Raw genomic sequence first — 115,343 nt, forward strand, 5'->3', positions numbered from 1 at the left:
GTTAATAAAGGATTTAAACAATTCTTATATACACTTGATGGAGGACGTATTTCAATTGCGGCATTAGCAGTAGGTATTGCACAATCTGCATTTGAACGTGCTCTGCAATATGCGAAAGAACGTCAACAATTTGGAAAAACGATTTCTAATTTCCAAGCGATTCAATTTAAATTAGCTGATATGGCGACTGAAGTGGAATTAGCGCGTAATTTAGTACATAAAGCAGCTTGGTTAAAAGATAATGATAAACCTTTCGGTAAAGAAGCGGCTATGGCAAAACTATTTGCATCTGAAGCAGCAAGTCGTATAGCGAATCATGCAGTACAAATTCATGGCGGTTATGGCTATATGCGTGAATATGAAGTTGAACGACATATTCGTGATGCAAAACTGTTAGAAATTGGTGAAGGAACTTCTGAAATTCAACGTCTCGTAATTGCTAGACATTTAGGATGTAGATAAAAAGGAGGAATCACTATGTTTCAAAAAATATTAATTGCCAATCGCGGGGAAATCGCAGTTCGCATTATGAAAACTTGTCAAAAACTTGGAATTCGTACCGTTGCTATTTATTCTGAGGCTGATGAAAATGCCCTTCATGTAAAAATGGCAAATGAAGCTTATCTAGTAGGGGGGCCACGAGTCCAAGAAAGCTATTTAAACCTTGAAAAAATTATTGAAATAGCTAAAAAAACAAATGTTGAAGCAATCCATCCGGGATACGGATTATTATCAGAGAATCCATCTTTTCCGATTCGTTGTAAAGAAGAAGGAATCGTATTTATTGGTCCTTCAGAAGAAATCATTACGAAGATGGGAAGTAAAATTGAGTCACGTATAGCAATGCAAGCAGCAGATGTACCAGTAGTTCCAGGCATTACTACAAATATTGATACTGCTGAAGAGGCAATTGAAATTGCAAAACAAATTGGTTATCCATTAATGCTTAAGGCATCCGCGGGCGGCGGAGGCATTGGAATGCAGTTGATGGAAACTGAGCAAACGCTCACCAAAGCATTTGAAAGTAACAAAACAAGAGCACAAAATTTCTTCGGTAATGGAGAAATGTATTTAGAGCGTTATATTGCAGACGCACATCATATTGAAATTCAGCTTTTAGCAGATACACATGGTAACACAGTGTACTTATGGGAACGTGAATGTTCAGTACAGCGCCGAAATCAAAAAGTAATCGAAGAAGCACCTTCACCATTTTTAGATGAAGGTACACGAAAAGCAATGGGAGAAGTGGCTGTACAAGCTGCTAAAGCTCTCGGATATACAAATGCAGGTACAGTTGAGTTTCTTGTAGATGATCAGAAAAATTTCTATTTCTTAGAAATGAATACGAGATTACAAGTAGAGCATCCAGTTACGGAAGAAATTACGGGGTTAGATCTTGTAGAACAACAACTTCTTATCGCAAGTGGTGAGAAACTATCATTTACTCAGGATGATGTAAAACGTAGTGGTCATGCCATTGAAGCACGTATTTATGCAGAAGATCCGAAAACATTCTTCCCTTCACCTGGGAAAATAACAGATTTAACATTACCATCAAATGTACGTATTGATCACTTTTTAGAGAATCATGTAACAATTACACCGTTTTATGATCCAATGATTGCGAAAGTCATTGCTCATGGTGAAACTCGTGAAGAGGCAATTTCAAAATTAGAAAATGCTCTAGAAGAGTTAAAAATTGAAGGTATTAAAACAAATACACCGATGCTACTGCAAGTGCTCGGAGACGATGTGTTTAAAAGTGGTATTTATACAACGGGTTTCGTAACGAAACAACTTGTTAAAAAATAAGATTTATGAATATTAAGGGGGAAAAAATGATGACGAAAGTATATGCATCGATGGCAGGAAATGTTTGGAAGATAGTTGTAGGAGTAGGAGATACAGTAGAGGAAGAGCAGGATGTCGTCATTTTGGAATCTATGAAAATGGAAATTCCAATCATTTCAGAAGAAGCTGGCACAGTTATGAAAATTAATGTGCAAGAAGGCGATTTTGTAAATGAAGGAGATGTATTACTAGAAATTGAATAGGGAGATATAGGGGGAAGCGAATTGAAACTACCTAATTTTGCTGTCATTAAAGAAGTAGGGCCACGTGATGGCTTACAGAATGAAAAAAAGATTGTTGGCACAAAAGATAAAGTAAAATGGATTCAACTACTTACAGAAGCCGGATTGTCGTACGTTGAAGTTTCCTCATTCGTTCACCCAAAATGGGTTCCTGCTTTAGCGGATGCAAATGATGTATTTTCTGAGCTGAAAAGGGATCCAAATGTTACATATGCTGCGCTTGTTCCAAATCAAAATGGTTTGGAACGAGCTTTTTTGCAAAATGTAGATGAGGTGAATGTTTTTTTATCAGCGAGTGAATCTCATAATAAAAGTAATATTAATAAATCAATTAAAGAAGCATTAACTGTCATTGAAGATATAACAAAACAGGCAACATTCGAAGGGAAAAAGGTTAGGGGTTATGTTTCTACTGTATTTGGATGTCCTTATGAAGGAGATATAAGTGTCACAGCAGTTGACGAAATATGTAATCAACTATTTTCATACGGCATTTATGAAGTTTCTCTCGGTGACACGATTGGTGTAGCGAATCCATTACAAGTAGAACAAGTATTAGAACATCTATTAAAGAAGTATGATGCTTCACAGTTTGCGATGCATTTTCATAATACGTATGGAATGGCACTGGCAAATGTAGTTAAGTCTTTAGAACATGGTATTACAACGTTTGATAGTTCTTGTGGTGGACTTGGGGGATGTCCTTATGCACCTGGAGCATCGGGTAATGTTGCTACTGATGACTTAGTACATATGCTCCATAAGCTCGGGGTCCAAACTAATATTGATGAAGAAAAGTTATTGAGGGCTAGTCAGTTTATTCAAAGTAAGTTAAATATCCAATTACCGAGTCATGTGTATAGAGCGCTTCAACATAAAACGATAAGTAGGTGAGAAGATGCTACAATTACAAAACATTTCAGTTGACTATGTAACACCGCATGTTGTAAAGATTTCGTTATATCGAGAAAGACAAGCAAATTCTTTATCTTTAGCGTTATTGGAAGAATTGCAAACAATATTAACGGAAATAAGCGAAGAGTCAAATACACGTGTAGTTATTTTAACAGGTGCTGGCGAAAAAGCGTTTTGTGCTGGTGCAGATTTAAAAGAGCGAGCTGGTATGAACGAAGAACAAGTTCGTCATGCTGTTGGTATGATTCGTTCTACTATGGAAATGGTTGAACAATTACCACAACCGGTTATTGCCGCTATAAATGGAATTGCACTTGGCGGTGGTACTGAATTAAGTTTAGCTTGTGATTTTAGAATTGCGGCTGAGTCTGCAAGTCTTGGTCTTACTGAAACTACACTTGCCATTATACCTGGAGCAGGTGGTACGCAGCGGTTACCGAGATTAATTGGCGTTGGTAGAGCGAAAGAATTAATTTATACAGGAAGACGTATTTCGGCGCAAGAAGCGAAAGAATATGGTTTAGTAGAATTCGTCGTACCAGCTGATTTACTAGAAGAGAAAGCAATTGAAATTGCAAATCAAATTGCTAGTAACGGTCCCATTGCTGTTCGATTAGCAAAAGAAGCGATTTCTAATGGTATTCAAGTAGATTTACATACCGGATTACAAATGGAAAAACAGGCGTACGAGGGTGTGATCCATACGGAAGATAGATTAGAAGGATTACAGGCATTTAAGGAAAAACGAAAACCGATGTATAAGGGGGAGTAAATATGTTAGATCAAAAACAACAATCTAATACTTTTGAAGAACAAGTTGAAACGATTAAACAAGGCGGAGCACCGAAATATCATGAACAAAACAAAGCAAAAGGAAAACTATTTGTTCGAGATCGTTTAGCTCTTCTATTTGATAATGGCGAATATGTAGAAGATGCATTATTTGCAAATTGTGAGCAAACAGGATTACCAGCTGATGGTGTTGTAACGGCAACGGGTAAAATACATGGGCGTACTGCGTGCGTAATGGCAAATGATTCAACTGTGAAAGCCGGATCATGGGGAGCTCGTACAGTTGAAAAGATTTTACGTATTCAAGAAACGGCTGAAAAATTACGTGTTCCGTTATTTTATTTAGTCGATTCTGCTGGAGCACGTATTACTGATCAAGTTGAAATGTTCCCAGGGCGCCGTGGTGCAGGAAGAATCTTCTATAATCAAGTGAAATTATCAGGTAAAGTTCCGCAAGTGTGCTTATTATTTGGACCTTCGGCAGCTGGAGGCGCATATATTCCAGCCTTTTGTGATGTTGTAATGATGGTGGAAGGTAACGCATCTATGTATTTAGGATCTCCTCGTATGGCTGAGATGGTTATCGGTGAGAAGGTAACGTTAGAAGAGATGGGCGGAGCTCGTATGCATTGCTCTGTATCAGGATGCGGAGATGTTTTATGTAAAACAGAAGAAGATGCGATTACACAAGCAAGACAATACATTTCATATTTTCCAAACAACTACTTAGAAAAGACTCCATTGGTTACACCTCAAGAACCGAAACAATTCGATAAAACGTTAGAACAAATCATTCCAGAAAATCAAAATGCTCCTTTCAATATGAAAGATCTTATTAATAGAATTATTGATGAAGGTTCTTTCTATGAAGTGAAAAAATTATTTGCTCAAGAACTAATTACAGGCTTAGCACGTATTGATGGTAAGCCAGTTGGTATTATTGCAAATCAACCGCGTATGAAAGGCGGCGTATTATTCCACGATTCAGCTGATAAAGCAGCGAAGTTTATTAATTTATGCGATGCATATCATATTCCGTTATTATTCCTTGCAGATGTACCTGGATTTATGATTGGTACAAAAGTAGAGCGTGCTGGTATTATTCGCCACGGTGCAAAAATGATTTCTGCAATGAGTGAAGCAACTGTACCGAAAATTTCTATTGTTGTCCGTAAAGCGTATGGAGCTGGTTTATATGCAATGGCAGGTCCAGCATTTGAACCAGATTGCTGCTTAGCATTACCGACAGCTTCTATTGCAGTAATGGGTCCAGAAGCAGCGGTTAATGCTGTATATGCAAATAAGATTGCAGCTTTACCAGAAGAAGAGCGTGCAAGCTTCATTGCTGAAAAACGTGAAGAGTATAAGAAAGATATTGATATTTATCATTTAGCATCAGAGATGGTGATTGATGGTATTGTTCATCCAAACAATTTACGTGAAGAGTTAAAAGGACGATTTGAAATGTATATGAGTAAATATCAAATATTCACGGATCGTAAACATCCTGTATATCCAGTTTAAAAGCCCTATTTAGGGCTTTCTTGCTCAATAAGTCAAGGAGGGGAAAACATTGAAACAAGCAGTTTGGTTTCCAACAGAAGAATATAAAGAAAAAACGCGTTTATTTAGTTGGATGAAATCATTAGGCTACGAAGATTACGAAGCTTTTTATAATAAATCAATTGAAGAAACAGCGTGGTTTTGGGGAGAGGCAGAAAAAGCAGTTGGCTATCAATGGATGAAACCTTATACAGAAGTGTTAGATTTAGAAAATGGTACACCGTTTGCACAGTGGTATAATGGCGGAACATGTAACGTTGTAGAATCAGCTTTATCCCGCTGGCTTGCGGATGAAGAGACAAGAATACAGCCAGCACTTCAGTACGAAGGGGAAAATGGAACTTCAAAATCATTTACATATGAAGAGCTTGACAACTGGGTAAGCTGTGTTGCTAATGGTTTGAAACACGCGGGTATTGAGAAAGGTGACCGTGTAACAATTTATATGCCGATGATTCCAGAAACAGTTGTTGCGATGCTAGCTGTAATGAAAATCGGAGCAATTATTTCACCAATATTCTCAGGCTTTGCGTCTGATGCAGTCATGACACGTGTGCAAGCGGCAGGTTCAAAAATGATTATTACCGCAGATGGATTTTCACGCCGCGGGAAAATTGTTTCTTTAAAAGATGAAGTAGATAAAGCTTGTGAACATTGTCCAACTGTTGAAAAGGTGGTAATTGTTCGGCATGCTGGAAATGATTTTACACCGCATAATTACGATTTTTCATGGAGTACGTTAGAAAAAGAAAAACCATTCATACATGCTGAAGAAATGCAAAGTGATGATCCATTAATGCTCATTTACACATCAGGAACGACTGGTAAGCCGAAAGGGACAGTACACACGCATGCTGGTTTCCCTTTAAAATCTGCATTTGATGCAGGGTTTGGAATGAATATAAAACAAGGCGACCGTGTATTATGGGTAACTGATATGGGCTGGATGATGGGGCCATTTTTATTATTCGGTTCACTCATAAACGGAGCAACGATGGTTATGTACGAAGGTGTCCCAGACTTCCCAGAAGCAGACCGCTTATGGGAGACAGTCGATAAATATGAAATTACTCATCTTGGTATTTCGCCAACGTTAATCCGTGCATTAATGGCAAAAGGTGATGCGTATGTGAATAAACATTCTTTAAAGAGTTTAGAAGTATTCGCATCTACAGGAGAGCCTTGGAATCCAGATCCATGGATGTGGCTGTTTGAAACGGTTGGAAAAGGGAATGTCCCAATTTGTAACTATTCAGGCGGAACTGAAATTTCTGGTGGGATTTTCGGTAATGTTCTAATTAAGCCAATCGCACCAATTAGTTTTAACGCATCATTACCTGGTATGGCAGCGGTTGTACTTGATGATCAAGGAAAACCAATTCGTGATGCAGTTGGAGAATTATGTTTAGAGAAACCTTGGGTTGGAATGACGAAAAGTTTCTGGGAAGACGATGAGCGTTATGTGAACACATATTGGTCACGATTTGAAAATAAATGGGTTCATGGTGACTGGGTTATTTATGATGGTGAACAATATATCATTACAGGACGTTCAGATGATACGTTAAATATTGCAGGTAAACGTATTGGACCTGCTGAATATGAGTCTATTCTTGTGAAACATATTAATGTAATAGAAGCAGCTGCAATTGGTGTACCTGATGATGTAAAAGGTGAGGTTTGTCATTGCTTTGTAGTATTACGAGACGGTGTAATATTTACAGCAGACTTAAAGAAAGAATTAATGAGTCTAGTAAATTCTCATATCGGAAAAGCATTATGTCCAAAGGATATCCACGTTGTAGAGGATTTACCAAAAACACGTAATTCTAAAGTAATGCGACGCGTCATTAAAGCGGCTTACTTAGGAAAAGAATTAGGAGATTTATCATCACTTGTAAATCCAGAAGTAGTTCCACATATTCAGGGGCTACAGTCTAGTAAATTATAAATTTAGGAATGAGCTCTATGTAAATAGAGCTCATTTTTAATGTTTATAAAAAGAGACGAGGGAAGAAGTAAATTTGAAGTAAAAAAATTCTACTAGTATTATTACGTATGTTTGTTTTATAGTTTTTATCAAAATAGGATTGTGGCATGTCTATTCATTGGAGTGATTGAATTTTGTTAAGGATGAAAACTTAGTGAAGAAAAAAGTAATGAATAAAAGGAGAAATCCCTGGGGGACAGGGATTCAATAAGGGAGATAATATTGTCGTTCGATGTCGAAATTTGGCGTATTCGACAAATTAATATTATCACGAATTTTCAGGAGATTGTGATAGTGGATGTGTCAAAAATGTGTACGTGCTACATATAAAAGTGTTATTTAAATAGGAAAAGGGAAAAGGATTAAGTTCACTCGTTCTTAAGATTTTTCCCTTTTAAATTTACTGTTTGTTCGTTGTTCTATATACATCTGAAATTGGTAAATCTTCACCATGTAAAGCTTGAGGACTGTCCTTTTTGTTTGAATCATGTGCCTGCTGAGATGTTTCTTGCATTTGCTCTTGGGCTTTACTAGGAGTATTCAGCGCATCCGATGACACATGATCAAGTTGTTGACTTAATAAATCTTTTTTATCCATGTTATGTAGCTCCTTTTTGAACTTAGATATAAAAACGAAGTGTTTTTAAATAGTTACGTGGGTATTATGTATCTTTGAATGGAATTATATACACAAACCACATTGAGAAATTAACTAATTATAAAAATTACCTGTGATGACAAGCTTAAGAAATATAAAGATCATTAGTTCTTAATAAAAGCGTTATTTTAGTAGGGTGTTACGAAATTTCATTTGAAAGGAACATCCCAATGATAAGGTGAGCACTGTAAATCAGTGCTCATCTTATCAGAAATTTCTTAGTCCTTAAAAATAAAACCATTACGGACAATTTACAATGGTAATAGTGACGCTAGCCATTGTTCCAGGAGAATCAAGAAGTGAAGCAGTAACGGTTACTGTTCCAGGCCCATTAGCGGATAGAAATACAGCGGTAAAATTACCTGAGGCATTGGTAATGACAGCAAGAGGAACCATGAAAGCAAGAGAAGGATTACTAAATGAAAAACTGACTCCTACTCCTGGAGTAGGACTACCGTTTACTAATACTTGACCCGAAAAAAATAAAGTATTATTTCCTTGAGTGGATACACATGCTGTGGTTGCGTTAGAAGTCAAGGTAATAGATGCAGGCCCAGCAGGAAGATTAAATCCAGTTGGTCCAGTTGGTCCAGTTGGTCCAGTTGGTCCAGTTGGTCCAGTTGGTCCAGTTGGTCCAGTTGGTCCGGTTGGTCCGGTTGGTCCGGTTGATCCAGTTGGTCCAGTTGATCCGGTTGATCCAGTTGGTCCGGTTGATCCAGTTGAACCGGTGGGACCAGTAGGAAATTGAAAGGGTTGAACCGGTGGAAGTGTAGGTCCAATAGAACCCGGATTAAGTGCAGCAAAAGATAAAAACTCGTCCATTATATATCACCTCTAAAAATCGTATTACTAATAGTAAATGTAATGATAGAGAAAAGTGAACTGGACAAGCGGTTGTATTTTAATAAATTGAACAAAATAGTTATATGATAGAAAGAGAGATTAGCATGATTACTTTAGAAATTAAATATAAAAAGGCGATTATTTTCATATCGCCTTTTGGATAATGCAGTGTAATTTTATTCAGTTATTTGAAATATAGTTTCATTCGGTTTGGAAAATCCATACAGTTTCCTTGCGAATTTTAAAATTTCTTCTTCACTACCTGTTAAAACTTTAACATCATTTTTAAGGGTATGACCATCCTTCTTTAAAGAAGATAATTTTTGTTGCTCCGTATTCAGCGTGATTTGTTTTTCTTTAATCATTTCTTGTTGGTTATTCAGAGAATATTGAAGGACAAAAATTATAGGTAATATAATAGCCAAAGTAGTTATAAAACGGCGTCTTGTTTTTTTTATATTACCTTGTTGGGTATTAGGGTTCACTTGCTGTGAGGGTATATTAGGATTTGATTGGTGTGATGATACTTTTGGGATGTTTCCCATTAAAATGCCTCCATTACTGATTGTAGAATTTAAACCGTTTAAAATTATTATAAATGTTTAATGGGAATTTTAGAAGATATTTTAATATAGTTGCATATCGCAAAGTTTAAACAAAATCCTTATTTACATAAAAGAAACACCGATTGTCCGCGAGGCTCCTAAGGGTAATCATCAAGTAATGACGTACTCGATTAATTAACGATTTCATGAATTTTTGGTAAAATATTGGTAAATTCATCCAAATCAATAAGGGCATCATTTGAAACAAAAACGTTATTTTAATAGGGCGGGGAATAATGGTGGTTCCATGGAACAAGCGAGAATACATTGTATCAAGGTGATCCTTTTATAACAGAGGGGCAATTTTAGAGGCTAGCGAAAAGGCGAATAAATCATTATATTGGCTTCGGTGCATGTTATCCAAGCTATGAAAAAGTGTGCGGTAATAGTACAAAGAGACTTCGGTTGATTCGGATAGATGATGACGAGGAATGATATAAAAATTTCATTTCGTAGAGAAGTGAAGTGATTAAGGATAGGTATTGAATATGCCATATTTGTATGAATAAAGAGCAGAATTTAGCCTATATATAGGTGTTGGAATTGTTCTAAAGGGGAGAATATCTGAAATATAAATAACAGAGGGGGTGAAATAAAAATGGAAACTAGCACTTTTTTAGGATTGTTTTGGGGATGGGTAACGGTTATCGTATCGGGAATACTTTTCGTACGTCCATCGGTACTACGTGAATTAAAAAAATTAGTGGTTGAAGACAGAGGTTTTGGTATTATGTACGGTTTTTTATCGATTTTCCTAGGGCTAGGCACTGTGATCCTACATAATGTATGGGTATTTAACTGGCAAGGGTTCATAACGGTTATTGCATGGCTTGCATTATTAAAAGGGATCTACATAATTGCATATCCTGAACCCTCCAAGAAAACAAACTTTGAATTAAGAGTACTATCTACACGTATAGCGCTCGCTATCATTGGCGCCTTGGCTTTATGGATGCTTATAGTAATCTATATAAAATAATTTTTTTCTAATGAGAAATAAACTAAAATATGAGAAAAGGCTATAATAATACTAATTATAAATTTAGTCCTACTGGAAGAACCAGTGGACATCAAACTAAAAAGGGCGTTGTTATATTGCTCTGTAGTTTGGTGTCCGCTTTCTTATTTTTTATTAACAAAATAGATCAGGGGTGTTTGTATAAATGACGCAATTAACTTCTGACCTAAAATTGACCGAGAAGAAACACATGTTCGTTCGGGAGGGGTTTTAAAGAAGTTATTACAAATGTGTAAGGTTAATGTAATATTAATCGATAGTAAATCAAGATACTTAAGTGTATTTTAAATAGTATTTAAAAGTACTGTTTATTTATAAAATATTGGGTTAAATAAAATTTAATTAGGAAGTGTAATAAAATGATTGAAATTAAATCAATTATTCATTCGTACAAACTAAAAAGAAGAATAGCTAAAGATTTATATGGCTGCAGAGATGAATTGACGATGTTATTAAATGAATTTAATAATATGAAAAGTAAAGTGAAATCTGAGAAAAAGAAAAATAATATGTTATCTCGTTTACAATTAATTTATCAAAATATGAAATTAGACAAGCAGTATTCGCTTCCGTTTGCTCTTAATAGTAGGTTATTGGAGAGATTAGAAGATGAATCTATTCAAACAACTGAAGAATGTGTATCATGTCTACAAGTAATGTTAGAAATAAATTATGAGAAAATAAAACATTATGGATCTAATACAAGTAGGTCATTTGTGCCGTTATCGCAGTCTTCAATTTGTCTTGCTGATTTTGTTTGTTTGACAGGATTTGTTTTATTAGGCTTACTAGGAACAATTACATTTGGAGGGATAATGTAATCTTTTTATTCACTTGCATAAAAGAAAAATTGTTACTTGTAAAAAGACCACTCATTTAAGTTGTATTTTTTAGTTACATAGGAGAGCTCATGTGGTAGACAGAGAAGAATAACACGAATGCTAATTTATAGTTACTCATTGTTAATGCTTTATGTAACTTTAAAGACGAAGTGTATGATGCTAGTAATACCAAGGGATTTAGCGTTTGGGCTAGTTACACAAAATATAAGATATGGATAACTCATAGTAAACGTGAAATGATAAACCCTATGTTGTCGCAGTGATGAAGTGAGTATGCTGAGGGTTTGTTATTGATGCAAAATTATGTGTTACAGGAACACTGTAATACAAAGTGCACATAGTAAAGGAAAAACTTACTATTGTAAATAAAGCTTATGTGTATGTGAAGGAATTAAAAAGTCGATTTATAAGAGTCAGCTTTTTGTATATTACATTCTATTATTTATCGGTCACAAAAGACATATTTTTTCCTTTAAGTTGACATTGAAAATATTACCAATTTTTTCTTTTACAATGACAACAAATAAAGAAACACTTACAACGACACTTATTTCGTTTAGAACTCCAATCATCATCGCAATGATTCTTTTCTTTAGATTTCCACCAATCATCATTACAATGCTTTTCCTTAGAACTCCAATCATCATCACAATGATTCTTTTCTTTAGATTTCCACCAGTCATCACAACAATGCTTTTTCTTAGAACTCCAGCAATCATTTTTCCAGGACATTCTTTTATACCTCCCTTCAATAGGATTACTATTATCCTATGTTTTAGTAAAAGAATGGCTTGTTTATTAACCTATTATTTTACTTTTATATGATAGAGTGCTTTCTACTAAATATAGAATTCATACAAACTATGCTAATTTTCAAGAAAGAGTTGAGAGAACTTCTGGTTATAATATTAATCAACAAACACTTGTTGAAAGAAACGTTATGATTTTAAATAATATCTTATTTTGGAGTACGCTTTTCTAATTGTATATTTCACAACAGCAAAAGAAAAACATACTATATTACTGCAAACAAAGCCTATGTATATGTGAAATAATAGGAAAAGCTGGTGACTCTTAAAGAAGCTGGCTTATTAAAAAAAAGATTAATTTGATAAAGAGGTTGTCTAAACTTTAAATTCAGTAGAATTAAATCCAAGTCCACTCATTAAATAATCCTCTAATTGTTAGAGGATTGTTTTTATAAATTAATAAAGAAAAGAATGTTTAGTACAATTGTTTGTTTTTTTCTTTCTATGTGTTTGCCTCGTACACTTTTAAGCTAGTGGACATACTTTACTAATAGAAAGGATTAGGGGGTGAGGTTTTGGGTTCTCGATTTAATAATTGTAAAAAGAAGTGTACATGTAAACAGGATGATTGTTGGGAGATATTCGAAGAGTGTAACAAAGAAAAGCATGAGAAATGTGATAATTCTTGTGTACAAGGAATTAGAGATGAGCTTAAGAAATTAATTAATCGAACAGTTCAAATTAATACAGAGGGACGTACTTATGTAGGTACTGTTTCGTCTGTCAGTTGTGATGTTGTTAAGCTTGCAGCTATTCCTGGAGCTGTTGGAGTAATTATCTCCATTTGTAAAATTGAAGCAATTTTCCCTCCTGTTACAACAGTTACCGCTGAGTTTGATTTTAATGGTGTTGACGTAGCAAACAAAGCATAATTATGCTGTTTTTTGTAAAGCCATTCTTATGAATGGCTTTATTTTAATTTCGTATAAAAGGAGAATATATTCTTTATATAGAAATAGGTTTGAGGCTATAAAGAGTGATGCACGAAAGGAGAATGAGATTGATTAAATTAGTGCCCTTTAAAAGATCTGATTTCAAACAATTAATAAATTGGATTAATTCCGAAGAATTTTTAATACAATGGTCGGGAAATGCATTTACATACCCTTTAAATGAACAGCAATTAAAGAAATATACAGAAAGTGCAAACACACTGGCATTCAAAATAATAGATGAGGAGACTAAAGCAGTTATTGGTCATATTTCTCTTGGACAAATAGATAATATAAATAAGTCTGCTAGAATTGGAAAAGTGCTAGTTGGTAATACGAAAATGAGAGGGCGTTCTATAGGAAAACATATGATGAAAGCCGTACTTCGCATTGCTTTTGAAGAATTAAAACTACATAGAGTAACTCTTGGTGTTTATGACTTTAATAAGTCAGCTATTTCTTGTTACGAAAAAATAGGTTTTGTAAAAGAAGGTTTATTAAGAGAGTCAAAAAAAGTAGGAGAAACGTATTGGAATTTATGGGAAATGAGTATGTTAGAATATGAATGGAACAATAAATCATAGTATTTTATAATTATATTATGTTAACAAAAGGGGTTTGGTGGGAATCGTGAATAAAAAAACAAAAATAATTTCAATTGCAGCTGTTTCAGGGGGCGGTAAAACTACCATTACAGAAAGTTTAGCTCATGAGTTGAAAAACTCAAAGGCTCTATATTTTGATAGTTATAAATTTGATAACTGTCCTGTTGATATTTGTAAATGGATTGATGATGGAGCTAATTACGATGAATGGGTACTTACACCGCTAATGAATGACATTCAGCGTTCTATACAAGATAGTAGTTTAGATTATATTATTGTAGATTATCCTTTTGCATACTTAAATAGAGAAGTGGGACAATTCATTGATGTAACTATATTTATCGATACACCTTTAGATATTGCGATGGCTAGAAGAATTTTGAGAGATTTTAAAGAAGATACAATGAGTGAAATACATAATAATTTGAAACATTACATGACACATGCGAGAAAAGCTTATTTAGAGGCGATTAATACGGTAAAGCCGAATTCAGATATCGTTTTGGATGGATCTTTATCTGTAAATGAAATAGTTGTGCAAATAGTAGAGGAATTCAATAGAAGAAATGTGATTTTGCAAAGTTAATTGAAAAATGAATCATATACGAATGGAACATGTCTGTCTATATAAAAAAGTGGGGTGCTTCAATTTGAAAACGCTATTTTATTACAATTGGCAAGTAAGAGATGATTGGTTTAAGTGGTGTGAACAGCTTACAGAGGAGGAATTGCTGCGCAAACGTGTTGGAGGTGTTGGGAGTATTTTAGAAACACTTTTCCATATTGTAGATGTTGAGTATAGCTGGATTAGTGCGCTTCAAGAAAAAGAGGATAGCGAACCACAATTTAAAGATTATCAATCAATTAAAAAAGTGAAAGCATTATCTGATTTATATAGACGAGAATTAGATAACTTTTTGCAGTTATGGTCTGGCGACTTCGAATCAAAAATATTGAAAGCTTCATGGACAGATAAAACATATAAATACGGTGAAGTTTTAAGGCATGTAATTGCACATGAAATTCATCATATTGGTCAGATATCTATATGGGCAAGAGAATTAAATCTTCAGCCCGTTTCAGCGAATTTAATTGGAAGAGGATTATAGATATAGAAACCGACTTGCTAAATGCAAGTCGGTTTTTTATATAAAAGAGAACGGTTAGTTAAAGTCCTCGGATTTTTTCTGACGTATATGTAAAAACATTAAGATTGTAATGATTAAAAAGATTATAACCGTTTGTATGATTAAATTTTTAAACTGAAGTAAAATGGTCCAAGATGTAATAGTGTCTTTGAAAGCTTGGAGTGCAGAATATGAGGTAGGTTCAAAACCGTATTGAAGTAACTTTTTTGTTTCAACAAAAGCCGTATTTTCTTCATTGGCGTCTAATACTACAGAAATAAACCGTGTGTCTCCTTGTTTTGCTGTACTAACAAAACTGTAATTACCGTTAGTTGACAGACTAGATTGTAATCCATCAACACCTTTTAATTTAATGTTTTTATTAAGAGAATAAATCATTTTATTTGTGTTGAAAACTTGAACATCGTTGAAGGTAAATTGGTAAGAGGTTTGTTTAGTAATATTTAATACATCTGGATAGTCTTTTATTAATTGTGCAGCTATTTCGGCTGCGTCTATTGCAGTTGTAATTGATTGTCTATTCTTTTCACTATTTATTCCGGTTGAATTTAAAAATGGAGATTGTTGTGATAACTTTAGTTGTTTTGCTTTTTCATTCATTAACGATGTAAAATTATCTTCATTTCCAGCAATGTGTTCTGCAAGTGCAAGCGCAGAACGATTATTTCCGGTTAGAAGCAAAGCATGAAGTAAGTCACGAACAGTAGTGTTATCCTTTGATGTTACTTGGATCGGAATTGTTTCTGTTTGAAAAACTTCGTTTCTAATTTTCACAGATTCATCTAATTGTATTTTGCCATCATGAAGTTGTTCCATCACAATATATTCTGTCATTAATTTAGATAAAGTGGCCGACTGAATAGGAGTACGTTCATTTTTTTTATAAACAATTTCACCAGAATTAGTATCTATTAAAATAGCTGATTTAGCTCGAATAGTTGGACCATTTACATAAAGATAAAAATATAAAACGATAAGTGCAGTAATAAGAAAAGATAATAATAAAATTGTTATTTTTTTAAAAAATTGCATACGCGATCCTCCTACAATTACATCAATAATATTATTGTAAGAAGCAATGCTTAATTAGTAAGAAAGAAAAGGTAAAGAATTTCTAAAGAATTTTAAGGAATTCTTTAATTTTGGATTTTGATGGAAAATTAAAGGTTCAATTTCTTATTAGATAAGAAATTGAACCTAAAAATATGCCTTATTAACATTTATATGGAAGTAATTTTACAGTGAAAGTTGTCTTTTCATCATCACTATATACTTCAATTGTTCCTTTATGCAGTTCGACAATACTTTTTGCAATTGCTAATCCGAGCCCAGATCCGCCGGTGTTTGTTGATCGCGATTTCTCTACGCGATAAAAACGTTCAAAAACATGAGGTAAATCAGTACTTGGGATAGCTTGTCCGTAATTTGTTATATCAATTGCGATCATATTATTGCTTTCGTAAACTGTTATATCAATATGATTTCCATCATTTCCATAAGTAATAGCGTTTATGATTAGGTTTTCAAACACACGTACTAATTTATCCCCATCAGCGAGTACCATTAGCTTTTGAGAGGGGAAAGAAGGGCGGCATTCAATATTAGCTTCTTGAAGCTGTATCCGAAATTGGACAGTTAATTGTCCAAGCAATTCTACAATATCAATAGGAACAGAATTTAAACTTAACTCTTTATTTTGAACACGTGTATATTCAAACAAATCATTCATTAATGCGTTGAGACGGGTTACTTTATCGTATATGACTTGTATATAATGACGCAATTCCACTTCATCTCTATAATTATCATGATGGATTAAATTCACATATCCAACTATAGATGTAAGAGGCGTTCGTAAGTCATGTGATACATTCGTAATTAGTTCGCTTTTTGCTTGTTCCGCCTGTCTTTCTTCATCAATTGATACTTTTAACTGTTCAACAATTTGATTAACGCCAGTTGCTAATTCTTCTAAATAATTATGCTGTACAATAGAAACTTTATGATTAAAGTTTCCACTCGCAATATATCGAATTTCTTCAATCATTTTTTTAATACAAGTTTCATAGTAAAGCTTTCTTTCATGACGATAAAAAATGTAAAGATAGGATGAGAAAATAGAAAATAAAAACAAATAAGAAACGATCATCATCCATAAAGATTCCTTTATCCCTCTATACTTTTCATAACCAAAAATTCGAATGAATTCTTTACCTAGTTCGCTTAGAGTAAGTGAACTCTCAATTACACTCGTTACGAGGCGGAATATAATTAATTCGGTAATAGGTGTAAGAGTGATAGCTAATAAAAGCCAAAAAATAAGCTTCCACTTTGGTATATCTTTTAATATATCAAATGCTTCATTTCTCAATTTTATATCCTACTCCCCAAACCGTATGAATTAGTTTTTCACCATTCATTACGGTTTCAAGTTTATCGCGTAAATTACTAATATGGACCATAACCGTTTTATTAGAACCATAACCGTCTTCATTCCAAACGCGTTCGAATATCTCTTCAGAGCTAAATACTCTTCCAGTATTACTCGCAAGTAAATATAAAATATCAAATTCGATAGAGGTGAGCTTAATATATTCACCATTTACTTTAACCGTATGATTATGTTTATGAATTTCAACTGTACGAATGCGAATAATACCATCTTCATTCTTTGGTGTGGCAGCGTTTTGGAAAGATGATCTACGTAACAATGCTTTCACTCTAGCAACTAATTCTAGTGGATTAAACGGTTTAATCATATAATCATCTGCACCGGTCATAAGTCCTAATATTTTATCCATATCTTCAGCTTTTGCACTAAGCATAAGGATAGGTACAGTATTATTTTCACGCACTTCTTGACAAACTTCTAATCCATTTCGTTTTGGCATCATAATATCCAAAATCATAAGGTCAACTTCATATGTAGATATCATTTGTAATGCTTCATCACCATCATAAGCTTTATAAATGTTATAACCTTCATTTCGCAAATAAACAGCGAGTAATTCTACAATATCTTTATCATCATCAATAATTAATATGTTTTTATTCATCATATAGTTCCTTTCCTTACAAATCATCAACATTACTATAATATCAAACATTTATGTATTTTGTAGTAATGTTTCTACATAAAATTTCACGTAACGTATTAAAAAGGAATTAACACAATTATAACGAATACAAAATAAGAAGGATATTTGAATTTCACGTTATATTGAAAGCTAGTTATAAGGGGGACTTGCTATGTTATATAATGATATATATTCATTTACTCCAACTGAAAAAATAGAAAATGATATTAAAGCTTTTTTATTAACATACAATAAAGAATTTACATATAAACATTCAATTCGTGTGGCAAATGAGGCAAGAAAAATTGCGGGAATATTTTATGAAGATAAAGAAAAAGCAGCGATTGCAGGATGTTTACATGATATTAGTGCAATCTTTCCGAACGAAGAACGGATTGCAGTTGCTGAAAAATTTGGTATAGAAATATTACAAGAAGAACGAGAATTTCCAATGATTATCCATCAAAAATTATCGAGAGTAATTGCAAAAGAGATATTTAAAATAGAGGATGAAGAAGTTTTAAATGCTATCTGTTGCCACACTACTTTGCGTAAACATGCTACAAAGATGGATTTAGTACTATTTGTTGCTGATAAATTAGAATGGGATCAAATAGGGACACCTCCATATTTAATAAATGTAAAAAAAGCTTTAGGAAACTCTTTAGAACATGCTGCTATTGTATATATTTCATATTTGTGGGAAAGAAAAGATGCATTAAAAGTCATACACCCGTGGCTAGAAGAAGCATATTGGTATTTAAAAGAAATTGTAGAGTAGAAAGGGTATAAAAATGAAATTAAAAGAGTATATGAATCAAACATTCCCAGGAGTTACATTAGTACCGTCCATATACTTTCAGTGGGAAAATCATCTTCATTTTGATTTTGGGAAAGATAAATATCAATTCAAAGAAGATAGTAACACGTATAATATGGAATATTTCATAAAACTATATAGATATAATAAAAATCTATTTGAAGATATATTTTCAAAAGAAGATACCGTCTTTTTAGTCACAAATGTTTATCGATTTAAACAGGAAAATATAAAAAATTCGCAGAAAATAAATGTATACAATAGATTTATTAAAAAGAGGGATTTAAAGTTTCATATAAGACAAGAAACATTACCTTTTCTATTTGAAGATGAAGAAGCTGACTTATATTGTACATATCAATTTTCTTTACAATGTTTTGCGGAAGACATTAAATATGAACCGCTTATTGAAGCTGTTAATCATGAGGATTTCCCTGACCTACGTCCACACCTAGGACGAAAAAAAGAAATTTCATATCCAGATGTATTTTTTATAAATGTAACAAAGGATATCATCATGTTTATTTATGATGATAGAGGATGTGAAATAATCGCGAAGAATAAAGAAATGATATGGGATTTATATGAGAAGTATAAAGAGTGGGTACCAGATTATGAACGAGAAAGTATAGATAGCTTATTTCAATGACAATAGGGGAAGTGAAGCGTGTAATGAAACGTATCGCCATCGTATCCGCATGGGAACCAGAACTTACGTATTTGCATCAACATTATCCAAGTGAGCGTGTAGAGAAGATAGCAGCTTGGGAATTTCATTTTCATTTTATTAATGAATTAGAAGTGATATCAGTTGTGACAGGTGTTGGAAAAGTAAGTTGTGCTAGTTGTGTACAATTATTAATTAGTGAATTTCAGCCAGACCAATTATTTATGACAGGAATTTGCGGGAGTTTATCAAATAAAGTGAAAAATGGACATATCGTTGTAGCTCTTAATACTTTGCAGCATGATGTTACAGCGGCTGGTTCAGGAGAAGATAGTTTTAATCTATATGATGGTAGAACAGCACCTATTGAAACAACTAAATCACTCGTAAAACGAATGAAGAAATTACGTTCGTATGATCCGGTCCATTTTGGTACATTTCTATCTGGAGATCAACGTATTCGAAGTTCAGAAATGAGATATTTACTGCATACTGTTTACGGCGCTTTAGCCGTTGATCAAGAAGTGGCCGCATTTGCTTATGTATGTCATATAAATAAAAAACCATTTCTATGTTTAAAAGCTGCCTCAGATCAAGCGAATGACAAAACGAAAGAAGAACAAAAGGTTTTTAAAATGTTAGCATGTGAACGAGCATGTGAGCATTTAATTACTTTTTTACGTGTTTATGAGATTACTGTAGTTAACAATAGATAACAAGAGGGGAAATGGCTACTCATTTCAAATTAAGAGGTGAATTACAATTGCATACGTATTATGGAGAACTTTGTACAAAGATATATGAAAGTGATAAATCAATTGCGAGTGGAAAAGAATTGGATTTTTATCTTTCTTTTGCAAAAGACAAAAACATGAAAGTGTTAGAGCCAATGTGCGGAAATGGTAGAATGCTAATTCCTTTTATACAAAATGGTGTGAATATAGAAGGATTCGACCTTTCAGAAGACATGCTTAAAGTGTGTAAAGAGAAAGCGGAAAAATTAAACTTAAAACCGGTTGTGTCACTAGGGAGAATAGAAGAATACCATAGTGATAAAAAATATGATCTTATTATGATTCCTATAGGTTCATTTTCACTGTTACCTGATAATTTAGTAGAAATTAGTCTTCAAAATATGAAAAAAAACTTAAAGAAAAATGGAAAATTGCTTCTAACAATTGTACAAGGTGGAAGTGAGACAGAACAAATTCTAGATTGGATAGAGACAAATAGAAAAGAAATTAATAATGAATTAATTGTTGAGTATAGAAAAGTGTCATATGATAAGGCGCAAAAACTTTTGAATATTATACTGAAATATGAAGTCGTTCATGATGAGAAAATTGAAGAAACTGAGATTATGGATTTTCTTATAAGACTATATGATTTAAAAGAGTTTGAAAATATACTTATTGCTAATGGATTTAGTCAAATTGTTGTTCATGAAATAAAAGATGGATATGGTGTAGGGAATTCATTTCATGTATTTGAATGCAATTTATAACAAATCAAAGCGGAGGATTATACTTATATGATTCAATACAAAAGATGTAGTGAAGTAAGTATAGATTTAGTGTATAAAGCTTTTAAGGATGGATTTTCAGATTACATCATTAAAATGGAAGTTTCAAAAGAAGATTTTATAAAAAGATTTTTTGGGCCAGAAGGGAATTCGCTAGAACACTCTTTTCTTGCGTTAGACGGTGACAAATGTATTGGTGTAATACTTGGTGGTATTAAGGTATATGAAAGTATAAAAACAATGCGCTGCGGAACATTAGCGGTTCATCCAGAGTTTCGCGGCATTGGTGTAAGTCAAAAGTTATTTGAGTTACATAAAGAAGAAGCGACACAAAATAAATGTAAGCAACTTTTTCTTGAAGTTATTGTAGGAAACGATCGGGCGATTCATTTTTATAACAAATTAGGTTATGAAAAAGTATATGATCTTTCTTATTATAATTTAAATGATTTAACTGAAATAATGAATAAAGGTAATAAAAATATTGAAGTAAAACAATTAGAATTTCCAACATTTAAAGTTGAAATTCAGAAATGGTTAAACTTCCATATAAATTGGCAAAATGATATTGATTATATCGAAAAAACAAATCATACATTTTACGCTGCATATGTTGATAGTGATATAAAAGGTTCTGTGTGTGTAAATGAACAAGGAAAAATTAGTTTTATTTTTATAGACAAAGACTATAGAAATATTGGTGTTGGGACGAAATTATTACAGGTAGCAAGTGAAGAATTAAAGTTATCAAGTTTATCAATTGGGTTTCCAAACAACAATTTACTGGAAGGGTTTTTAAAGAAAACTGGATTTGAAAAGAATTCTTTAGCACAATATGAAATGTATTTATTGCTATAAAAAGCGGAAGGAATTATTCTTTTCGCTTTTTATTTTGTACTATAAACGTTTTTGCTGTATGTGGGAGGATAAGTAAAAACAACAGAAGTTTTGTTATCTGTCTTATTGAGCTAACTGGCACTTTAGTTGAAGAAGGAAAGTATATATTAAACATAGAATATATTAATACATTAAAAGATTTATGAGGTGAAAGTGATGGCAATTAAGCAAGGTGAAATTAAAGTAGTAGTCGGAGCTGGAGTATTTAATAATAATCCAGGCTGGGTTCAAACCCAAGAAAATGAACTTAACTTACTAGACAATACCACTTGGGAAGAAAGATTTGAATACAATTCCATTTCAGCTATTTTAGCTGAGCATGTATGGGAACATCTTACTTTTGAAGAAGGTGTAAAAGCAGCTGAAATTTGTTATAAATTTTTAAAGTCATCAGGTCATATTCGGTGCGGAGTCCCTGATGCATTTTTCCGAGATGAAACCTACCAAAATATAGTTCAAATAGGCGGACCTGGCCCGAAAGACCACCCAGCTGCAAGCCATAAAATCGTACATAATTATAAAACATTAACGAAAATGTTTGAAATTGCTGGATTTGAGGTAGTTTTACTTGAATATTGTGATGAAAATGGTCAATTTTATTACACAGAATGGGATGCGAATGACGGCGTTATTTTCCGTTCGAAAAGGTATGATTCTAGAAATAGAGGCGATAAACTTGGTTTTCCATCGCTAATTGTTGACGCGATTAAAAGGTAAGTCATTCACCTAAAATAGGTGTTAGTTCTATCAGTTCATGAGTCGCAAATGCGGCTTTTTTTATTTGTTTTGTAAACCTACGTTTTGCAAGGAATTAGACATACATAATAAGTGATTTTGAACGTTACATAACTTGATTTGAATACTATATTAGCTCTTATTAACACCATTTATCTTAAAGGAAATTGCTTTTAAATATTTAATGGAAATATCATATAAATTAAATAAATCAACGTTTTCTCATGTTGAATTTTTTTACGGAAATGTTGAGGTACGCCTATTGTAATAAACACATGGAGAGAATATATAATAAATCAATCAATGTTTAAGATACCATTCACACATTAAATTAATATTTCATTGCCATAGAGATTTCTTTTATACATAAATTCGTGTAAAATAAAACAAGAACATACATTCTACATAAGAGTAGGAGGGAATAAATATGTTAGCTCAAATAGAGAAACAAACTGATGGCTATATTATAAAATTTGAACGCCAATTTCCCAATACAATAGAGGAAGTTTGGTCTGTTTTAACTGAAAACAGCAAGCTTAAAAAATGGATGTCCAATTTACAAATTGAAAACCTTAAAACAGGTGGAATTATAAAGTTCGACATGATGGATGGTTCATTTTTAAATATTGATATTTTAGAGTGCCAACTAAATTCAGTACTTGAATTCACATGGGATAAAGATCGTGTCCGATTTGAAATACATAAAGAGGAAAATGGTTCGCTTTTACTTCTTAAAGAATACATTCATGAATTAACTGACCATACACCGAAAGATATAGCTGGTTGGCATATTTGTTTAGATCTTTTTTCTTCCGTTTTAGAAGAAGAAGAGAAAGAATTTTCCGAAAACGAATGGCAACAATGGTTCGGGAAATATAAGGATAAGATTCAAGAAGTGAGAGGATAATTGTATAATAGGTAATATTCATTATGTAATTATTATATTATAAAAATGATTTTGTGGAAAAATAAGAATAGAGGTTAATATGAAAATAAATCAATTAATTGTTAATAACATAAATAAACTTGATACTGTTATTCCGTTTAATAAATCACTTGGCATTGCTGGTTTATCTGGGTCTGGAAAAACAACTCTTTGTCAAACAATTGGTGAAGAATCAAAGAAGCGTCTAGTTTCCTTATTGCCAAAGGCTGAATATCAATATTTATTTCCTAATATTATGGAAACTAATTTTAGTGCAATTAAAATGGAAGAAATGCCTTTAGTACTTTTTTTAGGGAAATCATCAATTTCTTCCAATCCGCGTTCGACGATTGGTACTCATACAGGTGTTTTTAAAGAGATTCGTGAAAAATTAGCGGAAGAATTTAATCTTTCTCCTGAAGTCTTTTCATTTAATAATCAATTAGGTTGGTGTGCTGGCTGTAAAGGGCGTGGTACTACTAAAAATATTGAGTGTAAAAAATGTAAGGGGAAACGTTATAGTGAAGAAGTTGAACAACGTACTATTGAGTTGTTTGCTAAATCACATACAATTTCAGATATTAACGATTTAAGTGTTGAATCTATTCTTTCATTAGCAGAAGAATTAACTATTAGCGAAGCAAAACAACATATATTGCAAAATATTATCAATATGAACATTGGTTATTTAACATTAAATCGAATTATGGGTACGTTGTCAGGTGGAGAATTAACACGACTTTACTTAGCTGAATTCATGGCAGTAAGTGAAAATGCTGTAATTATTATTGATGAGATTTCAGTTGGACTTGATCATGAAACATTATTACAAATATTAGAAGAGATCAAGCAATTAGGGTGTAAAAACCAAATTTGGCTCATTGATCATTCAGATACAGTACTGGATACAACAGATGAGCAATTGTTCTTCGGACCTGGTAGTGGAAAATATGGTGGGAAAATCGTAAAAGAATCACCAAGGCCAAAGCCAATACTATCGGAACGAAATTACGAAATGCCAACAGGATATTATACATTCCATGAATTATATTGCCGAAATATCCAAATGACTGAGTTTCAGATTCCTAAAAATAGACTTGTAACTGTTACAGGAGAGTCTGGATGCGGGAAATCTACACTTGTCAATGAGTGTTTAGCTAAAGATTTCTTGAAACGATATCCAAAAGATAAACTAGTTATGGTAGGGCAAGATCGAAATCAATCGATTACAAGTCGGTCAACTGTAGCAACTTTCCTAGATATTAAAAAGAAACTGACAAAGTATAGTGAAGAAATTGATGATATTTTTGAGCGCTCAATTGAGGATATTATTGATGAAATTCCAAATGAAGATATTGCTTATAAACGCTTGTGCCTACTAATCAAATTAGGACTGGGCTATTTAACATTAGAACGAAAAACACAAACATTATCAACGGGTGAGTTTCAATGTGTTCATTTAGTTTCTGAGTTATTTGCAAAAACAAGAAATCCACATACATTGTTTATTTTTGATGAGCCTTCAAAAGGTTTATCGCAAAATATTTTAAATCAATTTATAGATAGTGTTAGAGAGATATTGCAAGATGAATCAGTCTCTATCATAATGATTGAGCATAACAGTTACATGCTAGAAAGTTCTGATTATATCGTCGATTTCGGAAAAAGGCAGCTTGGATCTATAGAGCATCTTGATGTAGTAAGTCATGATGATTATTATCGTCAAAAGAGCAGTGTGAATAATGCTGGGCAAATACATATTTCTTCAACACTGAATCAACAAAATGGAATTAGTTATTTAGAAGAAAATCATATTGATTATTTTAAAAATGCAGAAAACATCTATAAAGGTGGAATATTAAAAAGCTTATCATCAATGGCTCGTTTAATTTACGGTGAATATGAATCTGATACAATTGCACCTGTTGTTGCTATTGATCTTGAAAGACATTTATATAGTCAATATAGTTTCTTATATGAAATTGGTGGATTGATCAATCATATTGTAGCTGCTCATCCGACTAATAAAGATACGAGAAGCTTCGATTTCTATTCTCAGGATAATCATTGCCCATCATGTTCGGGACGTCTTCAAATTGAAGTTTTTGATAAAGAAATTACAATTCAAGATAAAAATGTTCCATTTTGGGATGGTCTATTTGATCCGGAAATCATGAAAGTATTAAAATTTTATCAATATGAAAAAATTGAATTTCTATTTGAAGAAATTAAAAATGAGCTTGGTCATGATTTGTCAAAGAGCTATAATGATATGTCTGAGGAAGAAAAACATACATTTTGGTACGGCTATTTTGATAAGTCCTTCTATGATAAGAAAGGTAAGACACGTAGAACATGGGTAGGATTTAATACAATTATTGGTGGATATATTGTTATTTCTAAAGCAGCTATTAAAGAAGATATTAAGACTTCTAAAGAAATGATGACATGTCCAATTTGTGAAGGGACGGTATTAAATCATCATAAACTGCTTAAATTTGGAGATACAGATATTCGTGAAATTATTAATCAGCCGCTTAATGAAATAATAAAAATTGTAGGAGATTTACCTGTACTCATCAAATTGAAAACTATCATAGGTGACAATATGATTATGACAGAAGATGTCTCTTTACTGCCTAGGAAAACACAAGTCGCACTGAAAATGTTTGAATTAGAACAAGCAAGCTTTTCAAACTATGAAATGGTGCTACAAAATGTTTTACCATTCTGGGGCGAAATTAAAGGTAATATCGAATCAATCAGCAATAATAACAAGGTGACTATTTGTGATTTCCAAAATATCAATGAAACAAGAGAAACTATCATAGATAAGTATTTCACAAATGGAAAATATAAAAAATTAACATATGTGTATGAAGCATTTGGTTATAAAAAATTAGTTACCCAAATTAATAAAATAAAAAAAAGCAACCCATGTCCATTCTGTAACGGAAAAAAAGTTATAACCGAAGATAATCTACATGATGGCGTGTTTAAATTAACAATTCCATGTATAACTTGTAATGCAACTGGTATTAATGATGAAGGGCTAAAAGAAATTGTTGAGGGCGTGGATGTACAAACATGGTTAACTGGAAAAGTTAGTGATGTTGTGGATGAAAGTTTACGAACGGAAGCTGTTGAGGATATACCTATTTTTAATCGTATTCGTGAGTTGGATAAACGAGATATGATGGCGGTTTATGAATGTTTGGAGATTAATAAGTAAAATTTTATTAGTTTATGTGTTATTAAAACCACTAACTCAATTAATATTAAGCGTGTATTCTTAATGGTGAATGTAATAGCACAGTATGATTATTATGAAATAATGAAAGAAGATCCAACTTCTTAATGTCAAAATTAAGAAGTTGGATTTTTTAGTGTTTTTATGTCTCACATACAATATTTCTCACTTTAGAAAGAAGTAAAAGAGTCAGGGGGATTGAAAACTAAAAGGGATAAACGATTGATATATTATGTAATTATTATATTATAAAAGTGACGATTAGAGATAAATAAAGGTAATGAATGCTAATTGGTGTTTATAAACTTTTTTGTTTTATTGTCTGATTTTTTAAATTTAACAGAAATATATACTTGAATGAAGTGTATATTTCTGTTAAATTTATCCTATGGACAAAACAAGTTTAATTAAAGGTCATTTAGAAATGTGTGTGTTATCTATTTTGTCGAAAAAGAAAAGCTATGGTTATGAAATTATGAAAGAACTTGAAGTACACAATTTAAAATTGAAAGGAGTAGGAAGTATTTACCCTATTTTAACTAAGTTAAAAAATCAAGAGTGGGTAAATACTTATCAAGAAGTAACAGACAGTGGTAAAGTTAGAATCTATTATGAAATTAATGAAAACGGGAAAATACGTCTTGAGAAAAAAATTAATGAGTGGTTAGAATTGCAATCTGATATTCAAACATTATTAAAAAGTGGTTTGAAAGGAGACCTTCTGAAATGAGGAATGAATTAAACGGTAAAGAAAAGCAATTTTTAACTGACGTACTTAAGGAATTAAAGCAATACGATATCAGCTTAGAAGAAAGGGAAAATATTAAGCAACAAATATTAGAGCATATTCAAGAATGTTGTGAAAATGGAGAGGATAGTATAAATGATCTAGGTACGCCTCAATTATTTGTTCAAGATTTTTTAGAAATAAGTGAAATTGACCAACAAGTTAAAATGAGACAACTTCAAAATGAAAAGAGAAATTCGAGCACATTTATCTTAGGTGGCATATTCATCGCAGTTATTACTTACCTCATCTCACAAACTACACTTTCACTATTTTTAACTGAATCATTTAACGGAACTAATAGAAAAAATACATTTAATTATAATCTTTTATATCGTATAGCAGAGAATCAATGGTGGAATTCTATATTAATAATGATTAGTTTTACGCTCTCTGTAGTAGTATTTATTAGCTTAGTAAGTTATAAAAAAAGAAAGTTATCTAAAGTATAATGAAGAAAACCATGTATAAAGTATTTCTAATTTGTATTCTTTGTAATGTATTAATGTTTTGTATCGTACATCCAAAAGTTTACGCTCAGCAAAATATTAAAGTTACATTAGATAAATATATTGAAAAATTTATAAAGGAACAGAACATTCCTGGAGCTTCCGTTGCAATTGTACATAATAAAGATGTATTCTTCACAAAAACATGGGGGATTACTGGGGAGTCTGAAAAAAAGGTAACTAGTAAAACCCCATTTGCGATTGGCTCAATAAGTAAATCTTTAACAGCTTTAGCTATAGTCAAGTTAATAGAAGATAAAAAAATAAAATTAGAGGATTCAGTTCAACAACATCTTCCTTCGTTTAAACTAAAAGATACACAATCAACTTCAAATATAACAATCCAACATCTACTAACTCATACAAGTGGAATAAACACATATGAAGGCTTAGCATTATCAGATAAACAATTAAAGAGTTCTAAAGCATTAAAGGAAAATGTAATGAAACTTTCAAAAGTAAAATCAAATGCTCCACCAGGGGAAAAGTATCAATATAGTAATGCAAATTATATGATACTTGGTGCCCTTATTGAGGCAGTCACAAATGAAACATATTCTTCATATATAGAAAAACATGTTTTTCAGCCTTTAAAAATGAATGGCGCAGCGGCAAATAAAGAAAGTGCATATGAAAAAGGCTATTTAACAGGTTATCAATCTTGGTTTGGTATACCTAGAAAAAGTGTAGTGTCCTATGATAATGCTGGGGCACCGTATGGTTATATTACCGCGAATTTGGAAGATATGATTCAATTTATAATGTTTTTGAATCACCAAGACCACACTCAATTTTTAAAGAAAGAAAGCATGGATCTTTATCTATCACCGCTTTATAAAATAAATTCAGAAAAAAGTTATGGGTTTGGATTAAGAACAACAAATATAAATGAAAGCGAAACGATGGTTTGGCATTCAGGATCAACGCCTGATGCTCGTGCAGAAATGTTTACTTTAAATAAAAGTGGCTGGGCTGGCGTGATTTTAACGAATAAAAATCATGTATTAGAAGAAACAGCATTAACGGTATTGAAAAAGGGGATTATTAGTATTTTGAATGGGGAAAAACCTGGTGATATCCCTAAAAACATACCATTCACACAGATTGTTATGTCGATAGTCACACTCTCACTTATTTTTACATCAATTATGTTAGTGAAAAAGTATAAACGTAAGAAAACTTGTAAAAAACTAACTTGGCTGTTCGTTGGGAGTATATTTCTACTATTATCTATTATTTTGATCCCACTTCTTATTTATTGCACAAATTCACCGTGGCATACGATTAAATTGTTTGCAGCAGATGTAGCTTTACTCACTAGTATTACAGTAATTTTATTAGCTGTGAACGGACTAATATCAATATTTATAGCCTTGAGGAGAAAGAAAGTATAAGGGTAAATAATTGAAGAAATATAATTTAAGTTGTTAAAAATAGTTGACTCTCACACAATGTCAATATTTAAGATAAAGTTGAGTTTCGAAGTAGATGTAAATCCCAAAATCTAAAAATTACATTCCTTTTAAAGGTTGCAACAGACCAGAAATTAAACTTAGTAGACATGCAAAACTAAATAGTGGTGTTTCATAATGTTTTAATGATTTGGAGGGGGAATTTTGATAGATATTAATAGAGACGTAAGAACATCTGGCGCGTATGTTCTTTATAATAATCTATTTATTTTTCAAGTTGGTCCAACAAGAAAAGGCGATAGATTAGGTGTAGTAAGGCTGGGAGGCCATAAAGAAAACAATGAGACAGCAGTAGAAACCGCTAAAAGAGAAGTGAAAGAAGAAGCTGCTATTGATATTACTATATTGAGTTCACCAAGTACATACTACAAAGAGAATTGGAATGCACAATCAAAGAAAATAAAAGTAGAAAATGAAGTCGCTCCAATATTAATTATTGATAGTCCATATGAAACTTTATCTATTATGTATATTGTACATTCAGAAAATGAGCCAAATCCATCTTCTGAAACAAACGGACTATTATTACTTTCAGTAAGTGATATTAGGCTAATTTGTAGAAAGGAAATAACACTAAACGATTATATTAAGCAAGGTGGAATGGCTATATTGAAAGAAAAAGTGGATAGAGAGTTAATCTTACAACCTTTTCCTCAACTTTTATTTTTAGCAGAACTTTCAAAAAAGGATCCTGTATTACTTCAGCAGTTTCTAAATTAGCAACAAAAGCCACCTTAATAAGGGGCTTTTGTTTTAAATAATTTAATGGTATGTGTATCCTCCATCAGGAAACAATACATTGCCTGTAGTAAAGCCATTTTGCATTAAATACAGGACAGTATGTGCAATTTCATCATTATGCCCAGGTCTCTGTACAATAGAAAGAGATTTAGAAGCTTCATAAGCAGCTAGTCTATTTTCGTTTTGTTCATTTTCCCTTCGTATCGTTCCAGGAGAAACAACATTAACTCTAATTGGAGCTAATTCAACAGCTAAAGCTTTCCCTAAACTTTCAATAGCGCCATTACAAGCTCCATAAGCAGGTGCACCTTTAAGTGGTCTTTGACTAAATGCACCGGACATTAACACAATAGATCCAGAATTAGAAAGAACAGGAATGGCATATTTTACGGCATAATATTGAGGCCAAAACTTTCCGATAAAGCTGCTTTCGGCGATATCATCCGTAGCAGTTATTGGTCCAAGTGTGTAAGAGGCTCCTGGTGTGAATAAATGATCAAAATTCCCAACTTTCTTGAAAAAATCTTGTAATTGGTTTTTATCTTGGTTATCCAATACATATGTTTGAAGATGGTTGTTATTTATTACTTCTCGAGCAACTTTTAATTTTTCTTCCGAGCGTCCTGCAATAATAACATGTGCGCCTTGTTCGATTGCTTGTTTTGCTGTTGCTAATCCAATACCAGAACTCCCGCCAATGATAACGATATGTTTATTTTTTAATACAGTAATAGACATGATTAAACATCTCCCTTAATATAAGATTTAAAATAAGTTGTGCTAATTTTATTATTCGTTAAAAAATGACTACTGAAAAGTACGCACTTTATATGTACTTAGTCGCGAATTTCGTACTAATCGCTTGTTGTATGGATACATAATATAAAAAATTACTGGGAGGAGTGGTGAGGAAAATGAATTTAGAGGAACCGAAATTAAAAGGGGTAATAGCAACATTACAAATAATCGGAGGTAAATGGAAACCACTCATTTTATTTATATTATTAACTGATGGAACAAAACGGTTTGGTGAATTAAAGCGATTAATACCAGAGATATCTCAAGGAACATTAGCAAAGCAACTTCGTGAATTAGAGAAAGATCGACTAATAAAACGCGAAATTTATCAAGAAATACCACCTAAAGTGGAATATAGCTTAACTGAACATGGAAAAACAGTCAGTATTGTTTTGCATAGTATGTGTGGTTGGGGAAGAGGACATTTAGAATATATCGATAAAAATAAAATATAATATTATTATGTAAACTTTATGTGGTATGTAGAAATAGTATTAATAATTTATATTTCATAATATATAATACTATTAAAGGCTATTATACATATAATCCTCCAACTGAGGTAGGAGGGATGAAATACCATACTGTTCGAAGTAACTAGTTGTTCGGGGCTGAAAAAATGCGTATCAGATATAAAAGGAGATTTATGAAAATATTAACTTTGAGTCTATTTCAATGATCATCATAAACATTTAATACATTTTAGCAAAGGGGAAATAATAAAATGAATGAATTAGAGTACAAAAACTTTTATGATAAAGTGGGAAGTGAAAACGGCTGGGATTTTAGTAAGCTAAAATGTGAGACTGTAGGAGACACTTGGGACTTTTATAGTGAAGTGAAAGAAAAATGTAAACCATCACATATTCTACTTGATGTTGGTACAGGTGGAGGAGAAAATGTATTAAAAATAGCATCTTCAGCTGCATCACTGATTGGGATAGATAATTCTAATGGAATGATTAAAACAGCACATTCTAATTTGAATAAAGCAGGTGTACAAAACGTTGAATTTCTTCAAATGGATTCTGAAGCTTTAACGTTTCCGCATGCTTATTTTGATATTGCTTCAAGTTGTCATGCGCCGTTTGTAGCATCTGAATTGGCAAAAGTAATAAAAAAAGGTGCTTTTTTCTTAACACAACAAGTTAGTGAACATGATAAATTAAATTTAAAAGAAGCATTTGGAAGAGGGCAATGTTTAGGTGAAAGAGATGGTACTTTAAAAGAAAAATATGTGAGTGAACTGACTAATTCAGGATTTGAACTCGCCCAAGTACGTGAATATGATGTTACTGATTATTACAGTACGCCTGAAGATCTCATTTTCTTATTAAAACATACTCCTATTATTCCTAGATTCGGAGAAGTGGAGGAGGATTTTAATATTTTACAAAAGTTCATTGACACTAATAGTTCTAAAAAAGGTATTCGTACGAATTCGAAAAGGTTTATGATTATTGCTGTTAAATCATAAGGTATTTTAGTGTAAAAGCTGCTTTTCGTTTAAGGAAAGGCAGCTTTTTTGTAGGGAAAAAATGCAGGGGAAACTTGAAAATAATAGAAATAAGTATAGTATAAATCTAAAAATCGAAATATTAAGGATGCTTGTTGTGAAACGGTATTATGGATATATATGAGGAGTTACCATCTAATATAATATTACTCCGTGCTACAGTACCAGAAATTTGGGATGAATATAGAAGGAAGGCAGCGAGTATTTTTAGTGAGAGAACAAGAGCGACAGTAAAACTAATCCCAAATTCGACCCATCTGTTATATTGGGATTATCCAAAAGTTATAGTAGAAGAAATAAGAAAACATTGGTAAAGTCAAATATAACTTAAAAAGGTTGATTCTTGTAATCTATAAGAATCAACCTTTTTGAAGCGTATGTAATAAAAAATAACGTATAGAGTAAGTAAGTTGTTTGCTTAGAGTGTTATTTTTTAGCCGGTGTATTTCCCATTGCGATAGAAATTCTATTCCAACTATTAATTTGATTAATAATCAAGACAAGGTCGATATATTGTTTTTCGTCATAATGTTCACATACTCGTTTATATAGGGAATCAGGAACTCTTTTAGTAGGAATAAGTGTAATATGCTCAGCTAGTTCAATAGCGACTTTTTCCTTTGCTGTATAAAAAGTACATTCATCCCAAGTACTTAAGCAATAAATTCTTTGTTCAGTCTCTCCCATTTTTCGAGCATCAGATGTATGTAAATCTATGCAGTAAGCACAGCCATTGATTTGAGAAACTCTAATTTTAATAAGCTCTCTAGTCGTTCGATTAATCGTTGATTGTTTTGTGTACTTTTCCATGTCCATCATAATTTTCATAGCATCAGGTGCAGCATCATAGTAAGAAATTCTTTGAGTCACAATACAACACTCCTTTTAGCTTAAGATATTATTCATTATATCTTGATGTGGTCGTTCATACCAATTATTTGTACTAAAACGCAAACTGCTTGAAGTTAAGATTTTATTGCATTAGCCGATAATGTTAACTTAACTGTTCTAATACAAAAGTAGTAGTTTGTTAATTAAAGTTTCAATCTCCAGATGGATTTTTCCTGTTAGTTTTTGAAATACAATACTAATAGAAATAATGAATTTGGAGGTTTATTATAATGATTACACACATTTCAGATATAAAACTGCAAACTGTTTCTATAGAAGGAGTAAAACAAGTATACGGAGATATATTATCTTTTCCAATAAAAAAAGAAACAGCATCATTTATTCAATTTGAAGTAACGCCATACACAACAATTAGTTTTCAGGAAGTGTATGAACCAATTGCACCTGCGCATTTCGCTTTTGAGATTCCATATTCAAAATTTCATGAAACAGCAAGATGGCTTGAAGGATCTGGATTACTCATTGTGAAATGGAAAGATGGAAATACAATTGGTGAGGAGAACGGTCTATTCAATTTATACTTTAAAGACGGAGATGGGAATCTTCTCGAAATTATCGCACATAGTTATGTTAAAGAAGATGTATTAGTTCCGCAGTCACCTTTAAACATTTTATATGTAAGGGAAATCGGTCTTCCCGTTAAAAGTGTACCTGTATTTACGGAATGGTTGAAATCAAATTTAGATATGAAAACGATGGAAGATGGGGATATTTTCAACTTTGTTATTGGTGGCACTGCATATATTGTTGCGACTTGGTGGCAGAGGCCTTGGATTCCAATTGCGATGAAAGCTTTACCACCGAAAGTACATGTTTCTTTCGGAACATCTGATCAAGCATTTTTAGAACGAATCCAAAATAAATTTAAGAAAAATAGTGTTCCATTTGAAAGTAAACATAATGAAGTATTATTTATACAACAGGGGTATAAATTTTCAATCTTGCATACACCGGAGTTTCATTCAGATACTCCTAGAAAATTAAACTTACCACTTTCTATATAATTATAGGAGGTGGTAGGTTTTTTGCATTTCCATGAAGAAGGGTTTCAGCATAATTACACTGAATTTATAGAGGAGTATAAGGCGTTATCCTAATTTACTGTAAGGAGAGAAATGAATTGAATTTGGGAAATCCGATAGCAAAAGGAAATACTGCTGAAATTTACCTTTGTAATAATAAAGTTGTGAAATTATTTAAAGAATACCTCCCTAATACAGAATCTCTATATGAAGCACAAAAACAGAAGTATGCATATTCACGTGGTTTACACGTTCCTAAAGTGTTTGAAGTTACAGAGATACAAGGTAGACAAGCGATTATTATGGAATATGTAAAAGGGAAAAGTATTGGTGAGCTTCTGCTAAATAATTTAAGTGAAGCGGAGCATTACATAAGTATGTGTGTTAATGAACAACAAAAGATTCATGCTATTTCTGTAAGATCGGATGAAATAGAACAGATGGAAGAGAGACTTTATCGTCAAATTCAATCTGTTCAAAATCTAGATGAGAAACAAAAGAAGAATATATTGAGCAAAATGGATTCAATCGTGTTTGAACCAAGATTATGTCATGGTGATTTTCATCCGTTTAATTTAATTATGAGTAATGATTATGTGAAAACTATAGATTGGGTTGATGCTAGTTTAGGTGATATTCGAGCAGATGTGTTTCGAACATACTTGTTGTACTCACAATCTTCTGTAGAATTAGCTGAAATGTATTTACATATATATTGCAGGAATACCCGAATATCAAGAAATGAGATTTTTCAATGGGCACCTATTATTATTGCGGCTAGAATATCTGAAAATGTATCTGCTACAAACATTGAATATTTGAATGATCTGGTAGCACAGTATTGTAATTAAAGAAAAACTTTCGCCATTTTAATTTTTAAATTAAATACGTTCTAGCAATACAAACCGATGAGTAAAGGTATTGAGATTTACAATCAGATATTAAATTTGCAAAGGAGGAATCCATTTTATGAAATCTTTTGAATCGATTTCAGGGGAACCTGAATGGGAGGAATCTGCTCCCGCGCTACAAATTTCGAAGCTGTATAAACAATTCGGCGAGTTTATTGCAGTCAATCATATTGATTTAACTGTTCCGAGGGGATCTTTTTATGGAGTTGTTGGCCCTAATGGGGCAGGAAAAACTACTTCGTTGTCGATGGCTGTTGGTTTATTACGACCAGATGGCGGGAACGCTAAAGTTTTTGGGGTTGATGTTTGGGGAAATCCGACACAAGCAAAGACATTGATCGGGGTATTACCAGATGGATTGGCCTTGCCGGAAAGACTTACTGGTCGCGAATTATTAACATATATGGGCCTGTTAAGGGGAATGAGTGCCAAAGAAGTTAATCGACGAACAGAAGAATTACTTACAATACTAGAATTGAATAATGCTGAAGGAACGCTAGTTATCAATTATTCTACTGGCATGCGTAAAAAAATTGGTCTTGCAATTGCACTCCTCCATGCACCGAAATTACTCATTCTCGATGAACCATTTGAGGCGGTAGATCCTATTTCTGCAACTACAATTAAAAAGATTTTACAGAAATTTGTTAGTTCTGGTGGTTCAGTAGTATTTTCAAGTCACGTCATGGCGTTAGTTGAACAACTTTGTGATCACGTTGCAATTATTTCCAAAGGAAAAGTGGTTTCTTCAGGAACAATGGAAGATGTTTGCGGTGATGAAACGCTCGAAGACATTTTCGTTCAGCTAGTAGGCATTCCTGCTGTTAAAGGAGGAGAACTATCTTGGTTAGTGTTTTGATTCGAATGAAGTTATCAATCCTAAAAAATTCAATGAATAGTGGTAAAGCAGTTCTTTTAACTATTACAGGAATAGTTGGTTTATTGATTGCAATTGGAACCATTGTGCTCTTTTCTTTTTATCCTACAGAACATAACGTTTCAAAAAGTATCCTATATGTGGTATTCGCTCTGTGGACAGTAGGGTGGATTTTGGGCCCGCTTCTTTCTGGGGGAGATGGAATGTTACGTCCTGAATATTTCGCGCTGCTTCCACTCACTTCATTTAAACTTGCTAGGGCGTTACTCGTTGTAGCTTTTATAGGATTAGGACCACTTGTTAGTCTTATAGCCTACGTAGGATTATTAATTTACGCAGCTAGGGTTAGCTTATATGCAACTATAGTTGCAGTTCCAGCAATTATTTTACAGTTAATATTTGTGGTGCTGTTATCAAAAGTAGTAGCTAGTATTATTGGTGAGACGATGAAATCAAGAATAGGTATGGAATTGGGAGCAATGCTCTTTGGTTTCATCATTGCGTTTTTAAATGTAGGCTGGTATGCACTTCCTACTATTAATGGGGTAACACTAAACGAACCTACATTTCTTTACATGTTTCCGTCTAGTTGGGCGATACTTGCTGTAGAGTTTGCTATTCAATCCAATTGGTTATTAGCTTTTGTTTTTTTAATTGTTTTAACAATATTATGCGGACTGCTTTTATTTATATGGACGACATTACTGATGAAAAATACAGTGAAGGATACTAAGAAAATCCAAGTTACGATTACTGCTAATAAACATAGAAAAGCTCTACGAATCTTTTCAGAAACGAAAATTGGAGCAATAATTACTAAAGAATTAAAAAGTTGGGCAAGAGATCCACAACGAGGCCGTTTCCTCCGGATGGGTATTTGGATAGGAGTGTTTTATGGTATTTTAGTTACAAGCGCTCATATATCGTATTTAATGCCTTGGGCAGGGGTAATTATGATTGTTTTCACAAGTATGTTTGCCTGCAATATATATGGGTTTGATGGGAGTGCATTATGGTTAACATTAACGACGCCTGGCGCAGAACGGATTGATGTGTGTGGTCGTCAATTTGCTTGGTTGATAGCTATTGGCCCGATTGCAATTTTAACAACAATTATTTTCACTATTTATAGCGGACTTACTTTCGTTTATCCTTGGGTATTTGCAATAATTCCGGCATTACTCGGTGGAGCGGCAGGTCTTATTATGATGTTTTCTGTATTTAACTTAATCCCAATAACTGATCCTCATCGTCGCGGAAAAGGAACCGTTATCTCAGGTGATGATATGAGTGCCAGTAAAATGTTTATAACAACATGGTTAATGATGGTGATGGTATTAGCAACAGCTATACCCGCTTTGTTAGTTGTATGGATTGGGACATTACTACATATAGAGCTCTTACAATGGCTAGGTGTACTGACTGGCATTTGTACAGGAGTGTTTTTAGCTTGGGGGCTTGGTCGAATTGCTTACTTAAAACTTGAAAAAAGTGGCCCTGAGTTGCTATTTGCAATGAAAAGTGGCATGAAAATATTGCGTGATGATAACAAAAAGAAAAATAACAGAATAGCGGCTGAATTACCTAAGAAAAAACTTGCTGTTGTTGTTCTGTTAGGATTTATGGGGATCTTTTTTTTGATTCATCAAAGTATAATACCGTTAATTTTTGAGATATTTAGTGTAGATGAAAAAGTTCGGCTTTTCTTTCTGCCTCGCTACCTGCCACATATTGTTCGTATTCCTATAATCATTATATTTGCTGTAGTAGGTATAGCATCTTTGTATAAAGCTATTTTAATTAAGAAAAGACATGGGAAGGAACATCAATTTATAAAAGAGGAAATATAGAATTTTTCTGAAAAATTAGTAACTACAGAATTTACGCTGCTTTCATCCCACGCAGGACTTTAGTCCGTCTTTAGACGTGGGATGAAAGCAGCGTTTCTGCATAGCAAAACATGGTATACGTTATTTATAGTCATGCAAAAGACGTAAAAACATTTGAGAACCAACAATCTGTACGGTATGGTCACAGTACCGTAGCCCACGAACCTAAACGGTCTGTTGTGGGAGTGGTAATGGCACATTGCAACCTTGTACGTCAGCGATACCAGAAATGGACTTCGCCTTTGGCAGCAAGAATCCCACTGACATTAGTCAGCTGACACCTTTAGGGGTGGGAGTGTCAAGTGATGTTAATGAAAGAATGATTATTTTCGATCTTCATTCTATAAAGATTCATTATCCGTACTTCTTCCTCAGTTAATTCTTCTTTATCCCAATACATATGCATTAAGTTATATTCGAATATCTCTTTTAATTTAGTAAACAATGGTATCTGGTCTAGCATCTCTTTAGGTAAATCATTTTCCTCTTTGTATCCTTCAACTATTGCTTTTGTAATAGAACTCTCATAGTCAACTATGTTACCATTCCCCACGAATGAATATTCTATCGCACTATAGATTGGAACCGCTAAATCGAATATATAAAAATGTTTCTCACAGTCTTGAAAATCAATCATTGTTAAATTTGAATTATTTTCGACTAATATGTTTTCTAACCATAAATCTCCGTGAATTAAGCCATAATTTGAAGGATTCTTTGGCAGTTCCTTTATAGAAGCTAAAACGTCAAATGCAATTTCTCTTATAGTAGTTTCTTCTTTAGGGATATAGTTAAGAAAATTATACTCTTCATTTTCATACCAGTCGTTTATATGATTTACCGGTTGAATTCTTTCAAAGTCTTTAGATATACGATGTAATTTTCCAATTTGTTGACCAAGTTTTTTAAATACATTAGAATTCCAGTCGTTTCTTGGTAAATGTATACCAGGAGCAGCTTTATATAATACAGCAAAAACTTCTTTGTCTAATGTTATTTTCTCTACTAAATTCCCCTTTAAAGAAGGTATTATTGGAGGAACTCCTAAACCCTTTTGATATAAAAAATTCGTATATGTAACTTCTTCTAATTGCTCTTCATATGTTTTATAGTTTGTAATTCTAACGAAGTAAGTACCTTGTGCTGTGAGACATTGATACATTTCATTTGTTATTGGTGTCATTTCAATAAAATCCAATGGATATAGTTTATTAATTAGTTTAAGTATCTCTTTTTCTATATTATTCATTTTAACTTCCTTTCCAAACATAAATTTTTCACTCACAAAACTACTAGTTCCTTAACTTACAAATTTCGTGTTTTATTTGGTAGAATCCTTTAAAAAAGATTTATCCCATGAACGCCCGATTAGTATGGGATAATAATTAGTGGGGAGGAGCAAACCCCCACTGATTAAAGTTTCACTTTATTGGAAAGTTAAGTAAATGTATGGCAAAATAAGATAGCTGAAAAAATATGAAATGATTAGTTACATATGATAATTAAAGGTTCTAGAGGGTGGTTAATGTTATAAACCACAAGAAATATCAAAAGAAAGAATTGGATACTTCTTATAATTATTAGTGAGGAGGGAGATAAATGAATGAACATATACAGCTAATGATTGAATGGATTGAGGGCAATTTAAAAAAGAAGTTTTCATTAGATAAATTATCTAATTATATGGGATATTCTCCTTACTTCTGTTCGTTTAAATTTCATCAAGTAACAGGGATAAGTATTAGACGATATATTCTTCTTAGAAGATTGTATTTATCAACGGAAGATTTGACGAATGATAGAAAGATAATTGATATCGCATTTGATTACGGTTACTCTTCGCAAGAGGCTTATAGTAGAGCATTTAAAACTGTTTTTGGTATAACCCCAGGAAAATTCCAACTTAACAAAATACCGGTTCAATCATTTATTAAACTTTCAATCAATGATGGCAAGGAGTGGGATAGAATGAATTTTTCTAGAAAAATTGAAGTTGATCAGTTACGAAATGTGAAGAGTGAGCTGTTTGATAAAGATGTACTAAACATATTAAATGGTCAATTTATGTATGAAGAATTTAAAAGTGAAAAACTAATGGGGGAGTCTGATTACGCTCCGTTTAATGAAGCTATGTGTGTAAATGCGACTACTGCACAGATTTTTGATGATGAGTTTATTAAAACAAGGGCAGAAGGGCACCAAGGTACTGTAGAAAATTATATGAAAAAGGTTATTCATCCTTTAGAGAATCTTTTTAAGAAAGAGTATAAATGTATTGTTTTATGGTTCGGTGAAGATATGTTTTGCCAAATGAATCTACTTACAGTACTTTCTTACCTTGAACAGTCTGGTTATAAGGGCAAAGTATATTTAAATAGCTTCAGAGAGGATGAATTTAAAGTTAGTCAAATTGAACTTGAATTAGGGAACTATTTTTCTGTTTACAATGAAGTTCTAGTAAATCATAAAAAGCCATCTCATGAGGTACTACCTGTAATGTATCAGGCGATAGATTTATATTTAGAAATGCTAAAAGAAAATAATGTAGTAGTAAAGTATATCTCCAAAAATAAAGGTTTACCAACACAAGAGTTATTAAAAAGGTTGTTTAATCTTTTTCCAACAATAGGATATGGGGACCTTCAATATATAGAGCTTATTAATAAAACGAGATGAAAATTGAAACTAATTAGAAGAGAATACAGTAAAAAAGATGCACCTAAAAGCATAGGTGCATCTTTTTTAATTATATTTGTTTAATTAATTTCAATTCCTCTTCTACAAATGCCATTAATTCTTTTATTGTCTTACTAGAAAAATCAAAACGAATTCCAGCTGCTTCATATACTTCTGTTAGGGATTTAGAGCTACCTAGAGATAATGCTTTTTTATAATTTTGTAGTGCTTGTTTAGTATTCTCTTTATATTGTTTATACATTTGCAATGCACCAAGTTGCGCGATTGCATATTCGATATAATAGAATGGTATTTCGAATATGTGTAGTACGGGTAACCAGCCAGTTGCTATCCAGTCTTCATAACCTTCAATATTTACCACATTCGATTGGTAAGTGTTATGTAATTCTAAATATTTTTCATTTCTTTCTTTAGCAGTATGATTTGGATTTTCATACATCCAATGTTGGAATTGATCAACGATAATCATTTGTGGTAAATACTTAACAATATCTTTAAAGAAATCTAATTTTGCTTTTATAAATTCTTCTGTATTCTCATAAAATGTATCCCAATACTCCATCGAAAATAATTCCATTGTCATGCTGGCTAGCTCAGCTGATTCTGAAGGGATTTCTAAATATTTTTGTAGCTCTAGCTGCTTCATACATTCATTATGAATACTATGGCCCATTTCATGGAGGAAAGTAGTAACATCATAATGTGTATGATTGAGATTCATAAAAATAAAAGATAATTGAGAACCAGGTAAGTGTTCGCAAAATCCTCCAGGTGCTTTTCCTTTACGACTTTCTAAATCTAAGCAATCATTTTTATGCATACGGCTCAATAATGCAGAAAATTCTGGGTCTAGTTTTTGTAAAATATGAGAACTTTTTTCGATTAAATCACTTTCGTCTTCAATGGGTTTTAATACTTTTTGATTTGGTGCGGCTGCTTTTAGATCCCATGGACGAAGTGTATCTACTTGAAGTTCAGCTTTTTTCTCATTAAATATATTATCAATAAGTGGTACAACGTATTTACGAACAGATTCAGCAAGTTCATAGCAATCATCAGCCGTATAATCAAAGCGTTCATATTTTTTAAACATATAATCACGATAATTATCTAGTTGAATGTTTTTTGCTTTTTGATGACGTATTTCAATCAATTTATTTAAGATGTTTTGGAGATCTTTTTCAACAGACAAAAACTGTTCTGAGATAAGTCTTTTTGCTTTTTTACGTATATTTCGATTAGGATCTTGTAAATATGATTGTAATTCAGTTATCGTTTTTTCTTCGCCATCCCATATCGCAGTTAAACTCCCTGTGATTTCGAAGTATTCGGTTACTAATTTGTCTTCTTTCACTTCTAAATCAATGTTCTTTTCACAAAATAATGTTTGTGCATTTTTTATTTTTTTATCTAGTATGCTATAAGTTTTTGGATCAAGTAGCATTCGAAATGGTGATTCTAAATATTTATTATTAAATGAATTTTGATAACGTTTCAAAAGAGGCCTTACATATTGTTGATCAAATGCAAACCTATCTTTTATTTCTTTGTTATCGGTATTACATTGAAAAGCAATATAGTGTAATCTTAATTGTTCTTCGATTTCCCATATTAATTTCGACTGTATTTTCAGCCAATTTTCTAAATCTCCTTCTGAAGAAATAGGTTTACTTAATAAAGTAGATAATTCGTTTTCTAGCTCATGTATATTACGGATATCGATCGTATTAGAGTTCTGCATTATTTACCCCTCACTTTTTATTTACTCAAGGAGGTATTCTTCTTTTTCGCTATGATTCCTTTTTTGCCTAGAAAATTTGTACCTATTACCCCAAGAACAATCATAAATGTACCGACAATATGATAGTGGGCAATTTGCTCGTGTAAGAATACAACACCTGCGATAATGGTAATAAGTGTAGATAAGTTGCTAAAAACACTTATTTTTGCTGCTTCAATATAAGATAATGAATAGTTTAATAACAATGCTGTCAGTAAGGAAGATAGTAATCCTAAATATAAAATGGAGATAAGGAATGTTCCATTTGTAAATGGCTTAAAGTATACAGTTATTGTACCTTTGTTCATATGGTCAATGATCGCGATGACATTAAAACTAATAAAACCGATTGCTGTCATTGTGTATGTTAAATCCATTAGCTTGAATTTCTTTGTCATTTTTCGAGCTAATACATTGTAGCAAGCAGATGATAATGCCGATAATAAAATGAGAATAACGCCGATGAAGTTCGTTTCATGAGCTCCTATACCATTCATGATAAATATATATATGACACCGACGACAGAAATAAATACAGATGTTTTTTGCCATGTATTCGTATACTCTTTTAAAAAATAGGAAGCGAGTATCATTGTAAATATAGGAATAGCTGCTTGTATAATTCCAGCTTCAGAAGAACTTGTATATACTAATCCAAATGCTTGGAAAGCAAAGAATAGCGCTGGATAAAATATTGCGAGTGGTAAAAGTGCAAGTATGTTTTTTAATGATATATTTAACTTTACAAAACCGAAAATAACCGGAATGGTTGCTGCGATGAAAGCAACTGTAAAACGATGAGCCAGAGTATCAAGAGGGTTCGTAATGGTTAGTGCTAGTTTCACAAACATAAATGAAAATCCAATAATTAAAGAATAGAGTAATGCTGATAAATATGCTTTTGTTGTATTTGTCATAATTCCACCTCATAGTAGTTGATTTCTTACTGGCCAGTATACGTACATAGTAATCCTTCTGATCTAGTGCTACAATGTGAACAAATACAAACTGTACCGGTACAAAAAATATAGGAGGTGTAATGATGTATAAGTATTTACATGTTTTGAACGATCTAGAAAGTATGATTCAAAATGGTAAGATAAAAGAAGGGAAGAAATTACCGTCTATACGTGCACTTGTTACGCAATACGAATGTAATAAGGCGACAATTATACGGGCGCTTCACGAATTAGAAAAACGCCATATTATTTATTCTGTACCTCAAAGTGGATACTACGTTGTTAAAAAATCTGGAAGTTACATAGAGAATAACGAGATAATTGATTTCGCTTCTTCAGCACCAGATCCCGATGTTTTTCCATACTTGGATTTTCAACATTGTATTAATAAAGCGATTGATACATATAAAAATGATTTGTTTATATACGGAACACCGAAAGGATTACCATCTTTAATTTCGGTTGTTCAAAAACAATTAGCAAACTATCAAGTTTTCACGAAGGAAGATAATATATTTATAACGTCAGGTGTGCAGCAAGCACTTGCTATATTAACTTCTATACCATTTCCGAATGAAAACGAAACGATACTAATTGAGCAGCCAAGTTATCATTTATATATTGAATATGTAGAAATAAATAAGATTCCTGTGATCGGAATAAAGCGTACACATGAAGGGATAGATTTAAATGAACTAGAGAAGATATTCCGAACAGAAAAAATTAAATTCTTTTATATAATACCAAGGTTTCACCATCCACTTGGAACGTCGTATTCTAAAAAAGAGAGAGAAAAGATTATTCAACTTGCGAGGAAATATAATGTATTTATAGTGGAAGATGATTATTTAGCAGATTTAGAGCCTGATTCAAAAGCAGATCCTTTTTACAGTCAAGATAATTGTAACCATGTTATATATTTGAAAAGTTACTCAAAGATTATTTTTCCAGGTTTACGAGTTGGAGTTGCAGTCATTCCGCCATCCATCGCAAATGATTTCCATAAATATAAAAAGATATTAGATATTGATAGTCCGATGATTTCTCAAGCTGCTTTAGAAATTTATATAAAGAGCGGAATGTTTGAACGCCATAAAAGTAAAATTAAATATTCATACTACAATAGATCAATAAAACTAGCAGAAATATTAGAAAAAATGCAAAATGAAAACCCATCTTTGTTTACATATAATAAGCAAAATACATTGGGAATACACACTTGTTTAGAAATGCAAAAAAACATAGTGACGGAAATACTTATAAAAAAATTAAGTGAAAATCAAATAAGTATTGATTCTATTGATAGAAATTATTTAAATGATTTTCATAAAGAAAGGTTGTTGAAGTTAAACGTATCGAATGTAAAGGAAGATAAGATTGAAGAAGGTATTCGCAAAGTAATTGAGGAAGTAAAACAATTGGGACGTCTGGATTTTCAATTTAAAAAAGAATAATACGTATAAGGAGGTTTGTTATGAAACGAAAAATAATAGCCTTGTTTGTATGTATTACTATAGTTATTGGAGCACTTGTAATTATTATAAATAATAAAGAAAGTGACAAATGTATAGCAGTTGCTATGTATTCGAGAGGTGTTATAGTGGATCATAACAACGAACCTATATCTAATGTGAAAATTTATGAAGATTCCATTAAAAGTAAAGAGCGTGCTATTTCAAATCTACAAGGTGAATTTGAAATTATCAATGGCGTGTGTGGTAAAATTACGTTACAATTTGTTACTCCTGATGGAGAAATCTATACGAAAAAATATGATAGTGAGCATATACCAAAAATAATTAAACTTAGTGATAAAAATGAAGGAGACTCACATGAAACCATTACAAGGTAAAGTAGCAGTTGTGGCCGGAGCAACAAGAGGTGCTGGAAGAGGAATCGCGATGATGCTTGGTGAAGCGGGTGCAACTGTATATGTAACAGGAAGAAGTACTAAAGGGAATTTATCCTGTATGGGAAGAACTGAAACGATTGAAGAAACGGCAGAGCGTGTTACAAAGCATGGCGGAATCGGAATCGCAGTTCGTGTTGACCATACAATAGAAGAAGATATTAAAGCATTATTTACAAAGGTTCAAGAAGAACAAAATGGACAGCTTGATATTTTAGTAAATGATGTTTGGGGCGGCGATCCTTTAACGGAATGGGAGAAACCTTTCTGGGAACACAACTTACATAACGGACTACTCATGCAACAAAGAGCTGTTCATTCTCATATAATGACAAGTCATTACGGTGTACCCTTAATGGTAAATAATAAAAAGGGACTTGTAATTGAAATTACAGATGGTGTCGACTATCAATACAGAGGAAATTTATACTATAGTTTAGCAAAAATCTCAACAATTCATTTAGCAGAAGCAATGGCGAAAGATTTAGAACAACACAATATAACAGCAGTTGCAGTTAGTCCAGGATTCCTTCGTTCAGAAGCGATGTTAGATATATTTGGTGTAACAGAGGAGAATTGGCGAGACGGAGTAAAACAAGATCCTCATTTTATTGCATCAGAAACTCCTTTCTTTGTTGGAAGAGCAGTAGCAGCTTTAGCAAGCGATCCAAATGTTCATGAAAAAATGGGAAGAGCGCTAAGCTCATGGGAATTAGGAAGGGAGTATGGATTTACAGATATGGATGGAAGACGACCAGATTGGGGGAAATACTTCGAAGAGATTGTTTCAAATCAAGATTAATATTTTTTAAGAGCACTCATTTGTAGGAGTGCTCTTTTTTATTTAAGAATTATAGATTTTTTATAAAAATGTTGGTAAATAATTCCTGTTAAATGGTATCCTTTAAGTATAGTTTATATATTTTATATGGGGGGAAGTGTATGGCAGTTCTTGTAGTAGAAAATTTATATCAAATGTCTTTATTACTGATGCTTTTATGCTCATTTTTCTTTTATAGATATTTAAAGAATATAAAACGTGAGAGGAAGCTTACTCTTTTTGAATTTACGATGTATATTATTACTCTATTTACGATTTATACTTGGGCATTCACTTCTATTATTAAATTTTTGTCTAAATCATAATTCGTATAGAAACGCTCTATTATAAAGTAGTTTCTTTTACCTTCTAGGAATATAAATATAGTCTGTGTCTAAATCAATTACAATATCACTTAAAATATCTTTTAAATAAACTTTTGAAATGAGTTGATAGTTATTTCTAACGCAAAATAAGGCAACAATTTCGTTATAAGATAAATCATCGCGTTTTATATTTTTATACTTTTTCTTTAAATCAGCAATAGAACAGTTACTTCCAATAACATACTCATTAATTTCATATCCATCAAATTCAATTATCATGTGATCACTGTTGAGTGCTAGCCAACGTTATAGCTTTAATTTCGGATGAATCTATTATACATTGTTTGAAGTTTAGTGAGAATATATTTTTGTAAAGTGGGAGGGTAGTAATGGAACAATATAAGTTAGTTTTAGAAGGATCTAAACAATTAAATTGGCAAACTTGTGAAATTAAGTCTATACAGGATGATGAAATTATCGTTAAAACAATCGCAGGTGCAATTAGTATTGGAGCAGAGTTACCGCAGTATAAAGAATCGGACATTTCAGATGTTAATCCTTTATATCCGAGAGAAACTGGATATGAAAGTTATGGTGAAGTCATTCAAGTTGGAAATAAAGTAACACATTTAAAAGTAGGTGATAAAGTAGTTTCTTTTTATGGTCATCAAACGATAGGAATAGTTAAGGGACATAAAGTTATTCGAGTACCCAGTTATATAAAACCTAAAATTGCCTTATTATCCATTCTTTCATGTGATGCCGCTAAAGGAGTATTAAAACTAAATCCAAGTAAAAATAAAAAAGTACTTATAACTGGATTGGGAGTTATGGGTTTACTCGCTTGTTATTTCTTAAAATACTATGCAGGTGTGGATCATGTGGATGTTGTTGAACCTAATAGAAATAGAAGAGACTTTGCAAAGAAATTTGGTGCAAAAAACATATATGATTCAGAAGAGAAAATAATAGAAACATATAGTTACGGTTTCGAATGTTCAGCTACAAATAGTGGATTTCGTACATTGCAAAAAGCTCTTAATAGTAATGGAGAAATATGTATACTTTCTGATGGCAATATTGAAGAACTAACATTAACCGCCGACTTTTATCGGAAAGAATTGCAAATCATTGGGTCAAGTGACGGATATGATTATCAAAAACATGCAGATTGGTTTTTTAGAAAAATAGAACAAACACCATGTATAGAAGAAGTTTTTCAACATGAAATACATTATACTGCACTCATACAATGTTTTGAAGAATTGGGGCAAGGGATAATTAATCCTTTAAAAGTATACGTTTCATATGAATAATGAAAAAACTAACCAAATATTTGTCACATAGCTTACATATGTTTCGTCTTAATTATGATATTCAAAATGAGGAGGAACACATATGAAAATTTTTGTAGCAGGTGCAACGGGTGTAATAGGACGTACTTTATTGCAAATGCTAATAAAAGAGGGGCACCTAATCCTAAGATTCAAACGGGGAAGAATAGCTGGGAGAGGGGTGCTTCAAATAATAAAGTACGTATAGAGTATGGATGGATACCTTTACATCCTTCATGGTCTGAAGGGTTTAAAATATTATAAAAGTCCTTTAATGGGAATACTAGTAACATTCACAATTAAAGGATTGGATTGTAATGAATATACTTTTTGAAAGCATAATTTTAATCCTCACTGGAATTATTTTTTTAAAATTGACGGGTAGTAAATCTGTTAGCCAAATGACTCGTGCTGAAATTATTATTGTTGTTTCGATAGGTCGTATTATTGTAGAACCTGTATTAAGTAGGAAAGTAGTCCCATCTATTTTTGCTGCGTTTATTTTTGCGAGTGTTTTACTTATCATTCATTTTTTTGAATTGAAATCACGAAAAATAGAAAAGTTTCTAAATGGAACTAGCATTATTGTTGTAGAAAACGGAGAGATTTTAAAAAAGAATTTATTACGTGCAAAAATGTCAGAACAACAATTATTTATGCATCTGAGAGAAAAAGGTATACATGAAATCAAGAATTTACAACAAGCAACTGTAGAAACGAACGGACGTATTGGATACCAACTAACTACCACGGCTCAACCGATTACGTTGGAAATGTTAGAAAAGCTATTAGAGCAATACAATCTTAAAAAATAGTTGTAGACTGAAAAACGCTTTCTGTACATAAAGGTATTTTTCGCAAATATGTAAAAGTCCCTACAGTAATTCTGAAGGGACTTTCGTGCTATCTACTGTATCTAGTAATTTAATTTGTGTCTATTAAGATTGGAAGGTATTATTTTTAACGGTCTCATCATATCATGGTCTTCATGCTCTAAACGATGACAATGCCATACATAATCTCCAGAATAGGGTTCAAACTTCATTATGATTCGAACGGTTTGTTCACCTGCTACTAGCACGGTATCTTTTAAACCGAAATCAGCTGGGAGAGGATCTAATAGGTTTCCATTCAAATCATGACGATCAAGAACTTGAAAATTAACTAGATGTATATGAATAGGATGAATCCCAACGGTCAAATTTACTAACTCCCATATTTCAACAGAATTTAATAAAGGTGTTTCTGTCACTGGATCGTCCCATTCTTTATCATCTAATAAAAGCATGAGACGCCCAAATTCATCCTCTGAGTCATTTAATGTTAATCGTCTTACTTTCTTTACTTTTTCTACGGGAATAAAGTCAATGTTACTTAATTTGCATGGGATTTTACTTTTATCTGGGCAGGATAATGGTTTCGTTACTTGGAACTCCAGTATCTCACCAGTTGGATTATCTAAGTCAATGCCATTTTGTAAAACTACTTTTTTCCCTTCAAACCTTGAAAAATCAATAATAATGTCAATACGCTCTGCTGGTGAAACATCTAAACTTTGTACTTTAATCGGCCGTTTGAGAAGGCCTCCATCAGTTCCTATTAAAAAGAATGAGCTAAGGTCACTTAATTGGAACTTGTATGTGCGAGTATTAGAAGCGTTTAATAAACGAAATCTATATTTGCGGGGCTCCACTTTTAAAAATGGCCATACTTTCCCGTTGACTGCAATTGTATTTCCTAAAAATAGAGAAACAATAGAAGGGTATGGTAAACCTGGTGATGGATCTTCAGGTTGAGCAGGATAAAATAGGGAACCGTCCGGATTAAAAGATTTATCTTGAACGATAAGTGGTATCTCGTATTTCCCTTTCGGTAGGGGTAGTGATTTTTCTTCTTTATCACGAATCAAGTAAAGTCCTGCAAGGCCCGCGTATACATTTAAACGAGTAATCCCAAGTGCATGATCATGATACCAAAGGGCAGTTGCTCGTTCTCGATTCGTATAATGATAAATCTCTTTTACGAAACTAGGTCCTGTTTGTTGAAAGTTTTTCGTAAACCATGCTTCAGGATGACCATCGCTATCTGGTTCACTTGGGCTTCCATGTAAATGTACAACAGTTCGTACTTCTGGGTTATCATGCGCCCCGTGAACGGTTGTATCAACAGGTAAGAAATGTTTTTTAGGTAAATCGTTTGACCATCTCACATATACAGGATGATCTTTTTTTCCCTCAAACGTTGGACCAGGTACCATTCCATTATAACCCCATACTTTCGTCTTTGGTAAATCACTGTGAAACTTGTGTAGCGTTTCAATCATACGTACATCATAAAACGGCTTACCTTTATATGTTCCTATAGGTTTTATTGCAGAGGGAATCGGAAGGGGATCAATAAATTTTTTTAATTCCAAATATCGCTATCTCCTTTCGTTTAATATAGTATATTCTATTACGTGATACTTGACCAAGAAAATCATTGATATATCCCTTATACATGTGAAACTAATAGGACTTAAAATAATATACAGAAAAATTTAGTGGTCTAACTGCTTTTTCAGGGGTTTTAGGCTGTGGACCATCCGGATTTTCTTAAAATTTACAAAGGAAGATATTTTACTGGACATAACAGAAAATCTATTTGATTTAGTATGTGCTCGTATTTTACCAAGGGTGATAACGATCAATATTACGATTAACATTAAAATTTCAAAAAATAAACAGAATGAATAATTTACAAAAAATGAGAATAATAGTAACCTAACGTAAAACATACGCTACCGTATTTTATTGGAGAGATGATATGCAATTAACGAGGGAAGACTGGATAAAAGTAGGATTACAACAATTAGCTAATGAAGGAATACATAAAGTTCGCATTGAAGTACTTGCTCGATTATTAAAAATAAGCAAAGGAAGCTTCTATCATTATTTTCGTGACCATCAAGAGCTTCTAAATTCTATGCTTGACTTTTGGGAAGTACATGCAACAAAGCTGATTGTTCAAAGTATGGAGCAACAGGATGCCTCTTTAGAACAGCTATTACAGATTAGTTTTAATCGAGATAAAAAAATTGAGAATGGTATTTATGCTTGGGCTAAATATGATCCTGTTGTGGCAACACGTTTAGTAGATATAGAAGAACAAAGAATTTCTTGTGTTGCAAAATTGTATCAAAAAATGGGCATAGACGAAACTGAATCAATTGATCGAGCGAGACTTGCCTATTTAACGTATGTAGGATGGATGACAAGGTTTGAAGCAAATCCTAATTTTGATATTGATAAAATGGTTGAGCTTTTAACTTCTTTCAGCGGGTGTCCAAACATCGACTGAAAGAAGTTAAGCTTCCTGACGCAATTATGCTGAGGCATAATTGATTATTCGATAATAAATGTCCCTAATATGGTTATAAAACCTGAAGGGACAAAATTTTCACTGTAACATACGGTAGTGTATGTTATTTTTGAAGCTACGACATTGGGGGCGAATAAATGAAATTACTATTAACATTAGTAGCTGTAGTGCTTCTGTGTTTTATCAGTTTTTTGCATATTTATTGGGCTTTTGGAGGTCGATGGGGTTCTGCCGCTGTTATCCCAGTAAAAGAGGGAGAACATAAGCCCGCTTTTACTCCGAGAATATGGGGAACATTATTTATAGCCATTCTTATTCTACTAGCTAGTGTCATTATTGTTGTTCAAGTAGGTTATTTGCAAGGGTTCCAAGCAAATAGTTTATCTAAAGTCGGAAGCATTGTCTGTGCTTTAGTTTTCATTATTAGGGCAATTGGTGATTTTAAGTTTGTTGGTTTTTTCAAAAAAATTAAACATTCTCAGTTTGCTAGATACGACACTTGGTTCTATAGTCCATTATGTTTATTCTTTGGCTTTGTTTATATCATGTTGTTGTTTTGATAAGTATAATGAATTACCTATAAAATAAATATTATACAGGAAGAAAACACCTCTCATTGAACAAGTAGTAATAAAAAGAAGTTTGAGCATAGCAATAGAGCAATACGGGTTCTGTTGACAGCGAAGTCCGCTATGATTAGTCATTTGTGGTTAAAAAGAGGATAGAAAGGGCGAATTTATTCAAACTCTTCTATCCTTTTAATTTTTATACATATAATAATGTATGACATTAGATAAGAATTCACTATTAATAATAGGTTCAGTTCATATCTTGACTTTTAATAAAATTTTAAAGTGTTGGTTTTTTATTGTGTGAATAAGAGGTTAGTAGTTGTTTTGGAGTTTAAATCATTGATTTAAACTTGGCAATTGTATCACGTAATCTTTCTAATCCAATCAACATATCTTTTTCATTTAACATTGAATAACTAATTCGTAAATGATTATATTGAGTTTCATGGCTTAACAGACAAGCTGTGCCGGGTAAAAAAGAAACATCTACTTCATTCGCTTTTTGTAATAATGTAAAAGGATCGATTGACTGAGGGAGTGTAACCCATAAGTTAAATCCTCCATTAGGTATTTCAAATTCTAATTCTTTTAATGGAGACAATATATCAATTGTTAAATCGCGTCTAATTTGTAAAGCAGTACGTAATTTTTCTAAATGATTTTTCATTCGTTCCGCTCGTAAAAAAGGAAGTAGTGCTTTTTGTGTCAATAAGGGACTACCTATATCCATCGAAGCTTTCACGGCATATAACCATTCAAAAATAGGACCCTCAGCTGCAAGCGCCGCGACGCGAAGACCTGGTGCTAACGTTTTACTAAATCCTTTTAAATATATAACGTGACCATTTGTATCAAAGCTTTTTATTGGAGGGGGAATTTTAAAATCCTCAAAATATATCTCTCCGAAAGAATCATCCTCTAAAATGAAAAATTGATAAAGCTCTGATAGTTCTACAAGTTCCATTCTTCTTTCTTTACTCATTACTGTGCCCGTTGGATTCTGAAAAGTAGGATTCACATATAACAAAACAGGCTTCTTTCTTTGACAAATATCATCGATTAAATCTGAGCGAATGCCGTGGTTATCAAGACTAACAGGGATGATTTGAACTCCTTTATTAACAAATACATCAAGCGCCGCTCCATAACACGGACTTTCTACTAACACTATGTCTCCCGGCTTTAATAATGTTTGGGCGATTAAATCGATTCCTTGCTGGGCACCACTTGTAATCAATAATTGAGATGGATCAGTAACTAATTGTTGGTATTCTTTTAAGTAGTTTGTTATTTCCACTCTAAGTTCTTTATCACCTTGAACAGGTCCGTAAGTTGCTAGTATCATTTGATCTTTATTAAGTAATTTATGCATTTCATCTGAAAGAAACGGATTTGGTAATAAACGTGGATAAAGGGCCGCCTGTGAAAAATCGAAATATTTACGGTGTTGGTTCATTACATATTGAGAACGCATAACATTAATGGATTTCGTTTGTTGCCATTGATACGGAATTGGTTTGAAATCTTTATTCACACGTTTATGTATATAGGCACCTTTTCCTTGCTCAATGCGTATATATTCTTTCGTTTCTAACTGCTTATAAGCTTTACGAACAGTTAATAAACTAATTTGTAAATCATTAGCCATAGAACGTAAGGAAGGGAGGTAATCGCCATGTGAAAGCATCCCGCTTTGAATTCTCTCAACGATTTGCATATATATTTGTTGGTAATATGGTATGTTGGATTCTTTACGCAGTATTATCTTCATAGAATCACCTGTTTTTCTTTTTAATTTAATTAAAGCGAAAAATATTCTGGCAATCAACTATATTTTTATTCAACTGTTTTATGCGTTGATACACTGTTATACACCATTTCCTCTATACTCGTTTCAAGAGTAAAAAGGAGGAAGCAAAATGGTCATTTTAAATTATATTTTAGTATGTATTATTTTTGGAACGACATTTTTAACGATAAAAATTGGAATAGAAGCGGGCGCACCACCATTATTTTCAGCTGGAATTCGTTTCTTTTTGGCAGGTCTTATTCTCATTATTATTTTTAAATTAAAGCGAAAGGATATTATGCCTTACTTAATATCGAAACGTATTATATATGCTGGTTTTTGTTTAACATTTATGACATTCGCGACCCTTTACTGGGCTGAACAATATATTTCTTCTGGATTAGCTGCAGTTCTATCTGCTACGGGTCCAATGATGATCTTGCTATTGCAATCAAAGAGAAATAAAACAAAATTGCAAAAAGAACAACTTGTCGCTTTAGTTATAGCACTCCTTGGTGTTTTTTGCATTTCTTTACCTGGAATGCATCAAGAACTTACATTAATATGGAGTATTGCTTGCCTTGTTATATTAGTAGGAGAGTTGTTTTATGGAATAGGTTCTATTCGTTCTAAAGAGATACTTTCAGATTTACCTAACGTATCACCATTTCTCATTAACGGCATTCAAATGTTTTATGGAGGAGTTTTGTTGTTAATTGTATCTATCGTAATGGAACAGCCTAATCTAACGATCTTAACATCTTGGAATGTACAATGGCCAATTTTATATCTCATATTTGTAGGGTCTATCGGTGGACACGGTTTATATTACTGGCTTTTATCAAAAACAAATCCTGTATTTCCATCAACGTGGTTATATGTATCGCCGTTAATCGCTGTTATTGTAGGTTATTTTGTATTAGGAGAACCATTAAATCCTACAATGGGAATTGGTGCTTGTTTAATCTTGATTGGTGTATTTTTAGCAAATCGTACTACACTTGGAGTTTATTTTAAGCAAGGGAAGTTATTGAAGAAAGAGATATAAATAAAAATTATCGGAGCATTTTAAAACAGAGAGCTAAATGAGTAGCTCTCTGTTTTTTTATTCTGAAAGAAAAACATGATACGGAATCGTAGGCATTTTAAAATATATAATAATTCAACGCGCAAGCCCTCTCGATAAGGTTATCTAGCTTCTTATTCAATATAAAAAGTGATAAGCATCAATGTTTAATAGAATACTTAGAAGTGAAAATCTTTGGGATAAAAGATGGTAATAGAGTTGTTAGTCACAAATTAATTACATTAAAAGATTTTGTACCAGATTATCTAACTATTGATAAACTCATGATGAGATTCTTTATAACAGCTAAGAGATGTATTGAAGGTGAGAATAAGGAGCTGCTTTTTGGTAGTAAAGATACAGATAGAATAAAAAACACCAGATCTTTAAGATCTAGTGTTTTTTTATTAGTTCACTTTCTTTATAAAGCCTTTATAATGACGCTTCACAAGTTGACTTTCAAGCGTCTTCATTGTTTCTAATGCTACACCTACAATGATTAGTAAGCTTGTACCACCGATTTGAGCAGAAGGTGGTAATGTAGCAATTTTGGTGAATACGAGCGGTAATATTGAAATTGCGCCTAGGAAAATGGCACCGATAAATGTTAAGCGATATAAAATTTTTGTTACATATTGTTCAGTGGATTTACCTGGGCGAATACCAGGAACGTATCCGTTTTGCTTTTTTAAGTTATCAGCCATTTGTTCAGGATTTACTTGAACGAATGCATAGAAATATGTGAAAGCAACGATAAGACCAACATAAAGTGTCATTCCAAATGGATGTGCAAAATCAAGATTGGCAATTATCCATTTAGATACGCTTGAATCAGGGAAGAGCTGCGCAATTGTACGCGGTGTCATTAAGAAGGCAGAAGCAAAGATAACAGGAATTACACCTGCACTATTTACTTTAAGAGGTAAATGAGTATTTTTTGCTCCTTGATATTGATTGTTCCCTGAAACAGCTTTTGCATATTGAATCGGTATTTTTCGAACTGCTTGTTGGATGTAAATAACACCAACAACAATCGCTAAAATAACAAGTCCAATTAAGACCATTTTTATAATGTGCATAAATAACTGATCGCCTGCGTTTTGGAATTGTTGTAAATAAATTTGATTAGCGACATTTGGAATCGCCGCAACAAGTCCTGCGAAGATAATCATTGAGATTCCATTACCAACGCCGTTAGCGGTAATTTGTTCACCTAACCAAAGTAAAAATGCAGTACCAGCAGTTAATACTGTCGCAATAAATAAGTATGTAGTCCAGCTTGGATCCGTTATTAATTGTCCGCCTGCTATATTATTAAAGCCATAAGACATCCCAATAGCTTGTATGAATGCGAGAATGATTGTAAAGTATCGAGTAAATTGAGCTGATTTTTTGCGGCCCATTTCTCCTTGCTTTGCCCATTCTGTAAATTTAGGTACAACGTCCATTTGTAGTAATTGTACAATGATAGAAGCTGTAATATATGGTGTAATACCTACAGCAAAGATTGAGAAGTGTTGCAGTGCTCCTCCGCCAAATACGTTCAGCATGCCTAAAACGTTGGCTTGATCTTGTACTTTTAATACCTCTGCGTTAGTATGAGGAACTGGAATAAACGTGCCAATTCGAAAAACAATTAACATCGCTAGTGTAAAAAGAATTTTATTTCTTATCTCAGCTACTCTCATGAAATTTGAAATCGTACGAAACATTATGTCGCCTCCTATATTTTTATCAGTTCAAAACTGATTATTATATCCCGATGAAGTAACCACAAACCTCCTTCCGCATTAAATTCATTTGACAAATGGAATTTTATACATTTTGTAGTTTTCACGGATATAAAAATATAAGGTGTTTTACAAGCGATTTATTAACTTTTCGTAATCATTCAATACCCATAATATAACTAATAAATTAACAAATGTACATACATAAGCATTAAAAATGAATGATTAGGGTGATATTTTACATATATTTAATGTTGGATTGATAGAACACGTTCATAATTGTTATAATTTTCTTGATAAATAAAAGGAGGTGAGTAGATCAGATGAAGTCTCTAAAAGAGAAACATGTGGAAATACATCTAGATCTTTCTCATGTAATTGATGGTGTATACATTAATAAGTAATAAGCAACATTATATACATCATACATAAAGTGCATTTCCACATTGTTTAAAAACGTGATGAGGTGGATTGTATGATGAAATTAAGTTCGATGTTAAAAGTGGTTGCAACTGTTGATGAAGAATGGCGTAGTTCTTTTGCCAAAAACATTTTAACAAACTGGGAACACGATGAAGGTACTCTTTATTACATGCGTGCTAGCTCAAATTTTGTATTTATTTTCCAAAAAAATGGTGAGCATTTTTTTCTTAGATTTATAGAAAAAGAAGAAAAAAGTAAAGAAGCTATTCAGGCTGAAATTCATATTTTGCAATATTTATCAAGTTGTGCATTAGAAGTAAATGTGCCAGTTTTATCGAAAAGTCAGCGTTATATTGAAGAAATTCATACAGAGTTAGGAATTTTTTATGCAGTTGTATTTAAAGCGTGTAGCGGAAAACATTATGAAGTAGCAGACTTAACAAAAGATCAATTTCACTTATGGGGTAAACAATTAGGACTTCTACATGCAGCTTTTAAAACTATGCCGAAAGAATTAGTGAAAAATAGAGTAACATGGCAGGAACATGTATCTTTTATGGAAAGTTCAATACCTCAAGACGAACTTGTTTTACAAAAAGAGTTTGAGAGAATTATAAACTGGATTCACACTTTATCGACTACAGAAGAGAATTTTGGAGTCATCCACTATGATTTTGAATTAGATAATTTGTGTATTGATAGGGATAACTTTGGAATTATTGATTTTGATGATTGCGCTCATTATTGGTATGTAGCCGATATTGCATATGCTTTACGGGATATTTGTAATAAAGAACTTGAACTAGATAGACCATGTTTTGAAGCGTTTTTGCAAGGGTATAAAGAAGAGACAACTATTGATAACACGATTTTAAAAGATATACAGTGGTTTCTACGAATGCATCGTCTAATGATGTTTGCCAGATTGACTCGGTCCGTTGATATTCCGGATTCAGAAGATTATCCATTATGGCTGAGGGATTTAAGAGGCAAACTATTTTACTATAAAGAAGATATTAAGCAACAAGTTGTAAAACATTTCAATAGATAAAAACAGCCTACAAAATAATAATTAAATAACAAAAAAATGCAGCTCAATCGCTAGTTTGGTCTAACGCTTGAGTTGCACCTCATTATTATTTGAATTAAATACATATGTTATAAAAATTAATATAGACGATTATGATTTATAGCTAGTATTCACTTATTTAATTGTGTCAATACTAGCTTCTCCCAATCATTAAAGGATAATTTACTTGTTAAATGTTTTAATTCATCAGGCACAACGATATGACACATTAATTCTAAGCTATTACCATCAGGATCATAAAAATAAACAGATGCATTACCTTGATGTGGACGAATAAATGGTTCAATAGATTCATTCATTGTAAACGGAATAGCTTGAATGTGAAGTGAATCTAACCATGTTAAGGATTCTTTTAAATCTTCATATGATACTCGAAATGCAATATGTCGTAAAGAAGGATGATACTTAGTTTCATATTCAGAGCCCGCCCATAACCCAAGCCAACTTTTCCCTTCCTCAATCCAAAAGAATGCGGTCGTTTCATCACTCCATGCTAATTTCAGTCCTAATTTTCGATAAAAATCAATAGAATTTTGTAAATTACTAACTGGTAAGTGTGCTTCGCATAGTCCTTTAATCAATTAAAATCCTCCTTCATATTTGTGTATTCTTATTATTAATATAGCGATTTAAATAGAATATAAAATCAGATGAAAGTATGAAAGTATATACAACTTTAGTGGTAGTAGTAAACAATCATATTTCAATTAAGATTTATAAAATTAGAGAATTTGTTTTATTTTTGAAGAAATATTTGTAAATGCAGGGTAAATAAATTGAGTGTAAATTTATAAAGGGGCTAATGTAAATGAAAGTTGTTATAAAAAGTTTACCATCATTCGAAGTGGCATTTATTAGACGGATTGGAAGTTACTGAACTGGTCAAAAGAAAATAAACTTACTAAGCGATAATTAGGCTGTCTATCTTCAATAAGTTGCGAAAAATATATAAGGTTAAAAGTATATAAAAACAGAAAATTAATAATATATTGACCTCTTAATAGAAAGTGCTATAGAATGAAAGCGATAACAAACGATTGCTTTAAAATGATTTCCCTGATCTTTTAGTATTTACAAATATATGAAGGGAAAAACAAATCTATTTTTTTTAAGGATTAATGCAAACGTTTTCGTATTAAAAGATCATTGAAATACATACGTGAAAATAGTCAATATGGGGGGAAGTAAACGAGGTTTCTACATTAATTTAAGCAGTGTAATTTAGACGAATAAATTGCTCGTACTATTTAAAGAAAGGGTGTATGTGGTGCAAATGACAAAAAAATTAATTAACAAATCAGTTTTATTACTTACTATAATCGTTATGTTATCATCTGTTTTCTCTTTTCAGAATGTGAAGGCAGTTTCAAATTCAAAAACAACTGAAATTATCATTCATTACAAAGAGCAGCCTGGAAATGCAAAAGACTGGAATCTTTGGATGTGGGGAGAGAATGCAAATGGTAAATCATATGAATTTACTGGTGAAGATGAATTTGGAAAGTACGCAAAGATTAAAATAGATGGTGACTATAATCGTGTAGGATTTATCATTCGTACGAATGAGTGGGAAAAAGATGGTAGCGATCGTTGGATTGAAAATATAAAGGACGGTCGTGCTGAAGTGTGGATACTTTGGGGTGATGAAAAAGTATATAACTCTAAGCCTTCATCGGATCTCTCAATTCAAAAAGCTACTATTGATAGTTTTAATGAAATCACTGTAACGACTAATGTTCCGTTTAATAGTAAGGAACAGAAAATTGAAATTGAGGGCATTAAAATTAAGGGAATTAATCCTTTTGATAAAAATGGTGGAGATATTACTAATAAGGTGAAAATAATTACGGAACAGAAAATTGATTTAAAACAGACATACAAAGTTAAAATAGAAAACTCAGCTGATACGAATACTGAAATCGGTAAAGTCATTCGTAGCGAAGAGTTTGATAAATTATTTTATTATAGTGGTAACGATTTAGGTAATATATATACCCCGCAACATACAAAATTCCGTGTATGGGCTCCTACTGCGAGTGAAGCGAAGTTAGTTACATATAAAAAATGGAACGATAAAATAGGTACTGAAATAAAGATGCAACAAGGTGAAAAGGGGACTTGGAAAGCAGAACTTAAAGGGAACCAAAAAGGTCTCTTTTATACGTATAAGGTGAAAATTGGGGATAAGTGGACTGAAGCAATTGATCCATATGTGCGTGCTGCTTCTGTAAATGGAGATAAAGGTGTAGTCATTGATTTAAACGAAACAAATCCGAAAAAATGGAAAGCAAACAAAAAACCGGAATTTAAAAATCCGGAAGATGCTATTATTTATGAATTGCATGTACGCGATCTTTCCATCCAACCTGAAAGTGGCATTAAGCAGAAAGGGAAATATTTAGGAGTAACAGAAAAAGGAACAAAAGGGCCTGAAGGTGTGAAAACAGGACTTGATCATATAAAAGATCTTGGTGTTACACACGTTCAGCTTTTACCGATATTTGATTATGCTTCAGTAAATGAAGAGAATTTAAACGAACCACAGTATAACTGGGGATATGACCCGAAAAACTTCAACGTTCCAGAGGGATCCTATTCTACAAATCCATATGAGCCGACTGTTCGAATCACTGAATTAAAGCAAATGATTCAAACACTGCATGATAATAATCTTCGTGTTGTTATGGATGTAGTCTATAACCATATGTATAATGCTGCTGAATCTAATTTTCATAAGTTAGTTCCAGGTTATTATTATCGTTACAATGAAGACGGAACATTTGCAAATGGAACGGGAGTAGGAAATGATACCGCTTCAGAACGAAAAATGATGAGGAAGTTTATGGTTGATTCCGTCACATACTGGGCAAAAGAATATAATTTAGATGGATTCCGTTTTGATTTAATGGGCATTCATGATTATGAAACGATGAATGAAATACGTAAAGCTGTTAATCAAATTGACCCTTCTATTATTCTGCATGGGGAAGGTTGGGATTTAAATACACCTCTTGCAGCTGAGTTAAAAGCAAATCAAAAAAATGCAGAGAAAATGAAAGGGATTGCTCATTTTAACGATAATATTCGTGATGGATTGAAAGGTAGTGTATTTGAGGAGAAAGAAAATGGTTTTGTAAATGGAAAGCAAAACATGGAAGACCGTATTAAAAAAGGTATTACGGCAGGTATTGACTATGATGCAAATACGTCTACTTATCAAGATCCGGAGCAGGTGCTAACTTATGTGGAAGCACATGATAATCATACATTATGGGACAAACTTGAATTGACTAATCCAGGTGACAGTAAAGAAGTGCGAAAACAAATGCACAAATTGTCTTCTTCGATTTTATTAACATCACAAGGTATTCCATTCTTACATGCAGGACAAGAGTTTATGCGCACAAAGTATGGTGATCATAATAGTTACAAATCTCCTGATTCAATTAACCAGATGGACTGGTTACGCCGTGCAGCATTTAATAATGAAGTAGAGTATATGAAGGGTTTAATAGATTTACGCAAAAAATACCCAGCTTTTCGTATGACATCTGCAGAGCAAATTAAAAAGCATATAGCTTTTATCGATGTTCCAAAAAATGTTGTAGCATATACACTAGATGGAAAGGGAAGTGGGAATAAAAGCGACTCCTTTATAGTGGCTCACAATGCAAATAGGGAAGCCGTTGACATAACACTTCCATCGAAAGGTCCTTGGAAAGTGCTAGTAGACGGTAAACAGGCAGGTAGTAAAACACTTTACGTTGTCCATGATAATAAAATTAAAGTTCCTGCATTAAGTTCACTAGTTTTAAAAACAGAGAAACCGATTAAATAAATGCAAAAAGCGAAGTGACGGTTGTTTTCACTTCGCTTTAAAAGCTAACTTAGTATAATTTCACATACTGTAATTATATTACAATTTAATAAACAAAAAGAGAAGAACTCACCAAGGTTCTTCTCTTTTTGTTTATGTGTAATAAGAGTATCCATAGTTGCAAGTATGGGTAGTGTACATTTAACTTTTTAGCGGATAGGTGTCTACAAATAAATTATATCAATCAGGGGTACCGTCACATTGCCATCAAGCTAAAATTTTATAGTGCCCCCAGAACGAAATTTTATGTTAACTTGTAATAAAAAGCTTATTTCTTTGTTTTGGGGTGGATCTGTTTTCTTAAGTTGATGGGTATGGGGTCCCGCCACATATCCATCAAGCTAATATTTTGATGTCCCCCAAAACAAAATTTTATCTCTTCACAGTTAGTTGTCTATGAGAATTGAGTTCATTATTTTGTTTTTGGATATTTGCTTTTCTTAGCTTGATGGCAATGCGGTTCTACCCCTAATAAATGTTACAAAAATCTTTCAAATAGCTCTAACTTGCACAATACTTCCCGTTAATATAATACGCTGATTCTGTGAAAACCGTAAATACAACCTCTACTTCTGGAAGTCCAAAATCCATTACATATGTAGTAATGGCCTTGGCAAATCGATCACGAATTTCCTGTCCACGCTCGAACCATTTCACTTCAATAAGAGGAAACGCTTCTATTTCTTCTCCATTGAATACAAACGTAGAACTTGGTAGTTCCAACGTAAAATTATCCGTACCACACTCACAAATTTCTGCGAGCTCTTCTACTAATGGCTTGCTTATGCGTTTTAATTGTTCAGTAGTAATTCCACGAAACACAACATGCGGCATGTGAATCCCTCCGTTAGATAGCTTTATATTTGCTCACATCATAACACAATTTATTTTGCTTCACTAACATCTATTGGTACATTTCAATGACATTCTTAAGAATAATCATATGTTATTGAAGCAATACATGTATTGTAACTATTTAAAACATTTGCGAGCTCGGTAATTGGGTAAATAAAAAAAGCCTTATCATTCTCCCTGTAAGGAGGCATGAGGGGAGGCCTCTATTAGGAAAGGGATAGTGCGCTTATATATTTTAAAAAGAAAAAACACCCTAAGGTGCCTTCCTCCGACTTGATAACCACTTTAATTTTAAAAACATTGGATTCCCATCCGAATACTATTTTACCACGTTAAGTAATGTTGGTCATTGAGAAATTCAAATACGTAGCGTTCATATATAGTGACCCCTAGGAGCATGCAAGATTTAATACAGTTTTATTGTTGATCCAACAATAAAAAAGAACCCTGAAACCGTGCCAGGATAGGAATGTATAAAAAAATGCATAGGTCGATAGAACAAAGAAAGGAGGTTCCCTTGTAAGGGGAAGATTCCTCCTTGTCCTTGCTACTCGTAATAGGACATTATGTCAACTTGACTTGTATACAATATACAACTCAAATCACAAAACATATTAGCCCTTCTAAATGGTACAATAAGGAAAAAAGGGGGTTCTAAATAATGCCTTTAGGAACCACTATTTCTTACATCATTATTGCAATAATCATTGGTGCACTATTTGGAGGGATTATACGTATAATTTGGCGTAACAGTAATCACAAGAAACAAGATCTAGTTGAGCAAAAGTTAGATAGAGTTATTCAACTGTTAGAAAAACAAAATAAAGATTGACCTTACCTCCAAACAGGAGTGGCTTGAAATAACTTCCAATAACGATAATTATGTAAATGAGCTGTCCATATGGGAAGCTCATTGTATTTTTTGCTTATTATTTATTCTCTAACATCTCATAAAGACGCTTGTACATATCTTTATATCCTTTAGAATGTCGATTTGTTAGATTGGTATCTACATAGTTTTCAACAAGCTGTTGTTAATTGATGTTTTATCCATACCTTCTTGTTCTTGTATAAATGGTTTAAGGGTATTTAGCTTTAGCAAAACAGCTGGTGAAATTTTAGCTGTTTTAGATGGAACTAAACGTTGATCTGGTTTTTCAGGAGCAGGTATTTTTCCTTTATTAATGATAGGAGTCATAACCTTTTTCTTAACAGGCTCATAATTACGGCCAAAATCGTTTGTTCCTTTTATCTCCACACCTTTGTCATTTAAATTGACCTTAGTAAGCATGACGGCATGACGTTAGAAAAGGCAGCGAAGATGATTGCACAGCAAATAGAAAAAGTTAATCCGAATCTGATTAAAGAAGAAACTGAGGAAATGAATTTAATACCATTCCACATTCAAGAACAGCTCCAGCAACAGTACAGCGTTATGGCGCAAGAAATGAATCAAAGTATGTTAGCGATGGAGCAGAGGTTGAGTGAACAGGCAAAGCAACGAGGAAATTAAAGTGAGTATAGAGCAGCATAATGAAAGAGTGGAAAAACGACTGGAAGCGTGGGATGAGACGTTGATGAAGACACTACGTGAGATGCAGGAATCTCGGGATGAAGTTACTGCAGCGAAAGAGAAGAAGAGGCCGTGGTGGAGGTTCTGGTGAAAGTAATGTAACTATCCATCGTTTAACTGATGATCAAACGCAAACACGTCTGAAAAATCAAGCAATACGTGAAAAGAAGAAAGGCATTGTCATGAAGGATAAAAGTAAACGTTTAATGGGCATGAATGTATATATCACGAATACGTCGCTAGAAGAAGTACCGACAAACTACGTGCATTCATTATATTCACTTCGTTGGCAGATTGAAATTTTGTTTAAAACGTGGAAGTCATTCTTTGAAATTGATGAATGCAAAAATATAAAAAGAGAACGCCTAGAGTGCCATTTATATGGACAACTCATCAGCATTCTCCTCTGTTCTTCTACGATGTTTCAAATGCGTCAGTTTCTGCTTGAAAAGAAAAAACAGGAACTGAGTGAATACAAAGCGATTTATATAATTAAAGATTACTTTCCGTTACTGTTTCAAGCGATAGCTTTTGGCACAGAAGAACTTTTGAAAATTCTGCATCGCCTTTATCAACTGCTCAAAAAGAACGGTCGTAAATGTCATAGGCATAAGAAGATGACCGTCTTTGATATTCTAGGGATTGTGTATAAAACGACATTGAAGCATAGACAAGCTGCCTAGCGAAAAAATCGCGTTTTAATAGGCCTCTTTAGCATGCCTACTTTTTTATCACTTGCTAGTTTTGAAACAAGGATCATTTCTTACCTAGTAAATTACTTGGTTGACTTGATGGGCATGGGGTACCGTCAGGAAAATGCGGATTTACAACGCTAATCCTATTTCCCTGACGATTCTCCCGTTTTTAACAACGTTAAGAAAATTTCAGTGGTCTTAAAGAATCTAATGAGATCACTTTCTACGAATTAAAATGGTATGCCCCTAGCAAATTAATATGTTCCCAGCCTAAAGGTGACATATGGTGCAATAAGTCTTCATTAAAACTACCTGTCGGCTTTTAAAACCGGGATACCGAAGAACGGCTAATTGAACGGCGAACCCTAAACGTTTTTTCTTCTCTACTTCGTTTATTTATAATTTCTAAATCTCGTTTTGAAAAAGTGTAGTAGGTTCCTAGCACCCACTCTTCTTCAGGAATTTGCATAAGAGCCTGCCGCTGTTTTGGTGTAAGCAAGTCTCTACTTCTAGCAATTTTCATACAGTATCATCTCATTTATGTGATCATTCAGTTAATTAGTTCGATTATATATCAATAGAGTGTAATCTATTGATGCAAGTATAGGAGACTGATAAAATCATAGTTAAGAGCGTCTCATAAGACTTGTCTCAAAAATGAGGTGATATTTTGCGGAAAATCGGTTATATACGTGTCAGTTCAACTAGCCAGAATCCTTCAAGGCAATTTCAGCAACTGAACGAAATCGGAATGGATATTATTTTTGAAGAAAAAGTTTCCGGAGCAACAAAAGATCGTGAGCAACTTCAAAAAATGTTAGAGGATATACAAGAAGGTGACATCATTTATGTTACGGACTTAACTCGGATTACTCGTAGTACACAAGATTTATTTGAATTAATCGATAACATACGGAGTAAAAAGGCAAATTTAAAATCCTTAAAAGATACATGGCTAGATTTATCAGAAGATAATCCCTACAGCCAATTCTTAATTACAGTTATGGCGGGTGTAAACCAATTAGAACGTGATCTTATCCGTATGCGGCAGCGTGAAGGAATTGAACGCTAAGAAAGAAGGAAAGTTTAAAGGTCGGTTAAAGAAGTACCATAAAAATCATGCAGGAATGAATTATGCAGTAAAGCTTTATAAGGAAGGAGAAATGACTGTAAATCAAATTTGTGAAATTACAAATGTGTCTAGGGCCTCATTATATAGAAAGCTATCGGAAAGGAACAGTTGATGAGTTATACCAAAAACCGGAAATGTATAATAGAAAAAATTCATATAGAGGTGGAATTATATGCCTAAAATTGACAATATGTTAGCAATTCTATGGATGCTTCGTTCAGGTGAAAAAATTACTGCGAAACAAATTTCAGAAAAGTTAGAGATGAATATAAGGACTGTGTATCGTTATATTGATACAATTTCAACAAGTGGTGTACCTATAATTTCAGAACCAGGACATAACGGTGGATACACTTTATTGAACAATTTTATTGAGGCTCCTCTTTTTTTTGATTTTGAGGAGCAAACTTCACTATTTCACGCTGCTGTTTTTGCAGAAGAAGCCGGATATTATGGAGGTGAAGCACTAAATAGGGCCATTTCAAAACTAAGTAAATACTCAAATCAAGAACAGGAAATAAAAATAAACCAACATTTAACTAGTCTTGAAGTAATAAGTCGATTAAGTTCACTCTCTATGGAACCTTTTTTGAAGGAATTGGAGCAGGCCGTAGCTGACGGGTACTCAGTAAAAATTCTTTACCATAAAAGTGGCGAAAAGCAATTAAATTATAGATTGGTCGATCCGTACAGAATTATCTATTGGAATAATAAGTGGTATGTGATTGGATTTTGTCATCTTAGGAATGATATCCGTAGTTTTAGAGTAGATCGAATTGAAAGTCAAATGCTAACCGAAAAAAAGTTTAACCGGCCAGAAAATTTTTCAGCACGTGACTTTTTTATAAAAAGTCTGCTTCCAACTATAGAAGATAAGGAAGGAATTATTCACTTGGTAATTACTGGGGATAAAAGTGTATTGGCTGATATTTGCCAACATTGGTTTTTAGGACATTATTTACAAGAACGGACTTCAAATCAAGCAGTTTTTCTTCTTGAAAAAGATATGATACATACATATGTACCTTATTTACTTTTACCATACAATAAATCTATTAAAGTTATTGAGCCAATAAGTCTTAAGAAAAGACTTATTGAAGTTCTGTCGGAATTAATAAAATTTCATCAAGTAATATAACTTCCCTGACGTTAACTGTCAGGGAAGTTATATTATAATAGCTCTATCAATTGTGATTGGAGTGTTATTCGATGCAAACAAAAAAAGCTTTTCTATATGTATTTAATACAATGTCGGACTGGGAATATGGATATTTAATTGCTGAACTAAACTCAGGAAGATATTTCAAAAAAGATTTAGCACCTTTAAAAGTAATTACAGTAGGAGCTAATAAAGAAATGATTACTACTATGGGAGGACTGAGCATAAAACCAGATATTTCCCTTGATGAATGTATTCTTGAGAGTAAAGATCTTTTAATTTTACCAGGAGGGACTACTTGGAGTGAAGAAATACATCAACCTATCTTGGAAAGAATTGGCCAAGCTTTAAAGTTTGGCACTATTGTTGCTGCAATTTGTGGTGCAACAGAGGCCCTCGCGAATATGGGATACTTAGATACTAGAAAGCATACAAGTAATAATTTAGAATACACTAAAATGGTATGTCCTAACTATAAAGGAGAAAAGTTCTATGAGTTGGGATCAGCGGTATCTGATGCAAATTTAGTTACTGCATCAGGAATAGCTCCTCTGGAATTTGCAATGGAGGTACTGAAAAAAATAGATGTATTTACACCAGATGCATTACATTCATGGTATAACTTAAATAAGACTCATAAACCTGAATACTTCTTCCAGTTAATGAATTCAATAAATAAATGAAGTAACTGAAAAGCTCAATTTCTCTATTTTGATTTGTAGAGAAGTTGGGCTTTTTAATTTGGAATTTCATTACGATGAATCCATTTACTAAATGACGAGAAAATGACAAAACTGTAAGAATGCACGAATGTTTGTAAGAAAGTTCGATGTTTTCCTTATTCTTTTTTTATTAAAGTGAAAAAGAAGAAAGCGATGTCATAAGAGGTTGATATTTTTAGATGAGTACAATAACCAAAACTATTCATGTAATGAAGGCATATGGCAATCAGTAATACAACTTACTAAAAAGGAGGGATTTGAAAATGTCTTTTTCACAATTCAATATTGATATTTTCCGAGCAATTAATGATTTAGGTAAACAATATTCATTCCTAAACTCAACCATGGTATTTTTGGCAGAATATATGGTATATATTTTTGCTTTAATCATTTTAGCTTATTGGTTTACTGGGTCCAGAAAAAGTAGGATGATGGTTATGCAAGCCATGGTTGCTTTTGTAATTGCTGAGGTGATTGGAAAAATAGCAGGGAAATTTCATCTGAATTATCAACCATTTGCAGTATTACCTGATGTTAATAAACTTGTCGACCATACTGTAGATAATTCATTTCCTAGTGACCATACGATTCTCTTTTTTTCGATTTGTTTTTCATTTTGGCTTGTTCGTAAAAAGACTGGATGGTTATGGCTTATACTTGCATTTTGTGTAGCGATTTCTCGTATTTGGGTAGGGGTCCATTATCCTTTTGATGTTGCAATAGGGGCTTTAATAGGATGTGTTGCAGCATTATTTTCGTATTGGTTAGTACCGAAATTTTCTTTTATCAAGCAATTGCTTACTCTATATGAAAGAGTAGAGAAACATGTTTTACCATCCAAAAACAAATCAAAGGGATTTTGAGTATAACCCTTTCTCATCCTCATTATTATTCTACACAAGTTGAATGGGTTGATACATTCAATGCACCTATTTACATCCACGAAAACGAAAAATAATGGGTAGTACGTCCAAGTAACAAAATAATTTTTGGGTCGGGCGAGTCTTTTGAATTAACAAATGGCATTACTTTAAATCGTATTGGAGGTCATTTTAAAGGAGGAACTGTTTTACACTGGAAAGGTGGAAATCATAATAAAGGTATTTTGCTAACAGGTGATATCATTCAAGTGATTGCCGACTGTCAGTGGGTTAGTTTCATGTACAGTTATCCAAATCTGATTCTACTTCCTGCTAGTAAAGTAAGAGAGATGGCGGATTAAAGTAAAAGGGCTACCATTCAACCGTATTTATAATGCTTTTCATCGAGTCGTGTCAGAGCATGCGGACCTTGCTGTTCAGAAGTCAGCAGATCGATACACAAAAGCACTGCAGGGAACACTTTTTAATACATGAGATGTTTCAATATTACTTGTAGATATCTTTTGGAAATTAAAATAAATAGATAAGTTTAGAGCATGTTATTATCATTTTTTAAAACATGCTCTTTGTATTTAAAGTAACACCAGTATTACTGACACGTACAAGTTATCAACAATCTTTATGTTGAAAGAATCTTAGCGTACGAATGTTGGTACTACCCCCTACTTAGTAATCTCACAATTTAAGGCATGTCATTGGGTAAGTTTTGGGAGTCCAATCGATTCTGAATAAAATTGATAGTATCAGTTGCAATTTTTTTACGTTTAAGAACAATCCCAGCATGCCCACATGTATAAATATATCGAGTAGGTCTTTCCCAGGATTCCCACAAATAGTCTGTATCCTCAGAATGCACATATAGGTCGTGCTTGCCTGAAATTAATAAAATATTTTCTTTTTTTACTTTTGGTAATGCTTGACTCGGTTCAGTGATTTTCCAATAAGCTTTTAAATCATCATACGTAACACCATGATGTTCCAAGTCTTCTCTAATAAATTTACCTGGATTTGTCTTCCAAATTGAATAAGAGAGTCGATTCGCGTAGAAAATGGATGCTAACACATCAATTTCTGGTTCAACAAGAGATGTTAAGTTAGTAATGACTCCACCTAAACTGATTCCTATTAAAATCAAGGGACCGTTTTTATTTACTTTAATCCATTTGATTAAAGTTCGTAAATCAGCTACCGCTTGTCTAGTTGCTTCTACAGTTCGTTCAACATTGGCACTTACCATGTACTCTCCACTGTATAGGGATTGGTTCGGTTTTCTGTCAAAATGATATGGTAAAGTGAAATAATACATATTCCACTTCAAGTTGGTCATATGGTCGTGGAATATTTTTTTTACACGTTCGTTAGAATCCATCCTCCAACCGTGAACAAAGATGACATGAGGTGCATCTTCATTTTTATGTAAGAATAATTCTCCAGTGATAGAGTCGTTGCGTGAATCACCAGATTGAACCGAGCTTTTATATTTGAATTGTCCAACCATGTATTCCTTGTCTTGTTTTAAATGCTTAATGTTAAAATGAATATGAGATGGTTTTACTTTATAAAAAAAATCTATGTCCTTTATATATAGTGAGGTGTTAGAAAGAGAAGTATACTGAAACTCTACACTTCTTTTTTTGTGCAAATCATACAAGGCGTATCGATCAATGAGTTTTGAAAAAATCAAATTAACCTCCTCCAAAATATATATTGTCTAAAAGATGGATAAAATTTATGCTGTAAATTAATTATAAAATATTCTCTTTTCCTAATAGTAGATGCTTGAATTATAAAACAGGTGAGGAATTTGTATATTATATTATAAAGTTATCAATAAAATAAAACTATAAATAATTTTTACTAAAATCTAAAAAGAAAGTTAATATTCTTATTCTTATTCATAAAAGAGAACATTAACTTTCTTATTTTCGTATCAAAAGGTACACCTTTTGAAGTGAAGTAATTTATATGAAAGACAATGTGTCAATTTGTATATCTAATACAGTGATAGTTACCATAATTTTGAATCCTATAGTTAATTAACCTTACAATATACGTTTTTTGGTATATAAATAGCTATATTCATTAGAGAAAGAGTTTTAATCCTTCATGAGAATCTTTAAAACCTAATTTCTTATAAAATTGTAAAGCCTCTTGTCGTTCTTTATCTGTTGTTAACTGTACTAAATGACATCCCCGTAATTTAGCACGTTGAATAGCCCATTTAATAAGTTTACTTCCTATACCTTTACCACGTTTTGATGAGGCTGTCCGTACACCTTCAATTGTAGCTCTCCAACCCCCTTGACGTGCAATGTAAGGCGTAAATGTAATTTGTTGAATACCAACAATCTCCGTCCCATCACACGCTACAATCAACTCGTTATTTGGATCACAATCAATAGCATGAAATGCTCTTATATAACTATCAGGGAGTGGCGTTTCATAGCGCTCTCTTTTATTTCCTAAAACATCATCAGCAAGCATTTTTACAATTTCATCTAAATCATTGGCCGTTGCAATCCTAAATGTTATAGTTTCTGTCACTATTAAAAAACCTCCTTAATATATGCACTTGTTACTTTTATTTTACTTGTTTAAATACAATAGGTTAAATTATAAAATATTATGAGTCTCTATAACTTTTTCTTATAGATAGCATAAAAGCCTAACTTATAAAATTATAAGTTAGGCTTTTTAACACCATATTATTATTAGAAAATCCGACCAACTTCAATAAAACTCCATATTCTTTAATGAATTTTCATATTTAACAAGCACACATATAACCATCCAAATAGGGTGGTTTTTATTTGTTGTATAGAAATTACGTAATAAGCATTGATTTATATGCTCTCATTCAATGAATTTTAACCTAACTCTAAGGACTGCCTCTTTATCAATATTCAAAAACGATTACGTTTTTGGATTGGTGTTCCGGTTTTTCTTGACCAGGTCATTGAATAACTACACATAAACTCCTTATATCTCTAGATAAACTACCGATTAGCTCCATATAGACTCTAGATAACCTATATAGAATACAAGTTATCAAGGAGGTAAGAAAAAATGAACTTTATGAAACGAGCAATTCTCAGTATGAAAAAAAGAGTAGGAACATCATTAATTTTGATGGCAGTCTTCCTAATTGTTACAAATTTAGTGTTGGCAGGATTCACAATCCAAAATGCATCAAAAAAAGCTGCTGATGCAGCAAGAAAAAAACTCGGTGCAGATGTTACTTTAATTCTTGATTTTGACAAATTAGGTCAACAAGCTAGGGAAACTGGAGAGATGCCTAATCCACCGAAGCTTAATACAAAAGAAGCAGATCAATTAGCGAAGTCAAAGTATGTAAAAGACTATAATTACATAACTAACACTCTCGGAATTTCTGACGGACTTAAACTAATAGGAGCTTCAGAAGGAGAAGAAGAAGGAAAAGGAAAAGCGGGAATGGCGGCTGTACGAGGCGGTTCAGGCTCCGGTACAGAAATAGATATGAATTCTTCTTTTATGATTGAGGGAGTTCGCAAAACTGCATTACAAGAAAGCTTTAAGAATGGAAAAAGTAAAATCATTGATGGGAAACCAATTACAGAACAGATGAAAGATCAGAATGTAGCTTTAATGGAAAAACGATTAGCGGAATTAAACAACTTGAAAGTAGGAGACAAAGTTAAAGTACAATCAGGGGATAAGAAGGAATCCCTCGAGGTTGAAATTATCGGTATTTACGAAACGAATGAGCAAGCAATGGGTCAACAAGCTCCTCCTATAATGGATCCAGCTAATAAACTATATATGCCGCATTCAACTATGAAAAAATTAGAAATAGATCAAGGTATAAGTAGCATTCAAGTCGTGTATTTCTTGAAAGATCCACAAAACATTGAAGCATTTAAAGAAGAAGCAAAAAAATCTGATATTGATTTTAATTATTATAAATTAGATGCACATGATTCGTTGTACAAACAAATGATTGGGCCTATCGAAAATATCTCATCTACTTCTCAAATGATTATTTATATTGTATCAATTGCAGGTGCGATTATTTTAGGGTTAATCATTATGTTATCGATTAAAGCACGTCGTAAGGAAATGGGGATTCTATTGTCCATTGGAGAGAAAAAGTGGAAACTGATGGCGCAGTTCGTAGTAGAAGTAGTATGTATCGCTATTTTAGCATTTGGATTATCCATAACAACAGGAGCAAAAATTTCTCAATTCATAGGGGATAATTTACTTTCGAGTGAAATTGCTACAGCAGGAGAAGAAACTAACACCCCACAAAATGGAACTGTAATGGTAGCTGGACCTGGTGGAACTGTACAAAATCAAAAAGAGGATCCAATTGATAAAATTAATGTAAGTGTAACAGGAGAAGATGTAGGGAAAATGGGGGGGATTGGACTAGCTATTGCTATATTAGCAACGCTTCTTCCAGCATTATCTATTCTACGCCTGAATCCAAAACAAATTCTTTTAAAAGATGAATAAGGAGGCTCGATATGGAGACGATTTTACAATTTAAAAACTTAGATTATTATTATGAAAGTAACGGAAAAAAAGTAGCGATACTAGACAATGTTAACTTTTCTTTTCAAAAAGGACATTTCTACACAATTCTAGGACCATCCGGATCTGGTAAAACCACTACTCTTAGCTTAGGTTGCGGGCTAGATATACCTAAAAATGGTTATGTACTGTTTAATGGAAAGGATATTCGAAAAATTGGTTTGGATCGGTACCGTAATCAAAATGTATCGGTAATTTTCCAATCTTATAATTTGATTACCTATATGACTGCTCTTCAAAATGTCTTAACAGCAATGGAAATTACAGGTGTTAAAGTGCAAAATAAAACGGCAAGGGCGTTAGAATTATTAGAGAAAGTAGGACTTACAGAAGTAGAAGCGAAACGAAATGTTCTGCAACTAAGTGGCGGGCAACAGCAGCGTGTTGCAATCGCTCGAGCATTATCTTGTAATGTTGATTTACTGATTGCGGATGAGCCGACAGGAAACCTCGACGAAGAAACGGCAATGGATATAATAGAACTGTTTCAAGAACTTGCACACAAAGAAAATAAATGTATTATTGTTGTGACGCACTCACAGGAAGTTGCTAAAAAATCAGACCGTGCAGTCTATTTAAGTAAGAAGAAGTTGGTAGTAAACGAAATTTAATATCACCCTAGTTTTTTAATTCACATAATTTTCGAAATCAGTTTCTTCAAATATTTATATTTGATATACAATATAACCAAGCCATAATCAAAATGGTCTCCCTGTATTGAATATTAAGATAGTTTGTTATTCCCTTTTTAATAATTTTTGAAAAAGAACTTGTAGTATATTCTACAGGTTCTTTTTGTTATGATCGGTTTACTATATCATTGAAGAATTGCATATAAAAAACGGGGCAGTATTTAGATGTATGATCTAAATACTGTCCCGTTTAATTATTTATCTGTAAAAAGGAACTAGCTTACATCTCATGTGATAGATTTTATAAATAAGAGCGTTAATTGTCCATGGCTCTAAGCACTAACCATTTGGAATAAAGATGCAATGTATCAGTTATACTATGTAATATTTATTCATTACAAAATATGGTGGTATGTATGACTAAGCAAACAATTACTTTATTTCAAGTTTCTATGATACTCATTGGTAGTATTGGGATAATTAATCATGTCATTATGATTCCTATGTTATTAGATACCTCAGGTAGAGATTCGTGGATCTCTATCATATTAGTAAGCGTTATATACTTGATTTGGATTTCATTAATATTCATCATATATAGAAACATAAAAAATGAACACTTGTTTTCGTGGTTAAAAAATAATTTTGGGAAACTCAGTGTATATCCAATCATATTCATAGTTGTGATTTATTTAATAACAATTGGTGTCGTTGCACTAAAAGAAACATTAACCTTTTTCTCTTTTTATTTACCAGAAACACCTCACTTTGTATTAGGAATACTTTTTTCAATGATTTGTCTCTATAATGCTACAAGAGGAATTCAATCTATTGCACTTACAACAGGTGTTTTGTTACCTATTGTATTTCTACTTGGTTTTTTTGTAATGTTTGCAAATGTTCCGCATAAAGATTATTCTTTACTTCAGCCAATGATGGAAAATGGAATGAAGCCAGTATTTAAGGGGATGGTTTATCCTGCAGCAGGATTTTTAGAGTTAATTTTTATTCTTTTCTTACAGCATCACATTTGTTCAAAAGTCAAATTATATCAACTGATTGCTTTGGGAATGGTTATTATTGGTATCACAATAGGCCCAGTTATGGCAGCTATTATAGAATTTGGACCTTTCGTAGCAGCAAACCAACGATATCCAGCATTTGAAGAATGGAGACTTGTGTCAATAGGAAGGTATATTGAAAATTTAGACTTTCTCTCCGTGTATCAGTGGCTTGTAGGGATATTTATTCGTCTATCACTTGTTGTTTTTCTTATACCAGATTTGTTATCAATTACAAATCGGAAAACGAGAAATGGGATTATGTTTGCAATACTTTCATGTATTTTATTAATAAGTATACTACCCATCAGTGACTCTAGTTTCTATTGGTTTGTATCTCAAATTATTTTACCAGTTTCAGCTTTAGGGCTATTTTTGTTTTCTATCTTACTAATAGTGTTTGTATGGGTTGCTAAATTTAAGAAAAGCTCTTAAAAGAGTATGAAGATGTATTTTATATAAGGTTGCTGAGTTTGAAGGAGACAACGTAGATGAACAAACGAGTAGAATTAAACGAGAAGATAATTCTAGAATGGTTTGAAGGATGCAACGATGTAAAAATAATAAAGCGTGAATTGGATGAGAAAGAAAAAAAGAGATCAGTATTGTTTATGTATTGTCAAAACTTAATTGACAATACAAAATTAAAACAAGCCACATCATCCCATGTCTGCAAAGAGCTTTCAAGTAATTCGACAGAAGAGTTTAACCTCTCAACATTAATTCCCCAGTTATCAGTACAGAAATTAGATATGGTAAATTCGAATGAAACTATCTCTCAGATTATATTTGAAGGTAACCTCCTTATTATTTTTGAAGAATCTAAACATGGATATATAGTTGATATTGCCCAAATACCTACCAGATCGGTTGAACAAACAAATACAGAGATGACCATTCGTGGTGGACGTGATGGATTTGTTGAAGAGTTAAACACAAATATAGGATTAATTAGAAAAAGACTAAAAACGAGTTCTCTTAGTTATGAAGAATTTATTATTGGAGAAAGAACACAAACTAAAGTAGCACTCCTGTATTTAAAAGATGTCGCATCCCAAGATATCATTAATCAAGTTCGATTAAAATTAAGACAAATTAAAATGGACGGGGTTGTTTCAAGTGCACAAATTGAAGAGTTAATCACAAACAATCAATTTAGTGTATTTCCTTTAGTTGAATATACAGGGCGCCCTGATTATGCTGTGAATTGTTTGCTATATGGGCGTTTTATTTTACTAGTTGAAGGGTCACCAACAGCGACAATTGCACCAGTTACATTTCCTTTTTTTGTGAATACATCTGAAGATCAAGATCTTTTCTACATATTCGGTAGCTTTGTACGACTTGTAAGTCTTTTGGGGATAGCAATTTCTATATTTCTTCCAGGAATTTGGATAGCACTAATTACATATCATCCAGATCAGATTCCCTATACGTTGCTAGCTACATTAAGCTTATCAAGAGAAGGGATTCCTTTTCCAGCTCCTTTAGAAGGGCTAATTATGATGACCTTATTTGAAATTTTGAGACAAGCAGGATTGCGTGTTCCTGCCGTATTTGGTCAAACATTATCTGTTGTAGGGGGATTAATTATTGGACAAGCTGCTATTAGTGCAGGAATTGTTTCAGCATCTATGGTCATTATAATAGCAATCTCGGTTGTTTCGACATTTGCTTTAACTAATCAGTCAGTAACAGGAATAATAAGTATATTGCGGTATGTAGTATTCTTAGTATCTTCTTTATTAGGCATAGTAGGATTTATCTTTTGTGTCCTTGTGATGGTGATACATGTAGTAAATTTACGCTCTTTTGGAGTTCCATTCTTTACACCATATTCACCCCCTGTGTTTAAAAGTATGCTAGCAGCCACATTTAGACTTCCTTTCACGTATATGAAAAAAAGACCTAAAGAATTGCATACGCAAGATAATACAAGGAAAAGAGAGAGTACCGATGAAGAAAAATAAAAGAATAGTTATATTTCTTTTTATGATGTGTACGTTTCTAACAGGGTGTTGGGATCAAAGAGAGTTGCATCACGTTTTGTATATAAATAGTCTAGGTATCGATTTTAAAGATAATAACTATATCATCCGTCCGCAATTTATTAATTTTTCTAACATAGCTAAACAAGAAGGGAGCACTACCCGTAATTATAGTCAGGCCTATATTGGAAAGGGAAAAGGCCCTATTTTAGATGATGCAGCATTTGATTTTTATAAGGGTGCTCAACAAGAAATCTCATGGGAGCATCTCAAAACAATTGTTGTAACAGAGAGATTTCTAAAACATGGTGACTTAAATCAATTTAATGATTTTTTTTCTCGTTTTTTTCAATTTCGAGATACTATGTGGATATTTGGAACTAAAGAACCTTTAGAAAATATATTAGCGAACAATAACATATTAAATATTTCTCAATTATATACAATCATTAATTTACCAAAAGAGATAACCAAGCAATATACAATAATAGATCCTTTACCTTTATATAAATTCCAAAGAAATTATTATGAACCTGGGATGACAACTCGCATTCCTTTCTTAGCTACGACTAAAACATATTGGAAAAAAGGGCATACATCATTTCCAATGTTAAAATTTAGTGGTTATGGTTTTATAAACGATAAATCCTATATAAATCATTTAAACAACCATGATATTGCTGGGGTTCGATGGACGGATGAAAATACTAAACGAGCTCCATTACTATTAAAATTTAACAAGAAAATCATTGGACATATAGTATTAAAAAATCCAAAGATAGATACAAAGCATTTTATTAAAAATGGAAAGTTACGCATGCTTATGAACATCCATTTTGATGCTGATATTTTTCAATTAATAAATTCTATGCCTGTAAATGATATTAAAAAAATTGCAGAGGTCCAAGTTGAAAAAGAAATTAAAAAAACGTACCGAAAAGGAATCGAAAGAGGGATTGACACGTATCAGTTATCACATTCCTTATATCGGCAGAATTCTAAATTGTGGAAACAATATAAAAAAGAGGGGGGGATATCCCTTCAAAATAAAGAATTAGATTTAAATGTCTCGATTAATATAGCTACAAATGGAAAATCTAAAAATATGCGTAATATGATTGAGCATTAGAATGGTTGAAGATGAAAGGAAACGTAAAATATTAACTCTAAATAGGAGATTCGAACGTGAAAGACCACTACGATGTGGTGGCGTATTCTTTAGGAATGGGATGAGAGTTCGATTAGGAGCAGAAGGAGGCCTTTGCCTCCTTCGTTGCCTGAAAACACGCTTACATTTCTTAGCGTTTAGATAAGTACAAGTCTAACTATATGTGCCGTAAAGCAGGAGTAGCTTAAATTCATTACTATGATTTATTCGTTACTTTTAAAGAATCTAACACTATTTTAGTTGCATTTGCAATAAGTTTATCATCGTATTTCGCATCTTCTTTCGCATGATTAGAAAGTATCGCAAGAATAATTGGCTTTTTATTTGGTGGCCAAATGATTGCAATATCATTCCTTGTTCCATAAGACCCAGAGCCAGTCTTATCGGCTACTTCCCATTCTCCTGGAACTCCAGCACGAATTAAGTTGTCCCCCGTAGTATTTCTTTTCATCAAATCTATTAAAAAGTTCCGTTTCTCAATGGAAAGTATATCCCCTAGCGCGTATGCTTGAAGACTAGTAGCTAATGCCTTTGGGGTACTAGTATCACGAGTGTCTCCTGGCTGCACTTCGTTTAATTCTGGTTCAAAACGTTCAGGATTTGTGACAGTATCTCCTATGTCTCTCAGTGATTTTTTGAATTCACTTGGCCCACCTAATTGTTTAAGAATAAGATTTTGTGCAGTATTATCACTATATCGAATGGAAGCATCCGCAAGCTCTTTCAGAGTCATACCTGTATCTACATATTTTTCAGTAATTGGATTGTAATTCACAAGATCTTTGCTAGTATACTTAATTATTTGATCTAAATCTTCTATTGATTTCTTCTGTAACAGTGCTCCCACAGCAAGGGCTTTGTGGGTAGATGCGTATGCAAACCGTTCATCTGAACGATAAGTAACGGTTTGATTCGTACTTGTGTCCAATGCATAAATACCAAGCTTAGCATCATAATCTTTTTCAAGCTTAACAAAAGATTGATTACTTATATGCTCTTGTTTGGTTTGTTTAGGGGATTCGGATTGAATATTACTATTGGAACAGCCTATAAGCGTTACACATGAAAGTAATACTACAGGGAGCATCTTTTTATAATGTGCAATGTGAAAAAACTTCTTTGAAACTATCATACATTTTCAACCTCTTTCAAGAATATATGGATTTTGTATAGGTATTTTACATACCTATACAATTAACAAATGCACAGGATAGCACTCTTCATGTGTTTCTTGCATTACAAAATGAGAGAACTACCAAAAGCACCTTTTTTATATGTAATAGACAATCTAAGTAACGCATTTGTTCCATTTATGATTAAAGTTTTTAGTATATCCATTAACTTTGTTTTTAAGCATCGCAAAATCCATTTTTGAACTTCACTTAATTTAATATGGATTTAGATTGAGTTTTCCTTGTAACGGGAATTTCAATTGGATAGCGCATATATAACAACCTCGTTTCGGATAGAATAAGTAATAACAACTACTGATTTCATTTTAAGTGAGGTGTTATACGATACATACGCCAAAGCAAAAAAGACTTGTGGTGCAAAGTATAACTACATTTAGTCTACTAATAACAACTATCTTTACACCCATGCTTATTTACATTGTTTATGGATTACAGATTTCGAAAGGCTTTGAGGGATACTGGCCATCAATCTTGTTTTATACAACTTATATGACGGGTGTGTTTATCTGGATACCTATTGTGAATAGGGCTGGGATTCACCGCTCCTTATATTGGACTGTTTCTATTCTGATAGTATCATTACTTAGTGTTACTTTCTTTGGATGGAGTTCAAGATGGCTAGAAATAAGTGCGTTAGTTTCTGGTTTTGCAGTTAGTACAATTTCTACCATGACGAGTACTTTATTGTTTCTACATGTGGAAGGCGGGGGAAAGATTTATAATAAAAATCAACAAGCGATTATTATTGGTATCGTTTTTCTTTTACTAATAATCGTATTGTTAGCGATTAGTTTTCTATCGCCACCGCTGATAACATGCATATATGGGATTTGTTTAATCAGTATCCTTTTTGCTATAAAAAAAATGCCGAAAATAGAGTTAGCCAAAGGGCTTTTACCTTTCTCTATCGTATCGGTAGTAGGAAAGTTTCTTTTTGTCTCAATGCTTATTCTTTTGATACGAACAAGTCGTAACATAAATAATGAACAATATATTTTCTATTTTTTTCTACTTTCTATAGCGCTTATTTGTTTCATGTTTTTGAGTTTGTTGAAAGGAAAGTTTTTTCATAAACTTTCATCTTCTTTACCAATTCGCTTAAAGGCAGAATCATTTTTACTTGGATTAGGAAATGGATATTTATTTTTGATGGGTATTTTTTATAGTTTTACTTTCTATAACATGCTAACCTGTATTTTTATTGTAGTTGGACCATACCTATTAGGGATTTTGATGTCCATATTTTTAGATATCAAAGCTGCTAGGAAAGTTAATCCAATCCATTTGTTTTTAGTAAGTACTTTAATCATGATATTCGGGTTTTATTCTCCAATATTTATAGTCCTTAGTGTTACATTTGGGAGCTATGCCATTAATAGTATCTCTTCTCAAAATAATATGAAGGTATATATGGTGAATGCTACACATAGAGAGCTTTCTTTACTCATTTACACAACATGGAGAAATATGGGGAATATATTTTTACAATTTTTTATATTGATTGTGATTGTGGGAGTAGGGGTGTTTTACGATGTCGAATGGTCGCAACTTTTCCAAACCATTGTTGGGAAGAGTCAAATGCAGATTGAAAGGTTATCCGTACAACGATTGATGTTTATGCTAGCAATTTGCTGTTGGCTTGGCATAGTGGGCTTAGGTATGTGGATTGGTAAAAAGGCTAATCCCAATATTGCTTAAAAAGTAACTTGAAAAATAACAATACTAAAACTAGAAAAAACAAACAAACAAACTCGTCCTACTAAGAGGGGAGTTTGTTTGTTTTTTGTTTAGATAATGGAATGTTCATGCTAAATTGTACACTGCGTTCCATATTCTTTATAGAATACTTTATATCTAACGTTTCAAGAATTTGTTTAACAATATATAGCCCCAAACCACTTCCTCCAGTATTTCGATTCCTTGATTTTTCAATTCGATAAAATGGTTTGAAAATTTGTTGTATATCCTCTTCTTTAATATTGACACCTGTATTCATAATTTGTATTTTGATTTGACCTTGTTTAGAATCCTCACTTAACTTTATATAGACTTTTTCATTATGTGGTGAATACATAACCGCATTATGGATAATATTTTTACATGCTTTTTCAAAAAGAACACGATCTGTATAAACAGAAAGATCAGAATCAATTTCTTTTATTATTTGGATGCTTTTTTGAGAAGCAAAAAATTCGAGATCTTTTGTGATTGTATCTATTAACTTCGAAAGATTAACTTCTTCTACTTTTAGTTTAAAGGTGTGTTGTTCTAATTTCGACATGCTTAAAATTTCACGAACTAATTGTTCCATACTTTCAATAATTTGATGATTTTTCTTTAAATATTGATCACGATTTTGATAAGGGCCAATATTATATATCATCCCTTCTAAGTATCCTTTCATTACAGTAAGAGGGGTCTTTAATTCATGTGCTACAATCGCAAAAAACTCTCTGCGTTTTGTTTCTATTTCTCGTTCTTTTTCAATATCATTTTTTAATTGTTGATTTGCTTTTTTTAAATCAAACATAGCTTGTTGTAAGTTAATAGACATGTCATTCAAACTATTAGATAATTCTCCTAACTCATCTGTAGAGCGAACCTCAATTTTTTCGGAGAAATCTAAATTTGCCATCTTTTGTGCACCCTCATTAATATAAATAAGTGGTTTTGTAATAAACCTGGAATAGAAATAAGCACTCCCTACACCAATTACGAGTACAATGATACTAATATAGGGGAGAAAGCGTACTAAAACCTGTGAAGCTTCATCAATTGGTTGAAATGTAGCAAAGACTATAAGCGTTAAACTACCATCTTGGAATTGAATTGGTTGCGTAACGTTATATGAATTGCTAAGGGTACCTGCATTATCGAACCGTGTCGCTCTAGTAACTACTGTTGTTTGCGAACCATTTTGAGTAAAAGAAAATGAAGGAGAGTATTTAATTATTCCCTCATTATTTTGAAGATAAAGCATCGCATTATTTTTTTTGGCATATTCATCAAAAAGTGGTATCGCATCTTGAAACGTAAGATCTTTAGACTTATCAATGATTTCTTTTATCCCTGTTTGAAGTTGATCTGTTTTGTATTGCTCATAAAACGTAGGGAGAAAGAAGTATAAAGTTAAATAAATCAATACTGCAAAGGATAACAAAATGAGAGAGGTAGTCATAAAGAGTTTATAAGTAATTTGCTTCATCTTCATGATTTTCACAATACTATTCATCAATTTTATAACCAATACCCTTTATTGTTTTAATATAAGGAATAGCTAACTTTTTACGTAGGTTTTTAATATGTGTATCAATTATTCGTGTTTCTCCAAAATAATCGTACCCCCAAACTTTTTCTACGATATTTTCTCTTGTGAGTACTTTTCTCTCATTTTGAAATAGTAGTTGTAGAATTTCGAACTCTTTTGTCGTTAATAAAATTTCAACGTCATTTACATATACTCTATATGCATCAACATCGATACGCACTTCTTTAAATACCAAATGATTATTTACATTTTTATCATAACTTCTTCTAAGTACAGCTTCGACTCGTCTAATCAAAACATGAAACGAAAAGGGTTTTGTTATATAATCATCGATTCCAAGATCGAACCCTTTCATTTGATCTTCCTCTTCTTCCAATGCAGTTAGCATAATAATTGGTACATTTGACTGGCCTCGAATCATCTTGGAAACTTCAAATCCATTAAGATTGGGCATCATTACATCTAGAAGAACTAAATCAAAGGATTGCTTATTAAATTGTGTCATACCCTCTAGTCCATCTGAAGTAACTACCACTGTATACTGTTGTGTCATTAAAAATTGTTTAATTAATTCCTGAATTTCTTGATCGTCCTCAACCACGAGGATATGATAGTTTTTCATAATATCACCTCTGGTAGTCATTATAGCCGTACTATCTGTAGTTTATGTGGAGATACAGTAGGAAACTTCATAGGACGTTTAACGTATTAACTCCATTTTCAAGATTGTGTATTCTCCGTAAAAAAGTATTATTACCCATATTCCTTTTTTATGGAGAAATATTTGTGTGCTTGAAAAAACTTATCATATAAAAAGCTGAACGATTAATATTTACGAAAAACTAATGTATAATAATGTAAAATGTGTGTAGTTTTTTAAACTGTTTGAAAATATACTTTCGATACTTTACTAGAAGGGAAAAGGGAGATGAATTTAAATATAAAAGAAGCCAGCGAAATTCTAGAGCGTACGCCACAAACTTTGGAGTTTTTTTGCTAATTTAGTAAAGGCCTAAGGTGCGAACTAGGGATTATTTAAATCATGTGAGAAAGGTTGTGAAATTATTTGATGAGTTATAAAGCGATGCTGTTTGATTTAGATGATACGTTACTTGATAGGGAAAAGGCAGTAGATGACTTGTTTTTATTAGTTTTAGAAAAGTGTTATGAGGATGTTAGTGATACAGTCAAAAACAATATGTTACAGAAATTCAAAGAATACGATAAAGGGGAATACGGCATAAGTAATAAAACGATAGTTTTGGAATCATTGTTTGATGAATTCCCGCCGAAGTATAGATTGCCACGCAATTACATTCAAGATTTTTGGAATAATAATTTCCCTAAATGTTTTTCTATAAACCAAAATACTATTAATTTCTTAAATAGTATCAAGATGCATATTAAGGTTGGTATTATTACAAATGGCTCAACTCAAAGGCAAACGGCTAAAATAATTAACACAAATTTAAACAATTACTTTGATACTATCATTATCTCTGAAGAAGTGGGATTTAGTAAACCTGATAAACGTATATTCGAACTAGCATTAAATAAGCTAAATATGCAACCAGAAGATGTATTATTTGTTGGAGATGACTTAGAAAAGGATATTGCTGGTTGTCAAAATGCAAATATAAAGGGCATATGGTTCAATCCTAATATGTTTAAGAATAATACCGACATAAAACCATATGCCGAGATTACTTCTTTTGATAATTTATTAAGTTATTGTGGGGAGATAAATTTTCAAAAATAGTAAAAAGATAGATTACCCTTAATTTCATTGACCGTATGAGAAGTTTTAAAACAATATTTATTTACGATGATATAGAGCCAGGGGCAAATCATTTATGTGTGTTAATGAAGATCTAGACAGCATGTTTAATATATACTTTATAAATTATAGAGGAGTGAGACTATGGAAATAAAGAAAGTCGTAATTGGCGGAATAAAGATTGCTCTTGTTAGAAATGATACAGTAGTAATATCTGATGTTCAAACTGCGTTGGATCTTTTGGCAACAGTTCAATATGAGGTAGATGCGAAACATATTATTATCCATAAATCTTTAATAAGTGAAGATTTCTTTGATCTAAAAACACGTCTTGCGGGCGATATCCTTCAAAAGTTTATAAACTACAAGGTAAAGATTGCTATCATTGGGGATTTTTCTATGTATACTAGTAAAAGCTTAAAGGATTTTATTTATGAATGTAATAAAGGTAAAGATATTTTTTACTTAGCAACTGAACAACAAGCAATTGAAAAACTAAGTACATTAAAGCAATAATAATACCCCAGTAAAATCTCCCTCTTTTTCACATTGCTTATTATTTACAGCATATAGGAACTGATGTTTGTGGTAAACTAAGAAATGAATAAAGGGGGAGTTTTCTTGAACAATTTTAATGATACGATCCGAAATTTAAACAATATAGTTTACAAACCTAACAATTTAATAATTACGAATCTAAAAGAAGAAAAGCAAAACGCAGAATATGCAGGATGTTTATTTCACTTAAATAACAAAACCATTCGTTTTAGAAAGTCAAAAATTACTCCTAATAAAATTGGTCAATTTGTTTCTTTTTGGGAGAAAGATGACAATATGCAAAATCAAGCGTTTTCTTATGATGCTGCTCCTGATTTATTAGTTATTACTTGTATAGATGATAATAAACTAGGACAATTTATTTTCCCTAAAGAGATTCTTCTTAAGGAAAAAATTTTGAGAACACAAAATCAAAAAGGCAAGATGGCTATGAGGATTTATCCGATCTGGGATACCCCTGTTAGCAACCAAGCTAAAAAGAGCCAAATGTGGCAACTTCAGTATTTTGTTGATTTAAGCGATCATAATATACCCATAGACAAACTATTAAATTTGTATTCGTAGCTTCTTATCTTAAGTAATCTTGTTGGTTAGACTTTTTGTACCGGTACAGTTAAACGAAATGTACATTGTTTCAGTACCCCATCAAAATTACAATCAGCATATACTATTTTAACTTATACATTTTAAGGGGTGCTGACTATGACAAGTCTACAACATAAGCTTTTTACAAGATTGAATCTTGCAAACCTTACTGAAGTGAAGTTTGAAGAATTAAATACAATTCTCTTTGCATTTGCACACACTATACCATTTGAGAATTTAGATGTTATAGCACGTAATGCGAATACAATTACTATAGAAAATTTACAGGAGAAAATTTTAAGTAGATCCCGCGGCGGACTTTGTTATGAATTAAATACTCTTTTTTACTACTTTTTAAAAGATTGTGGTTTTGATGTACAACTTGCACTAGGTACCGTATATAAAAATGAAATAAACGCATGGGCACTTGAGGATGGGCATATAACGATTATTTTAAATTATGATAACGTACGATACTTAATTGATGTAGGTATTGCTTCATTAGTACCTCTAGTCCCTGTACCTTTTACTGACGAGTCTGTTACCTCTAAAAATGGAACGTATCGAGTGAGACGAAAAGATACGAGTAAAGGAAATTTCGTTTTAGAAAGAAAAGATACTAACGGAGAGTGGAAAGTTTGTCATGCTTTTTATAATCGTATCATTGATGAGATAGTAGTCAATGATGTTCAAAGTAGAGTAATAGAAGATGAGAAATCTATTTTCAATAAGGGACCAATTGTAGTGAAATTGACGGACTATGGCCATGTCTCTTTAACGAATACTAGTTTAACTGAAATGATTCATGGGGAAAAAACGAAACGTGAAATTACAGAAGATCAATATAGAGAGCTTTTATATACTGTATTTGCTATTGAGTTGTGAATATACAAATAGCCGGTTCTTATTCAGAATCGGCTATTTGTATAATTTTTGGTTTAAAAGGTTTTCTTCTAATGTGTTTTGGAAACTGTGGTATAGTTAATGTTTTTAATGTTTTTGCAGCCTCTTCATATGAATTAAAAACTGGTTCTTTTCCATCATCCCCCCTGTAAAACCAGTCCTTCATCTCGGATTACATACGGCATAAAACCACCCCTTCAAATAAAGATTTTTGTTCTTTTGAAACAGAATAACACTATTTAAAGTTTAATTTTCTTAATAGATATAATACACTAGAACAGTATAAAGAAGTATATAAAATGAATATTGGATGTAAAGGAAGATTATAATGTCAGTAATTGATAAATTGAAACTAAATAAGTATACAAATATGGTCGTAATTAACGAACCAAGTGATTATGACATTTTCACAGGTAAAGAAACTTCATTTTCAAAAGAACATGATGCTATTTTTATTTTTGTTGAAACACTTGATGAAATGGTGAAACAAACGAATTTTATTATTAGTAATGAAGAATTACTAATTGAAAAAGGCTACGTGTTTTTCGCATATCCGAAAAAAGGTAACGCTCGTTACAGTACGTTTATTCACCGTGATGAGATGTTTCCGGCATTAAACGTTGGAGATGATGGATATGCGGGGGAAAGCGAAATTAAATTTGCGCGAATGGTAAGTATGGATGATGTCTTTACAGTTGTAGGTTTAAAACGCGAAAAGAAAAAAGCGAAGAAAACACCTGCAGCGAGTCAATGTGTTGCCGATTATGCAGATCGTATTCAAGATGTTGAAGCATTACTGGCTAATCATCTAAATGAACTTAAGTTTTATCAAAGTTTAACTCCTGGATATCAGAAAGATTGGGCACGTAATTTATTTTCTGTGAAACAAGAAAAAACGCGTGAAAAACGTCTTGAGAAAATGATTGAAATCCTTTCACAAGGCTATAAAACAATTGAATTATTCCGTAAGAAGAAAAAATAACAATTAGGAAAGTCACAATGATGAAACAATTGATTGCGATGAGTACATTGAAAAAAGGATTCCTTCTATTATACTTAAGTATGTTCTTATATTTAAATAATCAGCAAAAGAGAAAAGGTGTTTGAAATGAAATCGTATATTGTAGTTGGAGCTGGAATTTTAGGAGCGTCTACTGCTTATCATCTTGCTAAGGCTGGTGCGAAGGTTACTATTGTAGATCGTCAAGATTTAGGTCAAGCAACTGACGCAGCAGCAGGTATTGTCTGTCCGTGGCTGTCGCAACGTCGAAATAAAGCATGGTATAAAATTGTTAAAGGCGGTGCACGTTACTATTCTTCGTTAATTCAGCAATTAGAAGAAGACGGTGAAACGGATACAGGTTACAACCGTGTAGGCGCAATTAGTTTACATACTGATGAGAAAAAACTAGATCAAATGGAAGAGCGAGCGTATAAACGCCGTGAAGATGCACCGGAGATCGGTGAAATCACTCGCTTATCAGCTGAAGAAACGAAAAAATTATTCCCTGCATTATCGGAAGAATATAGTTCTGTTCATATTAGTGGCGCTGCACGAGTAAATGGAAGATTATTACGCAACGCATTAATAAGCGCTGCGAAAAAGCATGGTGCAATTTTCATAAAAGGCGATGCAGTATTAGTCCGTGAAGGGAATCATATTACGGGAGTTAAAGTAAATGACGAAACAATTGTAGCGGAAAAGGTAATGGTAACTGCAGGCGCATGGGCAAACGAAATCTTGAACCCATTAGGAATTAATTTCTTAGTTACGTTCCAAAAAGGGCAAATTGTTCATCTGCAAATGGAAAATACAGCAACAGAAAATATGCCAGTTGTTATGCCGCCAAACGATCAATATATTTTAACGTTTGACAATGGCCATGTCGTAATTGGTGCAACGCATGAGAATGATACTGGTTTCGATCACCGTGTAACTGCAGGTGGTTTACATGAAGTATTCCATAAAGCATTAACTGTAGCGCCTGGTTTAGAAGATGGTACAATGATTGAAACAAGAGTCGGCTTTAGACCGTTTACACCAGGGTTCTTACCTGTTATTGGGCCACTACCTAAGTTTGAAGGTATTCTCGTTGCAAACGGATTAGGTGCTTCGGGTTTAACTGCTGGGCCATACTTAGGATCTGAACTTGCTAAACTTGCATTGGGACAACCAATTGAATTAGATTTAAATGATTATGATGTTGCTGGTGCACTGGAATAGTAATAAACAAAAAAGATTAGGAGTGATTTCCTAATCTTTTTTGTTATGTTATTTGGGCGGTAGGTGTTCTTTTAAACAAAGGGGTACCACTACATCACTATTAAGCTAAGAAAATAGATAACCCACAAAACGGAAATTTTTTGTCTTTTTTAGCAACGAAGTACATTTTTATCGTTTGAGTCATTAGAGAAGAAAGGTTGATTCGTTCAATATAGAGGCGAATATCCTTTCTTTTTATACATATCAGAAATATAAACAATAGCCTTATAAATTGGAGGGTATCCAATTTCATAATCTATTACAATAGGTAAGCTCTTTAAAGTCGGTCCCATCGCTGAATCCGTAAAATGATGAATAACATCAAAAACCTCAACTTGATGGATATTAGCGAACCGTTTCATAAATGAAATTAAAGTGATAGACGGGATCACAATTAAAGTTTTTTAAACCTAATTGGACTTACCATTAAGAGAGCAAGGATTAATGTAATCCATGCATTGCTATATGAAAATAATCCCATTCCAGCTAATGGTAATCCAGCAGCTGGAATAGGTAATCCCTTAAAATATCCAATGGTTGGTTTTACACTAAATTTAGCTAATCTTAAAGCGCCCATCGTTGGGAAAAGGATAAACGCCAAAGAAGTTAAAATAGATGGTGTTGCTATCGAATGAAATAAAAGTGCAGGAGCAACTCCGAAACTAACAATATCAGCTAAGGAATCCAATTGTACACCAAACTCACTGTTCACTTTTAATTTTCTCGCAATTCTTCCATCAAGGAGATCTAAAACAGCTGAAAAGAAAATAAAAATGGAAGCCACTTCCAAATAGTCACTCATATTCATGGTAATTGAAAAAACACCGCACAATAAATTTCCAATCGTAAATAAATTGGGTACAGCTTTTACTATTTGATTGAACAAGGTTGTCCCCCCTAAGTTGATTAAACTTCACGTTTATGTAGCATTTTCTATATATTCTTCCGTTATTCTTGAAAATATATGACCACTGTATGCTAAGTAAATTCCGACAAGAGAAAAGTCGATTTCCTGTACGTTATGTTGGTTTATAAACATGTTTGATCAAAGGTAAGACTACTACTGCTAATTTACCTAATATAAAAAAACGTTTTTGAAAAAAAGAGTAATCAAAACAGGCTCTAAACATATTTTATAGAATCACTTTTTATAAAATATGTTTGATTATTTTCGGTACGCGTTGTTGAATATTAGCACCCGATAGTTGAAGTGCCGAGCAGTCAAGCATTTTCCTTCGGTTGGTGGATAAGACCAACCACTCCGGTTTTAAATGTATTGTTTTTTATAAGCTTAAGATTGATTTTTTCCGTAATTTCTTTAAATAAAGGTAGTTCACTGCCTAAGACTACAGGAAACATATTAATCCGATATTCATCAATCAATTCAGGTAGTTTACAAAATTCTGGTTTTCCGCCAGAAAAGATTAGTTAGATATCTATTTTGGGATTTAAGTCCTATAAAACAACATCTACACCCTAAAAGTTGCATCATATCTTCATATAGTCATAAAATTAATCTGTAGTCGAAAATACGTAAAGAGCTGCTAGAATGAATTACTGAGAATACGAAGAATAAAGGAGAGAAGCGGAGTAAAAACTAAAAAAATTAGACAAAGAAAATGGAGAGATGAACTAAATGTTAAAGATCATCAAACATTTAAAACCATTTGTTGCTTCCATCATTGCAGTTGTATGTCTTTTAACTGTACAGGCAGTATGCGATCTATCACTGCCAGACTATATGTCTAACATTGTCAATGTAGGGATTCAACAAAAAGGTGTAGAAAATGCAGTACCTGAGGTTATTCGTAAAAGTGAAATGGATAAACTTACGCTCTTTATGAATGAAAATGAAAAGAAAAAAGTAGCTGACAACTATGCGCTTTTAGATAAGAACAACCTCTCTCAAAGTGAACTGAAAAATGATTTAAAAGATTATCCGCAGCTTGATAAAGAGCCACTTTATAAGCTACATACAGAAGATAAAAAAATAATTAACGAACTTAACGATATCTTTGGGAAACCAATGTTAATTACACAAGGAATTGAAAAAGGCGGCTCATCTGCTTTCCCTCCTGCTGCGACAGGCGACAACAAAACACCAGTGAAGCTTCCGCCAAATACTGATCCTTTTGCAATCATTGCGAAACTTCCTCAAGATCAAATCAATGCAATGAAAGACAAGGCAAATGAGAAGTTCAAGAATATGCCAGGTAGCATGGTAACACAGTCAGCTGTTCCATACATTGAGAATGAGTATAAGAAGATCGGTATCAATACTAATAAACTTCAATCTAATTATATTTTTACTTCCGGCGGGAAAATGCTGCTTTTATCCTTAGTAAGTATGGCAGCTACCGTTATCGTGAGTTTACTTGCTGCAAAAGTAGCTGCTGGACTCGGCAGAGACCTTAGAAAGAAAGTATTTCGGAAAGTTACAAACTTTTCGAATGCGGAGTTTGATAAGTTTTCCACTGCATCTCTAATCACAAGAAGTACAAATGATATCCAGCAAGTTCAAACACTTATGGTTATGATGCTTCGCATTGTATTCTATGCACCGATTTTAGGTATAGGCGGCATTATTAAAGTACTTACTACAGACGTTTCAATGGGATGGATTATCGGAGTTGCCGTAATCGCAATTTTAAGCTTAGTCATTGGTTTATTTAGCGTCGCGATTCCTAAGTTTAAGCGTATCCAAAAGTTAGTAGATAAAATTAACTTAATCACTCGTGAATCCTTAACAGGTATGCTCGTTATTCGTGCTTTTAATAATCAAAAACATGAAGAAAAGAAATTTGAAAAAGGAAATCAAGATTTAACAAAAACAAACTTATTTGTAAGCCGTTTAATGTCATTTATGATGCCAATGATGATGTTTATCATGAATGCCGTTACTGTACTTATTATTTGGGTTGGATCACACCAAGTGGATATGGGAAATATGCAAGTTGGTGATTTGATGGCATTTATGCAATATACAATGCAAATCATCATGGCATTCTTAATGATTTCAATGGTATCTATTATGGTTCCACGTGCTTCAGTTTCCGCACAACGTATCGCAGAAGTTTTAGATACTGACATTACCATTAGTGATGTAAAAGAGCCGAAAACATTTGCTTCAGACAAGAAAGGTTACGTTGAATTTAAAAATGTTAGCTTTAGATACCCAGGTGCAGAAGAAGATGTGCTTTCCAATATCACTTTTACTGCAAAACCTGGTGAAACGACAGCTTTCATCGGAAGTACAGGTAGTGGTAAATCAACATTAATCAACTTAATTCCACGCTTTTACGATGTCACAAGCGGTCAAATATTAATAGATGGCACGGATATTAGAGAAGTATCGCAGAAGGAATTGAGAGAGAAAATTGGTTACGTACCGCAAAAAGGAGTTCTCTTCTCAGGTACAATCGAGAGTAATTTGAAATACGGTAAGAAAGAAGCAACTGAAGAAGAACTCGAAAAAGCGGCAGAAATTGCACAAGCTATGGAGTTTATTAAAGCGAAACCTGAAAGCTTCCGTACAGAAATATCACAAGGTGGTACGAACGTTTCCGGTGGTCAAAAACAAAGACTTTCTATTGCGCGTGCTCTTACAAAAAAATCGGAAATCTTCATATTCGATGATAGTTTCTCAGCTCTTGACTTTAAGACAGACGCAGCATTGCGCAGAGCTTTAAATAATGAGATTACAGGAAGTACTATTTTACTTATTGCCCAAAGAATTAGTACAATCATGAATGCCGATAAGATCATTGTACTTGACGAAGGAAAAATAGTTGGAACTGGTACTCATGAAGAGCTTATGGAAAACTGTGAAGTTTATAAGCAAATTGCTTTATCACAACTTTCAAGAGAGGAGTTGTCATCATGAGTGATAGAAAAATAGAAAATAGAAAACAAAGCGGTCCTGGCGGTGGCGGTCCTATGGGCGGCGGCATGAGAAAGATTGAGAAGGCAAAAAACTTTAAAGGAACGATGAATAAACTCCTTCAATACTTGAAGCCCTATAAATTATCAATCTTAGTCGTTATTCTTTTCGCAATCGGTAGTGCAGCCTTTACAATCGTTGGTCCAAAAATTTTAGGCAATGCGACAACAAGACTTTTCGAAGGACTCGTAAGCAAAGTATCAGGAGCACCCGGTGCGGCCATTGACTTTACTTATATCGGAAACATTGTCATTTTACTCCTTGGATTATACATACTGAGCACTGTGTTTGGTATTATCCAGGGGTACATTATTTCTGGAGTAGCTCAAAAAGTATCTTATAACTTCAGAAAAGAAATCGATGAAAAAATTAACCGTATGCCGCTGAAATACTTTGATAAAACAACGCACGGCGAAGTATTATCGAGAATTACAAATGACGTAGATACGGTGAGCCAAACTTTAAACCAAAGTATGTCGCAAATCATCACATCTGTTATTACAATCATCGGTGTACTTATCATGATGTTATCAATCAGCTGGCAAATGACATTAGTAGCGATTTTAATATTGCCAGTATCGATGATTCTCATCATGGCAGTCGTAAAACGATCACAAAAATACTTCAAATCCCAGCAAGAATATTTAGGACACGTAAACGGTCAGGTCGAAGAAATTTATAGTGGTCACAATATCGTGAAAGCCTTTAACAAAGAAGAAGAAGAAGTTAAAAAATTCGAAGAGGTAAATGATACCCTTTACCACTCCGCATGGAAATCTCAATTTTTATCTGGAATGATGATGCCGATTATGACATTTATCGGTAATATCGGTTACGTCGCTGTATCTATTTTAGGCGGATGGCTTGCGGTAAAGAGAACCATCGCAGTTGGAGACATTTTAGCCTTTGTGCAATATGTTAGAAGCTTTACGCAACCAATCGCTCAAGTAGCGCAAATCGCGAACGTACTTCAATCCACTGCAGCTGCTGCAGAAAGAGTCTTCGAATTTTTAGAAGAAGAAGAGGAAGTGCCAGAAGCAGAAAATCCAGTGAAGTTGCAAAAAGTTCAAGGAGAAGTTACCTTCCAAGATGTTCAATTTGGATACAATCCAGATAAGATCATCATCAATAATTTCTCATCTAACATTAAACCTGGACAAAAAGTAGCAATCGTCGGACCAACCGGAGCTGGTAAAACAACGATTGTAAAACTGTTAATGCGTTTCTATGATATAAACAGCGGTGCAATATGTATCGACGGTCACGATATAAAAGACTTCACGCGAGAAGACTTGCGCAACATGTTTGGTATGGTACTTCAAGACACTTGGCTATTTAACGGCTCCATCATGGAAAATATACGTTACGGTAGACTCGATGCTACAGACTCAGAAGTAATTGAAGCAGCAAAAGCAGCTCACGTTCACAACTTCGTAAAAACATTACCAAATAAATATCAAATGGAACTAAACGAAGAAGCAAGCAATGTATCCCAAGGACAAAAGCAACTACTCACAATTGCACGTGCCCTTATCGCGGATCCGAAAATATTAATACTCGATGAAGCAACAAGCTCCATTGACACTCGTACAGAAGTACTGATTCAAAAAGCGATGGAAAACCTTATGGAAGGTAGAACAAGCTTCATTATCGCCCATAGATTATCAACAATACGTGATGCAGATTTAATCCTTGTCATGAAAGACGGGGATATTGTAGAACAAGGTAATCATGAAGAGTTATTAAAAGCTGATGGTTTCTATGCTTCGCTTTATAATAGTCAGTTTGAAGGTGCGGATGCTTCTTGAGTTAGCTGAAAGTCCATTTAAATAACTAAACCCACGAAAAAAATGCATTTTCTTCGTGGGTTTTTATCATTTTTAAGGTTCTGTTACAAAGTTTTTAAAAGTAATCTAGACATTTGCAAAGCAGAGTGAGGAGCATGATAAATGGAATATTTTAAAGGGAAACCATGATCCTGACTGTGATCACGATAATCGTCGAGGTTGGTAAATTCCTTTCAATGAGTGCGTTTCTTCACGGCACTCGTTTTTTTTATTTATGGGTTTTCTGAACTCTTTATTGATAATATATAAAATACGAAGAATGTAGTTGTTATGGTTGTACAAAAATCTTCACCGTAGCCTCGTAATGTTTTAGTGTTCTTCTCCTTCTCTTGTTTTATGACTTTCTCCAAAGATAAGGAGCATTTCTTCCCCATTAATTGTTGCCTAACGGATAACCTGTTTAATTAAAGGGAATTATCAAAAAGGGTACTATAAAACAGAACAAGCCCAAGAAATAGATAAGGAGTGAGCTAGCGATGGACAACATGATTAATACGGGCAACTTTGGTTTACAAAGGGGACCTGCTCAAAAAACGGTTGGCCAGTATTTGTTCGATTGCCTGAAACTCGAGGGCATTACCGAAATTTTTGGTGTCGCAGGGGACTATAATTTTACACTTCTTGATACTTTGGAGTGTTATAACGGCATCCGTTTTATAGAAGGACGAAACGAACTAAACTCAGGTTACGCTGCAGATGGCTATGCAAGAATCAAAGGAATATCCGCTCTTATTACGACATTTGGGGTCGGGGAGCTCAGCGCCTGCAATGCAATAGCGGGAGCCAACAGCGAGCATGTACCAATAATACACATTGTGGGTGCGCCTCCTGAGAAGGATCAAAAAGAGCATCAACTGATGCATCACACCTTAATGGATGGAAATTTTGACGTTTTTCGCAAAGTGTATGAGCAGATTACGGCATATACCGCGGTGCTTACGCCGGAAAATGCCAAGATTGAAATTCAGACTGCGATTCGCATTGCTAAGGAAAAGAAAAAGCCGGTATACCTGGTTGTGGCTAATGATTTAGTGACCAAGCCGATTAAAATTTGGGCAGAGCCAATACCACCACGCCCAACATCCAACCCTAATACCCTTCAGGCTGCAGTGAATCATGTCCGTCCGCTTTTGGAACGTGCTCACCGACCGGTTATCTTGGTGGATGTGAAAACTATGCGTTTCGGCCTTCAGACAGCAACTCGGCAACTGGCCGATACAATGAATGTGCCTGTTGTAACGATGATGTACGGGAAGGGAGGATTCGATGAGACCCATCCAAATTATATCGGAATGTATCTAGGCTCTTTCGGGAGGGCTGAAGTCCAAAGTACGGTGGAGAATGCAGATTGTATCATTGCGATTGGCATGGTATGGGCGGACACAAACACCGCAAGTTTTACCGCAAAGCTGAACCCGCTGATAACTGTCAATATTCAACCAGATATAGTTAAAATCGCTGAGGCGGAATATCCGAATGTTCTTGCAGCCGACATGCTACTTGCCGTTCAGAAGGTAGGTTATACGGGCAAAGGTTTGACGAAAAAATTGTCACTCCCTTATGAGCAATTCACAACAACTGCCGACGGACCTCTAATGGCGGACGGCTATTATCCGCGTTTTCAGCGCATGCTGAAAGATGGGGATATTGTAATCGCCGAGACAGGAACGTTTTATTATGGCATGGGAGAGGTAAGACTGCCGGACAATGTAACATATATTGGACAAGGTGGATGGCAGTCCATCGGTTACGCAATTCCTTCGGCGTTTGGTGCTATTATGGCCGCGCCGGAACGCCGAGTATTGGTGTTTACAGGTGACGGTGCCCTGCAGCTAACAGTACAGGAAATCAGTTCTATGCTCTATTACGGCTGCAAGCCCATAATCTTTGTCTTGAACAACGGTGGTTATACGATTGAGAGATATTTAAATGTCAAAACAGAGGATCAAAAGTACAACCAAATCCCTCGATGGTCTTACACCAAACTGGCCGAAGCTTTTGGAGGTAACGCGTTTACCGTTACGGTCCGGACCTATGGAGAGCTTGATCAGGCTATAATCCATGCTGAAAAGGAAAGCGCCAAAAGACTCTGTATAATTGAAATGATTGCAGGGAATCCAATGGACGCACCTGAATATATGCGACGGATGCGTAGTTATATGGAGAAGCAGGAAAAGCAGCGCAGTCAGAATTAGTATCCAAGTCCCTAGTCCTTAGTCCCTAATTGAATACTAATCGAACAGTTCTAATCATACTCTTTTAATAAAACGCAATTAAAGGGGTGTAAAGTAAGTTGACAAAAGTTAAGGTTAGTTTACGGCCCATCGTTCATAACATAAATTTACCAACTGTAATAAAAACAGCCATACTTCCAGGTGAATCGGCTGAAAGACTATTTATTGCAACCCAATTAGGAGAGATTTTTTATATAGGAGACGGTGTAATAAAAACATTTTTAAATATTCGTCCGCGAATTATCAAATTAGGCACGTTTGAAGAAGGTGTTTCTAGTAGCGGTTATGATGAACGCGGATTGCTAGGACTAGCGTTTCATCCGCAATTTAATCATAATGGCTTATTTTATCTTCATTATTCAATGGCTGGGACTCAAGGACCAGGTGCACTTGCAGAACAATTTAAACCGAACCCTTGTGACCCGAAAACTTTAAACTTAAAGTGGATAAATAGAGATACTCAATATGATCATATTGATACAATTGAAGAATGGATTTTACAATCAAACGGTCAACCTCAAAAACGAAGAACGTTACTTAACATAAAACGGCCATTTTTTAATCATAACGGTGTTAATAGTTTAAACTTTTCACCCGAGACTGGAAAACTTGTTTTTACAAATGGAGATGGTGGATCGGGTTATGATCCATTTAATCTAAGCCAGGATGACTTAGAAATAGCGGGTAAAATAATTGAAATCGATGTAAGTAAAAATACATTTATAAATAACCCTCCAGTAGTTACGCTCTTTAATGAGTTTCCTTTATCCATACAAGAAACACTTACGGTAATTGCGAAAGGGGTTCGTAATATAACAGGTATTTCATTCCAAAGGTTTTATAATCAATATATCAAATACATCGGAAATGTCGGGCAGGATATTACAGAGTCTATTTTTTCGTTTGTGTATTATAAACCCATACCTGTTACCGAACTTGTTCAAACGCATTTAATGAGATCTACACCCAATCAAGATGAATTTATTAATTTTGGTTGGCGAGGATGGGAAGGAGAATTACCTACTTCTTTTATAAGGCACTGTTCTGAGAATCCTACTTTGGATGAGAGAACAATGGCTTATTATAATGAAACAATTCAAACGTCAGTGAGGCGTATTCAGCCTCTAATTAGTTATTTTCATAAAGATTCCAGGGCCGATAAGTTTGGAGGAACTTCACTTACAGGAGTCCAGCCATATATGGGAACTGCAATTCAAAATTTAGCTGGTAGTGTCGTGTTTACGGATCTTGCTAAGAAAGAAGAATCTCAAGCTCCAGTAAAGGGAGTGTTAGCTTTTACTAGAGCAGCTACAGACGGGAAACGTAATGATTTTCATGTTATTGAAACCAATTATGATTTTGGTGCTCAAGCAGCTTATTATATGAGTTTGGGAACAAACTTAGATCAAACTAGGTTATATTTAGGAGTTTATGGTTCAATGAAAGTAACGGATTTTAACAAAGGTACTATTTTTGAAATTGTTCCTTAATACGATATAAACTTTGAGTCTAAAAATATATGGAATTTATATTTTTTCAAACGCATGATTTAGCGCCTCTTAAAAACCTTCTATGGATAAACATCTATTGTATAGTGATTCCTAACAAGCAGAAACATAACCATTAAGTATATGAATAAAAATAGAAAGTGATGGATTAGGTCTCTTTAGGGGGAATTTGATGAATCGCTTTAGAAGATATTGGTATCGATTGATGATATCAAATGATGTGAACTTAGTTCATAAAAGAAGGATGAATCCTGCAAGTAGGTTAGTCGTTACAGCATTACTCGGGTCACTTGCTGCTATCTTTCAATCTGCAGGGAACTTAATTCCTGGTATAGGTCTATTTATTAGTCCATTCTCGACACTGCCGATATTTTTTGCTATTTGCTATTCTATTCGTGAGGGGATACTCTCTTATATTCTTACTATTTTCCTATTATTTATTATTGAGCCGAGTGAACTAATTGTCTTTCCCTTTACTACAGGATTATTAGGTATAGCGTTAGGAGTATCCTTTTTACAATTCAAGAGGAGGATTTTGATAGTTTCCTTTTCAGCGTTATGTCTACTTATAGGGATTATGATCGTTCTCGATATATTCCGCTTTCCAGTACTTGGTCCTACTGTTCATACAATTATGGATATAAAAGCTATTACATTAATATTTATACTGAGTTTTGTATACTGCTGGATCTATGCAGAGTTGTGTAGAATAATGATGAATAGAGTATATAAAGTATGGTCTTAACAATTGCATAAAATCTTTTTGAACAAATACACTTTCTCATATATTTTCAAAGATTGGAGATTTAAGTCATGTATAACATTGAAATTAGAAGGCCGAATTCGAATGATTTAGATGAACTACATTTGTTTTTTCGTCTTGTTATTACTAATACATTTAAAAACGAAGGGTTATCACATCTATTAGATGACATAGAAAATGAAATTAACTCGAAAAAGCAATATTTGAAAGATGATTTTGATAGTAATGGAGAAAATCGTTACTTTTTATTAGCAATAGATACAAATAACTTATTAGCAATAGATACAAATAACGATAAAATTATTGGAACAATTGAAGTCGGTCCAGCAAGTACATTGATTAATAGTTGTACAGACGGTGTACTTAAGGATTTGTATGAAATAGGAACTGTATTTATACTTCCGGAGTACCAAAGAAAAGGTATAGGGAGTTTACTTCTAAATACAATGTATCTTACATTGCTTAGCAGAGGAATAACCGAATGCTGTTTAGATAGTGGATACAAAAAAGCACAAAGTATATGGACAAAAAAGTTTGGAAAACCTAGTTATGTGCTGAAGGATTATTGGGGCGAATCAAACGATCATATGATTTGGAAAAAAAGTTTACATGATATCCCTATAATATTTGAATTATAAAATGAAATATCTCTCTTAACATAGCTTTTCTTACATACTTATGCTATTATTTATCTTTATAATAAAAGAGGACGTGAATGAACTTGATTAAAATTAATATTCCTGAAGCTGATGTTTCAATTACTGAACGTAAACAAGTTATTAAAGGAGACGAGCCATTAATTACTCCAATTAACGGTTTTATCGATTTCCACTTGTTCCCTAGAGATAAAGGCGGCATTTTTATGTTTTACAATATTAATGACGAACTTCTTTTCGTAGGTAAAGCTCGTAAAATTAGACAACGTATTAAAAAGCATTTTGAAGACAATGTTTCACCAATCAAAAATCATCGTGATGAAGTATATCGTATCGATGCATGTATCGTAGAAGATCCAACAGAAAGAGAAATTTACGAAACTTACATTATTAATGAATATAAAGCAAAATATAACGTTGATAAAGTGTTCTATAAATAAGTAACAAAAAAACAATCCTAGCACATATACTGGGATTGTTTTTTTTTGTTTCATTCTTCATTTCTTTCTCCTTTTTTAAAATGATTAGCAGCAATTAAACAGAAAAGCCCTATAAATAAAATTATAATTCCAAGCGTTTTATGTTTTCCTTCAAAAAAAGGAATATCTGAAATAACATTTGTCATACATAACCCTATAAATACAAGGATAGGTCCTGCCCACAGTAATACATTGCCGAATTTCGTATGTTGCCACATAGTAACCCTCCTCACTATTTTTACATATATATCCATAAAATAAAAGTAAATTCATAGAGAAAAATAGTTTTTTTCATATCGAAAATTGAACCTTCATATATTGGTACAAGCAAACGAGAAAGGGGACCATAATGAATTGGTTAGAAGCTTTTATATTAGGAATAATACAAGGTTTAACAGAGTTTTTGCCGATTAGTAGTACAGGACATCTTTATTTAGGAAGGCATTTGTTTCAATTAGATGAAGCAGGTTTATTTTTAGATACGATGCTGCATATCGGAACTTTGCTTGCAGTGTTTATTTATTACAAAAAAGAATTTATATACTTAATTAAAAATCCATTTTCAAAACTAATGTTATTGCTTATTGTTGGGACGATACCTGCAGTTGTAATTGGATTGTTATTTAAAGACTTCTTTGAAGATATTTCAAAAACAGGTATTACGATTGGATGGGAGTTTTTAGTGACAGGTTTCTTTCTCTACATGGCCGATAAACAAAAAAATGGTCGTAAAAAAATGGATGACATTACATATAAAGATGCATTTATCATCGGTTCATTTCAAGCGGCTGCTATTTTTCCGGCAATTTCCCGTTCTGGTATGACAATCGTCGCTGCATTATGGAGAAAATTAGACCGTGAAACAGCTGCTTACTTTTCTTTTTTACTGTCGACACCAGCCATTGTTGGAGCTACCATTTTGCAATTTATAGATGTTTTTCAAGGGAAAGCAGAATCTATTTCTAGTACATCTTTAATTGTCGGAACGTTATCAGCAGCGTTTTTTGGTTACATAGCTGTTTCATGGATGATTCAATATTTAAAACGTCACTCCTTAAAAGTATTCGCGTATTACGTATGGGGATTAGGCATTTTAATTTTAACGTTGCAATTTACTCATGTGTTTTAATTTAGTAATTCTTCGTTTAGATCCTGTTTCATTCATACAAGGCAGGATCTCTTTTCATTAAGGGGGAAAATATGTTTAATAAGGCTATTGTTATTGGTGGAAGTATGGCGGGAAAGTTTGCAGCAAAAGCATTATCAACTTCTTTTAAAGAAGTAATCATTTTAGAAGTCGGTGAAAAATGGGATGGAAAAGCTTCAAGAAAAAGAGTTCCACAAAGCAATCATCCTCACGTGTTATTAAAAGGTGGAGAAAAAGCAATTGAAGAATTGTTTCCTACTATTACGAATGAATTAATAGAAGCGGGCAGTATCATAAATAACTTTACGCGTGATTTGAAATGGCATCAATTTGGTCTATGGAAACAACCGTTTATAGGGGAAGTACATATGATTCAACAAAGTCGTTCTTTGCTAGAATGGCATATTCAAAAACGAATTGATCAAATTTCAAATATTACTATTAAATATGAAACATTGGTTAAAGGGTTATTAGTAGATGGAAAGCTTAACAAAGTGTGTGGAGTAAAAGTTAAATATTTAGAGGCAGGCATGCAAGAAGAAGTTTATGCAGATATTGTAATTGATGCGAGTGGATTTGGGTCGAAAAGTATAGAGTGGCTACGAGAATACGAAATTGAAGTAAAAGAAGAGAAAGTTCGTATTGATTTATTTTACGCAACGAAAATGTTCAAACTTAAAGAAAATGAGGAGTTAGACTGTTGTAATATGTTAATGTCTCCAAGTTTCCCTGAAAACCCTTATGGCGTTCTTATTCAAACGATTGAAGATAATCGTTATTTTGTTACCTTCAGTGGATATGCAAATGAGAAAGCACCACAAACAGATGATGAGTTTTATGATTTTGCTGAAAATCTATCAATCCCTAATGTAACAAAGTTTCTAAACAAAGCTGAGGGGATTACTGATATAAAGACATACAAAATTCCTTATCAAGTACGTCGGCGATTTGATTTAGTTAGCAATGTACCAGAAGGGTTGTTAGTAGTTGGAGATGCGCAATGTCGTTTTGATCCCGTTTTCGGTCAAGGTGTTTCAGTTGCTGCTATGGAATCTCACCAGTTGCAATTACTTCTGCAAGGTAGAAAACAACTTGATAAAACATTTACACAACAATTTTATAAAAAGGCAGCTAACATAATAGAAACCCCTTGGGATATGACGACAACGGAAATATCACGTCACCCGCAACTAAAGAGAGAATTAACTACGAAACAAAAATTTCAGCTGTGGTATACGAAACAAATATATCGACTATCCGCAAGTGATTCTGATGTTTATATTCGGTTAGTACGAGTGATGAATTTAATTCGTAGTCCATTTCATCTTTTTCATCCGAAAGTGCTACTAGCTGTATTACTTAATCGAAAGAAATAGCAGGAATATAATTGATTAGAAAAGAATGTATAACAGTTAGTAAATCAAGAAGGAGAATACAGGATGGAAATATACATAGAGCAACTAAAGAAACAAGACGCTAAGGATTTATTTACGTTTGAACTTACGAATAAATCTTTTTTTGAAACAATGGTACCAAATCGTGGCTCGAAATATTTTGAATTTGAATATTTCCAAAAACTACCAGACGATTTATTAATAGAACAGGCGGATGGAGATTCTTATTTTTATTTAATTCGTAATGAAGAAAAAGAAATTGTAGGACGAATAAATTTAGTAGATATAGATACAGAAACTCGAATTAGTTCGCTAGGGTATCGGGTCGGAGAAAAATTTACTAAAAAAGGAGTTGCAACAGCAGCCGTAAAATTAATTTTAGACGTAGCGAAAAACAATGAAATTAATAGGGTTCATGCTAAAACAACGACTAATAATCTCGCATCACAAATTGTACTAGAAAAAAGCGGATTTTCTTCTTATCAAAACGAATCAGATACAACATCTGTAGAATTAAATGGAGAACATGTGAAGTTTGTACATTATATTTGGAGAAATACTTCGCGCTTATAATAAGGGGGACTTATTCATGAATGATTTACGTTATCCAATTGGCCAATTTACATACAAACGTCCTATAACTGAAGAAATGATTGATACATGGATTCAAGAAATTGAAGATTTACCTAATGAACTAACTAAGGCAATTAAAGATTTAGATCAGAAGCAGTTAGATACACCGTATCGCGTTGGAGGATGGACTGTCCGTCAAGTTGTTCATCACGTTGTTGATAGCCATATGAATAGCTACATACGCTTTAAATTAGCACTGACAGAAAAGAATCCAACTATTAAACCGTATAAAGAAGAAAAGTGGGCAGAATTGCCTGATTCGAAATTACCGGTAGATGTTTCACTAGTAATGCTAGATTCATTACATAAAAGATGGGTTAACCTTTTATATTCATTAGAACCTACTGATTTAGAAAAGACATTTAATCATCCTGAATCTGGTGAAACAAAATTGGCTGTTGCAATTGGACTATACGCCTGGCACGGTCGTCATCATACAGCTCATATTACTTCTTTAAGAAAGCGTCTAAATTGGTAATATGGAGATTATATTAGAGAAGGCGACAGAAGCTGATGCAGAAGTTATATTTCAAATGCAAATAGACTCATTTAGCCTTTTATTAAATACATATAAAGACTATGAAACAAATCCAGCAAATGAAACTATCGAAAAAACTATTTATAGAATAAATCATGTAGACAGTGGCTTCTATAAAATAATAGTGGCTATGAATCTTGTTGGAGCGATATGTATTTCACAAAAAGAAACACCCTCTAAATTTTGGATCAGTCCAATGTTTATTCACCCGAGTCATCAAGGAAAAGGAATTGCTCAAAAGGTACTTACATTAATTGAGGAAATGTTTCCTGAAGCAACGAGCTGGGAACTGGCTACTATTTTAGAAGAAGAGAAAAATTGTTTTTTGTATGAAAAGATGGGGTATAAAAGAACAGAAGTTATAAAGAAATTAAATGATAAAACTACACTTATTTATTACAAAAAAGAAAGGTAAAGCATATAAAATACGCTTTACCTTTTTATGTTAATTCAGATTAAATATACAAAAATAATGTATATTCTCCCAAAATACTCGGGTTAGTAATTTGGAAAATGAATAAAAATACAAAAACTACTACTTTGTCGTAAATGTTACTAACGCTTTTTGAATGCTTAAAATACTATCGTCACCTTTAAATTCTTTCGTAATTGGATCCTCCATACTAGACACCCAAATTTTAAGTTCTGCATCCAAATCAAAATGTCCAGCCGTTTCGATGCTATATTGTGTAATACTTTTATAAGGAATAGAATGGTATTCTGTTTTTTTGCCAGTTACTCCTTGTTTATCTACTAAAATAAGACGACGATTTGTAAATACGATTAGATCACGAATTAATTTATAAGCATGCTCTACTTTTTCATCGTCTAGCATAATCTTCTCTAAATCACGTTCTACACTTTCAGAACTCATATTTGATGCATTTCCTAAAATACCGCTAAATAAACCCATATTAAATTCCTCCTTTAATATATGTGGAATGAATTACTTATATTGTAACATGTTACTCACAAAGATATTATGACATTACTTTAGTAGTTTTTGGTTATTGTTGTAATTAGTTTATATAACCTCATCTTAATATCTTGTGCTAATATGAAATTAAGAAAAAAGAAGCAGAGGGATATAGCATGAAGAATATCGGTTTAGTATTAGAAGGCGGCGGGATGAAAGGATTATATACTGCAGGAGTACTTGAGTATTTTATGGAAAGGGATTTATTCTTTCCGTATGTAGTCGGTGTATCCGCTGGAGCATGTATGGGAGCAACATATTTGTCACGTCAAAAAGGAAGAAATAAGAAAGTGAATACAGAGCTAGTAGCAGATCACAGGTATATATCTTATCGAAATTTAATTAGAAAACGTGAGTTATTTGGAATGGATTTTTTATTCGATGAAGTACCAAACAAAATTGTACCGTTTGATTTTCAAACTTTCCTAAATTCAAATGAACAGTTTGTAATCGGAACGACTGATTGCGAATCAGGACAAGCAGTTTATTATAATAAAACAGAACACGGAAATGATATTTTAAAAATTATTCGTGCATCAAGCTCTGTTCCGTTTATAGCACCTGCTGTAGATTATGATAATCGAAAATTGTTAGATGGAGGGATTATAGATCCTATTCCAGTATTAAAAGCGCAAAATGATGGTTACCAAAAGAATGTTGTTATTATGACAAAGCCGGATGGATACGAGAAGCAGCGGAATAAATTTTCTGGATTGGCTAAAATTTTATATAGAAAATATCCGAAAATCGCAGAGACTTTAGTAGAACATTATCGCTTTTATAATGAAACGATATCTTATATGAGTCAAAAAGAACAAAAAGATAATTTTTATGTAATTCAACCAAGTGTACAACTTCCTATAAGCGGAATAGAAAGAGACAAGGAAAAACTCGTTAATTTATATAATCTAGGTTATAAAGATGCTCAATATCATTATGAAAACTTATTAAATTGGATAGAGAAATAAAGGGGTGGGTATTTGAAGTTAGGAAAACAAGTTATGTTTAATGAATTGCAGAAAATGCATAGTCCTCTATATAAACCATTTCCGAATTGTGATATTCGAAAAATACGGAAAGATCATAAAAATATGTTTACAGAAGATGATTGTATAAGTGCTGATTTAAATTATTATTGTATGCATACAGCAGGGACTTTAAGTTACGTACTTAATGAAAATGAAAATGAAAAGGAGATTTCGTTTGAGCAAATAAAATGGCTACGAAAATCGTTTTTCGAATGGTTTCCACAATATCGTTTTCTAGAAACAGAAATTGTGAAGTATCCCATTTTGTATAGAGATTTCATGAATTATGAGAAGGTCCGGAAACTATTACTTTATTACCTTACTGAATAAAAGTGAAAGCGTACAGGTTACATTACTTGTACGTTTTTTGTTCATAAAATATACAATATTAACAACTTGTTTATATAGGAATTCTAATACGAAGAAAGAAGTACATATAGAATGATGTAAGGGAGGGAGAGATGTTTAGTGACCGTTTTCCATTAATTTATTGTCCAACTCGAATATATTTAGTTAATTATGTTAAAATATTTCGAGTGAAATCAAGTACTTATTTTATCAAACATTAAACAAAATAAGTGAGAAGGGACAACATTAACATGGAAAACGTATCAACTATAGATAAATTGGAATCAATAAAATCTTTACAGTCAACAATCCGTAAACTTGAAAATGCACTATCACAAATGACTCAAAAAGGTGCAAATACTACATTAGTGAAAAAACGACTTAAAGCTGTGTGCGTAGGGTTAGCAGTGCTAGAAAAAGTATGGAACCAAGAAAGTCACCTGTATAGCCATGAAGAGTTAGCAGAAGCTCGTAATATCCTTGCTGGTTTGCTTCCATCAATCGAGAGGGCCTATGATAAGTCTAAGGCTGGTAGTCCACAAAGAACGCTTTTAACAAGGAGGATCAAAGCGTTAGAACTTTCTATTCAGGCAATTGATAAACTTTCTAGTGAATGACTCACCTAAATACATAACATCCAAATTCTAATTTTATAAAAGCAATCTAGTGAAAAGAAAGAAATACAAAGGAGGAAGATGGGTGACTTCAATAACTAGTCCTAAGTTAGAGGAGCTTAATAATCAATTAAAGAATGGAAACGAGAAAGCTTTGTATACTTTTTTGCATGAAATAAAGTCGAATAATACGCCACTAATAGAACAATGTCCTGTAGATAGTCAGTATAGTCTTATAACGTATATTTGGTTAGGGGATCGAAAAACTGAAACCGTTTATGTATTCGGCAGTTTTCCTGGTTGGGATCTGTCTGTAAATCAATTAAAACGATTGTTACAGACAGATATTTGGTATCAAACGTTTAGGACGGATAAGAGTTTTATTTCAACGTACTATTTTTCAGTAAACGATGTTTTCGAAAATGATTGGATAAAGCGTAGTGAACAGTACCAACTAGACCAATTTAATGGAAATACATTTGGAGAAGGTGCTAATAGAGCGTCTGTGTTAAGCATAGGGATGAAAGTGCAGTATAGCAGTCGTTTCCCTTCAAATCATTATCCATCTGGAAAAATTGAAACACATTCTTTTCATAGTACGATTTTAAATAACACACGTAGAATTCATATTTATACGCCTCATGATTATTCTCACACTTCACATCTTCAAGAACTTCTCATTGTGTTTGATGGGAATTCATTCATTAATAACTTTTCAATCGAAAGAACACTCAATTATTTAATTCACGCAAAAAAAAACCCTTCTTGTATTGCTGTTGCTATAGAACCAGTTAATCGGCTAGAAGAACTAACTTATAACGATAAAATGAATGCGTTTTTAACGGAGGAATTACTTCCGTGGATCCAGGCGAAGTATCGAGTGCATCAAGAAGCCAAACATACAACAATTGCTGGTTTCAGTCTTGGTGGCTTAGCAGCTTTTTATGCAGCGCTTCAAAATCCACACATTTTCGGGAACGTGTTGTCAATGTCTGGATCCGTGCATTGGAAAAAGGATGCCTATGAAAATAAAATTCCTTGGATTGAAAATCAAATTTCATCTATAAATTCCAATACGAGTCAACCTCATTTTTACATAGCAGCAGGAGAACTCGAAAACAAACCTCTTTTAACGGCTAATAGGAGCCTGTACAAAGCTTTAAAAGAAAAAGAGTACCAAATTACTTATGAAGAGTTTCAAGGCGGACATGACAGTGTGTGGTGGCGAGAAAAGTTATTTGATGGATTGATAGCATTGAAACATACAAAAACAACGCTAAAAAATGAAAAGGGGAATGAATCTATGAATCAAGATGAACTAGATAAAAACCTTAAAAAACAAGAGATTTTAGTAAAAGATGAGAAAGTTTGGTCCTATACGTATGAGGATCATATTAGTTCTATCGTTAAAGAAGCAGAAAAGAAAGGGTCTTTTGATAATTTACCCGGTAAAGGGAAACCTCTTAATCTTGATAAAGACCTTTCGTACAATCCTGAAAAGCAATTGTATAGAACTTTGAAAAATAATCATGTTTTACCTAGGTGGATTGAAATTTCAAAGGAAATTGATGATTTAAAAGAAAGACTAAAAGAAAATACAAATATTACAGAAGCAGCGGATTTAATTCGAACTATTAATAAAAAGGTTTTAGAACATAATTTAATTTGTCCACCAAGTGCGCAAAAAACAAGGGTGAAAACGGATTTTTAACAATTTTTAATTAAGCTATCTCATGCTATATAATTAAGTAAGGCATTTTCAATTCATTATTAAAGGGAGGTAAATGTGATGAAGAATACATATCAGCTTCAATTACCGAAAGAACTAGAACAGTATCGAACAAGTTTAGAAGAAAGTGTAAAACCGTATATTAAAGTGTCTGGAACGCTAGCAGAGACAACTCTTTTTGAAAGTAAGTTTGGCGGTTATCCGTATTTACCTATAAATCAAGAGCATCCTAAAGACTCAAACGGACAACCTATGATGTTACTTGCGCAGTTGAATTTTGAAGAAATGCCGCATATTGAATCCATGCCTCAAAACGGACTGTTACAATTTTTCGTAAGTGCTGATGATGAGCTTTTTGGAATAGATCTCGATCATCCAACAAGCCAAAACGACTTTCGAATTATTTATCATTCTACAATAACGGCAGATTTAACTAAGGTTATTACTGATTTTAATTATTTAAATACTTTAGCTTTAGAGCATTTTATCATACCTGAAGCAGCTAAACTAAAATTTGAATTGGATTACCAACCAGTAACATCAAGAGATTATCGATTTGAAAAGATTTTTAGTGATATCATTGATTGGGGAGAAATCGTTGATGAAGAAAATGAAACAGAATTAGGCGAACTATATGATGATTTATGTGAAAATTACGGGCATAAAATTGGTGGCTATCCGTTTTTCACACAGACAGATCCGAGGGAATGGGAAGAAAAATACCAACAACATGATATATTATTGTTGCAAATCGATACAGACAATTTATTAAATATTATGTGGGGAGATTCTGGTGTTGCTAATTTCTTTATACGCAAGGAAGATTTATTAAACTTAGATTTTTCTAACGTTATATACAATTGGGATTGTTACTAAAAGATATAAATAATAGCAAACTAAAAATCTTCCTGAAGGTGAGGAGGATTTTTTTATGTTAAAAATAAACATTATGTTAACTAGAGTGCGAAATGATATGTGCAATAAAAGTCAAGTATAAATACAAAAAATAACAACAAGAAAATATAAAATTATAAAGTGTATGTAATTAGCAATAAATCGATACAGTAAAACATAAAATGAAATTTATAATCTAGATTTTGTATAGAAAAATTATTTCGCATAAAAATTTATTGCTGATCAAAAATATTTTTGAGTCGCTAAATGATACATCGATAATCGATTTAAATATGCTGTGATTCATTGATATAAAAATAGACGATATAAACTGTAGAAATTCATTTAGATAAGACTTTGTGTAAATCTCATTAAAAATCTCCGTTTCGTCTCATTAAGTATAGTTTACTTGGTTTTTGATACCTGAGATTACTTTGTTTCAGTAACTGCCTATAATATATATTATGTTAACTAATTAAAAATAATAAACTTATTATATGTTAGTTATTGTTATTGGGCTCCCCTTTTCTTGGGATTCATTCTGTGTGATGGATTGTGTGGTTATTTGTTTTTGTTTTATAAGTTGTTGATGATAATGTCTCCAGATATAAATGATATTTAAGACAATAAGAAATACAATTCGTTTAAAATAAACGCATTAAACGAATTGTATGGATATGATTTAATAACAAGTTTTTAAAATTAGTTTGCTACAGCAATTGCTTCGATTTCAATTAATAAGTTATCGTTAATTAACTTTCTAACTTCTACAGCTGAACTTGCTGGTGGATTGTTAGTATCGATGTATTGGTCTTGTATATCTCTAACGATGGCCATTTGAGAAATATCTGTTAAGAAAAATGTTAATTTTACTACATCATTAAATTTTAATTCCGAAGTTTCTAATGCACTTTTAATATTTTCGAATACTTGTCGCGTTTGTGTAGCTAAATCATCAATGCCAACTATTTGACCATCAGTATTGATCGCTACTTGTCCAGATATGTAAATTGTTCGTTTAGCGTTATTGACCTCGACTATATGAGAATATCCGAAAGTTGCTGGCATTGTTTCTGGATTGATAAATTTCTTTTGCATGGCTCTTCTCTCCTTTTAATATCTTTTTTTCTTTATATTAGGTTTTTATTTTGGATTATCCTCTATTTACTAATTATTGTCTATACATTCAGCTGCTACATACGCAAAAGTATATTAGTCACTTTAATTTAAAGTTTTTAATAGATTATGTACGTTTGATTTTTTTGAGCGCTTGTTATAATTACGCCTTTTGTATTAATTCTTCAGTTACTTTTGTATAGAAAAAAGTGATACCACCAAATAAAAAATTCTTCGTAAGTTATTTCTTTTGAGTATCTGCTGCTTGCAAAGTATTCTTTTAAAGGCTTCTCATTTTCTTTATATAATAAAATCAAATCTTCACTGATCGCGTTCGCGATTTCGTTAAGTATAGATAAGTCTGCGGCTGTAAACACTGGGATAACAGGTTGTGAATTTTTATACTTGTCTATCTGCTGCTACAAAATTTTCACGATGCTATTTCGTATAATTTATATCGATAATAGCATCGTGAAAATATTCTTCAAACGTTTCTTTATTCGCAGTTATTAAATTCAAAGTTGTATATCGAGTGTTTCCATAAAAACCAATTTGATTAGAATACTTTTCAATTATGTTAAGTGTAGGTTTAATTAGAGGCTCACATAGGTTATACTGCTTTTCTCCTTCATTAGCTGTTATAACCATACATGTTGGATAGTAACTCCCTTCTGTTTTTTTCAATAAACCTTCTAGTTCTAATGCGTGCATTTGTTTTTCGAATTCCTCGTTAGTCCAATTTGGCTTTGTTTTTATAGCATTTGATTTTATACCCAGATGGAGCATTACAAGTAAATATTGAAGGTTTGTTCCGCTTATTTTTAAAGTTGGATAATTGTCACCTTATGAAATCATTTTTGTCTCATAAGTTGTTTTAAGTATTTTTTCCGGAGTATAATTAGCAAGCATTTTAAAATCCCTCCTTTTTTAGTAATTTAATTGTAAAATCTATGTATTTACTATGTTCTATAAATAAAAATAAGTATCCTTTTATGATTTCAATTTAAAAACCTTCGTATGGCTAAGCTAATACCTATACTAAGGTTATCTAGAATTCTAAATTTAGTTAATGCTATTTGGATTTGTCAAATTAAGTTGTTCATACTCTGTTTTAAATTGATTATCATTTTTTAACCAACGTTTAAAAGTTGATTCGCTTAGTTCTAAATTAGAACCAGCTGTAGCATTACATTTAGTTTTCATATATTCTTTAAGGAAATTTCGTTTTCTTTGTTTAACGGCAGTTTGAGTTTGTTTTAGTTTTCGATCTTGTAATTGGTCTAAACTTAGATTTTTTTTCTGAAATACTTCATATTTTCTATGCAAATAAATATCTTTGTCTTTATAAATCCAATTTGAAAATAGTTATATTGATTTTCTTCCGGATAAAATGACGCGATAATGTTTATTTTGATCTAGTAAATCGGCTGGTAAATTGTGATTTTGTAGTATTTGATTTAAAGAGTTCATAACTAACTGTATAAGCTTCATAATTGACGTAACCATCTCCATCAAAATACCCACGAACAAAATGATGTAAAAATTCTTCTGGTACGAAAGGAAATTCAATGTTAAATGATTTGCATGGCATGATTCCGTGTATGTTCATAATGTCGTCTTTTATTGTTTTGCTATTAATATTTAGCATGTATACACCTGTTTTTTTGTTTTGGTAAAGTGGTTGGTTTGTGTGTAGTTCTTTTTTTATATCTTCTAAAATAGCACTTTCTTTTTGTGAGATACTGACACATTGGTTTTTTTTGTATTACACCATCTGCTGCTATAAACCCTAAAATATAAGCCATGTTATTTGACCACGTTTTAAAATAATCTTCTTTTAAGTCATACTTTCTCTTCCAGCTCCCTATAGCTCGCCTTGGTACGTAATTGTCTTTTAAAACCATACGAATATACCTTGCAGACACGTTAGCAAGCATAGCAATTTCTGAGTTACTCTTCCCTTCTGCATACAGATGAATGATTTCAGATTTTGATAGTTTACATTTTGATTTCTTTTTTCTCTCTATTTGCACTTACATCCTCTCCTTCCTTTTGTTAATTAGAGACATATTTGCTTCTATAACATACAACGAAACGTATGTTCTTCGATGCTTATAAGAGGAAATTTACTAAATTAAAATAATTTACATTTACTTCATATTGGTTTTATCTGCTGCTGAATGAATCTCATTTTATATATATAAATAATAAATATGTCAAATTAATGAAATGTACTGCATTTAAGATGAAAGGTAAAATGATATAGTTTAAACTACAAATAGCTACAATAACAACATACGTATATTGTTAAACGTAAAAAGGAGAACTAATGAAAAAGAAATATACAAATCAAATTCATACTGATATGAGTTTTAAACCAAAAGATATTATAGGTTTAATGACTGATTACTTTAAAATGAAAACAAAGCTGCGTCCTATAAAGCATTTACCTATCGTTTTATCAAATAAAGATAATGAATCTTTAGAGAGTGTTACATGGTTTGGCCATTCTGCTTCTCTTTTAAAAATAGAAGGTAAAAAACTGTTATTAGACCCTATGCTTGGAGATGCCTCTTCCCCGTTCCCTGTTTTTAATAGTAAACGTTATAGTGGTGCTTTTTCTTTAGAACGTGAAGATCTTCAGGAAATTGATGCGATTATCATTTCGCATAATCACTATGATCATTTAAATTACAAAAGTATTATGCAGTTAAAAGATTGTGCAAAGCATTTTTATGTTCCGACTGGAGTTGCACGTTATCTTATTAAATGGGGTGTTTCACCTAATAAAATTAGTGAGCATAATTGGTGGGATGAAATTACGTTTGATAATATTAAGTTAGTTTGCGCTCCTGCAAGGCATTTCTCCGGACGAAGTATGACTGATAAAGATCGTTCTTTATGGTGTTCATGGCTTATTCTTGGTCAAGAAACGAAGGTTTTCTTTAGTGGCGATAGTGGCTATGCTCCGCACTTTAAGGAGATTGGTAATAAATACGGTCCGTTTGATCTTACTTTAATGGAATGTGGACAATATGATGCGAGATGGTCTGCTATTCATATTTTGCCAGAAGAAACCGTACAAGCTCATATTGACGTTAAAGGAGAATTACTTCTTCCGATTCATTGGGGTGCTTTTACGTTAGCATTACATGAATGGAGTGATCCTATTGAACGTGTTACGAAAGAAGCAAATCGTTTAAGGGTTAATATTGCAACGCCACAAATCGGTGAAGCTATTACGTTAAAATCTAAAGGTTATCCTACGTCAACTTGGTGGAGAGAAGTATAATTATAATAAAAAGCGAACCGATTAAATATTGATGGTTCGCTTTTTATTCATTTATGACTCATCTATTAAAATTCTTTGTTTTATCTACTGGAATTGCATTTTTCATCTTTTCTGTTGTCCAATATCCTGTAGGGTCTTCTATATCGTTTGAATCTTGAATAGCAGATGGGATACCGGGGGCTTTTTTTAGTTGAGTAAGGGTATCTTTTTCGCTAGAGGCTGCCAATGCTAAGTAAATAATTAAGGGCATTATAATGATACTAGTTATATATACCCAAAATAAGTGATTTCCTTTTTTCGTGAGCTCCTCCTTCTATTACATACTAATCTCCCCTAATTACTACTTTACTATATTTGCCTTCCCGCTATCTAAAACTCTGCTTGTCGGCACAGAGGTAATATCAATGGTTGTGTTCATGCTCTTATCAGTTAGTTCAATGAGTTCGTTTTCGTGATTAATTTTCTGTAAATCCCACACCATTCCATTGAATTCGTTATGCTGTCCACTTACCCTTAAAATGTTTTTTGTTTTACTTGACGGTTGTATTTGTAGATTTGTAAATTGATTCCCGCTAATCTCATTTGGTGTAGTTAAATTACTATCCATATAAATCATATTCACACAATCCTCTAGAGAGAAGTTCATAAAACGGTTGGCATTTATCCAGGTATGTCCAGATTTCGGTTTTTTCGCTATTAATTTTAACCCTGTTTCCATTCCTGCTACTTTAATGTTATCGAAGTTAATAAAGGAGATTTCATTTTCTTTTCCACCAGTGAATAAAGAAATTCCTGTTCCTTTATTTGTTTCGGCCCAATTTATAATATTTATATCTTTTATTTGTGTTTTGTTCCAAGTGTTATAATACTTATTTTTACCATCTAAATATATAACTTCAGAATTAAATTTAGGATCATTGATAGCTATGTACGCTCCTTCAATCGAAGCATTTTTTTCTAGTTCCAATACCCTAAAGTTTCCCTCAACAACAAATTGTGTACCATAACCGAATAATAATTTAACACCTTGCTTAACGATGATTGGTGAAGTGACTTTATATTTTTTATCATCGAGCAAAACCGTTTTAATTTTACTTGATTCTGCTTTATTAATGGCTGCTTGAATTTTATATGAATCATTTTTACCTTTAAAGTCCTCAACGAACAATTTATCATTTTGAACTGAACTTTCTTTATTGTAATGAAAAAAAGCGAAAATAATTAGAACGATACCTAAGAGTAAAGCGATTATTTTCTTCATAATACTCACCCTCACGTTAAATTTTATCTTTAGTTTCACTTCGACTACATTAGCTATTTTCTGTTACTGCTTGCACTAATTTA

At 32.9% G+C, this 115,343-nt stretch carries 107 protein-coding genes and 13 pseudogenes (2 of these 120 cut by a window edge); 85 read left to right on the top strand and 35 right to left on the bottom strand.

From position 1 onward, the window contains the following. The 7 genes in view from BAU27_RS26710 to BAU27_RS26740 are tightly spaced (at most 49 nt apart) and all read left to right on the top strand, a layout consistent with a single transcriptional unit that may run on beyond the window. On the top strand, nucleotides 1–462 hold the end of the coding sequence (locus BAU27_RS26710) for an acyl-CoA dehydrogenase (protein ID WP_071772536.1). Its footprint begins 684 nt before the window's first position; only the last 462 of its 1,146 coding nucleotides appear in the window; the start codon falls outside the window, past its left edge; its stop codon occupies nucleotides 460–462. Nucleotides 463–477: 15 nt separating this feature from the next. Continuing rightward, the gene (locus tag BAU27_RS26715; RefSeq protein ID WP_071772537.1) at nucleotides 478–1,815 is read left to right on the top strand and encodes an acetyl-CoA carboxylase biotin carboxylase subunit; all 1,338 of its coding nucleotides are present in this window, start codon (nucleotides 478–480) and stop codon (nucleotides 1,813–1,815) included. A 26-nt stretch (nucleotides 1,816–1,841) separates the two neighbouring features. After that, nucleotides 1,842–2,057, top strand: coding sequence for an acetyl-CoA carboxylase biotin carboxyl carrier protein subunit (locus tag BAU27_RS26720; protein WP_001987345.1), 216 nt, complete (start codon nucleotides 1,842–1,844; stop codon nucleotides 2,055–2,057). Between the two features lie 21 nt (nucleotides 2,058–2,078). Continuing rightward, nucleotides 2,079–2,990, top strand: a complete 912-nt coding sequence (mvaB, locus tag BAU27_RS26725) for a hydroxymethylglutaryl-CoA lyase (protein ID WP_071772538.1) — start codon at nucleotides 2,079–2,081, stop codon at nucleotides 2,988–2,990. Nucleotides 2,991–2,994: 4 nt separating this feature from the next. Then, entirely contained in the window at nucleotides 2,995–3,783 is a 789-nt protein-coding gene (locus BAU27_RS26730) for an enoyl-CoA hydratase (protein WP_071772539.1), read from the top strand. 2 nt (nucleotides 3,784–3,785) lie between these two features. Beyond that, nucleotides 3,786–5,327, top strand: coding sequence for an acyl-CoA carboxylase subunit beta (locus tag BAU27_RS26735; protein ID WP_071772540.1), 1,542 nt, complete (start codon nucleotides 3,786–3,788; stop codon nucleotides 5,325–5,327). Between the two features lie 49 nt (nucleotides 5,328–5,376). Beyond that, entirely contained in the window at nucleotides 5,377–7,317 is a 1,941-nt protein-coding gene (locus tag BAU27_RS26740) for an AMP-binding protein (protein ID WP_071772541.1), read from the top strand. Nucleotides 7,318–7,756: 439 nt separating this feature from the next. Here BAU27_RS26740 and BAU27_RS26750 read toward each other — a convergent pair whose 3' ends face one another. Continuing rightward, nucleotides 7,757–7,954, bottom strand: a complete 198-nt coding sequence (locus BAU27_RS26750) for a hypothetical protein (RefSeq protein WP_071745964.1) — start codon at nucleotides 7,952–7,954, stop codon at nucleotides 7,757–7,759. A 316-nt stretch (nucleotides 7,955–8,270) separates the two neighbouring features. Between BAU27_RS26750 and BAU27_RS33060 the strand changes: the two genes are divergently transcribed. Both BAU27_RS33060 and BAU27_RS33065 read left to right on the top strand, forming a co-directional pair. Next, nucleotides 8,271–8,486: a hypothetical protein gene (locus tag BAU27_RS33060; RefSeq protein WP_254798018.1), complete on the top strand. Its 216-nt coding sequence runs from the start codon at nucleotides 8,271–8,273 to the stop codon at nucleotides 8,484–8,486. Between the two features lie 45 nt (nucleotides 8,487–8,531). Continuing rightward, nucleotides 8,532–8,762 (top strand): hypothetical protein, encoded by a 231-nt coding sequence (locus BAU27_RS33065; protein ID WP_254798020.1) that lies wholly within the window; start codon nucleotides 8,532–8,534, stop codon nucleotides 8,760–8,762. A 17-nt stretch (nucleotides 8,763–8,779) separates the two neighbouring features. Here BAU27_RS33065 and BAU27_RS33450 read toward each other — a convergent pair. Further along, nucleotides 8,780–8,836: pseudogene (locus tag BAU27_RS33450) on the bottom strand (exosporium leader peptide-containing protein); the annotation flags it as partial. 197 nt (nucleotides 8,837–9,033) lie between these two features. Next, entirely contained in the window at nucleotides 9,034–9,402 is a 369-nt protein-coding gene (locus BAU27_RS26760) for an FtsB family cell division protein (protein ID WP_071745965.1), read from the bottom strand. Between the two features lie 658 nt (nucleotides 9,403–10,060). Between BAU27_RS26760 and BAU27_RS26765 the strand changes: the two genes are divergently transcribed. After that, nucleotides 10,061–10,441 (top strand): hypothetical protein, encoded by a 381-nt coding sequence (locus tag BAU27_RS26765; RefSeq protein ID WP_071745966.1) that lies wholly within the window; start codon nucleotides 10,061–10,063, stop codon nucleotides 10,439–10,441. A gap of 398 nt (nucleotides 10,442–10,839) precedes the next feature. Continuing rightward, the gene (locus BAU27_RS26770; RefSeq protein ID WP_071772543.1) at nucleotides 10,840–11,301 is read left to right on the top strand and encodes a homoserine dehydrogenase; all 462 of its coding nucleotides are present in this window, start codon (nucleotides 10,840–10,842) and stop codon (nucleotides 11,299–11,301) included. A gap of 470 nt (nucleotides 11,302–11,771) precedes the next feature. Here BAU27_RS26770 and BAU27_RS26775 read toward each other — a convergent pair whose 3' ends face one another. Next, the gene (locus BAU27_RS26775) at nucleotides 11,772–12,074 is read right to left on the bottom strand and encodes a hypothetical protein (RefSeq protein ID WP_368087162.1); all 303 of its coding nucleotides are present in this window, start codon (nucleotides 12,072–12,074) and stop codon (nucleotides 11,772–11,774) included. Between the two features lie 572 nt (nucleotides 12,075–12,646). On the opposite strand from BAU27_RS26775, the gene BAU27_RS26780 reads away from it, so the two are divergent. The 4 genes from BAU27_RS26780 to BAU27_RS26795 all read left to right on the top strand — a co-directional run bounded on the left by BAU27_RS26780 (nucleotide 12,647) and on the right by BAU27_RS26795 (nucleotide 14,777). Further along, on the top strand, nucleotides 12,647–13,003 hold the full coding sequence (locus BAU27_RS26780) for a hypothetical protein (RefSeq protein WP_071772545.1): 357 nt from the start codon (nucleotides 12,647–12,649) through the stop codon (nucleotides 13,001–13,003). A 122-nt stretch (nucleotides 13,004–13,125) separates the two neighbouring features. Further along, on the top strand, nucleotides 13,126–13,647 hold the full coding sequence (locus BAU27_RS26785) for a GNAT family N-acetyltransferase (RefSeq protein ID WP_083596190.1): 522 nt from the start codon (nucleotides 13,126–13,128) through the stop codon (nucleotides 13,645–13,647). Nucleotides 13,648–13,693: 46 nt separating this feature from the next. Next, nucleotides 13,694–14,254 (top strand): nucleoside/nucleotide kinase family protein, encoded by a 561-nt coding sequence (locus tag BAU27_RS26790; protein ID WP_071772680.1) that lies wholly within the window; start codon nucleotides 13,694–13,696, stop codon nucleotides 14,252–14,254. A gap of 64 nt (nucleotides 14,255–14,318) precedes the next feature. Further along, on the top strand, nucleotides 14,319–14,777 hold the full coding sequence (locus tag BAU27_RS26795) for a DinB family protein (RefSeq protein ID WP_071772547.1): 459 nt from the start codon (nucleotides 14,319–14,321) through the stop codon (nucleotides 14,775–14,777). Between the two features lie 54 nt (nucleotides 14,778–14,831). Here BAU27_RS26795 and BAU27_RS26800 read toward each other — a convergent pair whose 3' ends face one another. The 3 genes from BAU27_RS26800 to BAU27_RS26810 form a co-directional block, all read right to left on the bottom strand. After that, on the bottom strand, nucleotides 14,832–15,848 hold the full coding sequence (locus tag BAU27_RS26800) for a D-alanyl-D-alanine carboxypeptidase family protein (RefSeq protein ID WP_071772548.1): 1,017 nt from the start codon (nucleotides 15,846–15,848) through the stop codon (nucleotides 14,832–14,834). 181 nt (nucleotides 15,849–16,029) lie between these two features. Next, nucleotides 16,030–17,187, bottom strand: coding sequence for a sensor histidine kinase (locus tag BAU27_RS26805; protein WP_071772549.1), 1,158 nt, complete (start codon nucleotides 17,185–17,187; stop codon nucleotides 16,030–16,032). After that, entirely contained in the window at nucleotides 17,177–17,872 is a 696-nt protein-coding gene (locus BAU27_RS26810) for a response regulator transcription factor (RefSeq protein WP_033656750.1), read from the bottom strand. Before BAU27_RS26810 ends, BAU27_RS26805 begins: the two co-directional genes overlap by 11 nt. A gap of 193 nt (nucleotides 17,873–18,065) precedes the next feature. Between BAU27_RS26810 and yqeK the strand changes: the two genes are divergently transcribed. The 12 genes from yqeK (at nucleotide 18,066) to BAU27_RS26870 (ending at nucleotide 30,197) form a co-directional block, all read left to right on the top strand. Further along, nucleotides 18,066–18,674 (top strand): bis(5'-nucleosyl)-tetraphosphatase (symmetrical) YqeK, encoded by a 609-nt coding sequence (gene yqeK / locus BAU27_RS26815; RefSeq protein ID WP_071772550.1) that lies wholly within the window; start codon nucleotides 18,066–18,068, stop codon nucleotides 18,672–18,674. 13 nt (nucleotides 18,675–18,687) lie between these two features. Further along, nucleotides 18,688–19,362, top strand: a complete 675-nt coding sequence (locus BAU27_RS26820) for a DUF3885 domain-containing protein (RefSeq protein WP_071772551.1) — start codon at nucleotides 18,688–18,690, stop codon at nucleotides 19,360–19,362. Further along, nucleotides 19,359–20,096, top strand: coding sequence for a 5'-methylthioadenosine/S-adenosylhomocysteine nucleosidase (mtnN, locus tag BAU27_RS26825; RefSeq protein ID WP_175546571.1), 738 nt, complete (start codon nucleotides 19,359–19,361; stop codon nucleotides 20,094–20,096). Before BAU27_RS26820 ends, mtnN begins: the two co-directional genes overlap by 4 nt. 47 nt (nucleotides 20,097–20,143) lie before the next feature. Continuing rightward, nucleotides 20,144–20,884: a class I SAM-dependent methyltransferase gene (locus BAU27_RS26830; protein ID WP_071772682.1), complete on the top strand. Its 741-nt coding sequence runs from the start codon at nucleotides 20,144–20,146 to the stop codon at nucleotides 20,882–20,884. A 27-nt stretch (nucleotides 20,885–20,911) separates the two neighbouring features. Continuing rightward, nucleotides 20,912–21,760 (top strand): GNAT family N-acetyltransferase, encoded by an 849-nt coding sequence (locus tag BAU27_RS26835; RefSeq protein ID WP_071745975.1) that lies wholly within the window; start codon nucleotides 20,912–20,914, stop codon nucleotides 21,758–21,760. Nucleotides 21,761–21,955: 195 nt separating this feature from the next. Beyond that, nucleotides 21,956–22,516, top strand: coding sequence for a class I SAM-dependent methyltransferase (locus BAU27_RS26840; protein ID WP_071772552.1), 561 nt, complete (start codon nucleotides 21,956–21,958; stop codon nucleotides 22,514–22,516). Nucleotides 22,517–22,961: 445 nt separating this feature from the next. Further along, a complete protein-coding gene (locus BAU27_RS26845; RefSeq protein WP_071772553.1) occupies nucleotides 22,962–23,441 on the top strand; it encodes an SRPBCC family protein in 480 nt (159 codons plus the stop codon). Nucleotides 23,442–23,520: 79 nt separating this feature from the next. Then, nucleotides 23,521–26,691, top strand: coding sequence for an ATP-binding cassette domain-containing protein (locus tag BAU27_RS26850; protein WP_071772554.1), 3,171 nt, complete (start codon nucleotides 23,521–23,523; stop codon nucleotides 26,689–26,691). A gap of 442 nt (nucleotides 26,692–27,133) precedes the next feature. Further along, complete coding sequence (locus BAU27_RS26855; protein ID WP_002192887.1) at nucleotides 27,134–27,439, top strand: PadR family transcriptional regulator; 306 nt, start codon at nucleotides 27,134–27,136, stop codon at nucleotides 27,437–27,439. Next, nucleotides 27,436–27,948: a DUF1129 domain-containing protein gene (locus BAU27_RS26860; RefSeq protein WP_071772555.1), complete on the top strand. Its 513-nt coding sequence runs from the start codon at nucleotides 27,436–27,438 to the stop codon at nucleotides 27,946–27,948. The genes BAU27_RS26855 and BAU27_RS26860 overlap by 4 nt, the downstream gene beginning before the upstream one ends. Then, nucleotides 27,948–29,399 (top strand): serine hydrolase domain-containing protein, encoded by a 1,452-nt coding sequence (locus BAU27_RS26865; protein ID WP_071772556.1) that lies wholly within the window; start codon nucleotides 27,948–27,950, stop codon nucleotides 29,397–29,399. The genes BAU27_RS26860 and BAU27_RS26865 overlap by 1 nt, the downstream gene beginning before the upstream one ends. Before the next feature lie 222 nt (nucleotides 29,400–29,621). Then, nucleotides 29,622–30,197 carry an NUDIX hydrolase gene (locus tag BAU27_RS26870; protein WP_071772557.1) on the top strand — a complete coding sequence of 192 codons (576 nt, stop codon included), beginning with the start codon at nucleotides 29,622–29,624 and terminating at the stop codon, nucleotides 30,195–30,197. Nucleotides 30,198–30,239: 42 nt separating this feature from the next. On the opposite strand, the gene BAU27_RS26875 is transcribed toward BAU27_RS26870, so the two are convergent. Further along, nucleotides 30,240–30,956: an SDR family oxidoreductase gene (locus BAU27_RS26875; RefSeq protein WP_071772558.1), complete on the bottom strand. Its 717-nt coding sequence runs from the start codon at nucleotides 30,954–30,956 to the stop codon at nucleotides 30,240–30,242. 176 nt (nucleotides 30,957–31,132) lie between these two features. Between BAU27_RS26875 and BAU27_RS26880 the strand changes: the two genes are divergently transcribed. The 3 genes and pseudogenes from BAU27_RS26880 to BAU27_RS26890 all read left to right on the top strand — a co-directional run. Next, the gene (locus tag BAU27_RS26880; RefSeq protein WP_071772559.1) at nucleotides 31,133–31,471 is read left to right on the top strand and encodes a winged helix-turn-helix transcriptional regulator; all 339 of its coding nucleotides are present in this window, start codon (nucleotides 31,133–31,135) and stop codon (nucleotides 31,469–31,471) included. A gap of 269 nt (nucleotides 31,472–31,740) precedes the next feature. Next, nucleotides 31,741–32,493, top strand: a complete 753-nt coding sequence (locus BAU27_RS26885; protein ID WP_071745984.1) for a class I SAM-dependent methyltransferase — start codon at nucleotides 31,741–31,743, stop codon at nucleotides 32,491–32,493. 149 nt (nucleotides 32,494–32,642) lie between these two features. Next, nucleotides 32,643–32,846: pseudogene (locus BAU27_RS26890) on the top strand (alpha/beta hydrolase); the annotation flags it as partial. A 112-nt stretch (nucleotides 32,847–32,958) separates the two neighbouring features. Here the strand turns inward: BAU27_RS26890 and BAU27_RS26895 are convergent. Then, nucleotides 32,959–33,402, bottom strand: coding sequence for a carboxymuconolactone decarboxylase family protein (locus BAU27_RS26895; protein ID WP_071745985.1), 444 nt, complete (start codon nucleotides 33,400–33,402; stop codon nucleotides 32,959–32,961). 251 nt (nucleotides 33,403–33,653) lie between these two features. Here BAU27_RS26895 and BAU27_RS26900 point away from each other — a divergent pair, with 251 nt between their 5' ends. The 4 genes from BAU27_RS26900 to BAU27_RS26915 all read left to right on the top strand — a co-directional run bounded on the left by BAU27_RS26900 (nucleotide 33,654) and on the right by BAU27_RS26915 (nucleotide 38,104). Further along, nucleotides 33,654–34,448 (top strand): VOC family protein, encoded by a 795-nt coding sequence (locus BAU27_RS26900; RefSeq protein WP_071772560.1) that lies wholly within the window; start codon nucleotides 33,654–33,656, stop codon nucleotides 34,446–34,448. A 116-nt stretch (nucleotides 34,449–34,564) separates the two neighbouring features. Next, on the top strand, nucleotides 34,565–35,317 hold the full coding sequence (locus BAU27_RS26905; RefSeq protein WP_071772561.1) for an aminoglycoside phosphotransferase family protein: 753 nt from the start codon (nucleotides 34,565–34,567) through the stop codon (nucleotides 35,315–35,317). A gap of 118 nt (nucleotides 35,318–35,435) precedes the next feature. After that, entirely contained in the window at nucleotides 35,436–36,236 is an 801-nt protein-coding gene (locus tag BAU27_RS26910; RefSeq protein WP_071772562.1) for an ABC transporter ATP-binding protein, read from the top strand. Continuing rightward, nucleotides 36,221–38,104, top strand: coding sequence for a hypothetical protein (locus tag BAU27_RS26915; RefSeq protein WP_071772563.1), 1,884 nt, complete (start codon nucleotides 36,221–36,223; stop codon nucleotides 38,102–38,104). The genes BAU27_RS26910 and BAU27_RS26915 overlap by 16 nt, the downstream gene beginning before the upstream one ends. A gap of 337 nt (nucleotides 38,105–38,441) precedes the next feature. On the opposite strand, the gene BAU27_RS26920 is transcribed toward BAU27_RS26915, so the two are convergent. Further along, nucleotides 38,442–39,413 carry a phosphotransferase enzyme family protein gene (locus BAU27_RS26920; protein WP_071772564.1) on the bottom strand — a complete coding sequence of 324 codons (972 nt, stop codon included), beginning with the start codon at nucleotides 39,411–39,413 and terminating at the stop codon, nucleotides 38,442–38,444. Between the two features lie 329 nt (nucleotides 39,414–39,742). On the opposite strand from BAU27_RS26920, the gene BAU27_RS26925 reads away from it, so the two are divergent. Beyond that, nucleotides 39,743–40,819, top strand: coding sequence for a helix-turn-helix domain-containing protein (locus BAU27_RS26925; RefSeq protein WP_071772565.1), 1,077 nt, complete (start codon nucleotides 39,743–39,745; stop codon nucleotides 40,817–40,819). A gap of 70 nt (nucleotides 40,820–40,889) precedes the next feature. Here the strand turns inward: BAU27_RS26925 and BAU27_RS26930 are convergent, their stop codons facing one another. Next, nucleotides 40,890–42,581: a M3 family oligoendopeptidase gene (locus tag BAU27_RS26930; protein ID WP_071772566.1), complete on the bottom strand. Its 1,692-nt coding sequence runs from the start codon at nucleotides 42,579–42,581 to the stop codon at nucleotides 40,890–40,892. Nucleotides 42,582–42,598: 17 nt separating this feature from the next. Continuing rightward, on the bottom strand, nucleotides 42,599–43,537 hold the full coding sequence (locus tag BAU27_RS26935; RefSeq protein ID WP_071772567.1) for a DMT family transporter: 939 nt from the start codon (nucleotides 43,535–43,537) through the stop codon (nucleotides 42,599–42,601). Between the two features lie 125 nt (nucleotides 43,538–43,662). Between BAU27_RS26935 and BAU27_RS26940 the strand changes: the two genes are divergently transcribed. The 4 genes from BAU27_RS26940 to BAU27_RS26955 all read left to right on the top strand — a co-directional run bounded on the left by BAU27_RS26940 (nucleotide 43,663) and on the right by BAU27_RS26955 (nucleotide 46,634). Next, nucleotides 43,663–45,033, top strand: coding sequence for an aminotransferase-like domain-containing protein (locus BAU27_RS26940; RefSeq protein ID WP_071772568.1), 1,371 nt, complete (start codon nucleotides 43,663–43,665; stop codon nucleotides 45,031–45,033). A 20-nt stretch (nucleotides 45,034–45,053) separates the two neighbouring features. Beyond that, nucleotides 45,054–45,431 carry a serine/threonine protein kinase gene (locus BAU27_RS26945; protein ID WP_071772569.1) on the top strand — a complete coding sequence of 126 codons (378 nt, stop codon included), beginning with the start codon at nucleotides 45,054–45,056 and terminating at the stop codon, nucleotides 45,429–45,431. Further along, complete coding sequence (locus BAU27_RS26950; RefSeq protein ID WP_071772570.1) at nucleotides 45,412–46,290, top strand: SDR family oxidoreductase; 879 nt, start codon at nucleotides 45,412–45,414, stop codon at nucleotides 46,288–46,290. Before BAU27_RS26945 ends, BAU27_RS26950 begins: the two co-directional genes overlap by 20 nt. Before the next feature lie 140 nt (nucleotides 46,291–46,430). Next, nucleotides 46,431–46,634 (top strand): hypothetical protein, encoded by a 204-nt coding sequence (locus BAU27_RS26955; protein WP_071772571.1) that lies wholly within the window; start codon nucleotides 46,431–46,433, stop codon nucleotides 46,632–46,634. A gap of 36 nt (nucleotides 46,635–46,670) precedes the next feature. Here the strand turns inward: BAU27_RS26955 and BAU27_RS26960 are convergent, their stop codons facing one another. Beyond that, nucleotides 46,671–46,913 (bottom strand): hypothetical protein, encoded by a 243-nt coding sequence (locus BAU27_RS26960; RefSeq protein ID WP_071745996.1) that lies wholly within the window; start codon nucleotides 46,911–46,913, stop codon nucleotides 46,671–46,673. 110 nt (nucleotides 46,914–47,023) lie between these two features. On the opposite strand from BAU27_RS26960, the gene BAU27_RS26965 reads away from it, so the two are divergent. The 3 genes and pseudogenes from BAU27_RS26965 to BAU27_RS26975 all read left to right on the top strand — a co-directional run bounded on the left by BAU27_RS26965 (nucleotide 47,024) and on the right by BAU27_RS26975 (nucleotide 48,783). Further along, nucleotides 47,024–47,950, top strand: coding sequence for a zinc-binding dehydrogenase (locus BAU27_RS26965; RefSeq protein ID WP_071772572.1), 927 nt, complete (start codon nucleotides 47,024–47,026; stop codon nucleotides 47,948–47,950). Between the two features lie 150 nt (nucleotides 47,951–48,100). After that, nucleotides 48,101–48,232: pseudogene (locus BAU27_RS32070) on the top strand (NAD-dependent epimerase/dehydratase family protein); the annotation flags it as partial. Nucleotides 48,233–48,285: 53 nt separating this feature from the next. Beyond that, on the top strand, nucleotides 48,286–48,783 hold the full coding sequence (locus BAU27_RS26975; RefSeq protein WP_071745999.1) for a DUF421 domain-containing protein: 498 nt from the start codon (nucleotides 48,286–48,288) through the stop codon (nucleotides 48,781–48,783). Nucleotides 48,784–48,884: 101 nt separating this feature from the next. Here BAU27_RS26975 and BAU27_RS26980 read toward each other — a convergent pair whose 3' ends face one another. After that, nucleotides 48,885–50,384, bottom strand: a complete 1,500-nt coding sequence (locus BAU27_RS26980) for a multicopper oxidase family protein (protein ID WP_071772574.1) — start codon at nucleotides 50,382–50,384, stop codon at nucleotides 48,885–48,887. Nucleotides 50,385–50,773: 389 nt separating this feature from the next. Between BAU27_RS26980 and BAU27_RS26985 the strand changes: the two genes are divergently transcribed. Both BAU27_RS26985 and BAU27_RS26990 read left to right on the top strand, forming a co-directional pair. Beyond that, nucleotides 50,774–51,307 carry a TetR/AcrR family transcriptional regulator gene (locus BAU27_RS26985; protein ID WP_071746001.1) on the top strand — a complete coding sequence of 178 codons (534 nt, stop codon included), beginning with the start codon at nucleotides 50,774–50,776 and terminating at the stop codon, nucleotides 51,305–51,307. Between the two features lie 158 nt (nucleotides 51,308–51,465). After that, on the top strand, nucleotides 51,466–51,888 hold the full coding sequence (locus BAU27_RS26990) for a DUF3995 domain-containing protein (protein ID WP_071772575.1): 423 nt from the start codon (nucleotides 51,466–51,468) through the stop codon (nucleotides 51,886–51,888). 343 nt (nucleotides 51,889–52,231) lie between these two features. Here BAU27_RS26990 and pdxR read toward each other — a convergent pair whose 3' ends face one another. Beyond that, nucleotides 52,232–53,671 (bottom strand): MocR-like pyridoxine biosynthesis transcription factor PdxR, encoded by a 1,440-nt coding sequence (pdxR, locus tag BAU27_RS26995; protein WP_071772576.1) that lies wholly within the window; start codon nucleotides 53,669–53,671, stop codon nucleotides 52,232–52,234. Between the two features lie 148 nt (nucleotides 53,672–53,819). Here pdxR and BAU27_RS27000 point away from each other — a divergent pair, with 148 nt between their 5' ends. Beyond that, nucleotides 53,820–54,737, top strand: coding sequence for a DMT family transporter (locus tag BAU27_RS27000; RefSeq protein WP_071772577.1), 918 nt, complete (start codon nucleotides 53,820–53,822; stop codon nucleotides 54,735–54,737). 425 nt (nucleotides 54,738–55,162) lie between these two features. On the opposite strand, the gene secY is transcribed toward BAU27_RS27000, so the two are convergent. Then, on the bottom strand, nucleotides 55,163–56,467 hold the full coding sequence (gene secY, locus BAU27_RS27010; protein ID WP_071746004.1) for a preprotein translocase subunit SecY: 1,305 nt from the start codon (nucleotides 56,465–56,467) through the stop codon (nucleotides 55,163–55,165). 493 nt (nucleotides 56,468–56,960) lie between these two features. On the opposite strand from secY, the gene BAU27_RS27015 reads away from it, so the two are divergent. Then, complete coding sequence (locus BAU27_RS27015; protein ID WP_083596192.1) at nucleotides 56,961–57,959, top strand: phosphotransferase enzyme family protein; 999 nt, start codon at nucleotides 56,961–56,963, stop codon at nucleotides 57,957–57,959. A gap of 149 nt (nucleotides 57,960–58,108) precedes the next feature. Here the strand turns inward: BAU27_RS27015 and BAU27_RS27020 are convergent, their stop codons facing one another. Next, nucleotides 58,109–58,579 carry a VOC family protein gene (locus BAU27_RS27020; RefSeq protein ID WP_071772580.1) on the bottom strand — a complete coding sequence of 157 codons (471 nt, stop codon included), beginning with the start codon at nucleotides 58,577–58,579 and terminating at the stop codon, nucleotides 58,109–58,111. A gap of 686 nt (nucleotides 58,580–59,265) precedes the next feature. Here BAU27_RS27020 and pulA point away from each other — a divergent pair. Then, nucleotides 59,266–61,836, top strand: a complete 2,571-nt coding sequence (gene pulA / locus BAU27_RS27025) for a type I pullulanase (protein ID WP_071772581.1) — start codon at nucleotides 59,266–59,268, stop codon at nucleotides 61,834–61,836. Nucleotides 61,837–62,376: 540 nt separating this feature from the next. Here the strand turns inward: pulA and BAU27_RS27030 are convergent. Further along, the gene (locus tag BAU27_RS27030) at nucleotides 62,377–62,709 is read right to left on the bottom strand and encodes a DUF1904 family protein (protein WP_071772582.1); all 333 of its coding nucleotides are present in this window, start codon (nucleotides 62,707–62,709) and stop codon (nucleotides 62,377–62,379) included. A gap of 682 nt (nucleotides 62,710–63,391) precedes the next feature. Here BAU27_RS27030 and BAU27_RS27035 point away from each other — a divergent pair. Continuing rightward, nucleotides 63,392–63,562: a DUF4083 family protein gene (locus BAU27_RS27035; RefSeq protein WP_071772583.1), complete on the top strand. Its 171-nt coding sequence runs from the start codon at nucleotides 63,392–63,394 to the stop codon at nucleotides 63,560–63,562. A 97-nt stretch (nucleotides 63,563–63,659) separates the two neighbouring features. Here the strand turns inward: BAU27_RS27035 and BAU27_RS27040 are convergent. After that, nucleotides 63,660–64,021: pseudogene (locus tag BAU27_RS27040) on the bottom strand (hypothetical protein). Between BAU27_RS27040 and BAU27_RS27045 the strand changes: the two are divergent. Beyond that, nucleotides 64,004–64,394 (top strand): annotated as a pseudogene (locus BAU27_RS27045) (DUF3967 domain-containing protein); the annotation flags it as partial. The pseudogenes BAU27_RS27040 and BAU27_RS27045 overlap by 18 nt on opposite strands. A gap of 1 nt (nucleotide 64,395) precedes the next feature. Then, nucleotides 64,396–64,986 (top strand): annotated as a pseudogene (locus BAU27_RS27050) (transposase); the annotation flags it as partial. A 336-nt stretch (nucleotides 64,987–65,322) separates the two neighbouring features. Here the strand turns inward: BAU27_RS27050 and BAU27_RS27055 are convergent. Then, nucleotides 65,323–65,521, bottom strand: a pseudogene (locus tag BAU27_RS27055) (DUF4158 domain-containing protein); the annotation flags it as partial. Between the two features lie 147 nt (nucleotides 65,522–65,668). Here BAU27_RS27055 and BAU27_RS27060 point away from each other — a divergent pair. The 5 genes and pseudogenes from BAU27_RS27060 to BAU27_RS33070 form a co-directional block, all read left to right on the top strand. Beyond that, a pseudogene (locus tag BAU27_RS27060) lies at nucleotides 65,669–66,242 on the top strand (recombinase family protein). 60 nt (nucleotides 66,243–66,302) lie between these two features. Further along, nucleotides 66,303–67,268, top strand: coding sequence for a helix-turn-helix transcriptional regulator (locus BAU27_RS27065; RefSeq protein ID WP_071772584.1), 966 nt, complete (start codon nucleotides 66,303–66,305; stop codon nucleotides 67,266–67,268). A gap of 71 nt (nucleotides 67,269–67,339) precedes the next feature. Next, complete coding sequence (locus BAU27_RS27070) at nucleotides 67,340–67,972, top strand: type 1 glutamine amidotransferase family protein (protein WP_071746011.1); 633 nt, start codon at nucleotides 67,340–67,342, stop codon at nucleotides 67,970–67,972. Between the two features lie 302 nt (nucleotides 67,973–68,274). Continuing rightward, nucleotides 68,275–68,874, top strand: coding sequence for an undecaprenyl-diphosphatase (locus BAU27_RS27080; protein WP_071746012.1), 600 nt, complete (start codon nucleotides 68,275–68,277; stop codon nucleotides 68,872–68,874). After that, nucleotides 68,874–69,366 (top strand): annotated as a pseudogene (locus tag BAU27_RS33070) (MBL fold metallo-hydrolase); the annotation flags it as partial. The gene BAU27_RS27080 and the pseudogene BAU27_RS33070, both read left to right, overlap by 1 nt. A 208-nt stretch (nucleotides 69,367–69,574) precedes the next feature. Here BAU27_RS33070 and BAU27_RS27090 read toward each other — a convergent pair. Then, entirely contained in the window at nucleotides 69,575–70,576 is a 1,002-nt protein-coding gene (locus BAU27_RS27090; RefSeq protein ID WP_071772585.1) for an alpha/beta hydrolase, read from the bottom strand. 398 nt (nucleotides 70,577–70,974) lie between these two features. After that, nucleotides 70,975–71,436, bottom strand: a complete 462-nt coding sequence (locus BAU27_RS27095) for a GNAT family N-acetyltransferase (protein WP_071772586.1) — start codon at nucleotides 71,434–71,436, stop codon at nucleotides 70,975–70,977. A 522-nt stretch (nucleotides 71,437–71,958) separates the two neighbouring features. Between BAU27_RS27095 and BAU27_RS27100 the strand changes: the two genes are divergently transcribed. The 5 genes from BAU27_RS27100 to gerXC all read left to right on the top strand — a co-directional run bounded on the left by BAU27_RS27100 (nucleotide 71,959) and on the right by gerXC (nucleotide 78,277). After that, nucleotides 71,959–73,389, top strand: a complete 1,431-nt coding sequence (locus BAU27_RS27100) for an ABC transporter permease (protein ID WP_071746014.1) — start codon at nucleotides 71,959–71,961, stop codon at nucleotides 73,387–73,389. Between the two features lie 11 nt (nucleotides 73,390–73,400). Continuing rightward, complete coding sequence (locus BAU27_RS27105) at nucleotides 73,401–74,078, top strand: ABC transporter ATP-binding protein (RefSeq protein WP_002200387.1); 678 nt, start codon at nucleotides 73,401–73,403, stop codon at nucleotides 74,076–74,078. Nucleotides 74,079–74,515: 437 nt separating this feature from the next. Further along, nucleotides 74,516–75,595, top strand: coding sequence for a spore germination protein GerXB (gene gerXB / locus BAU27_RS27110; RefSeq protein ID WP_071772587.1), 1,080 nt, complete (start codon nucleotides 74,516–74,518; stop codon nucleotides 75,593–75,595). Between the two features lie 56 nt (nucleotides 75,596–75,651). Continuing rightward, complete coding sequence (gene gerXA, locus BAU27_RS27115; protein ID WP_071746016.1) at nucleotides 75,652–77,130, top strand: spore germination protein GerXA; 1,479 nt, start codon at nucleotides 75,652–75,654, stop codon at nucleotides 77,128–77,130. Then, nucleotides 77,117–78,277: a spore germination protein GerXC gene (gerXC, locus tag BAU27_RS27120; RefSeq protein ID WP_071772588.1), complete on the top strand. Its 1,161-nt coding sequence runs from the start codon at nucleotides 77,117–77,119 to the stop codon at nucleotides 78,275–78,277. Before gerXA ends, gerXC begins: the two co-directional genes overlap by 14 nt. Nucleotides 78,278–78,512: 235 nt before the next feature. Here gerXC and bla read toward each other — a convergent pair whose 3' ends face one another. Next, nucleotides 78,513–79,448 (bottom strand): class A beta-lactamase, encoded by a 936-nt coding sequence (bla, locus tag BAU27_RS27125; protein ID WP_071772589.1) that lies wholly within the window; start codon nucleotides 79,446–79,448, stop codon nucleotides 78,513–78,515. A gap of 466 nt (nucleotides 79,449–79,914) precedes the next feature. Between bla and BAU27_RS27130 the strand changes: the two genes are divergently transcribed. Further along, nucleotides 79,915–81,207 carry a hypothetical protein gene (locus BAU27_RS27130; protein WP_071772683.1) on the top strand — a complete coding sequence of 431 codons (1,293 nt, stop codon included), beginning with the start codon at nucleotides 79,915–79,917 and terminating at the stop codon, nucleotides 81,205–81,207. Nucleotides 81,208–81,268: 61 nt separating this feature from the next. Here the strand turns inward: BAU27_RS27130 and BAU27_RS27135 are convergent, their stop codons facing one another. Together BAU27_RS27135 and BAU27_RS27140 are read right to left on the bottom strand one after the other, a co-directional pair. Further along, a complete protein-coding gene (locus tag BAU27_RS27135) occupies nucleotides 81,269–82,741 on the bottom strand; it encodes a sensor histidine kinase (protein WP_071772590.1) in 1,473 nt (490 codons plus the stop codon). Beyond that, nucleotides 82,734–83,399, bottom strand: a complete 666-nt coding sequence (locus BAU27_RS27140) for a response regulator transcription factor (RefSeq protein WP_071772591.1) — start codon at nucleotides 83,397–83,399, stop codon at nucleotides 82,734–82,736. Before BAU27_RS27140 ends, BAU27_RS27135 begins: the two co-directional genes overlap by 8 nt. A 462-nt stretch (nucleotides 83,400–83,861) precedes the next feature. On the opposite strand from BAU27_RS27140, the gene BAU27_RS27145 reads away from it, so the two are divergent. The 4 genes from BAU27_RS27145 to BAU27_RS27160 all read left to right on the top strand — a co-directional run bounded on the left by BAU27_RS27145 (nucleotide 83,862) and on the right by BAU27_RS27160 (nucleotide 86,582). Continuing rightward, nucleotides 83,862–84,536 carry an HAD family hydrolase gene (locus BAU27_RS27145; RefSeq protein ID WP_071746273.1) on the top strand — a complete coding sequence of 225 codons (675 nt, stop codon included), beginning with the start codon at nucleotides 83,862–83,864 and terminating at the stop codon, nucleotides 84,534–84,536. Nucleotides 84,537–84,698: 162 nt separating this feature from the next. Further along, entirely contained in the window at nucleotides 84,699–85,070 is a 372-nt protein-coding gene (locus BAU27_RS27150; RefSeq protein ID WP_071746021.1) for a DUF4180 domain-containing protein, read from the top strand. A gap of 84 nt (nucleotides 85,071–85,154) precedes the next feature. Next, on the top strand, nucleotides 85,155–85,676 hold the full coding sequence (locus BAU27_RS27155; RefSeq protein ID WP_083596194.1) for a MepB family protein: 522 nt from the start codon (nucleotides 85,155–85,157) through the stop codon (nucleotides 85,674–85,676). Between the two features lie 138 nt (nucleotides 85,677–85,814). Then, nucleotides 85,815–86,582: an arylamine N-acetyltransferase family protein gene (locus BAU27_RS27160; RefSeq protein ID WP_071772593.1), complete on the top strand. Its 768-nt coding sequence runs from the start codon at nucleotides 85,815–85,817 to the stop codon at nucleotides 86,580–86,582. 19 nt (nucleotides 86,583–86,601) lie between these two features. Here the strand turns inward: BAU27_RS27160 and BAU27_RS27165 are convergent. Further along, a pseudogene (locus BAU27_RS27165) lies at nucleotides 86,602–86,785 on the bottom strand (hypothetical protein). 143 nt (nucleotides 86,786–86,928) lie between these two features. On the opposite strand from BAU27_RS27165, the gene BAU27_RS27170 reads away from it, so the two are divergent. Then, complete coding sequence (locus tag BAU27_RS27170; protein ID WP_071772594.1) at nucleotides 86,929–87,582, top strand: YdeI/OmpD-associated family protein; 654 nt, start codon at nucleotides 86,929–86,931, stop codon at nucleotides 87,580–87,582. A 126-nt stretch (nucleotides 87,583–87,708) separates the two neighbouring features. Beyond that, nucleotides 87,709–88,824: an NAD(P)/FAD-dependent oxidoreductase gene (locus BAU27_RS27175; protein WP_071772595.1), complete on the top strand. Its 1,116-nt coding sequence runs from the start codon at nucleotides 87,709–87,711 to the stop codon at nucleotides 88,822–88,824. A gap of 433 nt (nucleotides 88,825–89,257) precedes the next feature. On the opposite strand, the gene pssA is transcribed toward BAU27_RS27175, so the two are convergent. Beyond that, nucleotides 89,258–89,749 (bottom strand): CDP-diacylglycerol--serine O-phosphatidyltransferase, encoded by a 492-nt coding sequence (pssA, locus tag BAU27_RS27185; RefSeq protein ID WP_002085344.1) that lies wholly within the window; start codon nucleotides 89,747–89,749, stop codon nucleotides 89,258–89,260. Nucleotides 89,750–90,499: 750 nt separating this feature from the next. Between pssA and BAU27_RS27190 the strand changes: the two genes are divergently transcribed. The 7 genes from BAU27_RS27190 to BAU27_RS27220 all read left to right on the top strand — a co-directional run bounded on the left by BAU27_RS27190 (nucleotide 90,500) and on the right by BAU27_RS27220 (nucleotide 100,251). Next, entirely contained in the window at nucleotides 90,500–92,746 is a 2,247-nt protein-coding gene (locus BAU27_RS27190) for an ABC transporter ATP-binding protein (protein WP_071772597.1), read from the top strand. Beyond that, complete coding sequence (locus BAU27_RS27195; protein ID WP_071772598.1) at nucleotides 92,743–94,611, top strand: ABC transporter ATP-binding protein; 1,869 nt, start codon at nucleotides 92,743–92,745, stop codon at nucleotides 94,609–94,611. Before BAU27_RS27190 ends, BAU27_RS27195 begins: the two co-directional genes overlap by 4 nt. A gap of 515 nt (nucleotides 94,612–95,126) precedes the next feature. Continuing rightward, nucleotides 95,127–96,845 (top strand): alpha-keto acid decarboxylase family protein, encoded by a 1,719-nt coding sequence (locus tag BAU27_RS27200; protein WP_071772599.1) that lies wholly within the window; start codon nucleotides 95,127–95,129, stop codon nucleotides 96,843–96,845. Nucleotides 96,846–96,943: 98 nt separating this feature from the next. Next, nucleotides 96,944–98,374, top strand: coding sequence for a PQQ-dependent sugar dehydrogenase (locus tag BAU27_RS27205; protein ID WP_071772600.1), 1,431 nt, complete (start codon nucleotides 96,944–96,946; stop codon nucleotides 98,372–98,374). A 190-nt stretch (nucleotides 98,375–98,564) separates the two neighbouring features. Next, nucleotides 98,565–99,137 carry a YybS family protein gene (locus BAU27_RS27210; protein ID WP_071772601.1) on the top strand — a complete coding sequence of 191 codons (573 nt, stop codon included), beginning with the start codon at nucleotides 98,565–98,567 and terminating at the stop codon, nucleotides 99,135–99,137. A gap of 68 nt (nucleotides 99,138–99,205) precedes the next feature. Continuing rightward, nucleotides 99,206–99,793: a GNAT family N-acetyltransferase gene (locus BAU27_RS27215; RefSeq protein ID WP_071772602.1), complete on the top strand. Its 588-nt coding sequence runs from the start codon at nucleotides 99,206–99,208 to the stop codon at nucleotides 99,791–99,793. Between the two features lie 77 nt (nucleotides 99,794–99,870). Further along, complete coding sequence (locus BAU27_RS27220) at nucleotides 99,871–100,251, top strand: nucleotide excision repair endonuclease (RefSeq protein WP_002147616.1); 381 nt, start codon at nucleotides 99,871–99,873, stop codon at nucleotides 100,249–100,251. A 50-nt stretch (nucleotides 100,252–100,301) separates the two neighbouring features. On the opposite strand, the gene BAU27_RS27225 is transcribed toward BAU27_RS27220, so the two are convergent. Further along, complete coding sequence (locus BAU27_RS27225) at nucleotides 100,302–100,508, bottom strand: hypothetical protein (RefSeq protein ID WP_002136543.1); 207 nt, start codon at nucleotides 100,506–100,508, stop codon at nucleotides 100,302–100,304. 131 nt (nucleotides 100,509–100,639) lie between these two features. Between BAU27_RS27225 and BAU27_RS27230 the strand changes: the two genes are divergently transcribed. From BAU27_RS27230 to BAU27_RS27250, 5 genes and pseudogenes are all read left to right on the top strand, one after another. After that, on the top strand, nucleotides 100,640–101,419 hold the full coding sequence (locus tag BAU27_RS27230; RefSeq protein ID WP_071772603.1) for an undecaprenyl-diphosphate phosphatase: 780 nt from the start codon (nucleotides 100,640–100,642) through the stop codon (nucleotides 101,417–101,419). A gap of 71 nt (nucleotides 101,420–101,490) precedes the next feature. Next, a complete protein-coding gene (locus BAU27_RS27235) occupies nucleotides 101,491–102,813 on the top strand; it encodes an FAD-dependent oxidoreductase (RefSeq protein WP_071772604.1) in 1,323 nt (440 codons plus the stop codon). Nucleotides 102,814–102,876: 63 nt separating this feature from the next. Then, entirely contained in the window at nucleotides 102,877–103,404 is a 528-nt protein-coding gene (locus BAU27_RS27240) for a GNAT family N-acetyltransferase (protein ID WP_071772605.1), read from the top strand. A gap of 16 nt (nucleotides 103,405–103,420) precedes the next feature. Further along, nucleotides 103,421–103,942: a YfiT family bacillithiol transferase gene (locus BAU27_RS27245; RefSeq protein ID WP_071746036.1), complete on the top strand. Its 522-nt coding sequence runs from the start codon at nucleotides 103,421–103,423 to the stop codon at nucleotides 103,940–103,942. A gap of 1 nt (nucleotide 103,943) precedes the next feature. After that, nucleotides 103,944–104,417 (top strand): annotated as a pseudogene (locus BAU27_RS27250) (GNAT family N-acetyltransferase); the annotation flags it as partial. A 120-nt stretch (nucleotides 104,418–104,537) separates the two neighbouring features. On the opposite strand, the gene BAU27_RS27255 reads toward BAU27_RS27250, so the two are convergent. Beyond that, on the bottom strand, nucleotides 104,538–104,915 hold the full coding sequence (locus BAU27_RS27255) for a PH domain-containing protein (protein WP_071772606.1): 378 nt from the start codon (nucleotides 104,913–104,915) through the stop codon (nucleotides 104,538–104,540). Nucleotides 104,916–105,094: 179 nt separating this feature from the next. Between BAU27_RS27255 and BAU27_RS27260 the strand changes: the two genes are divergently transcribed. The 5 genes from BAU27_RS27260 to BAU27_RS27285 all read left to right on the top strand — a co-directional run bounded on the left by BAU27_RS27260 (nucleotide 105,095) and on the right by BAU27_RS27285 (nucleotide 109,573). Beyond that, nucleotides 105,095–105,946, top strand: coding sequence for a patatin-like phospholipase family protein (locus BAU27_RS27260; protein ID WP_071746038.1), 852 nt, complete (start codon nucleotides 105,095–105,097; stop codon nucleotides 105,944–105,946). Between the two features lie 12 nt (nucleotides 105,947–105,958). After that, nucleotides 105,959–106,336 (top strand): YxiJ-like family protein, encoded by a 378-nt coding sequence (locus BAU27_RS27265; protein ID WP_071772607.1) that lies wholly within the window; start codon nucleotides 105,959–105,961, stop codon nucleotides 106,334–106,336. Between the two features lie 269 nt (nucleotides 106,337–106,605). Continuing rightward, entirely contained in the window at nucleotides 106,606–106,971 is a 366-nt protein-coding gene (locus BAU27_RS27270) for a hypothetical protein (protein ID WP_071746040.1), read from the top strand. An 82-nt stretch (nucleotides 106,972–107,053) separates the two neighbouring features. Then, complete coding sequence (locus BAU27_RS27275; protein WP_139254694.1) at nucleotides 107,054–108,679, top strand: DnaJ family domain-containing protein; 1,626 nt, start codon at nucleotides 107,054–107,056, stop codon at nucleotides 108,677–108,679. A 78-nt stretch (nucleotides 108,680–108,757) separates the two neighbouring features. Beyond that, entirely contained in the window at nucleotides 108,758–109,573 is an 816-nt protein-coding gene (locus BAU27_RS27285) for a YwqG family protein (RefSeq protein WP_071746041.1), read from the top strand. A 720-nt stretch (nucleotides 109,574–110,293) separates the two neighbouring features. On the opposite strand, the gene BAU27_RS27290 is transcribed toward BAU27_RS27285, so the two are convergent. The 3 genes and pseudogenes from BAU27_RS27290 to BAU27_RS33080 form a co-directional block, all read right to left on the bottom strand. Then, nucleotides 110,294–110,689, bottom strand: coding sequence for a RidA family protein (locus tag BAU27_RS27290; RefSeq protein WP_071772608.1), 396 nt, complete (start codon nucleotides 110,687–110,689; stop codon nucleotides 110,294–110,296). Between the two features lie 137 nt (nucleotides 110,690–110,826). Next, nucleotides 110,827–111,493: pseudogene (locus tag BAU27_RS33075) on the bottom strand (hypothetical protein). Nucleotides 111,494–111,769: 276 nt separating this feature from the next. After that, nucleotides 111,770–112,740: pseudogene (locus tag BAU27_RS33080) on the bottom strand (LAGLIDADG family homing endonuclease). 296 nt (nucleotides 112,741–113,036) lie between these two features. On the opposite strand from BAU27_RS33080, the gene BAU27_RS27305 reads away from it, so the two are divergent. Further along, entirely contained in the window at nucleotides 113,037–113,999 is a 963-nt protein-coding gene (locus BAU27_RS27305) for an MBL fold metallo-hydrolase (protein WP_071772609.1), read from the top strand. A 58-nt stretch (nucleotides 114,000–114,057) separates the two neighbouring features. On the opposite strand, the gene BAU27_RS32665 is transcribed toward BAU27_RS27305, so the two are convergent. From BAU27_RS32665 to BAU27_RS27320, 3 genes are all read right to left on the bottom strand, one after another. Further along, nucleotides 114,058–114,249, bottom strand: coding sequence for a hypothetical protein (locus tag BAU27_RS32665; RefSeq protein ID WP_071772610.1), 192 nt, complete (start codon nucleotides 114,247–114,249; stop codon nucleotides 114,058–114,060). A 90-nt stretch (nucleotides 114,250–114,339) separates the two neighbouring features. Further along, nucleotides 114,340–115,260 (bottom strand): hypothetical protein, encoded by a 921-nt coding sequence (locus tag BAU27_RS27315; protein ID WP_071772611.1) that lies wholly within the window; start codon nucleotides 115,258–115,260, stop codon nucleotides 114,340–114,342. Between the two features lie 49 nt (nucleotides 115,261–115,309). Next, nucleotides 115,310–115,343: the end of an NUDIX hydrolase gene (locus BAU27_RS27320; RefSeq protein WP_071772612.1), read on the bottom strand. 503 nt of this gene lie beyond the right edge of the window; only the last 34 of its 537 coding nucleotides appear in the window; its start codon lies off the right edge, out of view — the gene reads right to left on this strand; its stop codon occupies nucleotides 115,310–115,312.

The organism is Bacillus sp. NH11B (genome assembly GCF_001884205.1).
Taxonomy (GTDB): Bacteria; Bacillota; Bacilli; order Bacillales; family Bacillaceae_G; genus Bacillus_A; species Bacillus_A proteolyticus.

Excerpts from the sequence above, each read along its gene's own strand:
- BAU27_RS26715 (WP_071772537.1), top strand. The coding sequence starts at position 478 with ATGTTTCAAAAAATATTAATTGCCAATCGCGGGGAAATCGCAGTTCGC.
- BAU27_RS26720 (WP_001987345.1), top strand. The coding sequence starts at position 1,842 with ATGATGACGAAAGTATATGCATCGATGGCAGGAAATGTTTGGAAGATA.
- BAU27_RS26730 (WP_071772539.1), top strand. The coding sequence starts at position 2,995 with ATGCTACAATTACAAAACATTTCAGTTGACTATGTAACACCGCATGTT.
- BAU27_RS26735 (WP_071772540.1), top strand. The coding sequence starts at position 3,786 with ATGTTAGATCAAAAACAACAATCTAATACTTTTGAAGAACAAGTTGAA.
- BAU27_RS26750 (WP_071745964.1), bottom strand. The coding sequence starts at position 7,954 with ATGGATAAAAAAGATTTATTAAGTCAACAACTTGATCATGTGTCATCG.
- BAU27_RS33060 (WP_254798018.1), top strand. The coding sequence starts at position 8,271 with ATGGTAATAGTGACGCTAGCCATTGTTCCAGGAGAATCAAGAAGTGAA.
- BAU27_RS26760 (WP_071745965.1), bottom strand. The coding sequence starts at position 9,402 with ATGGGAAACATCCCAAAAGTATCATCACACCAATCAAATCCTAATATA.
- BAU27_RS26765 (WP_071745966.1), top strand. The coding sequence starts at position 10,061 with ATGGAAACTAGCACTTTTTTAGGATTGTTTTGGGGATGGGTAACGGTT.
- BAU27_RS26770 (WP_071772543.1), top strand. The coding sequence starts at position 10,840 with ATGATTGAAATTAAATCAATTATTCATTCGTACAAACTAAAAAGAAGA.
- BAU27_RS26785 (WP_083596190.1), top strand. The coding sequence starts at position 13,126 with ATGAGATTGATTAAATTAGTGCCCTTTAAAAGATCTGATTTCAAACAA.
- BAU27_RS26800 (WP_071772548.1), bottom strand. The coding sequence starts at position 15,848 with ATGCAATTTTTTAAAAAAATAACAATTTTATTATTATCTTTTCTTATT.
- BAU27_RS26810 (WP_033656750.1), bottom strand. The coding sequence starts at position 17,872 with ATGAATAAAAACATATTAATTATTGATGATGATAAAGATATTGTAGAA.
- yqeK (WP_071772550.1), top strand. The coding sequence starts at position 18,066 with ATGTTATATAATGATATATATTCATTTACTCCAACTGAAAAAATAGAA.
- BAU27_RS26820 (WP_071772551.1), top strand. The coding sequence starts at position 18,688 with ATGAAATTAAAAGAGTATATGAATCAAACATTCCCAGGAGTTACATTA.
- mtnN (WP_175546571.1), top strand. The coding sequence starts at position 19,359 with ATGACAATAGGGGAAGTGAAGCGTGTAATGAAACGTATCGCCATCGTA.
- BAU27_RS26835 (WP_071745975.1), top strand. The coding sequence starts at position 20,912 with ATGATTCAATACAAAAGATGTAGTGAAGTAAGTATAGATTTAGTGTAT.
- BAU27_RS26840 (WP_071772552.1), top strand. The coding sequence starts at position 21,956 with ATGGCAATTAAGCAAGGTGAAATTAAAGTAGTAGTCGGAGCTGGAGTA.
- BAU27_RS26845 (WP_071772553.1), top strand. The coding sequence starts at position 22,962 with ATGTTAGCTCAAATAGAGAAACAAACTGATGGCTATATTATAAAATTT.
- BAU27_RS26850 (WP_071772554.1), top strand. The coding sequence starts at position 23,521 with ATGAAAATAAATCAATTAATTGTTAATAACATAAATAAACTTGATACT.
- BAU27_RS26855 (WP_002192887.1), top strand. The coding sequence starts at position 27,134 with ATGTGTGTGTTATCTATTTTGTCGAAAAAGAAAAGCTATGGTTATGAA.
- BAU27_RS26860 (WP_071772555.1), top strand. The coding sequence starts at position 27,436 with ATGAGGAATGAATTAAACGGTAAAGAAAAGCAATTTTTAACTGACGTA.
- BAU27_RS26865 (WP_071772556.1), top strand. The coding sequence starts at position 27,948 with ATGAAGAAAACCATGTATAAAGTATTTCTAATTTGTATTCTTTGTAAT.
- BAU27_RS26875 (WP_071772558.1), bottom strand. The coding sequence starts at position 30,956 with ATGTCTATTACTGTATTAAAAAATAAACATATCGTTATCATTGGCGGG.
- BAU27_RS26880 (WP_071772559.1), top strand. The coding sequence starts at position 31,133 with ATGAATTTAGAGGAACCGAAATTAAAAGGGGTAATAGCAACATTACAA.
- BAU27_RS26885 (WP_071745984.1), top strand. The coding sequence starts at position 31,741 with ATGAATGAATTAGAGTACAAAAACTTTTATGATAAAGTGGGAAGTGAA.
- BAU27_RS26900 (WP_071772560.1), top strand. The coding sequence starts at position 33,654 with ATGATTACACACATTTCAGATATAAAACTGCAAACTGTTTCTATAGAA.
- BAU27_RS26910 (WP_071772562.1), top strand. The coding sequence starts at position 35,436 with ATGAAATCTTTTGAATCGATTTCAGGGGAACCTGAATGGGAGGAATCT.
- BAU27_RS26920 (WP_071772564.1), bottom strand. The coding sequence starts at position 39,413 with ATGTTTGGAAAGGAAGTTAAAATGAATAATATAGAAAAAGAGATACTT.
- BAU27_RS26925 (WP_071772565.1), top strand. The coding sequence starts at position 39,743 with ATGAATGAACATATACAGCTAATGATTGAATGGATTGAGGGCAATTTA.
- BAU27_RS26930 (WP_071772566.1), bottom strand. The coding sequence starts at position 42,581 with ATGCAGAACTCTAATACGATCGATATCCGTAATATACATGAGCTAGAA.
- BAU27_RS26935 (WP_071772567.1), bottom strand. The coding sequence starts at position 43,537 with ATGACAAATACAACAAAAGCATATTTATCAGCATTACTCTATTCTTTA.
- BAU27_RS26940 (WP_071772568.1), top strand. The coding sequence starts at position 43,663 with ATGTATAAGTATTTACATGTTTTGAACGATCTAGAAAGTATGATTCAA.
- BAU27_RS26945 (WP_071772569.1), top strand. The coding sequence starts at position 45,054 with ATGAAACGAAAAATAATAGCCTTGTTTGTATGTATTACTATAGTTATT.
- BAU27_RS26950 (WP_071772570.1), top strand. The coding sequence starts at position 45,412 with ATGAAACCATTACAAGGTAAAGTAGCAGTTGTGGCCGGAGCAACAAGA.
- BAU27_RS26955 (WP_071772571.1), top strand. The coding sequence starts at position 46,431 with ATGGCAGTTCTTGTAGTAGAAAATTTATATCAAATGTCTTTATTACTG.
- BAU27_RS26960 (WP_071745996.1), bottom strand. The coding sequence starts at position 46,913 with ATGATAATTGAATTTGATGGATATGAAATTAATGAGTATGTTATTGGA.
- BAU27_RS26965 (WP_071772572.1), top strand. The coding sequence starts at position 47,024 with ATGGAACAATATAAGTTAGTTTTAGAAGGATCTAAACAATTAAATTGG.
- BAU27_RS26975 (WP_071745999.1), top strand. The coding sequence starts at position 48,286 with ATGAATATACTTTTTGAAAGCATAATTTTAATCCTCACTGGAATTATT.
- BAU27_RS26985 (WP_071746001.1), top strand. The coding sequence starts at position 50,774 with ATGCAATTAACGAGGGAAGACTGGATAAAAGTAGGATTACAACAATTA.
- BAU27_RS26990 (WP_071772575.1), top strand. The coding sequence starts at position 51,466 with ATGAAATTACTATTAACATTAGTAGCTGTAGTGCTTCTGTGTTTTATC.
- pdxR (WP_071772576.1), bottom strand. The coding sequence starts at position 53,671 with ATGAAGATAATACTGCGTAAAGAATCCAACATACCATATTACCAACAA.
- BAU27_RS27000 (WP_071772577.1), top strand. The coding sequence starts at position 53,820 with ATGGTCATTTTAAATTATATTTTAGTATGTATTATTTTTGGAACGACA.
- secY (WP_071746004.1), bottom strand. The coding sequence starts at position 56,467 with ATGTTTCGTACGATTTCAAATTTCATGAGAGTAGCTGAGATAAGAAAT.
- BAU27_RS27015 (WP_083596192.1), top strand. The coding sequence starts at position 56,961 with ATGATGAAATTAAGTTCGATGTTAAAAGTGGTTGCAACTGTTGATGAA.
- BAU27_RS27030 (WP_071772582.1), bottom strand. The coding sequence starts at position 62,709 with ATGCCGCATGTTGTGTTTCGTGGAATTACTACTGAACAATTAAAACGC.
- BAU27_RS27035 (WP_071772583.1), top strand. The coding sequence starts at position 63,392 with ATGCCTTTAGGAACCACTATTTCTTACATCATTATTGCAATAATCATT.
- BAU27_RS27065 (WP_071772584.1), top strand. The coding sequence starts at position 66,303 with ATGCCTAAAATTGACAATATGTTAGCAATTCTATGGATGCTTCGTTCA.
- BAU27_RS27070 (WP_071746011.1), top strand. The coding sequence starts at position 67,340 with ATGCAAACAAAAAAAGCTTTTCTATATGTATTTAATACAATGTCGGAC.
- BAU27_RS27080 (WP_071746012.1), top strand. The coding sequence starts at position 68,275 with ATGTCTTTTTCACAATTCAATATTGATATTTTCCGAGCAATTAATGAT.
- BAU27_RS27100 (WP_071746014.1), top strand. The coding sequence starts at position 71,959 with ATGAACTTTATGAAACGAGCAATTCTCAGTATGAAAAAAAGAGTAGGA.
- BAU27_RS27105 (WP_002200387.1), top strand. The coding sequence starts at position 73,401 with ATGGAGACGATTTTACAATTTAAAAACTTAGATTATTATTATGAAAGT.
- gerXB (WP_071772587.1), top strand. The coding sequence starts at position 74,516 with ATGACTAAGCAAACAATTACTTTATTTCAAGTTTCTATGATACTCATT.
- gerXA (WP_071746016.1), top strand. The coding sequence starts at position 75,652 with ATGAACAAACGAGTAGAATTAAACGAGAAGATAATTCTAGAATGGTTT.
- gerXC (WP_071772588.1), top strand. The coding sequence starts at position 77,117 with ATGAAGAAAAATAAAAGAATAGTTATATTTCTTTTTATGATGTGTACG.
- bla (WP_071772589.1), bottom strand. The coding sequence starts at position 79,448 with ATGATAGTTTCAAAGAAGTTTTTTCACATTGCACATTATAAAAAGATG.
- BAU27_RS27130 (WP_071772683.1), top strand. The coding sequence starts at position 79,915 with ATGCTTATTTACATTGTTTATGGATTACAGATTTCGAAAGGCTTTGAG.
- BAU27_RS27135 (WP_071772590.1), bottom strand. The coding sequence starts at position 82,741 with ATGAATAGTATTGTGAAAATCATGAAGATGAAGCAAATTACTTATAAA.
- BAU27_RS27140 (WP_071772591.1), bottom strand. The coding sequence starts at position 83,399 with ATGAAAAACTATCATATCCTCGTGGTTGAGGACGATCAAGAAATTCAG.
- BAU27_RS27145 (WP_071746273.1), top strand. The coding sequence starts at position 83,862 with ATGCTGTTTGATTTAGATGATACGTTACTTGATAGGGAAAAGGCAGTA.
- BAU27_RS27150 (WP_071746021.1), top strand. The coding sequence starts at position 84,699 with ATGGAAATAAAGAAAGTCGTAATTGGCGGAATAAAGATTGCTCTTGTT.
- BAU27_RS27155 (WP_083596194.1), top strand. The coding sequence starts at position 85,155 with ATGAATAAAGGGGGAGTTTTCTTGAACAATTTTAATGATACGATCCGA.
- BAU27_RS27160 (WP_071772593.1), top strand. The coding sequence starts at position 85,815 with ATGACAAGTCTACAACATAAGCTTTTTACAAGATTGAATCTTGCAAAC.
- BAU27_RS27170 (WP_071772594.1), top strand. The coding sequence starts at position 86,929 with ATGTCAGTAATTGATAAATTGAAACTAAATAAGTATACAAATATGGTC.
- BAU27_RS27175 (WP_071772595.1), top strand. The coding sequence starts at position 87,709 with ATGAAATCGTATATTGTAGTTGGAGCTGGAATTTTAGGAGCGTCTACT.
- BAU27_RS27190 (WP_071772597.1), top strand. The coding sequence starts at position 90,500 with ATGTTAAAGATCATCAAACATTTAAAACCATTTGTTGCTTCCATCATT.
- BAU27_RS27195 (WP_071772598.1), top strand. The coding sequence starts at position 92,743 with ATGAGTGATAGAAAAATAGAAAATAGAAAACAAAGCGGTCCTGGCGGT.
- BAU27_RS27200 (WP_071772599.1), top strand. The coding sequence starts at position 95,127 with ATGGACAACATGATTAATACGGGCAACTTTGGTTTACAAAGGGGACCT.
- BAU27_RS27210 (WP_071772601.1), top strand. The coding sequence starts at position 98,565 with ATGAATCGCTTTAGAAGATATTGGTATCGATTGATGATATCAAATGAT.
- BAU27_RS27215 (WP_071772602.1), top strand. The coding sequence starts at position 99,206 with ATGTATAACATTGAAATTAGAAGGCCGAATTCGAATGATTTAGATGAA.
- BAU27_RS27220 (WP_002147616.1), top strand. The coding sequence starts at position 99,871 with ATGAACTTGATTAAAATTAATATTCCTGAAGCTGATGTTTCAATTACT.
- BAU27_RS27225 (WP_002136543.1), bottom strand. The coding sequence starts at position 100,508 with ATGTGGCAACATACGAAATTCGGCAATGTATTACTGTGGGCAGGACCT.
- BAU27_RS27230 (WP_071772603.1), top strand. The coding sequence starts at position 100,640 with ATGAATTGGTTAGAAGCTTTTATATTAGGAATAATACAAGGTTTAACA.
- BAU27_RS27235 (WP_071772604.1), top strand. The coding sequence starts at position 101,491 with ATGTTTAATAAGGCTATTGTTATTGGTGGAAGTATGGCGGGAAAGTTT.
- BAU27_RS27240 (WP_071772605.1), top strand. The coding sequence starts at position 102,877 with ATGGAAATATACATAGAGCAACTAAAGAAACAAGACGCTAAGGATTTA.
- BAU27_RS27245 (WP_071746036.1), top strand. The coding sequence starts at position 103,421 with ATGAATGATTTACGTTATCCAATTGGCCAATTTACATACAAACGTCCT.
- BAU27_RS27255 (WP_071772606.1), bottom strand. The coding sequence starts at position 104,915 with ATGGGTTTATTTAGCGGTATTTTAGGAAATGCATCAAATATGAGTTCT.
- BAU27_RS27260 (WP_071746038.1), top strand. The coding sequence starts at position 105,095 with ATGAAGAATATCGGTTTAGTATTAGAAGGCGGCGGGATGAAAGGATTA.
- BAU27_RS27270 (WP_071746040.1), top strand. The coding sequence starts at position 106,606 with ATGGAAAACGTATCAACTATAGATAAATTGGAATCAATAAAATCTTTA.
- BAU27_RS27285 (WP_071746041.1), top strand. The coding sequence starts at position 108,758 with ATGAAGAATACATATCAGCTTCAATTACCGAAAGAACTAGAACAGTAT.
- BAU27_RS27290 (WP_071772608.1), bottom strand. The coding sequence starts at position 110,689 with ATGCAAAAGAAATTTATCAATCCAGAAACAATGCCAGCAACTTTCGGA.
- BAU27_RS27305 (WP_071772609.1), top strand. The coding sequence starts at position 113,037 with ATGAAAAAGAAATATACAAATCAAATTCATACTGATATGAGTTTTAAA.
- BAU27_RS32665 (WP_071772610.1), bottom strand. The coding sequence starts at position 114,249 with ATGCCCTTAATTATTTACTTAGCATTGGCAGCCTCTAGCGAAAAAGAT.
- BAU27_RS27315 (WP_071772611.1), bottom strand. The coding sequence starts at position 115,260 with ATGAAGAAAATAATCGCTTTACTCTTAGGTATCGTTCTAATTATTTTC.